Origin of the sequence: Polymorphobacter multimanifer (assembly GCF_014205635.1) — a bacterium.
Taxonomy (GTDB): domain Bacteria; phylum Pseudomonadota; class Alphaproteobacteria; order Sphingomonadales; family Sphingomonadaceae; genus Sandarakinorhabdus; species Sandarakinorhabdus multimanifer.
Window position 1 is genome coordinate 55,749 of record NZ_JACIIV010000003.1, and the last position, 114,155, is coordinate 169,903.

The 114,155-nt window shown below is 67.3% G+C and carries 101 protein-coding genes, 2 tRNA genes and 1 other RNA gene (2 of these 104 cut by a window edge); 53 read left to right on the plus strand and 51 right to left on the minus strand.

All coding sequences use genetic code 11. The annotated features are described in order from the left end of the window. Positions 1-213: the final stretch of a sigma-54 interaction domain-containing protein gene (locus FHS79_RS02415; protein WP_279380410.1), read on the plus strand. It extends 852 nt beyond the left edge of the window; only the last 213 of its 1,065 coding nucleotides appear in the window; its start codon lies off the left edge, out of view; it ends in the stop codon at positions 211-213. A gap of 9 nt (positions 214-222) precedes the next feature. Here the strand turns inward: FHS79_RS02415 and fliD are convergent, their stop codons facing one another. The 18 genes from fliD to mnmA all read right to left on the minus strand — a co-directional run bounded on the left by fliD (position 223) and on the right by mnmA (position 15,502). Next, the gene (fliD, locus tag FHS79_RS02420) at positions 223-1,641 is read right to left on the minus strand and encodes a flagellar filament capping protein FliD (RefSeq protein WP_184194831.1); all 1,419 of its coding nucleotides are present in this window, start codon (positions 1,639-1,641) and stop codon (positions 223-225) included. A 5-nt stretch (positions 1,642-1,646) separates the two neighbouring features. Next, positions 1,647-2,774, minus strand: a complete 1,128-nt coding sequence (locus tag FHS79_RS02425; RefSeq protein WP_184194834.1) for an EscU/YscU/HrcU family type III secretion system export apparatus switch protein — start codon at positions 2,772-2,774, stop codon at positions 1,647-1,649. Beyond that, entirely contained in the window at positions 2,771-3,457 is a 687-nt protein-coding gene (locus FHS79_RS02430) for a flagellar biosynthetic protein FliR (protein WP_184194837.1), read from the minus strand. Before FHS79_RS02430 ends, FHS79_RS02425 begins: the two co-directional genes overlap by 4 nt. 23 nt (positions 3,458-3,480) lie before the next feature. Beyond that, positions 3,481-3,783, minus strand: a complete 303-nt coding sequence (locus tag FHS79_RS02435) for a flagellar biosynthetic protein FliQ (protein ID WP_184194840.1) — start codon at positions 3,781-3,783, stop codon at positions 3,481-3,483. Continuing rightward, positions 3,783-4,478, minus strand: a complete 696-nt coding sequence (fliP, locus tag FHS79_RS02440) for a flagellar type III secretion system pore protein FliP (protein WP_243452596.1) — start codon at positions 4,476-4,478, stop codon at positions 3,783-3,785. The genes FHS79_RS02435 and fliP overlap by 1 nt, the downstream gene beginning before the upstream one ends. A gap of 2 nt (positions 4,479-4,480) precedes the next feature. Further along, positions 4,481-4,705, minus strand: coding sequence for a flagellar biosynthetic protein FliO (locus FHS79_RS02445; protein WP_184194847.1), 225 nt, complete (start codon positions 4,703-4,705; stop codon positions 4,481-4,483). Beyond that, positions 4,702-4,998 carry a FliM/FliN family flagellar motor switch protein gene (locus tag FHS79_RS02450; protein ID WP_184194850.1) on the minus strand — a complete coding sequence of 99 codons (297 nt, stop codon included), beginning with the start codon at positions 4,996-4,998 and terminating at the stop codon, positions 4,702-4,704. The genes FHS79_RS02445 and FHS79_RS02450 overlap by 4 nt, the downstream gene beginning before the upstream one ends. Continuing rightward, entirely contained in the window at positions 4,995-5,723 is a 729-nt protein-coding gene (locus FHS79_RS02455) for a hypothetical protein (protein ID WP_184194853.1), read from the minus strand. The genes FHS79_RS02450 and FHS79_RS02455 overlap by 4 nt, the downstream gene beginning before the upstream one ends. Then, positions 5,720-6,253 (minus strand): flagellar basal body-associated FliL family protein, encoded by a 534-nt coding sequence (locus tag FHS79_RS02460; protein ID WP_184194856.1) that lies wholly within the window; start codon positions 6,251-6,253, stop codon positions 5,720-5,722. Before FHS79_RS02460 ends, FHS79_RS02455 begins: the two co-directional genes overlap by 4 nt. Positions 6,254-6,267: 14 nt before the next feature. Further along, positions 6,268-7,188, minus strand: coding sequence for a flagellar hook-length control protein FliK (locus FHS79_RS02465; protein ID WP_184194859.1), 921 nt, complete (start codon positions 7,186-7,188; stop codon positions 6,268-6,270). Positions 7,189-7,658: 470 nt separating this feature from the next. Further along, positions 7,659-8,021, minus strand: coding sequence for a hypothetical protein (locus FHS79_RS02470; protein ID WP_184194862.1), 363 nt, complete (start codon positions 8,019-8,021; stop codon positions 7,659-7,661). Beyond that, on the minus strand, positions 8,018-9,331 hold the full coding sequence (locus tag FHS79_RS02475) for a FliI/YscN family ATPase (RefSeq protein WP_184194865.1): 1,314 nt from the start codon (positions 9,329-9,331) through the stop codon (positions 8,018-8,020). The genes FHS79_RS02470 and FHS79_RS02475 overlap by 4 nt, the downstream gene beginning before the upstream one ends. Then, positions 9,328-9,903 carry a FliH/SctL family protein gene (locus tag FHS79_RS02480; RefSeq protein WP_184194867.1) on the minus strand — a complete coding sequence of 192 codons (576 nt, stop codon included), beginning with the start codon at positions 9,901-9,903 and terminating at the stop codon, positions 9,328-9,330. Before FHS79_RS02480 ends, FHS79_RS02475 begins: the two co-directional genes overlap by 4 nt. Further along, a complete protein-coding gene (locus tag FHS79_RS02485) occupies positions 9,896-10,933 on the minus strand; it encodes a FliG C-terminal domain-containing protein (RefSeq protein WP_184194870.1) in 1,038 nt (345 codons plus the stop codon). Before FHS79_RS02485 ends, FHS79_RS02480 begins: the two co-directional genes overlap by 8 nt. After that, complete coding sequence (fliF, locus tag FHS79_RS19095; protein ID WP_184194873.1) at positions 10,930-12,639, minus strand: flagellar basal-body MS-ring/collar protein FliF; 1,710 nt, start codon at positions 12,637-12,639, stop codon at positions 10,930-10,932. The genes FHS79_RS02485 and fliF overlap by 4 nt, the downstream gene beginning before the upstream one ends. A 15-nt stretch (positions 12,640-12,654) precedes the next feature. After that, positions 12,655-12,984: a flagellar hook-basal body complex protein FliE gene (fliE, locus tag FHS79_RS02495; RefSeq protein WP_184194876.1), complete on the minus strand. Its 330-nt coding sequence runs from the start codon at positions 12,982-12,984 to the stop codon at positions 12,655-12,657. Further along, positions 12,985-14,238: a sigma 54-interacting transcriptional regulator gene (locus FHS79_RS02500; RefSeq protein WP_184194879.1), complete on the minus strand. Its 1,254-nt coding sequence runs from the start codon at positions 14,236-14,238 to the stop codon at positions 12,985-12,987. Positions 14,239-14,383: 145 nt separating this feature from the next. Beyond that, positions 14,384-15,502, minus strand: coding sequence for a tRNA 2-thiouridine(34) synthase MnmA (gene mnmA / locus FHS79_RS02505; RefSeq protein ID WP_184194882.1), 1,119 nt, complete (start codon positions 15,500-15,502; stop codon positions 14,384-14,386). Between the two features lie 186 nt (positions 15,503-15,688). Between mnmA and FHS79_RS02510 the strand changes: the two genes are divergently transcribed. The 6 genes from FHS79_RS02510 (at position 15,689) to FHS79_RS18505 (ending at position 20,813) form a co-directional block, all read left to right on the plus strand. After that, the gene (locus tag FHS79_RS02510) at positions 15,689-15,967 is read left to right on the plus strand and encodes a DUF1153 domain-containing protein (protein ID WP_184194886.1); all 279 of its coding nucleotides are present in this window, start codon (positions 15,689-15,691) and stop codon (positions 15,965-15,967) included. A 151-nt stretch (positions 15,968-16,118) separates the two neighbouring features. Then, positions 16,119-16,820 (plus strand): response regulator transcription factor, encoded by a 702-nt coding sequence (locus FHS79_RS02515; RefSeq protein WP_184195174.1) that lies wholly within the window; start codon positions 16,119-16,121, stop codon positions 16,818-16,820. 103 nt (positions 16,821-16,923) lie between these two features. After that, a complete protein-coding gene (locus FHS79_RS02520) occupies positions 16,924-17,685 on the plus strand; it encodes a J domain-containing protein (RefSeq protein ID WP_184194888.1) in 762 nt (253 codons plus the stop codon). Then, positions 17,682-18,560: a DMT family transporter gene (locus FHS79_RS02525; protein WP_184194891.1), complete on the plus strand. Its 879-nt coding sequence runs from the start codon at positions 17,682-17,684 to the stop codon at positions 18,558-18,560. The genes FHS79_RS02520 and FHS79_RS02525 overlap by 4 nt, the downstream gene beginning before the upstream one ends. Positions 18,561-18,579: 19 nt before the next feature. Next, positions 18,580-19,257, plus strand: a complete 678-nt coding sequence (locus FHS79_RS02530) for an N-acetylmuramoyl-L-alanine amidase (RefSeq protein WP_184195177.1) — start codon at positions 18,580-18,582, stop codon at positions 19,255-19,257. After that, positions 19,254-20,813, plus strand: coding sequence for a DUF389 domain-containing protein (locus tag FHS79_RS18505; protein WP_207792190.1), 1,560 nt, complete (start codon positions 19,254-19,256; stop codon positions 20,811-20,813). The genes FHS79_RS02530 and FHS79_RS18505 overlap by 4 nt, the downstream gene beginning before the upstream one ends. A 7-nt stretch (positions 20,814-20,820) precedes the next feature. On the opposite strand, the gene FHS79_RS02540 is transcribed toward FHS79_RS18505, so the two are convergent. From FHS79_RS02540 to FHS79_RS02550, 3 genes are read right to left on the minus strand one after another with little or no spacing between them, the layout of a single operon-like run. Next, entirely contained in the window at positions 20,821-21,660 is an 840-nt protein-coding gene (locus tag FHS79_RS02540; RefSeq protein ID WP_184194894.1) for an ABC transporter substrate-binding protein, read from the minus strand. Further along, the gene (locus FHS79_RS02545; protein ID WP_184194897.1) at positions 21,657-21,917 is read right to left on the minus strand and encodes a DUF6522 family protein; all 261 of its coding nucleotides are present in this window, start codon (positions 21,915-21,917) and stop codon (positions 21,657-21,659) included. The genes FHS79_RS02540 and FHS79_RS02545 overlap by 4 nt, the downstream gene beginning before the upstream one ends. Before the next feature lie 2 nt (positions 21,918-21,919). Continuing rightward, positions 21,920-22,519 carry a TIGR02466 family protein gene (locus tag FHS79_RS02550; protein WP_184194900.1) on the minus strand — a complete coding sequence of 200 codons (600 nt, stop codon included), beginning with the start codon at positions 22,517-22,519 and terminating at the stop codon, positions 21,920-21,922. 56 nt (positions 22,520-22,575) lie between these two features. Between FHS79_RS02550 and rnpB the strand changes: the two genes are divergently transcribed. After that, positions 22,576-22,947, plus strand: an RNA gene (gene rnpB / locus FHS79_RS02555) — RNase P RNA component class A. Between the two features lie 16 nt (positions 22,948-22,963). Here the strand turns inward: rnpB and FHS79_RS02560 are convergent. Both FHS79_RS02560 and recG read right to left on the minus strand, forming a co-directional pair. Further along, positions 22,964-23,419: a sel1 repeat family protein gene (locus tag FHS79_RS02560; protein WP_184194903.1), complete on the minus strand. Its 456-nt coding sequence runs from the start codon at positions 23,417-23,419 to the stop codon at positions 22,964-22,966. Positions 23,420-23,423: 4 nt separating this feature from the next. After that, entirely contained in the window at positions 23,424-25,490 is a 2,067-nt protein-coding gene (gene recG / locus FHS79_RS02565) for an ATP-dependent DNA helicase RecG (RefSeq protein WP_184194906.1), read from the minus strand. Positions 25,491-25,569: 79 nt separating this feature from the next. On the opposite strand from recG, the gene FHS79_RS02570 reads away from it, so the two are divergent. The 4 genes from FHS79_RS02570 to FHS79_RS02585 all read left to right on the plus strand — a co-directional run bounded on the left by FHS79_RS02570 (position 25,570) and on the right by FHS79_RS02585 (position 30,381). Continuing rightward, on the plus strand, positions 25,570-25,863 hold the full coding sequence (locus FHS79_RS02570) for an FAD assembly factor SdhE (protein ID WP_184194909.1): 294 nt from the start codon (positions 25,570-25,572) through the stop codon (positions 25,861-25,863). Position 25,864: 1 nt separating this feature from the next. Next, positions 25,865-29,512 carry a transcription-repair coupling factor gene (gene mfd, locus FHS79_RS02575; protein WP_184194912.1) on the plus strand — a complete coding sequence of 1,216 codons (3,648 nt, stop codon included), beginning with the start codon at positions 25,865-25,867 and terminating at the stop codon, positions 29,510-29,512. A 61-nt stretch (positions 29,513-29,573) separates the two neighbouring features. Then, positions 29,574-29,918: a DUF6152 family protein gene (locus FHS79_RS02580; RefSeq protein ID WP_184194915.1), complete on the plus strand. Its 345-nt coding sequence runs from the start codon at positions 29,574-29,576 to the stop codon at positions 29,916-29,918. Position 29,919: 1 nt separating this feature from the next. Further along, positions 29,920-30,381, plus strand: coding sequence for a hypothetical protein (locus tag FHS79_RS02585; RefSeq protein ID WP_184194918.1), 462 nt, complete (start codon positions 29,920-29,922; stop codon positions 30,379-30,381). Here FHS79_RS02585 and FHS79_RS02590 read toward each other — a convergent pair. Continuing rightward, a complete protein-coding gene (locus tag FHS79_RS02590; protein WP_184194921.1) occupies positions 30,372-32,156 on the minus strand; it encodes an EAL domain-containing protein in 1,785 nt (594 codons plus the stop codon). The genes FHS79_RS02585 and FHS79_RS02590 overlap by 10 nt on opposite strands. Before the next feature lie 194 nt (positions 32,157-32,350). On the opposite strand from FHS79_RS02590, the gene moaA reads away from it, so the two are divergent. The 4 genes from moaA (at position 32,351) to FHS79_RS02610 (ending at position 35,532) form a co-directional block, all read left to right on the plus strand. After that, positions 32,351-33,379, plus strand: coding sequence for a GTP 3',8-cyclase MoaA (gene moaA, locus FHS79_RS02595; RefSeq protein WP_184194924.1), 1,029 nt, complete (start codon positions 32,351-32,353; stop codon positions 33,377-33,379). Further along, positions 33,380-34,153, plus strand: a complete 774-nt coding sequence (locus FHS79_RS02600) for an NAD kinase (protein WP_184194927.1) — start codon at positions 33,380-33,382, stop codon at positions 34,151-34,153. Positions 34,154-34,206: 53 nt separating this feature from the next. Further along, positions 34,207-34,278 (plus strand) — tRNA-Asn (locus FHS79_RS02605). Positions 34,279-34,467: 189 nt separating this feature from the next. After that, complete coding sequence (locus FHS79_RS02610) at positions 34,468-35,532, plus strand: YeiH family protein (protein WP_184194930.1); 1,065 nt, start codon at positions 34,468-34,470, stop codon at positions 35,530-35,532. Here the strand turns inward: FHS79_RS02610 and FHS79_RS02615 are convergent. Both FHS79_RS02615 and FHS79_RS02620 read right to left on the minus strand, forming a co-directional pair. After that, positions 35,529-35,921 carry a c-type cytochrome gene (locus FHS79_RS02615; protein WP_207792191.1) on the minus strand — a complete coding sequence of 131 codons (393 nt, stop codon included), beginning with the start codon at positions 35,919-35,921 and terminating at the stop codon, positions 35,529-35,531. The genes FHS79_RS02610 and FHS79_RS02615 overlap by 4 nt on opposite strands. 2 nt (positions 35,922-35,923) lie before the next feature. Continuing rightward, positions 35,924-37,480: a flavin monoamine oxidase family protein gene (locus FHS79_RS02620; protein ID WP_341534406.1), complete on the minus strand. Its 1,557-nt coding sequence runs from the start codon at positions 37,478-37,480 to the stop codon at positions 35,924-35,926. A gap of 233 nt (positions 37,481-37,713) precedes the next feature. Here FHS79_RS02620 and FHS79_RS02625 point away from each other — a divergent pair, with 233 nt between their 5' ends. Beyond that, a complete protein-coding gene (locus tag FHS79_RS02625) occupies positions 37,714-39,213 on the plus strand; it encodes a DUF6600 domain-containing protein (protein ID WP_184194937.1) in 1,500 nt (499 codons plus the stop codon). Here the strand turns inward: FHS79_RS02625 and FHS79_RS02630 are convergent. Further along, positions 39,210-39,749, minus strand: coding sequence for a DsrE family protein (locus FHS79_RS02630; protein ID WP_184194939.1), 540 nt, complete (start codon positions 39,747-39,749; stop codon positions 39,210-39,212). The two genes, FHS79_RS02625 and FHS79_RS02630, sit on opposite strands and share 4 nt — an antisense overlap. Positions 39,750-39,841: 92 nt before the next feature. Here FHS79_RS02630 and FHS79_RS02635 point away from each other — a divergent pair, with 92 nt between their 5' ends. The 5 genes from FHS79_RS02635 to FHS79_RS02655 all read left to right on the plus strand — a co-directional run bounded on the left by FHS79_RS02635 (position 39,842) and on the right by FHS79_RS02655 (position 45,177). Then, positions 39,842-40,774, plus strand: coding sequence for a c-type cytochrome (locus tag FHS79_RS02635; RefSeq protein WP_243452597.1), 933 nt, complete (start codon positions 39,842-39,844; stop codon positions 40,772-40,774). Between the two features lie 104 nt (positions 40,775-40,878). Then, positions 40,879-42,351 (plus strand): circularly permuted type 2 ATP-grasp protein, encoded by a 1,473-nt coding sequence (locus FHS79_RS02640; protein ID WP_184194942.1) that lies wholly within the window; start codon positions 40,879-40,881, stop codon positions 42,349-42,351. 156 nt (positions 42,352-42,507) lie between these two features. Beyond that, entirely contained in the window at positions 42,508-43,449 is a 942-nt protein-coding gene (locus tag FHS79_RS02645; RefSeq protein ID WP_184194945.1) for an alpha-E domain-containing protein, read from the plus strand. Continuing rightward, complete coding sequence (locus FHS79_RS02650; protein WP_184194948.1) at positions 43,449-44,300, plus strand: transglutaminase family protein; 852 nt, start codon at positions 43,449-43,451, stop codon at positions 44,298-44,300. Before FHS79_RS02645 ends, FHS79_RS02650 begins: the two co-directional genes overlap by 1 nt. A 22-nt stretch (positions 44,301-44,322) precedes the next feature. Further along, positions 44,323-45,177, plus strand: coding sequence for a proteasome-type protease (locus FHS79_RS02655; RefSeq protein WP_243453482.1), 855 nt, complete (start codon positions 44,323-44,325; stop codon positions 45,175-45,177). Positions 45,178-45,309: 132 nt separating this feature from the next. Here FHS79_RS02655 and FHS79_RS02660 read toward each other — a convergent pair whose 3' ends face one another. Then, positions 45,310-46,494 (minus strand): MFS transporter, encoded by a 1,185-nt coding sequence (locus FHS79_RS02660; RefSeq protein WP_184194951.1) that lies wholly within the window; start codon positions 46,492-46,494, stop codon positions 45,310-45,312. A gap of 78 nt (positions 46,495-46,572) precedes the next feature. Here FHS79_RS02660 and FHS79_RS02665 point away from each other — a divergent pair, with 78 nt between their 5' ends. Beyond that, the gene (locus tag FHS79_RS02665) at positions 46,573-47,349 is read left to right on the plus strand and encodes an SDR family NAD(P)-dependent oxidoreductase (RefSeq protein ID WP_184194954.1); all 777 of its coding nucleotides are present in this window, start codon (positions 46,573-46,575) and stop codon (positions 47,347-47,349) included. 10 nt (positions 47,350-47,359) lie between these two features. After that, complete coding sequence (locus tag FHS79_RS02670) at positions 47,360-48,280, plus strand: sterol desaturase family protein (RefSeq protein ID WP_184194957.1); 921 nt, start codon at positions 47,360-47,362, stop codon at positions 48,278-48,280. Between the two features lie 23 nt (positions 48,281-48,303). Here FHS79_RS02670 and FHS79_RS02675 read toward each other — a convergent pair whose 3' ends face one another. Together FHS79_RS02675 and FHS79_RS02680 are read right to left on the minus strand one after the other, a co-directional pair. Continuing rightward, a complete protein-coding gene (locus FHS79_RS02675; protein WP_243452598.1) occupies positions 48,304-49,029 on the minus strand; it encodes an SIMPL domain-containing protein in 726 nt (241 codons plus the stop codon). A gap of 41 nt (positions 49,030-49,070) precedes the next feature. After that, a complete protein-coding gene (locus tag FHS79_RS02680) occupies positions 49,071-49,322 on the minus strand; it encodes a GlsB/YeaQ/YmgE family stress response membrane protein (RefSeq protein ID WP_184194963.1) in 252 nt (83 codons plus the stop codon). A 220-nt stretch (positions 49,323-49,542) separates the two neighbouring features. Between FHS79_RS02680 and FHS79_RS02685 the strand changes: the two genes are divergently transcribed. From FHS79_RS02685 to FHS79_RS02695, 3 genes are read left to right on the plus strand one after another with little or no spacing between them, the layout of a single operon-like run. Continuing rightward, on the plus strand, positions 49,543-50,784 hold the full coding sequence (locus FHS79_RS02685; protein ID WP_184194966.1) for an efflux RND transporter periplasmic adaptor subunit: 1,242 nt from the start codon (positions 49,543-49,545) through the stop codon (positions 50,782-50,784). Positions 50,785-50,789: 5 nt separating this feature from the next. Then, entirely contained in the window at positions 50,790-53,879 is a 3,090-nt protein-coding gene (locus FHS79_RS02690) for an efflux RND transporter permease subunit (RefSeq protein WP_184194969.1), read from the plus strand. Positions 53,880-53,935: 56 nt separating this feature from the next. Continuing rightward, positions 53,936-55,165 (plus strand): DUF445 domain-containing protein, encoded by a 1,230-nt coding sequence (locus tag FHS79_RS02695; protein ID WP_184194972.1) that lies wholly within the window; start codon positions 53,936-53,938, stop codon positions 55,163-55,165. A gap of 133 nt (positions 55,166-55,298) precedes the next feature. On the opposite strand, the gene FHS79_RS02700 is transcribed toward FHS79_RS02695, so the two are convergent. The 5 genes from FHS79_RS02700 to leuD form a co-directional block, all read right to left on the minus strand. After that, positions 55,299-56,339 (minus strand): aspartate-semialdehyde dehydrogenase, encoded by a 1,041-nt coding sequence (locus tag FHS79_RS02700; RefSeq protein WP_184194976.1) that lies wholly within the window; start codon positions 56,337-56,339, stop codon positions 55,299-55,301. A 31-nt stretch (positions 56,340-56,370) separates the two neighbouring features. After that, a complete protein-coding gene (locus tag FHS79_RS02705; RefSeq protein ID WP_184194979.1) occupies positions 56,371-57,627 on the minus strand; it encodes a dicarboxylate/amino acid:cation symporter in 1,257 nt (418 codons plus the stop codon). After that, the gene (locus tag FHS79_RS02710; protein ID WP_184194982.1) at positions 57,624-58,277 is read right to left on the minus strand and encodes a DUF502 domain-containing protein; all 654 of its coding nucleotides are present in this window, start codon (positions 58,275-58,277) and stop codon (positions 57,624-57,626) included. Before FHS79_RS02710 ends, FHS79_RS02705 begins: the two co-directional genes overlap by 4 nt. Beyond that, entirely contained in the window at positions 58,277-59,344 is a 1,068-nt protein-coding gene (leuB, locus tag FHS79_RS02715; RefSeq protein WP_184194985.1) for a 3-isopropylmalate dehydrogenase, read from the minus strand. The genes FHS79_RS02710 and leuB overlap by 1 nt, the downstream gene beginning before the upstream one ends. A gap of 594 nt (positions 59,345-59,938) precedes the next feature. Further along, positions 59,939-60,517, minus strand: coding sequence for a 3-isopropylmalate dehydratase small subunit (gene leuD, locus FHS79_RS02720; RefSeq protein ID WP_184194988.1), 579 nt, complete (start codon positions 60,515-60,517; stop codon positions 59,939-59,941). A gap of 70 nt (positions 60,518-60,587) precedes the next feature. Between leuD and polA the strand changes: the two genes are divergently transcribed. Together polA and FHS79_RS02730 are read left to right on the plus strand one after the other, a co-directional pair. Continuing rightward, positions 60,588-63,344 carry a DNA polymerase I gene (polA, locus tag FHS79_RS02725; protein WP_184194991.1) on the plus strand — a complete coding sequence of 919 codons (2,757 nt, stop codon included), beginning with the start codon at positions 60,588-60,590 and terminating at the stop codon, positions 63,342-63,344. Positions 63,345-63,387: 43 nt separating this feature from the next. Further along, positions 63,388-64,389: a phytanoyl-CoA dioxygenase family protein gene (locus tag FHS79_RS02730; RefSeq protein WP_184194994.1), complete on the plus strand. Its 1,002-nt coding sequence runs from the start codon at positions 63,388-63,390 to the stop codon at positions 64,387-64,389. A 3-nt stretch (positions 64,390-64,392) separates the two neighbouring features. Here the strand turns inward: FHS79_RS02730 and FHS79_RS02735 are convergent, their stop codons facing one another. Continuing rightward, positions 64,393-65,907 (minus strand): lipopolysaccharide biosynthesis protein, encoded by a 1,515-nt coding sequence (locus FHS79_RS02735; protein ID WP_184194997.1) that lies wholly within the window; start codon positions 65,905-65,907, stop codon positions 64,393-64,395. Beyond that, the gene (locus FHS79_RS02740) at positions 65,894-66,391 is read right to left on the minus strand and encodes a flavin reductase family protein (RefSeq protein WP_184195000.1); all 498 of its coding nucleotides are present in this window, start codon (positions 66,389-66,391) and stop codon (positions 65,894-65,896) included. Before FHS79_RS02740 ends, FHS79_RS02735 begins: the two co-directional genes overlap by 14 nt. Before the next feature lie 85 nt (positions 66,392-66,476). On the opposite strand from FHS79_RS02740, the gene FHS79_RS02745 reads away from it, so the two are divergent. The 4 genes from FHS79_RS02745 to FHS79_RS02760 all read left to right on the plus strand — a co-directional run bounded on the left by FHS79_RS02745 (position 66,477) and on the right by FHS79_RS02760 (position 71,083). Then, positions 66,477-66,932 (plus strand): molybdopterin-dependent oxidoreductase, encoded by a 456-nt coding sequence (locus tag FHS79_RS02745; protein ID WP_184195003.1) that lies wholly within the window; start codon positions 66,477-66,479, stop codon positions 66,930-66,932. A gap of 155 nt (positions 66,933-67,087) precedes the next feature. Then, positions 67,088-67,777, plus strand: a complete 690-nt coding sequence (locus FHS79_RS02750) for a response regulator transcription factor (RefSeq protein WP_184195006.1) — start codon at positions 67,088-67,090, stop codon at positions 67,775-67,777. Positions 67,778-67,875: 98 nt separating this feature from the next. Then, positions 67,876-68,730 carry a FecR family protein gene (locus tag FHS79_RS02755; RefSeq protein ID WP_184195009.1) on the plus strand — a complete coding sequence of 285 codons (855 nt, stop codon included), beginning with the start codon at positions 67,876-67,878 and terminating at the stop codon, positions 68,728-68,730. A gap of 106 nt (positions 68,731-68,836) precedes the next feature. Continuing rightward, the gene (locus FHS79_RS02760; protein WP_207792192.1) at positions 68,837-71,083 is read left to right on the plus strand and encodes a CHASE2 domain-containing protein; all 2,247 of its coding nucleotides are present in this window, start codon (positions 68,837-68,839) and stop codon (positions 71,081-71,083) included. A gap of 1 nt (position 71,084) precedes the next feature. On the opposite strand, the gene FHS79_RS02765 is transcribed toward FHS79_RS02760, so the two are convergent. Genes FHS79_RS02765 through argH form a run of 4 tightly spaced genes read right to left on the minus strand, consistent with a single transcriptional unit; the run spans position 71,085 to position 74,868 of the window. Next, the gene (locus FHS79_RS02765; protein WP_184195015.1) at positions 71,085-71,957 is read right to left on the minus strand and encodes a UTP--glucose-1-phosphate uridylyltransferase; all 873 of its coding nucleotides are present in this window, start codon (positions 71,955-71,957) and stop codon (positions 71,085-71,087) included. Between the two features lie 25 nt (positions 71,958-71,982). After that, positions 71,983-73,248, minus strand: a complete 1,266-nt coding sequence (gene lysA / locus FHS79_RS02770) for a diaminopimelate decarboxylase (protein WP_184195018.1) — start codon at positions 73,246-73,248, stop codon at positions 71,983-71,985. A gap of 19 nt (positions 73,249-73,267) precedes the next feature. Beyond that, entirely contained in the window at positions 73,268-73,504 is a 237-nt protein-coding gene (locus FHS79_RS02775) for a hypothetical protein (protein ID WP_184195021.1), read from the minus strand. Continuing rightward, entirely contained in the window at positions 73,504-74,868 is a 1,365-nt protein-coding gene (gene argH, locus FHS79_RS02780; protein WP_184195188.1) for an argininosuccinate lyase, read from the minus strand. The genes FHS79_RS02775 and argH overlap by 1 nt, the downstream gene beginning before the upstream one ends. Positions 74,869-74,890: 22 nt before the next feature. On the opposite strand from argH, the gene FHS79_RS02785 reads away from it, so the two are divergent. Next, positions 74,891-75,481, plus strand: coding sequence for a TlpA family protein disulfide reductase (locus FHS79_RS02785; RefSeq protein ID WP_184195024.1), 591 nt, complete (start codon positions 74,891-74,893; stop codon positions 75,479-75,481). 3 nt (positions 75,482-75,484) lie between these two features. Here the strand turns inward: FHS79_RS02785 and FHS79_RS02790 are convergent, their stop codons facing one another. Both FHS79_RS02790 and FHS79_RS02795 read right to left on the minus strand, forming a co-directional pair. Continuing rightward, complete coding sequence (locus FHS79_RS02790) at positions 75,485-76,774, minus strand: lipopolysaccharide biosynthesis protein (protein WP_184195026.1); 1,290 nt, start codon at positions 76,772-76,774, stop codon at positions 75,485-75,487. Positions 76,775-76,877: 103 nt separating this feature from the next. Then, positions 76,878-77,441 carry a hypothetical protein gene (locus FHS79_RS02795; RefSeq protein WP_184195029.1) on the minus strand — a complete coding sequence of 188 codons (564 nt, stop codon included), beginning with the start codon at positions 77,439-77,441 and terminating at the stop codon, positions 76,878-76,880. Between the two features lie 63 nt (positions 77,442-77,504). On the opposite strand from FHS79_RS02795, the gene FHS79_RS02800 reads away from it, so the two are divergent. Continuing rightward, a tRNA-Arg gene (locus FHS79_RS02800) sits at positions 77,505-77,581 on the plus strand. 208 nt (positions 77,582-77,789) lie between these two features. Here FHS79_RS02800 and FHS79_RS02805 read toward each other — a convergent pair. Further along, positions 77,790-79,088, minus strand: coding sequence for a tetratricopeptide repeat protein (locus tag FHS79_RS02805; RefSeq protein ID WP_184195031.1), 1,299 nt, complete (start codon positions 79,086-79,088; stop codon positions 77,790-77,792). Between the two features lie 9 nt (positions 79,089-79,097). After that, complete coding sequence (locus tag FHS79_RS02810) at positions 79,098-81,050, minus strand: HupA family protein (RefSeq protein ID WP_184195034.1); 1,953 nt, start codon at positions 81,048-81,050, stop codon at positions 79,098-79,100. 140 nt (positions 81,051-81,190) lie between these two features. Between FHS79_RS02810 and FHS79_RS02815 the strand changes: the two genes are divergently transcribed. Then, complete coding sequence (locus FHS79_RS02815) at positions 81,191-81,856, plus strand: phosphoribosylanthranilate isomerase (protein ID WP_184195037.1); 666 nt, start codon at positions 81,191-81,193, stop codon at positions 81,854-81,856. Positions 81,857-81,889: 33 nt separating this feature from the next. On the opposite strand, the gene FHS79_RS02820 is transcribed toward FHS79_RS02815, so the two are convergent. Then, positions 81,890-83,329 (minus strand): CYTH and CHAD domain-containing protein, encoded by a 1,440-nt coding sequence (locus tag FHS79_RS02820; RefSeq protein ID WP_184195040.1) that lies wholly within the window; start codon positions 83,327-83,329, stop codon positions 81,890-81,892. 192 nt (positions 83,330-83,521) lie between these two features. Between FHS79_RS02820 and FHS79_RS02825 the strand changes: the two genes are divergently transcribed. From FHS79_RS02825 to FHS79_RS02845, 5 genes are all read left to right on the plus strand, one after another. Next, positions 83,522-84,658 carry a hypothetical protein gene (locus FHS79_RS02825; RefSeq protein ID WP_243452599.1) on the plus strand — a complete coding sequence of 379 codons (1,137 nt, stop codon included), beginning with the start codon at positions 83,522-83,524 and terminating at the stop codon, positions 84,656-84,658. Between the two features lie 134 nt (positions 84,659-84,792). Continuing rightward, positions 84,793-85,527 carry an extensin-like domain-containing protein gene (locus FHS79_RS02830; RefSeq protein ID WP_184195043.1) on the plus strand — a complete coding sequence of 245 codons (735 nt, stop codon included), beginning with the start codon at positions 84,793-84,795 and terminating at the stop codon, positions 85,525-85,527. Between the two features lie 124 nt (positions 85,528-85,651). Beyond that, positions 85,652-93,754 (plus strand): GH36-type glycosyl hydrolase domain-containing protein, encoded by an 8,103-nt coding sequence (locus FHS79_RS19270; RefSeq protein WP_207792193.1) that lies wholly within the window; start codon positions 85,652-85,654, stop codon positions 93,752-93,754. Between the two features lie 773 nt (positions 93,755-94,527). Continuing rightward, positions 94,528-95,595, plus strand: a complete 1,068-nt coding sequence (gene galE, locus FHS79_RS02840; RefSeq protein ID WP_184195046.1) for a UDP-glucose 4-epimerase GalE — start codon at positions 94,528-94,530, stop codon at positions 95,593-95,595. Positions 95,596-95,862: 267 nt separating this feature from the next. After that, entirely contained in the window at positions 95,863-96,543 is a 681-nt protein-coding gene (locus FHS79_RS02845) for a LuxR C-terminal-related transcriptional regulator (protein ID WP_184195049.1), read from the plus strand. Positions 96,544-96,564: 21 nt separating this feature from the next. Here FHS79_RS02845 and FHS79_RS02850 read toward each other — a convergent pair whose 3' ends face one another. Continuing rightward, positions 96,565-97,302: a class I SAM-dependent methyltransferase gene (locus FHS79_RS02850; protein ID WP_184195052.1), complete on the minus strand. Its 738-nt coding sequence runs from the start codon at positions 97,300-97,302 to the stop codon at positions 96,565-96,567. An 84-nt stretch (positions 97,303-97,386) separates the two neighbouring features. After that, entirely contained in the window at positions 97,387-98,631 is a 1,245-nt protein-coding gene (locus tag FHS79_RS02855; protein ID WP_184195055.1) for a glycosyltransferase family 2 protein, read from the minus strand. Between FHS79_RS02855 and FHS79_RS02860 the strand changes: the two genes are divergently transcribed. The 8 genes from FHS79_RS02860 to FHS79_RS02895 are packed head-to-tail and all read left to right on the plus strand — an operon-like array spanning position 98,612 to position 106,341. Next, complete coding sequence (locus FHS79_RS02860) at positions 98,612-98,827, plus strand: hypothetical protein (protein ID WP_184195058.1); 216 nt, start codon at positions 98,612-98,614, stop codon at positions 98,825-98,827. The two genes, FHS79_RS02855 and FHS79_RS02860, sit on opposite strands and share 20 nt — an antisense overlap. Continuing rightward, on the plus strand, positions 98,824-100,317 hold the full coding sequence (locus FHS79_RS02865) for a lipopolysaccharide biosynthesis protein (protein WP_184195061.1): 1,494 nt from the start codon (positions 98,824-98,826) through the stop codon (positions 100,315-100,317). Before FHS79_RS02860 ends, FHS79_RS02865 begins: the two co-directional genes overlap by 4 nt. After that, positions 100,314-101,378: a polysaccharide pyruvyl transferase family protein gene (locus FHS79_RS02870; RefSeq protein WP_184195064.1), complete on the plus strand. Its 1,065-nt coding sequence runs from the start codon at positions 100,314-100,316 to the stop codon at positions 101,376-101,378. The genes FHS79_RS02865 and FHS79_RS02870 overlap by 4 nt, the downstream gene beginning before the upstream one ends. A gap of 32 nt (positions 101,379-101,410) precedes the next feature. Next, positions 101,411-102,082, plus strand: coding sequence for a TylF/MycF/NovP-related O-methyltransferase (locus FHS79_RS02875; protein ID WP_184195066.1), 672 nt, complete (start codon positions 101,411-101,413; stop codon positions 102,080-102,082). Further along, the gene (locus FHS79_RS02880; protein ID WP_184195068.1) at positions 102,079-103,068 is read left to right on the plus strand and encodes a glycosyltransferase family 2 protein; all 990 of its coding nucleotides are present in this window, start codon (positions 102,079-102,081) and stop codon (positions 103,066-103,068) included. Before FHS79_RS02875 ends, FHS79_RS02880 begins: the two co-directional genes overlap by 4 nt. Next, positions 103,068-104,051, plus strand: a complete 984-nt coding sequence (locus FHS79_RS02885) for a glycosyltransferase family 2 protein (protein ID WP_184195071.1) — start codon at positions 103,068-103,070, stop codon at positions 104,049-104,051. Before FHS79_RS02880 ends, FHS79_RS02885 begins: the two co-directional genes overlap by 1 nt. A gap of 17 nt (positions 104,052-104,068) precedes the next feature. After that, on the plus strand, positions 104,069-105,052 hold the full coding sequence (locus tag FHS79_RS02890; RefSeq protein WP_184195074.1) for a glycosyltransferase family 2 protein: 984 nt from the start codon (positions 104,069-104,071) through the stop codon (positions 105,050-105,052). 5 nt (positions 105,053-105,057) lie between these two features. Further along, positions 105,058-106,341, plus strand: a complete 1,284-nt coding sequence (locus FHS79_RS02895; RefSeq protein ID WP_184195076.1) for an outer membrane beta-barrel protein — start codon at positions 105,058-105,060, stop codon at positions 106,339-106,341. 27 nt (positions 106,342-106,368) lie between these two features. On the opposite strand, the gene FHS79_RS02900 is transcribed toward FHS79_RS02895, so the two are convergent. Together FHS79_RS02900 and FHS79_RS02905 are read right to left on the minus strand one after the other, a co-directional pair. Next, positions 106,369-107,121: a family 16 glycosylhydrolase gene (locus tag FHS79_RS02900; protein WP_184195079.1), complete on the minus strand. Its 753-nt coding sequence runs from the start codon at positions 107,119-107,121 to the stop codon at positions 106,369-106,371. 19 nt (positions 107,122-107,140) lie between these two features. Then, a complete protein-coding gene (locus tag FHS79_RS02905; protein ID WP_184195082.1) occupies positions 107,141-109,342 on the minus strand; it encodes a GumC family protein in 2,202 nt (733 codons plus the stop codon). Between the two features lie 235 nt (positions 109,343-109,577). Between FHS79_RS02905 and FHS79_RS02910 the strand changes: the two genes are divergently transcribed. Further along, complete coding sequence (locus FHS79_RS02910) at positions 109,578-110,798, plus strand: acyltransferase family protein (protein ID WP_184195084.1); 1,221 nt, start codon at positions 109,578-109,580, stop codon at positions 110,796-110,798. 42 nt (positions 110,799-110,840) lie between these two features. Then, positions 110,841-111,659 carry a metallophosphoesterase family protein gene (locus FHS79_RS02915; protein WP_184195087.1) on the plus strand — a complete coding sequence of 273 codons (819 nt, stop codon included), beginning with the start codon at positions 110,841-110,843 and terminating at the stop codon, positions 111,657-111,659. 9 nt (positions 111,660-111,668) lie between these two features. On the opposite strand, the gene FHS79_RS02920 is transcribed toward FHS79_RS02915, so the two are convergent. Continuing rightward, the gene (locus FHS79_RS02920; RefSeq protein WP_279380412.1) at positions 111,669-112,307 is read right to left on the minus strand and encodes a sugar transferase; all 639 of its coding nucleotides are present in this window, start codon (positions 112,305-112,307) and stop codon (positions 111,669-111,671) included. Positions 112,308-112,733: 426 nt separating this feature from the next. Between FHS79_RS02920 and FHS79_RS02925 the strand changes: the two genes are divergently transcribed. Both FHS79_RS02925 and xrtV read left to right on the plus strand, forming a co-directional pair. Beyond that, positions 112,734-113,396, plus strand: a complete 663-nt coding sequence (locus tag FHS79_RS02925) for an Npun_F0296 family exosortase-dependent surface protein (protein ID WP_243452601.1) — start codon at positions 112,734-112,736, stop codon at positions 113,394-113,396. A 183-nt stretch (positions 113,397-113,579) separates the two neighbouring features. Further along, positions 113,580-114,155, plus strand: partial view of an exosortase V gene (gene xrtV, locus FHS79_RS02930; protein ID WP_184195093.1) — the 5' portion only. Its footprint extends 318 nt past the window's final position; 576 of the gene's 894 nt are visible here — the first part of the coding sequence; the start codon lies at positions 113,580-113,582; its stop codon lies beyond the right edge, outside the window.

Below are 114,155 nucleotides of genomic sequence, written 5' to 3' on the forward strand. Positions count from 1 at the left end.
GGCGGCACGCTGCCGCCGATGACGCTCCCGCAGCTCGATCCCGGCCATGGCGTCGACCTGCGGCAGCTCATCGCCGATCTCGAACAGGCCTATATCCGCGCCGCCCTCTCCGCCTGTGGCGGCACCATCGCCGGCAGTGCGCGGCTGCTCGGGCTGCAGCGTACCACCCTCATCGAGAAGATGCGGCGCCTGCACATCACCCCGTCCGCCTGAGCGGCAGGATCACTGGCCGCGCGAATACCAGCTGTCCACCAGCTGCGTCAGCTGCGTGCCCACCGCCTTGGAGGAGGCCACGAGCACATCCATTGCCGCAAACTGCCGAACCAGCTGCGTTCGATACGCCTCCAGCCGCGTTTCGGCGCGCGCCAGCGCCTCGTCCACGCTGCGGCGCTGCCGGTCCAGCCCCTCGGTCGCGGGCGTCGCCAACCCGCCAATCGCCTGCAAGGCCACCAGTCCCTGCCCCCTGCCATTGCCGGAGAGCGCAGCAAGCAACGTCTCGGCCTGTGCTTCCTGCTCGGGCGTGATCTGCGCAAAGCGCGCGGCATCGAAGCGCACCGCGCCCTCGCGCGTCACCTCCACCCCCAGGTCGCGCAGCCGCAGCCCACCGGCGGCAGCCACCGGCGCACTCACCAGTGCCGCCAACGCCTGGTCCATCGATCGTGCCGTCGAATCGGCCGCCAGCGGCCCGGCGGGCTCGCCATTGGCGGCGCCTCGGCGAAAATCACCGATCAGCCCGCGCATCGCGCCCAGCGTGTCGGCAAAGTCGGCCAGCGTGCTCGCAAGGGCGGCGCGGTCACGGTTTGCGCCGAGCGCCAGTCCTTCCGGCCCGGTGGTGCGCTGCAACCGCAGCCGCACGCCATCCGCCAGCCCGTCGACCACATTGGTATCGCGGCTCACGGTGACCCCGTCATAGATCATCACCGCATCGGCCGCCGCAGCCGAAAAGCCGAGCGCACGGTTGCCGCTGGTATAGGCAAAGCCGGAAAGCCCCGGCGCATCCACGTCCTCGGCCGCACTCACCACAAAGCCGCGCGCCGCCCCTTCCTTGCCGCGCAAGACAAGGCTGAAGCCATTGCCGGCATTGACGATCGACGCCGTCACTGCGCCACCCGACGCGGCGTTGATGGCATCGCGCATCCCCGCCAGCGTGTTGTTCCCAGGCCCGATGACCACCGAGAAATCCGCCTCGGCACCACCGGCAGCAAAGCTGAAGTCCCCCCCGCCCAGATCGGTGCGGCGGCCGAACACGAAGTTCAGGCTGCCCTGCCCCACCGGCGTGTCGAGCGTGGCCACAGGTGCTGCCACCAGTCGCTGCCCGGCGGCGAGCTGCTCCACCACCAGCGACGCCTCGAACGCCGCCTGCGGCCCCAGCCCGGACCGCTCGACCGCCACCGCCGTGTCGCTCGCGCGCGGCTGCAGCCCGAAAGCGCCGCTGCGCACTCGCTCCTGCAGCGATCCGGCGATGGCGCCCAGTGCATCGCGGAGCTGCCCAAGCGCATCGACGCGGCTGTTCAACACCGCACGGCGGTCATTGAGCGGTGTCGTCTGCGCCGTGCGCTGCGCTGCCACCAGCTCGTCGATCACCTGGCGGCTGTTGATGCCGGCCCCTGCGCCGAGCTGGCTGATGATGTCGGTGGCCATGGTCCCTACAACGGCAGCGGCGCGCCCGGCTTGCGCCGCGCGCCGGTCTCGTCGAAATCGAACTCCGGCGGCACCTCGACGGCGGGCACATCATCGCGTGCGGCTTCATCCACCCGCATCACGAACGCCAGCACCGTCGCCACCGCCACATAAAGCTCCTCGCGCACCCCCTGCCCCACCCTTGCCGTGAAGAACAGCGCGCGCGCCAGCCGCGGCGAGCGCACCACCGGCCGCCCAAGCTGCTGCGCCACGGCGATGATCGCCCGCGCCACCTCCTCGCGGCCCTTCTCCAGCACCACCGGCTCGGCATCTTCCCCCGGCCGGTAGCGAAGGGCGACAGCAAAATGTGCCGGGTTGACCAGCACCACCGAAGCCTCGGCCAGCGTTGTCTGCAGCCGACGCCGTGCAGCCGCATATTGCGCCCGGCGGATCGCGGCCTTGAGCTCGGGCGCGCCATTGTCCTGCCGGCTCTCGCGCTTGACCTCGTCGAGGCTCATCATCAGCTTGCGCTCGCGGCTCCACCAGCCGAGTGCGGCATCGACCATCGCCACCACCAGCATCGCGCACGCACCCGCCCCAAGCAGCCGCACCACCGCCGAGCCCACCGCGGACACCCCCCCGACACCCTCCCCGGCCTCCGCAAGCTGCCCCACCAGCGGCAGCAGGACCACCGCCCCGGTACCGCCGATCACCGCCAGCTTGAGCAGCGCCGTGCCGGCCCCGGTCAACCCCTGCGCCGAGAAGATGCGCTGCAACCCCTTCACCGGGCTCAGCCGGCTGAACTTCGGCGCCGCAAGCCCCAGCGACACATGCCGCGCCGCCGCCTGCGCCAGCCCGCCGGTGGCCAGCATCACCCCCACCGCCAGCACCACCGGCCCTTGCCAGGGCACATGGCTCGTGCCGAAGCTCACCATGTCGTCGGCCGACACCGCAGCCCCCGCCCCCGCCAGCATCTCGGCGAGAAACCCCGCCATCCCCCACCACAGTCGCTCGCCCGCCACTGTCACCAGAAGGGCCGCCACCAGCACCGCCGCCGCCGGCCCGATCTCGCGCGGCTGCCAGACATTGCCCTCCTTCAGCGCATCCGCCCGCCGCTTGGGGGTTGCAGCCTGCGTCTTCTCGCCCTCGCTCATCGTACCAGAACCGCAGCAGTTTCCAGCGTCACCCGCGCCCGGTCCACCAGCCCTTCGAGCAGTAGCGGCAGCGCCCATACGAGCAGCATCAGCAGCAGCGGCGGCCCGACTGCGAGCGCGCCCAGTTGCGGAGCCGCGCGCACCGCCAGCGCCACCAGAAGATTGCCGACCAGCAAAAGCCCCACGATCGGCAACGCCATGCGCAAGGCACCCCCGAACATCACCCCGCCATAGGCCGAAAGCTGCCCCAAAGTGACCGCTTCCATTCCCGAAATGCCCCCCGACATCAGCTCCAGCAGCCGCAGATGCCCGTCGGTGGAAGCCCAGGCGAGCGCCATCACCGCCCCATAGAATTGCCCCAGCACCGACACATTGCCCGCCGCCGTGGCAAAGCTGGCAAAGCCCAGCCCGATGATGCTCGCCGCCACCTCGCCCGCCATGCTGGCCGCCGCAAAAGCCACCGCCAGTGCCAGCCCGGCGAGCACGCCGGCCAGCACCTCACCTGCCAGGCTGTCCGGCGCCAGCGCTTCCGCGTGTGGTCCGAAGCTGCGGAACACCGCCATCGCCCCCACCACCGCCAGCCGCGCCGACCAGGGCAGCGCTGCCCCGGCCAGCGGTGGCAGCAGCGCCATCATCACCATCGGCCGCACACCCGCCAGCGTGAACGCCAGCAGCGCGCCCATCGGATCAAAGGCCGGCAGAGGGATCAGCGGATTGCCCCCACCATATCGATAAGCCCTGATTCCAGGAGGTTGGCCAGACCGTGCATGACTCGCTCGCCCGCCAGCAGCAGCATCGCCACCAGTGTCATCAGCTTGGGCAGGAACGAGAGGCTCTGTTCCGAGATGGACAAGATGGTCTGCACCAGCCCGACCACCACCGCCACGATCAGCACCGGCACGAGAAAAATGAGCGCGCCAGTGGCGAACATCTGCACCGCATCGCGCGTCAGCGCGGCCATCATCCGGTCATCGGGCATGTCGGCGGCGAGTTGCACGAGCAGCCGCATCACCCGCCTCCAAAGCTCTTGGCGAGCGCGCCCAGCACCAGCGACCACCCATCGACCATAACGAACAGCGCCAGCTTTACCGGCAAACTTACGGTGGCGGGCGAGACCATCATCATCCCCATCGACATCAGGATCGAGGAGATGATGAGGTCGATCACCAGGAACGGCAGGTAGATGACAAAGCCGATCTGCAACGCCGTCTTCAATTCGCTCGCCACGAACGCCGGCAGCACCACCGGCAACGGCACATCGTCGGGCGAGGCGAACGGCCCGGCCCGGGCAATCTCGGCGAACTTGCGCAGGTCCGCCTCGCGCGTCTGCCCGAGCATGAAACCCTTCAGTTCATCGCCGGCGCGTCCCAGCGCCAGTTCGGCCGGAATTTGCCCGTCCATCAAGGGCTTGTAGGCGCCATCATGGATCCGCTCGAGGCCGGGCCGCATGATGAACACCGTCATCAGCAGCGCGATTCCCACCAGCAGCTGGTTCGGCGGGCTCTGCCCCAGCCCCAGCGCCTGCCGCAAGATGGCAAGCACGATGACGATGCGCGTGAAGCAGGTCATCATCAGCAGTGCAGCCGGCAGCAGCGTGAGCGCCGACATCACCAGCAGGATCTGGATAGCCCCGCTCAGGCTCGGCACCGCAGAGGGCAGCCCGCCGGGCAGCGACGGCACGGCCTGCACCATCAAGGCCGCCATGCTCATGTGATGGGCTCAACCGCCGCCGATGCAAGATCGGCCTCGGCAAGCCGCACCAGCGCGCCGCGTCCCTGCCCCAGCAACAGCCGCCGCCCGCCGAATTCGACGACCAGCAGCCGCGACCCCGGACCCAGCGGCAGCAGCTGAACGACACGGGCATGCCGGCGCGCATCGGCGGCTTTCACCATGCCGGTCAGCCGCGCCCGCCAGACCGCAAGGGCCATCATCCCGCCACCCCGGCCACGATCTCGGTAAGCTTCACGCCGAAGCGATCGCCGATCGTCACGATCTCGCCCCGCGCGATCAGCCGGTCGTTGATGAGCACATCGACCGGCGCATCGACCCGCCGATCGAGCGTGTGCACCGCCCCCGGCTGCAGCGCCAGCACATCGCGCAGCGGCAGCCGCACCGCCCCCACTTCGACCGAAAGCCGCACCGAAATGCCCCCGAAAGCGCCCAGTGCCAGGCCGGCGACCTGCTCTTCATCGGGGTGCAAACCCCCTGGATTCATTGCATTCATATTCTTTCTCCCATACGTTCGACATCGATGTTAAGCAGAGTGGCGACCTGCCTGCCGTCGGGCAGCGGCTCGAGGGTCGCGGTGCCGATGCCATGGTCCCCCAGCCGCAGCCGCATCTCGCGCACCGGCTGGATGGCGAGCACCTGGCCGGCATGCAGCGGCAGCAGTGCGTGCAAGCTCATGTCTGCCGATGCGAGTTCGACCGTGATCCGCATCGGCATCGCTGCGAGCTGCGCTGCGAGGGCGGGGCTTGCCGGCAGGCATGGAGGCTTCTCGCGCGCCGGCGCCTTCATCACGATCACATCCTCCACCGCCCCGCGCCCCGATCCCACAGTCACCAGCACCGCGAGCTGATCGAGGTCGTCGGGCCACTCCGGCACGGCAGCGGCTGCAGCGGCGAGCAGCTGGTCGCGGAAGCGGGCCCAGGTGGCGCCAACCATGCCGCTGCTGATCTGGGCTGACTCCATGCTGCCGCCAAGCCGCAGCGAGAGCCAAAGCGCCGCCAACCGCTGTCCGCCGCCCTCCTGCGCCGCTTCGACTTCGTCGAAATTGGCTGGCAACACCGACACCGGTCGGCGGAGCAGTCGCTCGATGGCGGCACCCACCGCGAGCACCAGCGGCGCAGTGTCCGCCATGCTGGTGCTGCCAACTGCCTGTGGTGGCAGGAAGTTTTCAGGCCACAGCATCTCGGCTGCGGCTTCCGAACGGATCCGCAGCTCGCTCACTGGATGACCAGCGAGGTGAAGAACACTTCGTCGACAGCACCTGCAACGCCGCGGCCGCGGAGCACGGCATTGATGGCTTCGCGCACCTTGACCCGCATCGCGTCCTTGGCCGCCCGGTCGGCCACATCGGCCTCGGTCGCTTCGCCGAGAACGCCCAGGACGGCTGAGATGATTGCGGGCTTGTGCCGGGTGACAGCGGCGACCACAGCCGGGCCGGCAGTGGTGCCGACCGAAAGCCGCACCTGCAAATAGCGGCCGGTGTCGACGAGGTTCGATGTGAAAGGCGTGTCGATCTCGACATATTCGATCGGCAGAACCAACGATGCGGTGGATGGTGCGTGGCCCGATTCAGCTGCCTTACCAGGCAGATAGCTGCTGCCGAACTTGAGCACTCCGACGGTGGCCCCGAGGCCTGCGGCCCCGGCGGCAAGGATGAAAGCCAGGCCCAGTCCGAGCGTTTTCAGCATGCCGCCCTTGCGCGCCTTGGGGGGCTTGCCGGGGGTTTCGTCCTTGGGTTTTGCGTCGGCCATGCGAATCTCCGGGGTCAGGCAAAGCGGTCGGGTGTGGGACCGCGGCGCGCGTCGTGCAGCGTGATGTCATCTACGGCCGAGCGCCATGCGGCTGCAGCAGGGGGGGGTGGCTCGCGGCGGCTTCGGCCGTCCGGGGTGTTGCCATGCTGGCCTGACATGTCCTGAAGGCGTGGCCGACCCGTGTCTTCTCCGTTGTTTGGGGCCGTTTCCTGAGACGGCGTGAGAGATACGAGCAAGGTGTCGAGGCGCAGTCCCTGGGCTTGCAGGGCTTCTGCAAGGGCAGTCCGGCCGGCTTCCAGCGGAGGGGCGGCGCTGGGTTGGACCTGCATCCTGACGCTCACGGTACCCTCCCCGCCGCTTTCGACCGCCAGGCGGATGGAGCCGAGGCGTTCGGTTTCGACTGTTGCGCTCGGGGGCGCTTCGGCGATGACGGGGCGTGCTGGTGGCGGCAGGATTTCGGCCGGCGCTGCGCGTGGCGCGGGGGCTGGCATGGGGTCGGGTGGCAGCGGCGTGGGGGTGTCGACCTGCTGTGCGGGCTGGATGGTTTCCGTTGCAATGGCAATTGCTTGCGGAGGTTTCTTTTCAGGTTCGGAAGGATGGGGCGGCAGGATTGTCGGCGCTTCGAAGCGAGGCTGTGGGGGGTTTTGCGCGGACGGGATTTCGGACGCGAACAGGGGCGACTGGGTGGCGGGGAGCGGCTGGTCGCGGGGGGCTGGGACGGCCTGGGGAACGACCGGCATTGCGGGCTTGTCCTGCCGGATTGTGGCTGGTTGCTGTTGTTGCGGGATTGGCTGGTCGAGGGGCACGAACGGCATGGCGAGGGTCGGCGCGGGCGGCTCGGCGGGGTCGTCGAGGGGTGTCCGGGGGGCTGGCGCGGGCGCTTTAGCGGGCGCTTTCGGGGATGCGAAAGGCAGCACGATCTCGGCTTCGGGCAACGGACGTGATCGTTGCGGACGGGTGGCTGGCGGCGGACTGAGGGGGTCCGCTGACGGTGCTTCGGGGTCGGCTTCAGGGGTCGTGGAAGGGGTGTCGAGGGGCACCCGGAGGGTGGTTTCGGGTGCTGTCGGGACAGGTGTGTCGGCGTCGCGCGGGGTCGGCTGCAAAACCGGCGCCGGCCCGCTGCCAGAATGGATGTCGGCGCGGGTGAGCATTGGTGCAGGTTCGCGTGGCTGGGGGATATCTGGCGGGACAATCGGGAGTTGGGCGGCGGGCGCCTGGACGGGTGCGGGTATGGCCGCCAGCAGTGCCATGGCGAACGGCGATGCGGCGGGCGGAGCCTGGGGTGCCGGGGGCAGCATCGGACTGGCAGGCGGAAGCATCGCCGGCGGACCGGCAGGCGGAAGGATGGCCGGCGGACTGGCGGGGGGTTGCGCGAGGCCGGGCAGCAGCAGCGCTGTCAGTGCTGTCATCGCTCGGCGCCTCCGGTTTCGGCTTCGCGCTCAGCGCGGCGCTCGACGGCGGCATCGAGGGCGGCGCGGGCGCGGCCAAGGGCTTCGCCGAGCCGGGCGCGCTCCTCGGTCGAGCCGCCGAGGCGGCGGCTGACATCTTCGGCGAGGCGGGCCAGCATGGCGTCGCTCGCCACCCGCGCCTTGAGCTCGGCGGCACCGATCGGGCCGGGCCGGGTACCGCCCTCCACGAGCAGGGTGCGGACGCGGGCGAGCAGGCCGGCTTCGCTGAGCTGGCGGGCCTGCACCCGGCCGAGCGCCGCCATGGCGGACCGGGTGCGCACACGGCGGACGCGGACGATGCGATCGAGCGGCGCGCTCATGCTGCCACCAGCGTGCACAGGGCTGCGAGGCTTTCGTCCCAGCCGGCAGCCTGGTCGCGCGGCTGGCAGCGATAGGCTTCGAGGCCGGGGGCGAGGAGCAGCGCGGCATCGAGCTCGGGGTCGGCGCCGGGGGCATAGGCGCCCATCAGCACGAGATCGCGATTGTCCTCGATCAGCGCGTTGAGCCGGCGGAAGCGCGCCGCAGCAGCGACATGGCCGGCGTCGGTGACATCGTGCATCACCCGGCTCGCCGAGGCGGAAAGGTCGATGGCGGGGAAGCTGCCGCGGCCGGCGAGCTTGCGGCTGAGCACGATGTGCCCGTCCATGACGCCGCGTGCCGCATCGACGACCGGGTCGCCGCTGTCGTCGCCCTCCTGCAGCACGGTCATGATCGCGGTGATGGCGCCGCCGGCGCGGGCACCGCCGGCGCGTTCGGCGAGTGAGGCGATGAGCGCCATGGCGGACGGCGGATAGCCGCGGCCACCGGCATTCTCGCCGCGCGTGAGGGCGACTTCGCGGGCGCCATGGACGACGCGGCTGAGGCTGTCGAGGATCAGCAGCACATGGGCACCCTGGTCCCGGAAGTGCTCGGCGATGGCCAGCGCACGCTCGGCACCGCGGACGCGGAGCAGCGGCGCGTCGCCGGCGGGCACCGCCAGCGTGACGGTGCGGGCGCGCGCCGGGCCGGCAAGCTCGGTCTCGATGAAATCGGTGATCTCGCGGCCGCGCTCGCCGATGAGCGCCACCACCACCACATCGGCGTGCGCCCAGCGCGCGATCTGGCCGAGCAGCACCGATTTGCCCACGCCCGTGCCGGCCATGATGCCGACCCGCTGGCCGCGCCCCAGCGTGAGCAGGCCATCGAGGGCGCGGACGCCGGTGGCGAGCGGCAGCTGCACGCGGGCGCGCGCCGCCGGCGCCAGCGCCTGGCCGGCGAGCGGGCGCACGGCATCGGTGAGCACAGGCCCCAGCCCGTCGAGCGGACGACCGAGGCCATCGATCACGCGGCCGAGCAGGGCCTCGCCGACCGCCACATCGGCGGCGCGCCCCGAGCCCCAGACCGGCGCACCCGGCGGAATGGCGGCGAGCGGGGAGAGGCCCATGAGCAGTGCCCGGCCATCGCGGAAGCCGATGATTTCGGCGTCCTGCCGGGCCTCGCCGACCTGCGCCTGGCCGCCGACCACGGCTTCGAGGCCGACCGCCTCCAAGGTGGTGCCATCGAAGGCCATCACGCGGCCGGCGCGGCGCACCGGCAGCAAGGGCGGGCGCGCGGCGGCGATGAGTGCCTGCAGGGCGGCGGTGGCGGTCATGCGAGGGTCGCCATTGCTTCGTCGAGGCGGGCGGCGAGGCTCGCGTTGACGAGGAAGGTCGGGCCTTCGAGGCTGAAGCTTTCCGGGCGCATTGCCGGATCGGGTTGCACGGCGAGGCCGGCGAGATGGCCCTCGAGGGCAGCGAGCGTATCGGGGTGGGCGCGGAGCACCGGGGCGGCGTCGGGGACGAGTTCGGCCAGGGCTGCTTCGACGAGCGGCAGCAGCACGGTGGCTCCGGTGGCGAGCTCGGCGGCGAGAACGCGCTCGGCGATCGCGCGGACGAGGGCTGCGAGCGGCGTGCGGAGTGCTGCGGGATCGATGCTGCACGCGGCGATGAGCACTTCGGCGGCGGCTTCGAGGGCGGTGCGGTGCGGCAGCAGTGCGGCAGCGGCGGCAGCCTCGCCCTCGGCGAAGCCTTTGGCATGGGCTTCGGCGCGCACGTCCTCGATCGACACCTGCGGCTCCGGATCGGCCTCGGGTTCGGCTTGCGGCGGCTCGGCGCAGACAATTGGCTGTAGCGCGCAGAGCAGGCCGGCGAGGCCGGTGCTGCGCATGAGGCTGACTTCAGACATAGCCGGTGGCTCCCGGCATCATCACCGTACCCGCCTCGCCGAGCCGGCGAACGAGCGCGCAGACCTCGGCCTGGGCAGCGGCGACATCGGCCTTTTTGGTGGGACCGGTTTCGGCAAGCTGGTCCCGCAACTGGTCGGCGGCACGGCTCGACATGGCGGCGAAGACGAGTTCGCGTAGGCTGGGGGTGGCGCCCTTGAGCGCCACGGTGAGCACCGCCTGGTCGAGCTCGCGCAGCACGAGCTGCAGCTCGCGCGGGGCCAGCTTCGACAGGTCGTTGAAGCCGAAGCTGCTCTCGGCAATTGCGCCGGCAAGATCGGCATCGACGGCGGCAAGGGCTGCGATCAGGGCGGCCTGGTTGGCGGAGAGGTTGACGAGGGCGGCGGTGAAATCCTTGCCCGCCAGCCGCACAGCACCCTCGCTGCGGGTGCGCTCGGCGAGCTTGGCATCGAGATCGGCTTCCAGCGCAGCCACTTCGGCGGGGGCGACGGGACCCAGTGTGGCGAGGCGCAGCACGGCATCGGTCTGCAGGGTCGCGGGCAGCGCATCGAGGACGGCGGCGGCGCGTGCCGTCTCCAGATGCGCCAGCACCACGGCGACAACCTGGGGGTGCTCATCGGCGATGAGGCCGGCGACGGCGGCTGAATCGAGCCAGTCGAGCCCGGCCAGCCGCTTGACGGCGGCGGGTGGACCGATTGCCTCGATGACGCGCTCGGCGCGGGGGCTGCCGAGCGCCAGCCCGATGCGGGCGCGTGCCTCGCGGCCCTGGGCATCGAGCGCCTCGACGGTGCGGGTGCGCGCCAGAAACTCGTCGAGAACCGCATCGACGGTCGCAGGGGCGATCTCGGCGACGGTGAGCATCGCCTCGCCGACCGAGCGGACCTCGGCGGCGCTGAGGCGGCGGAGCAGCTCGGCAGCCTGCGCTTCTTCGAGGAGCAGCAGCAAGATGGCGCATTTCTGCGCGCCGGTGAGCACGGCGGCGGGGGGTGGTGCTGTACCATCGGCGAGCATCTGGGCGAGGGCAGCACTCATGATGTCGCCTCGGCTTCGGGTTCGGCCCCGTCATCGGCGAGCATCATCCGCGCCACAGCCGTGGCGCGGTCGGTGTCGCCATCGACCAGCTCGCGGGTGGCGCCGAGCTTGCCCTGGTAATCGAGCAGCGGCGGCAGCCCGGCGGCGGCGAGGGCGGCGGTGCGCTTTTCGTTGGGGGTTTGGGAGTCTGCGGCGTCGGCCCCCGCTGGGGGGGCGGCTGCGAGATCGCCGCCATCGACGCGGTCGGGCTGGGAGGGACCGATGGCGGCGGCAAGGGCGGCAGCGGCGCGGGCCTTGCGAATCCTGCGGAGCCGCCATGCGAACCAGCCTGCGGCACCCAGCGCCAGCACGCCGGCCAGCGCCATCAGCACCAGCGGCCAATTGTCCTTGACCGCGGGCGACTGGAACCAGGTGGTATCCGGCTCCTCGGGCGGGGGGGCGAAGCGGCGCAGCACGACCTCGATGCGGTCGCCGCGCCGGGCATCCTCGCCGATGGCGCCGGCGATGATGCGGCGCAGGCTTTCGAGCTCGCCGGCGGGGACCTTGCCATCACGCGCGATGGCATCGCGGTCGATGACCACCGCCACCGACAGGCGGCGGAGCGCGGGGGCGCCGCCGCGCGAGACGCGGACATCCTTGCCGATCTCCCAGGCGCGGTTGGTGGTCTCGTTGGTGATCTGCTGCGGCGAGGTCCCGGCGGCGGCGGTGTCGGCAGGCGGCGTGCCCGCGACCTGGGCAGCGGCGGGTGCTGTATTGCTGAGCGCACCGGGGATGCCGCGCGCCGGCGGCGGTGCGGCTTCGAGGCTGCGGCTCGCCTGCTCGGAGCGCAGCACCGAACCTTCGCGTTCGAAGCGCTCGGAGGCGGACTGGTTCTCGCTGAAATCGACGTCGGCGGTGACTTCGGCGGTGAAGCGGCCCTGGCCGAGCAAGGGGGTCAGCAGCTTGGCGAGGCGCTCGCGGACCTGGGCTTCGAGGCGGGCCTGATAGCCGAGCTGGGCCGCCTCCCCGGCGGCGACGCCGGCCGAGAGGAGTGCGCCGGACTGGTCGACGACGCTGACGCGTTCCGGGGCGAGGCCGGCGACACTCGAGCTGATGAGCCAGACGATGGCGCGGACCTGCGCCTCCCCGAGCACGCGGCCGGGGGCGAGAGTGACGAAGACCGAGGCCGAGGCGGGGACCCGGTCGCGGACGAAGACGCTGGGCTCGGGAAGGGCGACATGGACGGTGGCGCGCTTGACTCCGTCGATGGCTTCGATCGAGGCGGCGAGCTCGCCGGCGAGTGCGGACTTGAGGCGGGCGGCCTCGACAGCGCGGCTCATGCCAAGCGGCATGTCCCCCACCGGATCGAGCGCGCGGGCGGACTTGGGAAGGCCTTGGCCGGCAAGGAGAATCCGCGCGGCGGCGACATCGGCATCGGGGACTTCGACGCCGCCGGTGGCGGGGTTGATACGCGCCGTGTAGTTGCCGCCTTGCAGCGCTTCGAGGACTGCGGATTTGTCCCCATCCGAAAGCTCCGCATAGAGCGGGCGCCAGGCAGGCTCGCGCAGCATCGACCAGCCGGCAAGCGCCAGCAGCAGGGCGGCGGCGGCGATGATGGCGGGGCGGATCGCGGCGATGGCGGGATTTTCCCACGCGTCGCGGAGCTGCTGCGGCAGCAGCGCCTTGGCGCCGCCGGCGGATACGTCGATGATCGCCGTTTCAGCCATGCCGGATTACCGCAATCATAGCGGCATGCTCATCACGTCCTTGTAGGCGCCGAGCAGGCGGTTGCGCGCTTGCAGCGTGGCTTCGAAGGCAAGGCTGGCCTTTTGGCGGGCGATCATCACCGCGGCGAGATCCTGTGTCTCGCCGCGCTCGAAGGCAGCAGATCGGGCGCCGGCATCGTCCTGCACCTGGCTCACCGCCTTGAGGGCATCGCTCATCGCCGATTCGAAGGGGACGGCGGGTTTCGGGGCATCTGCCGTGCGTGACAGCGCGCCCAGCTGCTCGGACTGGGCGAGGATGCGCGCCCTGAGCGCCATCACCGACGAGGCATCGACCGGCGGCAACATCTACTGGAGCCGCATCTCGCGGGGGAAGCCTGGGCTGCGCGACGCGATGCCGGCCATCTTGTAGCGCAGCGTGCGCTCGCTGATGCCGAGGCGGGCGGCGGCGGCGCGCCGGGTGGGGGCTTCGGCGAGAGCGCAGGCGATGCTGCGCTCCTCCTGGGCGCGGACGGCCCCGGTCAGCGCAGGGTTGTGAGGGGGGTGCTGGAGGGGTCGTGGAAGGGCATTGCGGGGCTGGAAGGGGGTGTCGAAGGTCAGGTCGTGAGTGTCGATCGTGGTGCCGTCTCCCATCACCAGCGCCCGGTCGAGGACGTTGCCAAGCTCGCGGACGTTGCCGGGCCAGGGGTGGGCGATGAGCGCGGCGACGGTGGATGGGGTGAGCCAGCCGATGGGGACGGTGGCGGTGCCGTGGCACGCCTCGCGGGCGCGGCGGAGCAGCAGGGCGGCGGCGATGGCGGGCAGATCCTCGATGCGCTCGGCGAGCGGCAGGGTGCGCAGCGGAAAGACGGCGAGGCGATAGTAGAGATCGGCGCGGAAGCGGCCGCAAGCGACGTCGGCGGCAAGATCGCGGTTGCCGGCGGCGATGAGGCGGACATCGACCTTGACGGGCCGGGTGGCGCCGACGGGCATGACCTCGCGCTCCTGCAGGGCGCGGAGCAGCTTGGCCTGCAGCGGCAGCGGCAGCTCGGCGACTTCATCGAGGAAGAGCGTGCCGCCATCGGCCTCGCGGAACAGGCCGCGGCCGGCGGCGACGGCGCCGGTAAAGGCGCCGCGCTCATGGCCGAACAATGTTGCTTCCAACATGGCCTCCGGGAGCGCGGCGCAGTTTACCGCGACCAGGGATGCATCGCGGCGAGGGGAAAGCTGGTGGATGAGGCGGGCAAGCCCTTCCTTGCCGGTGCCGGTGGCGCCCTCGATGAGCACCGACACATCGCGCGGCGCGACGCGGGCGGCGAGGGCGAGGAGCGCGCGGCTGGCGGGCGCGGTGGCGGCCGGGGTGGTTTCGGGAGCCAGGAAGGCGGCGATCAGCGCCAGCGCATGTCCCTCGTCGCCGGGGGCGAGGTGGAGCGCCAGTCCGTGCGGGCCGAGGGTGGCGGCGGAACGGCGGGCAGGAAGGCGGGGAGCGGCCCCGATGTAAACATGCGGGCAGGACGGTCGTTCTCCAGTCCAGACGACGGGAATGGTGAATGGCGGCAGGGTTGCCAGCAGCGCCGGCAGTGCTGGCCAGAAGACGGGGGGCGGAGGGGGCGCGTTGATCATGGCCGGCGCTGTGCAAGGGGTGTGCCAAGCGGGGCGGCCAAGGCGGCGGGGGTGCGCGTGTCAAGGATTTGACGGCGGTGGCTGTCGGATTATTGACGCCTGTCAAATGGTTGACGCGTAATTCTACTGCATTCTCATAGTGTTGCTAATTCGTTAACGGGGCGCGCGTTCGCGCGATGACGCCGCCGCCGAGCACGCGGCTGCCGGCGTAGAGAACGGCGGCCTGGCCGGGTGCGACGCCTTGCTGGGGGGTGTCGAAAACCAGCGTGGTGTCTTCGACATGCGCCGGGGCAAGGGCGGCGAGCGAGCGGACCTTGGCTTCGACCTGGCCGGCCCAGGCGCCGAGCCGGTTGCAATCTTCGAGGACGGCGGCGCCGACCGCGAGGGCTGTGCGAGGGCCGACGATCACCCGGGCGGCTTCGGCGTCGATAGCCGTGACATAGAGCGGCTCGGTGGCGCCGCCGAGCTCGAGCCCGCGGCGTTGACCGACGGTGAACTTGTGGATGCCGGCATGGCGCCCGAGCACCCTTCCGGCGGCGTCGACGATCTCGCCGCCGGCGGCAAGCTCGGGGTGGAGCCGCTCGACGATGGCGGCATAGTCCCCGCCGCCGACGAAGCAGATATCCTGGCTGTCGGGCTTGTTGGCGACGACCAGCCCCAGCGTGTCCGCGAGGCTGCGGACTCGGCGCTTTTCAAGTCCGCCGAGCGGGAAGCGCAGATAATCGAGCTGGGCCTGTGTGGTGGCCCACAGAAAATAGCTCTGGTCCTTGGCGGGATCGCGCCCGCGGTGGAGCTCGGGGCCGTCGGCACCTTCGATGCGGCGGACATAATGGCCGGTGAGCAGCGCCTCGGCGCCGAGGCTGCGGGCAAGATCGAGCAGATCGTGGAACTTGACGGTCTTGTTGCACTCGACGCACGGCACCGGGGTGCGGCCGGCGGCATAGCTGTCGGCGAAGTGCTGGATGACGCTGTCCTGGAAGCGGGCTTCCATGTCGATGACATAGTGCGCGAAGCCCATGCGGTCGGCGACGGCGCGGGCATCGCGGATGTCGGCACCGGCACAACAGGCACCCGGCCGGCTCGGCGTGGCGCCGCCGCCATAGAGCTGCAGGGTGACGCCGACCACTTCGGCGCCGGCGGCATGGGCCAAGGCGGCGACGACCGAGGAATCGACGCCGCCCGACATCGCCACCGCGACGCGGCGGCCGGCGAGGCCATCGAGGCCTTCGACGCCGGCCGTATCGAGTGTGTCGAGCGCTATCATGCTGGGGGGCGCATCGGTCCGGCTCGCGTCCGCGTCAACCCCTCCAGCGTAGATGCAGGCGGCAAATTTAAACAAGTGTTGGCCTTAAGGGATGCTTTCTCGCCGTTTACCAAGGCCGATGCTTAGCTCTGGCGACAAATGGCCGTCATCGCTTTCAGGAACCGGATGCAACCAAAGGTTTGAATCATGGAGGCCAAGCGCATTTCGAGCAACGATCTCTCCGACCTGCCGTCGCCTGACACGCAGCGCTGGGTCATCCGCCGCAAGGCGCAGGTGCTTGCAGCGATCGAATCCGGTCGGATCAGCCGGGCGGAAGCCTGCGCCCGCTACCGGATCAGCGAGGCGGAACTGCGGCTCTGGGAGCGCGCCATCACCTGTGCGGGCGTTCCCGGCCTGCGGGTGACGCGGGTGCAGATCTATCGGCCGGTGTTCGAGGCGGGCGAAATCCTGCCGTCGGCGAAGTGATCCGTTAATGGACGCTTCAGCATCAATAAGTAGGGTTTATGGGCACACTACCAATACGGATGCTCTTTACAATTTACGACAATTGGAGTTAACCATTCCAGTCAGCGTCGGTCACCACTCTGGTCGCCGGAGCTCACGGGAGGCTAGTGCTATGCGCGTATTGCTTGTTGAAGATGACCGTTTGATGGCCCGCAGTGTCGAACTTATTCTCGATGAAGCCGGCCTGGACCATGAAACTGCCGCCAGTGGCGAAGCTGCACTCGAATACGCACGTAGTTACGAATTCGATGTTGTGCTGCTCGATCTGACCTTGCCCGATATTTCTGGTCATGAAGTGTTGCGGCAGCTGCGCCAATTGCGAATCACCACGCCAGTATTGATTCTTTCGGGTGATGCCGAAACCGGGACCAAGGTGACAGGCTTCGGCGCCGGCGCCGATGATTATGTGACCAAGCCGTTCGACAAGGCGGAACTGCTGGCGCGCATTCATGCGCTGGTGCGTCGCAGCCAGGGCCATGCCCAGTCGCTGATCGTCACCGGGCCGATGAGCATCGATCTCGCAGCGCGCACGGTTTCGGTCGATGGCCGGCGCGTGTCGCTGACCGGCAAGGAATATGCGATTCTGGAAATGCTTTCGCTCCGCAAGGGGATGACGCTGACCAAGGAGATGTTCCTGACGCATCTCTATGGCGGCCGCGACGAGCCCGAACTCAAGATCATCGATGTGTTCGTGTGCAAGCTGCGCAAGAAGCTGCATCTTGCAGGCGCACCGGCCTCGGGCTGCATCGAGACCGTGTGGGGCCGTGGCTACGCGCTGCGGGACCCGCAGGCGGAGCATGACAAGGTCGCTTGAGCGGGGTTGACTCGAATTGCGTTGCCCGGCCGCTGCCATGGCGGGCCGGGCACGCTGGCCTTTGTGGCTTTCCTAATTCCACCTCGAACCCTATTCGGAGCGCATGAGCGTCTTCGCCACTCTTGCCGGCGCAGCGGCCGGCTTTGTCGTCGGCGGGCCACTGGGCGTGTTGTTGGGCGCGATGACCGGCGGGCTCAGCGTGCTGATCCGCGGCAAGGCTGCTCCGGCCGACCGGCCCGTGGCTTTCACGATTGCCGCGATCGCGCTGGCGGCGAAGATGGCGGGTGTCGATGGTGATGCCACCCAGGCCGAATTCCGCACCTTCCAGCGGCTGTTCCGTGTCGACCCCAAGGAGGCGGAGAATGTGCGCCGCTTCTACGACATGGCCAAGCGCAGCACGGCGGGCTTCGAAGCCTATGCGGCACAGGCAGCACAACTGCTCGGCCCTGGATCGCCGCTGCTCGAGGATCTGCTCGAGGCGCTGTGGCTGATTGCCGCAACCGATGGCTTCCACCCGGCGGAACTGCCCTATCTGGCGGTGGTGGCGGAGCAGTTCGGCATCTCCCCGGCAATGGCGGCTGCCATTCGCGCCCGGCACATCGCATCGCCTGAAGAGGACCCCTGGGCGATCTTGGGTGTGGCGCGCGATGCCGACCGGTCCGCGCTGAAAAAGGCTTATCTCGCGCTGGTGAAGCAATATCACCCCGACCGGCACCTGGCTGAAGGCATGCCGTCCGAATTCATCCGCGTCGCTGAAGCGCGGATGGCGGCGATCAACGGTGCCTATGCCGTGCTCGCCGGGCGACCGAGCCGCGGCGGGCCGGCAGAGACGGGCACGGCGGAGTCGGGCATGGCGCGCGCATGACACCGCCGCATCTGGCGCTGATCCTGCTGATCGACCTCATCTGGGCCTTCAACATCGTGGCGGTAAAATATGCGGTCGATGATGCCGGGCCGCTGACCGCCGTCACGCTGCGCTATGTGATCGTGCTGGCGGTGTGCCTGCCATGGCTGCGCTGGCTGCCGGGGCGGATGAAGGCGGTGCTGGTGACCGGCGTGGTGGCGGGCGCGCTGTTCATGGGGCTGGGCGCGCTGAGCTTTGCGCTCGCGACGAACATTTCGGCGCTGGCGATCACCGGACAGCTCGGGGTGCCGTTTTCGCTCATCCTGGCGGTGATCGTCTACAAGGAGAAGATCCGGCTGCCGCGGATCACCGCCGTGGTGCTGTCCTTTGCCGGGGTGGCGGTGATGGGGTTCGACCCGGCGATCGCGCGCGAGAGCATCGCCGTGTGGTTGACGGTGGCGGCGGCGTTCAGCTGGGCGGTGGGCAATCTGTTGTTCCGGGCGCTGGCGGGGGTGCCGGTGATGACGACACACGCCTGGCTGGCGCTGGTGAGCGTGCCGCTGCTTGCGGCAACAGCGATGGTGTTCGAGCCGCAGGGGCTGGCGCGGGTCGGCGCGCTCAAGGCCTCGACCTGGGGGTGGCTCGGCTATTCGGCGATCCTGTCCTCGCTTGTCGGGCATGGCGGGATGAGCTGGCTGTTCCAGCGCTATCCGGTGGCGGTCGTCTCGCCGCTGACGCTGCCGACGCCGCTTATTTCGGTGGTGATCGCGGTGCTGGTGTTCGGCAATCCGGTGACGGCGCAGATGGTCGTCGGCGGCATCATCACGCTGGCCGGGGTTGCCATCATCACGCTGCGCACGGCACAAGCACGCGACAATCCGGACGGCACGCCCTGATGACGAAATCGCGACCATGATGATCGAGCGCCCCTCCCCGAACCATGACGCGCGAAGTTTGCCGGTGTCGATGCTGATCCTGCACTATACCGGCATGAAATCTGCCGATGCGGCGCTGGCCTGGCTGACCAATCCGGCCGCCAAGGTGAGCGCGCATTATCTGATCGCCGAGGACGGCCAGACCTTCGCCATGGTCGACGAGGGGCGCCGCGCCTGGCACGCCGGCATGAGCTGGTGGCGCACGACGACCGACATCAACAGCGCCAGCATCGGCATCGAGATTGCCAATCCGGGGCATGAATGGGGCTATGCGCCCTTCCCCGACGAGCAGATGACGGCGCTGGAGGACCTGATGCGCGGCATCCTCGGGCGTCACAGCATCGCGCGGTCGAACATCGTCGGGCATTCGAACATTGCGCCGCGGCGCAAGGCCGATCCGGGCGAGCTGTTTCCCTGGGCACGGCTGGCGGCGCAGGGGCTGGCGGTGCCGATGCCCTCGGCGGAGATCGACCCGAACTGGTATGACGAGGGCTTTATCGCCGCACTCGGCCGCTATGGCTATGATGTGAGCTGGCCGAAGGAGGCAGTGATCGCCTTCCAGCGGCGGTTCCGGCCGGCAAATGTCTCGGGCGAGATCGACGCCGAGACCCGGGGCCTGCTGTTCTCGCTGCTCCGCCACCCGCAGGCGTTTGCATGACCAAGCAGGACGTCGTGCGCCCGCCGCTCGTCGCCCGACTGCAGCGCTGGTGGCGGCGCGACGTGGTGGGCGACATTGCGCACGCCGAGATTGCTTCACGGATCGACGCGGACGCCGACTGGTCGCTGCGCTACGCCTTCATGGTCCTGATGTCGGCGGGCATCGCCATCCTCGGGCTGTTGCAATCATCGCCGGCGGTGGTGATCGGCGCGATGCTGATCTCGCCGCTGATGGGGCCGATCATCGGGCTGGGGTTTGCGCTGGCGGTGTTCGACTGGCGCGAGGTGCGGACCTCGCTGACAGCGCTGGCGCTCGGCAGCCTGCTCGGCGTCGGCATTGCCGCGATCATCGTGCTCGCCTCGCCGCTGCAGGGGGTGACGCCCGAGATCTTGGCGCGCACCCGGCCCAATCTGTTCGACCTGCTGGTGGCGATCTTTTCGGCGCTGGCAGGCACCTATGCGACGATTCGCGGCCAGGGGGCGACGGTGGTGGGGGTGGCGATCGCCACGGCGCTGATGCCGCCGCTGGCGGTGGTGGGCTATGGGCTGGCGACGCTCAATGTGGCGATCTTTGCCGGGGCGCTGGCGCTGTTCTTCACCAACTTCATCGCGATTGCGCTTTCGGCCGCGCTGATGGCGCGCCTCTATGGCTTTGCGCAGGACCTGACGCCGCGGCAGACAAACGGGCAGACGCTGCTGATTTCCGGTGTTTTCCTGGTGATGGCGGTGCCGCTGGCGTTCTCGTTGCGGCAGATTGCCGAGGAATCGATCGTGACCCGGCAGTTGAGGAGCGCGATCGTCGACGCCTTGCCCGAGGGCAGCCGGATTTCGCAGCTCGACATCAACCATGGCGCCGAGCCGGTGAGCGCTTCGGCGGTAGTGATCACGCCGCGGTTCACGCCGGCGGCCGAGGCGCGGATCGCGGCGGCATGGACGGGCATTGCGCACCGCGATTCGAGCTTTGCGCTGACGCAGCTGGTCGCCAACCAGGATTTGCCGCGGCTGGAGCAGGAGCGCGCAGCACTGGCGGAGAGCGGGCGGGCGGCGGCGAGCAACGCCACGGCGACGGGGCTGGTGGAAGCGGTGTCTTTGGCAACCGGCACGCCCGAGGCGGACATCCTGATCTACCCGGCGCTGCGGCGGCTGGTGGCGAATGCGCGGCCCGGCACGCCGCTGGAAACGCTGTACCGGACCGAACGACAGCTGGCCGAGCGGCATCCGGACTGGACGATCAGGTTGGTGCCGCCGCCGACGACGCGGCTGGTGGTGCGCTTTGCCGCCGGCAGCGCCGAGCCGCAGGGGCTGGCGCCGGTGCAATGGGCGCTGGGGCGCTGGAACATCACCCGGGCGACGGCGACCGGGCGGGTGGCGATTGCCGACGATGGGCCGGCAGCACTTGCCGAGGCGCGGGCCAATGCGGTGGGCGCCGTGCTGGCGGCCGGCGGGATCAATGTGGCGGTGCGGACCGACCTGCCGGGGCCGATCCAGCGTGCCGCCGAGCGCGAGGCGGGGCCGGACGGCTTCCGGACGGTGACGGTGGAGCTGGGCGAACCTTGATGCGAGGTTAGAACATCGCTTCGTAAGTGCTTGCATCGACAACATCGCCGCCGTGATCGGCCATGTAGCGCCACATCGGGCGCCAGCGAGCGGCATCGGCGCGGACGGGGGCGACGAGGCGACGCAGCGTGTCGGCGACGATCGCGTCCGTGGTGGCGGATTCGGGTTCGGTGCTCGCGCGGTACCAGAGGGTGCGGGCGGCTTGCGGGTTGGCGATGAGCTGGGGGATGACGCGGTCGAGCGACTCCCTGAGGGCAGCGATGGCGGCGAGATCGGCTTGCGCGGCGTCGGCGCGGCCGATGAGTTCGAGGGCGGAGAATTCGGGGAGGCCGGCTTCTGCGGTGGTGACCATCACCGTGTCGAGGCCGCGCAGCCGGGCATCGACGCCCTCGACATTGGCGAAGGCGAGCCAGGCGCCATCGAAGCCGGCGGCGATGTTGTCGACATGCGCGAAGCCGGCGGATTCGATGGTGACCTGGCCCTCGCCCAGTGGGCGGCCGAGCCAGCCGGCGAGGATGTCGCGGCAGAGCGCGTCGGTGGTGGCGCCGCTGACGGGCGAGGCGATGCGGATGGCGGCGCCGGCCTTGAGGGCATCGAGGGCGGTGCGGCGGATGAGGACGCCGCCTTCGGTGGAGAAGAAGGTGCCGTGCGCGCGGAGCTTGAGGGGGCGGGATTCGACGAGGTGGAGGGGTTCGTTGACGACGAGGGTGACGTCGCCGGCGGCGAGGGCCTCGAAGCCGTCATAATGATCGTCGGGGGCGATGAGGGTGAGATCGACGCCGGCTTCGCGGGCGGCGAGCAGCGGCAGGTGATCGGGGTTGAGATACCATTCGAGGGCGATTTTCATGGGGTTCTCCCGAAATCGACGACCGAGCGGGTGACGATGGCGCCGGTGGCGTCGACGACCAGCCGCAGCCGGCGGCCATTGTGGTTGAAGGTGAGGCGCCAGCGGCCTTCGTCGTCGCCGACGCCCTCTTCGGAGAGCGTCTTGATGCTGCCTGCGCGGAGCAGGCCGGGGACGTCGGCGGGGGCGAGGTGGAGGGCGGTGGCGATGACCTCGGCGGCCACCACGAAATCCTCGCCGTCTCGGGTGATGTCGGCCATGGTCAGCTGTAGTTGAAGCTGATGGAAATGCGGTCGGATTTGCCGCGTCCGGCCGGGACTTCGTGGCGGAGCCAGCTTTCCCAGAGGAAGACGCGGCCGGGGGCGGGGGCCATGTAGACGAAGGGGCGGCTCTCTTCGGGGGCGTCGTCGGTGCGGGTGGGGGCGGCCATCATCAGCGGCAGCCGCGGGTCTTCGAGCTTGAGGCCGCCCGCACCTTCGGGGACGATGACATAGAAGGTGCCCGAGACGACCGAATGCGGGTGGATGTGGCCGCTGTGGGTGCCGCCGGGCTTGAGGATGTTGACCCAGAAGGAATCGAGCTTGAGCTTGCGCGGCAGGTCCATGAAGCTGGCCGCGGCGAACGCCGCGACCTGGCGATCGAGCAGGCGCTTGAGATCCGCGAAGGCGGGATCGCGCACGGGCAAATCATCGAGCGAGGCGTAGGAGGTGTAGCCGGGATAGCCCTGCTCACGGCACCAGCGGCGGCCGGCGGTATCGTCCTGCGCCAGCGCGCGGCAGCTGGCTTCGAGATCGGCCAGCAGGGCGGGGGAGCCGATCGCCTCTTCGAAGAAGCGGGTGACGAAGAGCGGGCGGACGGGCATCGCGCTGCTTCAACACCTATCGCTCGCGGGCCGCAACCCCTATGGTGGTGGCGTGGTCAGGTGATCGGGCGGCCGCTGGAGCGATCCAGAGGAAAGTCCGGGCTCCACGGAACACGGTGCCGGGTAATTCCCGGCGGGGGTGACCCCAGGGACAGTGCCACAGAGAGCAGACCGCCGATGGACCGAAAGGTCACAGGCAAGGGTGAAAGGGTGCGGCAAGAGCGCACCGCGCTTCCGGCAACGGCAAGCGGCATGGCAAACCCCACCGGGAGCAAGACCGAATAGGGGCAGCACGAGCAGCAATGCTCAGGGCAGGAACCGGCCCCGCTGCCCGGGTTGGTTGCACGAGGCGGCTGGCGACAGCCGTCCCAGATGAATGGTCGCCCCCCGAAAGGGGACAGAACCCGGCTTACAGATCACCTGACCACGCTTCTTCGTTGAGGACTACCCCGGCCAGGCGACCCATGTTTCGGCGTCGAGGGCGGCGCGGCGTGCGGGGGGGAGTTGCTGTTCGAGGCGCTTTGCGAGTTGGGCGGCCTGGGCGCCGACGGGACCGCCGGCGGCTTCGGCGCGGCGGGCCCAGGACCAGGCGGCGGCAGGATCCTGCGAGACGCCGCGGCCATCGGCCATGGCGCGGGCGAGGGCGAGCTGGGCGGGGGCATAGCCGCGATGCGCGGCGCGGAGCCACCAGGCGGCGGCGGCGGCGGGATCGCGGCGCACACCCTGCCCGCGCGCAGCCATGCCGCCGAGCAGGGTTTCGGCGGCGGCAGAGCCCTGGGCGGCGAGCGGCTTGAGGGCGGCGCGAGCGGCGGCATAATCGCCGCGCTCGTGTGCATCGACGCCGGCCTGCAACAGGCTTGCGGCGGTTGCTGCCATCAAAAGGCTCGCGAAAAGGCCCATCAGCTCATCCCGACCGCAGCAAGGCGACTCCGGCCTCGCGTTCGAAAAGATAGAGCAGGACGCGCGCGGCTGCACCCCTGGGACCTTCGAGGCCGCCGTCGCGATCGAGCAGCAGCCGGGCATCGTCGTGCGCCATGCCGACGAGGCGGGCGACGGCCTCGGGGTCGGCGAGCTTGAAGGCGGCCTCGCCGGACTGGCGGGTGCCCAGGATTTCGCCCGCACCCCGCAGCTTGAGATCTTCCTCGGCGATGCGGAAGCCGTCATTGGTTTCGCGCATGAGCGCCAGGCGCGCGCGGGCGGTCTCGGTGAGATCGCCGCTGCGGAGCAGGACGCAGACCGATTTGCCCGCGCCGCGCCCGACACGGCCACGAAGCTGGTGGAGCTGGGCGAGGCCGAAACGCTCGGCGGCTTCGACGATCATCAGCGTGGCATTGGGGACATCGACACCGACTTCGATGACGGTGGTGGCCACAAGCAGCCCGATTTCGCGCGCGGCGAAGGCGGCCATCACGGCGTCCTTTTCGGCGGGCTTCATGCGACCATGGACGAGGCCGATTTTGGCATCCGGCATGCGGCCCTTCAAAAACGCGGCACGCAGTTCGGCGGCGGCTTCGTCGCCGTCTTCGCTGCCGCTGACGAGCGGGCAGACCCAATAGGCCTGACCGCCGCCCGAGAGGTGGCGTTCAAGGCCTTCGACGAGCGCATCGAAACGATCGGGCGCCATGACGCGGGTTTCGATCGGCTGGCGGCCGGGGGGGAGTTCGTCGATGCGGCTCGAGTCCATTTCGCCAAAGTTGGTGAGCTCGAGGGTGCGCGGGATGGGGGTGGCGGTCATCGCCAGCAGGTGCGGCGTGGCCCGGGCCTTGGCGGCGAGCATGAGGCGCTGGGCGACGCCGAAGCGGTGCTGCTCATCGACCACGACCAGCCCGAGATCGTGATAGGCGACCTCCTCCTGAAAGATGGCATGGGTGCCGACGAGGATGTCGAGCTCGCCCGACTTGAGCGCTGCGAGAAGCTCCTTGCGGCCCCTGCCCTTGTCGCGCCCGGTCAGCACGCCGAGATTGACCGGCATGCCTTCGAGCATCCCGGCCAGCGTGGCGGCGTGCTGGCGGGCGAGGATTTCGGTGGGGGCGAGGAGGCAGGCCTGGGCGCCGGCCTCGACTGCACTCAGCATCGCCATCAGCGCCACCAGCGTCTTGCCGCTGCCGACATCGCCTTGCAGCAGTCGCAGCATGGGGGCAGCCTGCGCCATGTCCCCGGCGATTTCGGCACCGACGCGGGACTGGGCGGCCGTGAGGACAAAGGGCAGCCTGGCTTTCAGTGCATCGGTGAGGCGGCCATCGCCGACGAGTGCCCTGCCCTTTCTCGTGCGCGTGTCCCGCCGCACGAGCAGGAGTGCCAACTGGTTGGCGAGGACTTCGTCATAGGCGAGCCGCTCCTGGGCTTGCGGGCCGCCGGTGACGGCGTGGGCCTGGCGCAGCGCATCGCCGAAGCTGGGCCAGCCGTGCTTGGTGAGGACGCTGGGCTCGACCCACTCCGCGAGCCCGGGCAGGCGCTTGAGGGCATTTGCTGCGAGGCCGGCGAGGCGGCGGTTGGTGAGCCCTTCGGTGAGCGGATAGACGGGCTCGCGCATCGGCAGGCGCGCGGCCTGATGTGGGGCGAGGACATCGGGATGGCTCATGCGCAGGCTCTGGCCGAAGCGATCGAGCTTGCCCGCCACGATCTTGGGCTCCCCCAGGGGCATCAGCCGCTTTGCCCAGGCGCCGGTCTGGCCGAACCAGACGAGCTCGACCACGGTGCCGGCGGCATCGGCGGCGAGCACGCGCAGCGGCCGCTTGCCATAGCCCTCCTCGACGTTCTGCGCGGTGAGCGTCGTGACCACCGGGCGGCCGACGAGGGTTTCATCGAGCCGGTCGGTGACGACGCGCTCGATCGCCATGACGGGGAGGTGCCAGAGCAGATCGACGACGCGGTTGATCTTCAGCCGCGCCAATTGCCGCACCAGGGCGGGCCCCACGCCTTCGAGGCTTGAGCTTTCCGCAAACAGCGCGTTGAGGATGGAGGGCCGCATGTTAGAGGCTCATAGCGTTCATGCGCCCGCTGTCCAAACCGGCCAGCGGGTTGGCTGCTATTTTTTTGGAGGCTGCGCGATGACCGATCCGACTCACGAACAGCACCGGCTGCGCAAGCTGCGGTTCCGCGCCGACCACAGGGGCACGCGCGAGGCGGACTACATCATCGGCGGCTTTGCGCGGAAATATGCCGACGGCTGGAACGAGGACGAGTTGCAATGGTTCGAGGCCGTGCTCGATGAGCAGGATGTCGATGTGATGGGCTGGGCGCTGGGGACAATTCAAGCGCCGGAACGCTTCCGCGGGCCGATGCTCGACGCGTTGCAGAAGCTCGACTTCATCGAGACGCCCAGTACTGAAGAGAAGCTCTGACTTGCTCGATATCACCACCCTGACCAAGGCGCGGCGGCCGCTGACGCTGGCGCGCGCGGCACCGGGCTTTCTGCCGTGGTTGCTCGCCGATGCGGCGCGGGCGGTGGCTGGCAAGTCGCGCGCGGTGTTCATCGCTGCCGATGATGCGCAGGCGCGCGCTGTTGCGGATGCTGCGCAGTTCTTCGCGCCCGAGCTGACGACGATCCAGGTGCAGGCGTGGGACTGCCTGCCCTACGACCGTGCCTCGCCGAGCCTGCGGGCGGCGGCCGAGCGGCTGGCGGGGCTGGCGGCGTTGCTTCAGCCGATCAAGGGTGCCGAGCTGGTGGTGACGACGGTGGCGGCGGCGAGCCAGCGCACCTTGCCACCCAAGCGGCTGGCGAAGCTCGCGGCGCATCTCGCACCGGGCACCGCGATCGACCGCGATGCACTGGCGGCGAAGCTGGCGGCGAACGGCTATGTGCGGACCGATACGGTGGTGGAGCCGGGCGAGTATTCGGTGCGTGGCGCGCTGCTGGACCTGATGCCGGCGGGGAGCGAGCACGGGCTTCGGCTCGACTTCTTCGGTGACGAGATCGAGACGATGCGGCGGTTCGACCCTGCTACGCAGCGGAGCCTGGGCTTGGCCGAGCCGTTCACGCTGCTGCCGGTGAGCGAAGTGCTGCTCGACGAGGCGAGGGTGAAGACATTTCGGCAGGGCTGGCTGGCGGCGTTCGGAGCATCGGCAACCTCCGATCCGCTTTACGAAGCCGTGTCGGACGGGCGGCGGCAGGCGGGGATGGAGCATTGGCTGCCGCTGTTCGAGCCCGAGCTTTCGACGCTGTTCGATTATCTGGCGGAGGATTGCACGATCGTCCGCGATGGCGGCACCGATGCGGCCGCCGAAAGCCGGTTCGAGGCGATCAGCGATTATCATGGCAATCGGGCGGCGGTGCTTGCCGAGCCGCCGGCCAAGCGCAAGGCCGGGCCGCGCAGCAACCCCTATCGGCCACTGCCGCCCGAGGCCTTGTATCTGCAGCCGGCGGAATGGGCGGGGCTTTTGAAGGCGCGGGGCGTCCATACCGCGACGCCGCACGACGTGCCCGATGGCACGTTGCAGACGATCGATTGCGCGGTGCTGGCCCCGCGCGATTTCACGCCCGAGCGGGTAGCGCAGGCGAACGGGGGGCCGCCGGTGTATGCCGCGATCTGCGCGCACATCCGTGAAGCGCAGGCCGCGGGCACGCGGCTGGTGCTGGCGAGCTATTCGGCCGGCAGTCGCGACCGGCTGGGCGGGCTGCTGCTCGACGAGGGGCTTTCCGGCCTGTTCCCGGCCGATGATTGGCAGGCAGCGCAGGCGGCGACGGCCAAGGGGCAGGTGGCGCTGGTGGTGCTGCCGCTCGACCATGGTTTTACGCGATTGGACGCGCCCAGAAAAGGTTATGGGGGCACGCTGCAACTGCTCACCGAGCAGGACATGCTCGGCGACCGGCTGGTGCGGCGGCGGCGCTCGGCGCGCAAGGCGGACAGCTTCATGGCCGAGCTTTCGAGCCTGGCGCCGGGCGACCTGGTGGTGCACCGCGAGCATGGCATCGGCCGCTATGACGGGCTGATCACGCTCGAGATCAGCAAGCGGCCGCATGAGTGCGTGGCGCTGACCTATGATGGCGGCACCAAGCTCTATGTGCCGGTGGAAAACCTCGATGTGCTGAGCCGCTATGGCTCGGACAGCGAGGGGATTGCGCTCGACAAGCTGGGCGGGGTGGCCTGGGCGACACGGCGCGGCAAGATGAAGGACCGCATCCGCGAGATTGCGGGCGAGTTGCTGAAGACCGCCGCCGAGCGCGCCCTTCGGCAGGGCGAGCCGGCGATCCCCGATGCGCATGATGCGGCGCAGTTTGCCGACCGCTTCCCCTATTCGGAAACCGACGACCAGCTGCGCGCGATCGAGGATGTGCTCGAGGATCTGGCGTCGGGGCGGCCGATGGACCGGCTGGTGTGCGGCGATGTGGGGTTCGGCAAGACCGAGGTGGCGCTGCGCGCGGCGCATGCGGCCGCGATGTCGGGCCTGCAGGTGGCGGTGGTGTGCCCGACGACGCTGCTCGCGCGCCAGCATTTCGCAGGCTTTTCGGAGCGTTTTTCCGGGCTCCCGGTGCGGGTGCATCATCTGAGCCGGCTGGTAACGGCGGGCGATGCCAGGGCGACGCGCGAGGGGCTGGCGGATGGTACGGTCGACATTGTGGTGGGCACGCATGCGCTGCTGTCCAAATCGGTCGAGTTCAAGCGGCTGGGGCTGGTGATCGTCGATGAGGAGCAGCGCTTCGGGGTGGTGCACAAGGAGCGGCTGAAGGCGCTCAAGGCCGATGTGCATGTGCTGACACTGACCGCCACGCCGATCCCGCGCACGCTGCAGATGGCGCTGACGGGGCTTCGCGAAATGTCGATCATTGCCACCCCGCCGGTCGACCGGCTGGCGGTGCGGACCTATGTGATGCCGTTCGACGAGGTGGTGATCCGCGAGGCGCTGCTGCGCGAGCATTATCGCGGCGGCCAGAGCTTCATCGTGGTGCCGCGGATTGCCGACCTACCCGAGATCGAGGAATTTCTGCATGCGCATGTGCCCGAGGTGCGGCCGGTGACGGCGCATGGGCAGATGAGCCCGACGCAGGTCGAGGAGCGGATGTCGGGCTTTGTCGACAAGCGGTACGATGTGCTGCTGGCGACGACGATCATCGAGAGCGGGCTGGATATTCCGGCAGCGAACACGCTGATCGTTCACCGCGCCGACCGCTTCGGGCTGGCGCAGCTCTACCAGATCAGGGGCCGGGTGGGCCGTGCCAAGACGCGCGCCTATGCCTATCTGACGACGCCTGCCGACCAGGTGGTGAGCGAGACGGCGGAGAAAAGGCTGCAGGTGCTGAGCGCCCTCGACACGCTCGGCGCGGGGTTTCAGCTGGCCAGCCATGATCTCGACCAGCGCGGGGCGGGCAATCTGCTCGGTGACGAGCAATCGGGGCATATCAAGGAAATCGGCTTCGAGCTGTACCAGTCGATGCTCGAGGACGCGATCATGGAGGCGCGGGCGACTGCCAGCGGAGCCAAGCCGCCCGAGGAGGCGTATTCGCCGCAGATTTCGGTGGAGCTGCCGATTCTCATTCCCGAAGACTATGTGCCCGACCTGAATGTGCGGATGGCGCTGTATCGGCGGCTGAACGAGCTGCGCGACCGGCCCGACATCGACGGCTTTGCCGCCGAGATCATCGATCGCTTCGGGCCGCTGCCGGGCGAGTTCCAGAACTTGCTTGCGGTTATTGAGATCAAGCTGGCGTGCCTGAAGGCCGGCGTGTCCAAGCTCGAGGCCGGGCAGAAGGGGGCGCTGGTCACGCTGAAGGACGACAGCTTTGCCAACCCCGACGGGCTGATGGCGTGGATCGAGAAGCTGGGGGCGCGCGCGAGGCTGCGGCCGGACCAGAAGCTGTTCGTGGCGGCGGACTGGGGGCATGACCAGGCGCGGTTGAAAGGGGCGCTGCAGATCGCGACGAGCCTGGCGAAGCTGGCGGCGGGGGCGAACATCAGGCCGGCGGCCGCGAAGCCCGTGGCGACCCGGCCGGCACCCGCCAAGCCGCTTCCTGCACGGCCCGGCGTGTTCAACAGCAAGATCCGCAGCCGCTGAGGCTTGCCTTTCGGCGGGTTTGCGGCGAGTTTGCGGCGGGGGCTGAAGGAGTCGAACGACCATGCGCCGCAGCCTCATTGCCCTGATCCTTGCCACGCTCCCGACCGCGGTGCTCGCGCACCATGGCTGGAGCAGCTATGATGCGACCAAGCCGATCAAGCTTACCGCACCCGTGACGGCGGTGAGCTGGGGCAATCCGCACGGTACCGCCAAGGTGAGCTACCAGGGCAAGACCTGGGATGTGGTGCTGGCGCCGACCTCGCGGATGGAGGCGCGCGGGCTGGAGAAGGATGCGCTGAGCAAGGCGCGCGCGGTGACGCTGGAAGGCTATCCGCGCAGCGACGGCACGACGGAGATGCGGATCGAGCGGGTGACGCTGGGCGACAAGACGATCGAGCTTCGCTGAGTTGATCACCGGCCTCATCGACTGGCTGTCGGCATCGGGCATCAGTGCCTGGGCCGGCGGTGGCGGCGTTTATCCGACCGCCAATGTGCTGCATCTGCTCGGGCTGGTGCTGCTGCTGGGCAGCATCGGGATCGTGGACCTGCGGATCATGGGGGCGTTCCGGGCGCTGCCGGCGGATGCGTTGTCGCGGGCGCTGACGCCGCTGGGCGTGGTGGGGCTGGTGATCCTCGTGCTGAGCGGGGCGACGCTGTTTGCGGCCGATGCGGCATCGGTGGCGGCATCGATGGTGTTCCGCTGGAAGCTGGTGACGATCGTGCTGGCGCTGGCCAATGCAGCGGCGTTTCGCTGGTGGCTGCGGCCGGGATCGGCGCCGATCGGGCTGCGGCGGCAGATGGCAGCAGCGGTGTCCCTCTTCGCCTGGCTCGCCACGGCGACGCTGGGACGGATGATCGCCTATAGTTGACGCCTGGACGTGGCAGCGAGCGAGGCCTTGGTCCAGGTGCCGACGAAGCCGGCGAGGGCTGCCACATCGAGCGGCGGCGCCACGCGGTAGCCCTGGACCGAATCGGCGCCGGCGTGGCGGGCGGCGGCCATTTGCGCATCATCCTCCACACCTTCGACGACGACCGACAGGCCGAGGCGCTTGCTGAGCGAGACCAGGGTTTCCACCACCAGCCGCTCGCGCGCCGAGGCGGTGAGGCCGAGGGTGAAAGAGCGATCGAACTTGATCGTGTCGATGGGCAGCCGCGCCAGCCAGGAGAGCGAGGAGAAGCCGGTGCCGAAATCGTCGAGCGCCACGCGCAGGCCGCTGGCGCGCAGGCCTTCGAGCATCCGGGCGGCACCGCGGACATCGTCGATGAGCGCGCCTTCGGTCACTTCGAGCACCAGACGATCGCGCGCGAGGCCCGAGTTGCCGAGCGCCATTTCGAGCGCCTGCTGGAAGCGCGGATCGGCGAGATCGGCGGCGGTGACGTTGACCGAAATGCTCAGGCCTGCGAGGGCGCCGGTCCAGCGGGCGGCCTGCTGCATGGCGCGGGCGCGGATGTGGCGGCCGAGCCGCACCGCGAGCTCGGCCGAGGCGGCGGTTTCGAGCACGGTTTCGGCGGGCAGCAGGCCGAGCACCGGATGCTCCCAGCGCACCAGCGCCTCGACGGCGATGATGGTGCCGGTGGCGAGGCACATCTGCGGCTGGAAGAGCAGGTTGATGCCGCCCTCGTTGATGGCACGGTGGAGATCGGCTTCGAGATTGGCCATGCGGGTGAGCGGATCACCGGCGGGATCGAGCTTGAACAGCGATACGGTGCCGGCCTCCTGCGTGCGGGCATGGGCGAGCGCCGAGGCGGCACGGCGGAGCAGCGTGGCTGCCATCTCGCGGCTGCTCATCGGGCCGATCGTGTCCATGCGGGCGATGCCGGCGCGACCCGAGAGATGGATGACATGATCCCCGATGACGAAGGGCAGTGCGAGTGCGGCCGACATCGCCGCTGCCAGCGTTTCGGTGTCTTCGAGTTTGGCCGAGGTGGCCATGCCCAGCGCGAATTCGGCCGCTGCAAGGCGCGCCAGCAGGCGCAGCTCGTGGCGTGGGGCGCTGCTGTTGCGCTGGGCAACGATCTGGGTGAGCCGCTCCGCCACAGCACTCAGGACCTGATCGGCGACATCGCGGCCATAGGCGGCGTTGATGGGGGCGAGGCGGCCGACACCGAGCGCGATGACCACCATCGGCTGCGGCAGCGGCGCTGCGAGAAGCCCGGCCAGCCAGCGCTCGAGTTGCTCCCCGGTGGCTAGGCCGGTCAGCCGATCCTGTGCGCCGAATTCGGGGCCGCCTTCGCCGCCCTCCCCCACCGCAGCCGCCGCATCGGCGAGACGCTGGGCCTGGCGGGCGGTCAGGCGCAGCGCATTGACCAGCGCATCGCGGCCGAACGGGCTGATGAGAACCGACGTGGCACCGGCATCATGCGCTGCCAGAGCGGCATCCCCATCGGTGCGCGAGAGCAGCATGAGCAGCGTGCCCAGCCGCGCCTGCACCGTCGGGCCGAGCGCGCGGGCGATGGCAAGGCCCTGGGTGAGCGCGCCGCGGGCATCGACGACGACCATGCGAAGAGGCTCGGCTTCGATTTGCGCCACACTTTCCTCGGGGCGACGCACGGGGATGGCACGGAAGCCGGCTTCGTTCACCACGGCAGCCACATCCTCGGCATAGCGGGGCGACACGACCAAGACCGGATCTGCCGGTTGCATCAATTCTCCTGTCGCTCCCTTTCAGTGGCAGCGTTGATTGTGTTCCCCCTGTATCACGTCCGCGTCCATAGATTAATGCATAGTTTTTTACTAAAATGCCTTATGAATTGTAAAGTTTGCTATGCCTGCATCGGGGTGAGCTGGCCCAACCAGGGTCTGGACAGCGGCGGCGGCTGCGGCCACGGTGCGCGGCGATGCGCAGTCCCCTCCTTGTTGCACCGCCAGTGATGGCAGCGCCGCTGATCGATCCGTTCGGACGAGCGATCAGCTATCTGCGCGTGTCGGTGACCGACCGCTGCGATTTCCGCTGCCGCTACTGCATGTCCGAGAGCATGACCTTCCTGCCGCGCGACCAGGTGCTGAGCTTCGAGGAGATCGACCGGCTGGCGAGTGCCTTCATCCGCCGGGGCCTGCGCAAGCTCAGGCTCACCGGCGGCGAGCCGCTGGTGCGGCGCGGGATCATCGATCTCGTGCAGAGCCTGGGCCGGCATGTGCGGTCGGGAGCGCTGGAGGAATTGACGCTGACGACCAACGGCAGCCAGCTGGCGCGCTTTGCCGGTGACCTGGCGGCGGCAGGGGTGCGGCGGATCAATGTGAGCCTCGACACGCTCGATGCGGAGAAGTTTGCGCATATCACCCGCTGGGGTCGGCTGGAGCAGGTGCTGGGCGGGATTGCCGCGGCCAGGGAGGCGGGGCTGCATGTGAAGCTCAACATGGTGGCGCTGGCGGGGCTGAACGAGGACGAGATCGTGCCGATGCTGGCGTTTGCTGCAGCACATGGCCATGACCTGACGCTGATCGAGACGATGCCGATGGGCGAGATCGATGAAGACCGCACCGACCGCTACCTGCCGCTGTCGCGGGTGCGGGCCGGGCTGGCGCAGCGGTTCACGCTCACCGACCTGCCCGAGCGCACCGGCGGGCCGGCGCGCTATCTGCGGATCGAGGAGACCGGGCAGAAGCTGGGGCTTATCACGCCGCTGACGCACAATTTCTGCGAGAGCTGCAACCGGGTGCGGCTGACGGCGACCGGCCGGCTCTTCATGTGCCTGGGCCAGGACGACCAGGCCGATCTGCGCAGCGTGATCCGGGGCAGTTCCGATGATGCCGCGCTCGATGCAGCGCTTGTCGAGGCGATCGGCCGCAAACCCCGGGGGCATGACTTCGAGATTGCGCGGGCGGCGCCGGCGGTGGCGCGGCACATGAGCGTGACGGGGGGCTGAGTGGCCGAACCCAGGCTTGCCCTGCTGCATTCCGAAACGCATGTGGCGGCCGCGGCGGCGCGGCGGCTGCGCGATCGCTATGCCTTTGTGGCGGTGCGCGATGCCGATGTGGTGGTCGTGCTCGGCGGTGACGGCTTTCTGCTGCAGACGCTGCACGAGGCGATGCAGGCGGCGGACCCCAAGCCGGTGTTCGGAATGAACCGCGGCACCGTGGGCTTCATGATGAACGACTGGAAGGAGGCGCATCTGCCGACGCGGGTGGGAGCCGCGCTGGCGGTGACGCTGCACCCGCTGCAGATGCTGGCGGTGGATGCGAACGGAGCGCGGTTCAGTTCGCCGGCGATCAACGAGGTATCGCTGCTGCGCGAGACGCGGCAGGCGGCGAAGATCGCCATCACCATCGACGGCAAGGTGCGGATGGAGGAATTGATCTGCGACGGGGTGCTGGTGGCGACACCTGCGGGCAGCACGGCGTATAATCTTTCGGCGCATGGGCCGATCCTGCCGCTGCAATCGGACCTGCTGGCACTGACGCCGATAAGCCCGTTTCGCCCGCGGCGCTGGCGCGGGGCGCTGCTGCCGCAGGCTAGCACGATCACCTTCACGGTGCTGGAGGCCGGCAAGCGCCCGGTTTCGGCGGTGGCGGACCAGTTCGAGGTGCGCGACGTGGCGCAGGTGACGGTGAGCACCGACAAGTCGATCAGCCTGTCGATGCTGTTCGATCCGGACTATGCGCTCGACGACCGGATCGTGGCCGAACAGTTTTGCGTCTGAAGGGGTTGCTTGGGCCCATGGCGCTCGCTATAGGCCCGGTTCCGCCCGCGCATTCCTCGGTAGCTCAGCGGTAGAGCATTCGACTGTTAATCGAATGGTCGCAGGTTCGAATCCTGCCCGGGGAGCGCGCAGGGCGGCAAAGATTAGCGGCGCTAATCTGAGACTCGCCCAAGCGCGGCCAGCGAGGCGGCTGGCCCTTTGCCAGCCGAACTCATCTGACGTCAGCCGCGGGCTTTGCCCGCGGCCGCAGCGCAGCACGCCCCTCCCAAGCGCAGCCCTTGCTTTCTTCCCCCATTCGTTCATTCGGCAACCAGATGCCGATGCAGAACAACCTCCCCCAGGGCGCCGACCTTTTCGGCGACATCGAGCCCTCGCCGCGCGTCCGCGCCCGCGACAACATCCCCGGCCTCATCGTCGCCGGCCTCGCCACGCTCGCGGCGGCGGCACTTGCCAGCCGCTACGGCGCGCCCTTGACCTTGCTGGCGCTGCTGATCGGCCTCAGCCTCAACTTCCTGAGCTCCGACAAGCGGCTTGCCCCCGGGCTGGGGCTGGCGGCGCGCGAGCTGCTGCGCTTTGCCATCGTGCTGATCGGTGCGCGGATCACCTTTGCGCAGATCGGCGCGCTCGGGCCGGAGGCACTGGCGATGGTGAGCGTGACGGTGCTGGCGACGCTCGGCACCGGCGTGGTGGTGGCGCGCAGCCTCGGGCTGAGCCCTTCGCGCGGGGTGCTCGCCGGCGGGGCGGTGGCGATTTGCGGCGGCTCGGCGGCACTGGCGCTTTCGGCGACGCTCGGCGAGCGACGGGTGAGCCAGTCCGACGTGACGCTGACGCTGGTGGGCATCTCGATCATGAGTGCGGCGGCGCTGATGCTGTATCCGGTGCTGGCGCTGACGCTGGGGCTTTCCGACGCGCAGGCCGGCTATTTCCTCGGCGGATCGGTGCATGACGTGGCGCAGGCGGTGGGGGCTGGCTATGCCTTCAGCGAGCCGGCGGGCGAAACGGCGACGATCGTAAAGCTGGCGCGGGTGGCGCTGCTGGCGCCGGTGCTGGCGCTGGTGGGGCTGGCGTTTCCGGTGCGGGCGGAGGCGGGCGACGAACCCGATGCAAAACCGGCGAAGGCACCGCTGCTGCCATGGTTCGTGGTGGGGTTCTTCGTGGTGGCGGGGATCAATTCGCTCGGCTTCATCCCCGCCGTGGCGTCGACGGTTGCGGGCAATGCCGCAACCGCGCTGCTGGCGTTGTCGGTTGCTGCCACCGCCATCCGCACACCGGTGGCGGACATCATGAAGGCCGGGCCGCGCCCGCTGATCGTGATCGCCGCGTCGACGCTGGTGACGCTGGCGCTGGCGCTCGGCTACGCGATGCTGCGCATCGACTAGCGCTCGCCGCGTGTGGGCGCAGCGACGCCGCTCTCCGCCACCATCGCAGCGGTCACCTTGCCGCCGGGGCCCTTGTTGTAGCGGTTGCCGAAGTTGCCGCGCACATAGTCGATCACATCGGCGATCTCCTGGTCGGTAAGCTGGCCGCGGAACCAGGGCATGGCGCCCTTGCCGCCGGTGACGACGCTGATCGGATATTCGGGATATTGCAGGTTGGGGTTCCTGGCGAGTGCGGTGATGCGCCCGGCGCCGACCGCCCCCATGGCGTTGGCCATGTGGCACGCCTGGCAGACGTTCTGATAGACTTCGGCACCGGGATGCGGAACCGCTGGCTTAGGGGCGGCGATGGCCGGGGCGGCGATGAGCAGGCTGAGGATGAGGATTCGCATGTTCAGGCCTCCAGGGCGCGCTTGTGGAGCCGGGTGACGGCATCGAGCGAGGAGAGCAGAGCCCCCTCCATCCAGCATCCGATATAGGAGGCATGCTCGCCGGCCAGCACGATGCGGTCATCGACCGCAACCAGTGTCTGGTAATGCTCCTCGCGCGTTTCCTCGTTCCATTGGGCGCAGCAGCCGAGCGTGTAGGGCACGCGGCTCCATGCGACGGAAGCGCCGGCGGTGAACTGCTCCTTGTAGCGGCCGGGGTGGAACACCGAGCCCATTTCGAGGACGGTGCGGACGCGCTCGTCGGGCGACATGCCGGCGAACTTGTAGGAGGCGGCGCCGAAGGTATAGGCGCCGAGGATGACGCCGGGGCCATCCGAATGCATCCCGCCCGAGGGGTAGGAGATCATCGAGATCGGCCGGTCGGTGAAGCTGATGCCGCCGTAGATGGCATTCTCCTCCTCCCAGAAGCGGGTCTTCATCTCGAGACCGACCTTGACCGAGTTGGAATAGGGCACCGCGGCGATGGCGGCGAGCATGCCGCCCGAAGCATCGAGCTCGATCTGGCTGAGGATGCCGAGCGGGATGGTGCAGACGCAGTAATCGGCCTTGGCCTCCTTGACCGCGCCGGTGGCGGTGTCGGTGTAGGTGGCAGTGACAGCACCGCCGGCCTGCGAGATCTTGGTCACCTTGGCGTTGAAGGTGACGAGCCCTTCCACCTGCTTGCCGAAGGCCTTGCCGATCATGCCCATGCCGCCGACGGGCTGGAACATCGTCGTCTGGTGGTCGATCGACATGTGCTGCGAGATGACAGCCCAGACGCCTGAATCGAGCACATCCTTGAACGGCAGCGGATCCGACGGGATGGGCGAGCCGTCGACGCCGCCGCCCGACGGCCGCTCGAACCCGCGGCGACGCGACGAGCGATTGCCCTTCACATAGCGCATGTCCTTGTCGAGCAGGCCCCAGGTGCGCAGCGCCTCCTTGAGCTTGTCCTGATCTTCGGCGGAGAACTGCGAATCGAGGCCGCGATTGTCGATGGCTTTGCCGAGCAGCTCGGCGACATTGCCCTCGAAATCGGCGGAGAGATCGCGATAGGGCATCGGCTTGCCGCCAAAGGCCTTGCTGTTGTGGACGAGCGCCTGGTGGTTGAGCTGGATGAAGGGCTCGAGCGCCACGCCGAAGGCCTTGCAATAATGCAGCAGGGTGCGGTGGTGATAGGGGATGCGCCACGGGCCGGGGTTGAGATAGTTGCCGGGCGCGAATCCGACCTTCTGCGTCTCCCCGCCGAGCTCGGTGTAGGTGTCCCCGCCGTAAAGCGACCAGTTGCGGCCGCCGGGGCGATTGTTGTATTCGAGGATCTGCACCTTGTAGCCGGCCTTGCGCAGCTCGAAGGCGGCGAGCATGCCGGCGAGGCCGGCGCCGAGCACGAGCACCGAGGCGCCGGCGGGAGCGCCCGACAGCTTGGGCGGGCCGGCGAACTGCGTTTCCTTGGCGTGTCCCAGCACTTCCATCGCCTGGTACAGCGCCAGCGAGCCGCCGATCATTCCGATGGTTCGCAACACTTCGCGCCGCGTTGGCGCTCGACCGGTTCCTGCAATCAACCCACGTCCCCCATCATCGTCAAAGGCGATCCTCCCCAGGACGCGACGACATGTCATGGCATCGGTGATGGAAAAGCGGGCGTCTTGCAAGCCCTTCCCGCGCGAGCGCATTGACGCGGTCGCTTTTGCGGCATTCAGCCTGACGAAAGCAACCCGGGCGCACTGGCTTGTTCACACTCCGAAGGGATTTGCCCATGGCCACCCGCACCGCTTTTCGCCTGAATTCGCTGGTGCTGCCGCTGGCGGCGGTGGCGCTGGCAGGGTGCGCCTATGACGGCGTTTCCGGACAGGCGCCGCGCTACGACCAGGGTTCGGACTACGCCTATGGCGCGGACGGCTATGATGACCAGGGCGAGCAAGGCTATGACGGCCAGTGGAACCCGGCGTGGACGGGCGTGGAGCAGCCCGGCGACCTGTTCGGCGGCGAGGATGTGGCTTCGGTGGATGTCTTTTACGAGCCGCTGGCCCCTTATGGCCGCTGGATCGAGACGCAATGGGGCCGGGCGTTTGCGCCCGATGTCGACCGCGGCTGGCGGCCCTATACCAATGGTCGCTGGACCGAATATCGGCTATGGATCAGCGACGATCCCTGGGGCTGGGCGACCGACCATTATGGCCGCTGGGCGCATGACGACCGCATCGGCTGGGTGTGGGTGCCCGATACGCGCTGGGGGCCGCATTGGGTGGCGTTCCGCGAGAACGAGCAATATGCCGGCTGGGCGCCGATTCCGCCGCAGGTGGCCTATGACATCGGGGTCGGCTTCGGTGGCGGATATGGCGGCGGCTTCGGGGGTGGCGGCTTCGGGGGCGGGGGCTTCGGGGGTGGCGGCTTCGGGGGTGGCGGCTTCGGCTATGACGACTTCAACAGCTGGTATGGCCCGAGCTGGGTGTGGGCGCCGGTGGGGGCCATGTTCCTGCCGGGGCTGAACCGCCGCATCCTGCCCTATGGTGGCGGGCGCAACTATTGGCAGGCGACGCGCTGGCAGCACTGGACCCCCTGGACGCGGAACCGTGGCTGGGTGGGAGCGCCGGGGCGCAACTATTGGCGTGGGGCCAGCCCGATCAGCAACCGGATTGGTGGCAGTCTGGGAGCACGTCCCGGGTTCGGCCAGCCCTATGGCGGTGGCTATCGCCGGCCGCAGCAGGGGTGGAACGGCCAGCCGGGCTTGCAGCGCCCGCGGGGTGACGGGCGGCCCGGCTTCCAGCGTCCTGTCGGTGATGGGCGGCAGGGGTGGCAGGATCGGCGCGGCCAGCGGCCGGATGGCGCTGCGCCGAACTTCGGCAACCGGCCGCCACGGGCCGAGCGCCCGGCACCGGGCAATCGCCCGGACCGGGTGGGCGGCTATGTACCGCGGCCGGCCTATGCGAATGGCGGGGTAGCGCAGCCGGCGCCGCGTGCCGACTGGCGCGGCGGGGGTCGGCAGCCGGGAATGGGTGGCGGCAATCGCGGCGCGCCCGGAGCTGGCAATGCGGTGATCGGCAATGCGATCGGCGGTAGCCTTGGTGCGCGGCCGGAGCGGCAGGCGCGGCCACAGGTGCAGGTGCAGCCCCGGCAGATGGCGGCGCCAGCGCCCATGGCCCGGCAGGAAGCGCCGCGGCCGGCACCGCAGGCCAGGGCCGAGCGCCCTGCCCCCAGTTCCGGTCCGGGCAGCGATGGTGGTCGGCGCGACTATGGCCGGCGCGATGAAAATTAGTCCTGGATGACGGCGTAGCCCTGGAGCTGGAGGGTGGCCATGGTGGTGATGGCCGCCACGTCCACCTTCACGTCGGGGTTGAGCTCGGCCTTGGTGTAGCCGCCCGACACCATCGACTGGCCGCACAGGCGGAAGCTGACGCCGGCCCCGGTGAGCTGGCGGATGAGCTCGGCATCGGGGTTGGCTGCTCCCTTGAAGCGGGCGGCAAAGGCCTGCGGGGTGAGGGTCGTGGGCACGGCGGCGCCGTGGATGGTGACGACGATGTCGGCGGGCTGCAGCTTGACGCCGTGCCGGTTGAGGAGATTGACCATGCGCGCCACGCGCTCGAGGCCCTGGTGGATGCTGCCCGGGGTGCGCGCCGGCTGCGAGACATCGAACACCACCTTGTAGCGCATTGCGGGATCGGGCTTGAGATAGGGATCGGGCACTTCCTGGTAGCGGCCGTAGTCGGGGACAAGTTTGGGCGGGATCTGCGCCAGCGCCGGGGTGGCGGCGAGCGCCAGGGCGGCGCCGAGGGGAAAGAGCAGCTTCTGCATCCGATTGTCCTTTTGTCTGGCCACGGCTACGCACGCTGCATGTTCCACAGCTGCTGCAATCCGCAAAGCCGCATTTTGCCTGAGGCCTGCCGATGCGGGTGACCATGGCCTTGCTCGGCGGGTTGGGCCTTGGCGCCATGATCGGCGCGGGGGCGATGCTGGCACTGCGCCCGGCGCCTGCTGCTCCGCCCAGGCCGGAGGTCGCCGGCTTTGTGGCACCGCTGGCCACCACAGCACCCGCGGGCGCCGAGGGCGATGCGATCCGGCTGGGGGCAAGGCTGATCACCGACACGGCGCGCGAGGCGCCGGACCATGTCGGCAACGGGCTGGCGTGCCGCAACTGCCATCTCGATGCTGGCGCCAAGGCGGGGGCGGCGCCGCTGTGGGCGGCGTTCGTGAACTTTCCGGCGTTCCGCAAGAAGAACGGCGAGATCAACAGCTTCCAGAAACGTGTGCAGGACTGCTTTCTTTACAGCATGAACGGCGATCCGCCCGCACTCGGCAGCCGCGAGCTGCTGGCGATCGAAAGCTATGCCGCCTTCATGGCGCGCGGGCTGCCGAGCGGCATGTCACCGGCCGGGCGTGGCTTCCCCAGGCTCGATGCCCCTGCCCTGCCGCCCGACGATGCGCGGGGCGAGGCGGTGTATGCGGCGCAGTGCAGCGCCTGCCATGGTGCCGAGGGTGCGGGGCAGATTGTCGATGGCGTGCAGGCGTTTCCGCCGCTGTGGGGGGCGCGGAGCTACAATTGGGGAGCGGGCATGGCGACGATCGACAAGGCCGCCGCCTTCATCCACGCCAATATGCCGCAGGGCAATGAGGGCAGCCTGACCCCGCAAGCGGCGTGGGATGTGGCGCATTACATCGATGGCAAGCTGCGCCCGCAGGATCCGCGCTTCCGGACCTCGGCGGAGGCGACGCGCGCCCGGCACCATGACCAGCCCTTCTCGCGCTATGGCACGATGGTGGGCGGCGAGCGTCTGGGTGATCTGGTGTCGACCCCCCCGGCGGGGCGGGCAACCGGCTGAGGCCTGGCCGCAAAAATGCACATATCTGTGCCACGGCTCTTGCACTTTTGTTTCCAGCCAGCACTATCGCATTGCAACAACTTGGATGGAGGCTGCTCGCCGGCATGGCAGGGATCGACGCTTTTGACGAAATGTTCGGATCGAGCGCTGCCTATAATGGTGGTGCGGGGCCGCTGTTCGGCGAGGCGACGGCGATCAACACCGCCTATCGCTGGATACGCGACTGGCTCGACAATTCGCCCGCCGATGTGATGGCGGCGCGGCGGCGGCAGGCCGAGCTGTTCTTTCGCCGCATCGGAATCACCTTTGCCGTCTATGGCGACCCGGATGCCGCCGAGCGGTTGATCCCGTTCGACATCGTACCGCGCATCTTGGCGCGGGCGGAATGGAACCGGCTTGAAAAGGGGCTGGTGCAGCGGGTGAATGCGCTCAACGCCTTTCTGGGCGATGTCTATGGCAATCGCGAGATCCTGCGCGCCGGCATCGTGCCTGAGGACCTGGTGCTGCAGAACCCCGGCTATTGCCTGCACATGGCGGGGCGCAAGCCGCCGGGCGGCATCTGGACGCATATTGCCGGCATCGACCTGGTGCGCACCGGGCCGGACGAGTTCTTCGTGCTTGAGGACAATGCGCGGACGCCTTCGGGCGTGTCGTACATGCTCGAGAACCGCGAGGTGATGCTGAAGCTGGTCCCTGAGCTTTTCGAACATGTGAAAGTGGCGCCGGTCGAGACCTATCCCGAGATGCTGCTGGAAACGCTGGGCAGCGTGTCCCCGCGCGGCGACGGGGCGCCGGTGATCGTGCTGCTGACGCCGGGCCGCCACAACAGTGCCTTTTACGAGCACAGCTTCCTGGCCGACAAGCTGGGCATCGAGCTGGTGGAGGGCTCAGACCTCTTCGTGCGCGACGATGTGGTGTACATGCGCACGACGCAGGGACCGGAGCGGGTGGATGTGATCTACCGCCGGATCGATGACGATTTCATCGATCCGCTGGTGTTCAACCCGGCCTCGATGCTCGGCGTGCCGGGGCTGATGGCGGCCTATGCGCAAGGCAATGTGACGCTGGCCAATGCGGTGGGCACGGGCATTGCCGATGACAAGGCGATCTACAGCTACATGCCCGAGATCGTGAAATTCTACACCGGCGAGGAGCCGATCCTGAAGAATGTGCCGACCTGGCGATGCCGCGAGCCCGAAGCGCTGGGCTATGTGCTCGACAATCTGGCGCAGCTGGTGGTCAAGGAAGTCGATGGCTCGGGAGGCTATGGCATGCTGATCGGGCCGCACGCGCCGGCAGCCACGCTCGCGGCCTTTGCCGCCAAGCTGAAGGCGATGCCGGAAAAGTTCATCGCCCAGCCGACGCTGGCGCTGAGCACGTGCCCGACCGCGGTGGACAGCGGCATTGCGCCACGCCATGTCGACCTGCGTCCGTTCGTGCTTTCAGGCCGCAATGGCGTGAACATCGTGCCGGGCGGGCTGACGCGGGTGGCGATGACACAGGGATCGCTGGTGGTGAACAGCTCACAGGGTGGCGGGACCAAGGACACCTGGGTGGTGGATGACTGGGATGCGTAGCGCGGCGCACACGAGATGCTTATGCGGGATGTTTGTCCTCGCCGCGGCAAAGCCGCGTCTTCGTCGGACAGGCTCGGCGGGTGGACAACCCGCCGCCCCGCCGGCCGGGCTTGCGCCTCTCGGCGCGCGGCCCGCGTGCACGGGGCGCTGCGCCTGATGCTGAGCAGGACCGCCTCCAACCTCTACTGGATGGGCCGCTACCTCGAGCGCGCCGACTTCACCGCCCGGCTGATCGAAGCGACGCAGCGGCTGGCGTCGCTGCCATCGTCCTATGGCGGCGCCGTGAATGCCTGGGAATCGGCGATTGCGGCGAGTTGGATGACGCATGCGTTTTCCGCGACCGAGCTGCCGATCACCGAGACCAATGTGAGCGAATTCCTGACGCTGGCGCCGGGCAATTCCTCGTCGATCCGCTCGTGCCTGGAGACGGCGCGCGCCAATGCCCGCAGCGTGCGCACCGCGCTGACCGAAGAGGCCTGGGAGGCGATCAATGCCGCCTGGCTGGAAATGTCCAAGCTCGGGCCGCACCTTGCCGGGCGCGATGCGCTGGGGTCGATCCTCGAGATGGTGAAGCATGCGGTGTCGGCGTTCGAGGGTGCCGCCCAGCGGACGATGCTGCGCGGCGATGCCTTCTGGTTCATCAACCTCGGCTCGAGCATCGAGCGGGCGGACAATTCGGCGCGGCTGCTCGATGTGAAATACCATCTGCTGCTGCCGCGCGGCGAAAGCGTGGGCGGCAGCCTCGACTATTTTCAGTGGACGACGATCCTGCGCACGGTATCGGCGATGACCGCCTATCGCTGGGTGTACCGGGACAGCGTGAAGCCCTGGCTGGTGGCCGACCTGCTGATTCTCAACCGCCAGATTCCGCGCAGCCTCGCCTCCTGCTATGACGAGATCAGGCGGCATCTCGACCTGCTGGCGAGCCAGACCGGCCGGCGCGGCCCGGCGCACCGGCTGGCGGCGACGGGCCATGCGCGGCTGGCCAACACCAATATCGACAACATCTTTGCCGATGGCCTGCACGAGTTCCTGACCGGATTCATTTATGACAACAACCGTCTGGGTGATGCCATAGCCGAACAGTATCTGTTCTGATGCGCATCCGCGTCGCCTATACCACCATCTATGACTATGCCACGCTGGCGAGCGACGTGGTGCAGCTGCTGCGGATCGAGCCGCATGCGACGGCGGGGCAGCATGTTCTCCACTGGCGGCTCGACACCGACACCGACGGCCATCTGCGGCGGACGAGCGATGTGTATGGCAATGTGGCGCACATGTTTTACGCCGATGCGCCGCTGCGGCGGCTGACGCTGCATGTATCGGGCGAGGTGGATACCGACGAGACGCATGGCCTGGTGGCGGGGGCGTCCGAGCCGCTGCCGCCGGCGGTGTTCCTGCGGCCGACGCCGCTGAGCATGCCCGATGCGGCGATCCGGGCCTTTGCCGCCGACTGCCGTGCGGAGACGGCGCTGGACACGCTGCACGGCATCAACACCGCGCTCTTCGAGATGATGAGCTTCGATGCCGATGTGACGCACGCCTCCACCGGCGCCACCCATGCCTTTGCGCTGAAGGCGGGCGTTTGCCAGGATTACAGCCATATCTTCATCGCGGCGGCGCGGAGCCTGGGCATTCCGGCGCGCTATGTGTCGGGGCATCTGGTGCGCGCCGACGGGCTGATCACCCAGCCCGCGGCGCATGCCTGGGCGGAGGCGCATATCGAGGATTTCGGCTGGGTGGGGTTCGATCCGACCAACGGCATTTCCACCACCGAGGCGCATCTGAGGGTGTCGGTGGGGCTGGACTATCTGGAAGCGGCGCCGGTGCGCGGCGCGCGGCGCGGTGGCGGGGCGGAGACGCTCAATGTGACGGTGACAACCCACAGCCCCGACCAGGAGGTGCCGAAGCGGGTGGACGCCGGGCAATCGCAGATGCAATCATGAACGGCACGACACGGCCGCCCTTGTGAAGCAGGGACCGGAGGTACCAGCTGGCGACCAGGAATCGCTCTGGTCGAACATCTGGGGGGAGAAGGCAGGCATGACCTATTGCGTGGGGATTCTGGTTCGTGAGGGACTGGTGATGATGGCCGACACCCGCACCAATGCGGGCGTGGACAATATCTCCAGCTACCGGAAGCTCAGGGTGATGGACACCAGCCCCAACCGGGTGATCGCGGTGTGTTCGGCGGGGTCGCTTTCGGTGACGCAATCGGCGCTGAGCCGGGTGCAGGAAGGGATCATGATGCCCGACCGCGCCGGCACCGAGGGGCAGGAGCTGGAGACGCTCGACAACGCACCCTCGGTATTCCGCGCGGCGCAGATCATGGGACAGGCGCTGCACGACGCCAAGCGGGGCATCGACAAGGTGGTGGAGGGCAATCGGGTTTCGACCGGCTCGACGCTGCTGCTCGCCGGGTCGATCGACGGGCGACGGCCGCGGCTTTTCCTGATCTATGGCGAGGGCAATTTCATCGAATGCCAGTCGGACACGCCGTTCCTGCAGATCGGCGAGCACAAATATGGCAAGCCGATGCTCGACCGCATGATCACCTATGAAACGCCGCTCGCCGAGGCGGTGAAGATCGGGCTCATTTCGTTCAACGCGACGATGCGCTCCAATCTGGCGGTGGGGCTGCCGATCGACCTGATCACGGTGCGCTCGGGTGTGTCGCAGATCGAGGTGCTGCACCGGATCGACACCGATGATGCCTATTACAGCGAAATGAACGACCGCTGGTCGAATGCGCTGCGCGCTGCGGCGGCGGCGATTCCGTTGCCGGGCTATGCGAGCGCGCCGGACGAGATGCCGCCGGATTAAAGCCAAGGCGGCCCAAGATAGCGCAGCTATCGTGGGACTCGCCGAAGGCCCGGCCGGGCTGGCGCTGAACAAAGTTCAGCGAACAGCTTCGACGTCAGCCGCGGCTTTGCCGCGGCCCCTTCTTTACCTTGGCTAAGCCGCCACCGCCGCCGGCGCTCGCCGCGTCCACAGCATCACCGCCAGCACCAGCCCGATGCCGGCGACCCCGGTCATTGCCAGGTAGCCCGGCGCGCCGAGGCGATCGTAGAGCGGGCCGGAGATGAGGACGGCGGCGGCGTAGGTGGGGGCGTTGGCGAGCCCCATGTAGATCATCTGCGCGGTGGGGGCGCGATCATCGCCGTGGATGGTCTGGATGAAGCGCATGCCGCCGAGGAAGGTGGCGGCGAAGCTCAGGGCGTGGAGGAGTTGCAGCGGCACCAGCAGCCAGAAGGATGGCAGGGAGGCCAATGCCGTCCAGCGTAGGACGGCGCCGATGCCGCCGGCGACGATGAGCGTTTCCGGGCGAAAGCGCGCCGACCAGTTGCCGAGGAACATCAGGAAGCCGACTTCGGCCAAGGTGCCGACGTTCCAGAGCATCGAGATTTCCTTCGACGACATGCCCTGCTCGTTGGCCCAGACCAGCGAGCCCGAGGTGTAGAGGAAGCCGGCACTTGCCTGGATGAGGCCGGCGGCGAAGATGAACAGGCTGAAATTGGCGTTGCGGAGCATGCCGAGGCCGGAGGAGAGGCGCTCCCCGAAGGGCTGGGCGATCTCGGCGCGGGCGAGGACGGGCTCGCGCGGCATCCAGGCGCTGCCGCCGATCATCAGCGCCGAAATGACGAGCATGAAGCCCCAGATCGGCCAGAAGGCGCCCGACCAATCGTTGAGGACGCCGACGACGGTTGTGCCGATGACGAAGGCCGCCGAGGCGAGGCCGCGGGCGACGCCATAGGTGGGCTTGCCGGTGCGGGTGAGCCGCAGCAACGCTGTTTCGACCACGGGAAGCAGGCCCCAATAGGCGATGTCGAGGATGAGGATCACCGCGAAGACGGCGACGAAGCTTTCGAGGAAGTAGAGCACCGCGAAGCCTACGGTTAGCAGGATGGTGAACATGAAGAGCGGCGCGCGGCGATCGCTGCGGCCATCGGCCCATGCGGCGGTGAGCGGGCCGGCGAGCGCGCGGCTGAAGCCGGCGATGGCGAGCACGACGCCGATTTCGGCACCGCTGAAGCCGTGCACCTTTTCCAGCCACAGCGGCAGGAACGGGATGAGGCAGCCGAAGCCTGCGAAGAACAGACAGGCGAGGAGGGTCGAGCGGACGGCGGGCGAAGCGTTCAAGTTTCTGCTCCGGGGCTCAGAGCTTGCCCCCTGGCCCCTCACTCGCCTACCACTGCTGCAAAATCAAGGGAGGCCACCATGAACCAGCCGGCACTTTTCGACCTGAGCGGCCAGACCGCGCTCATCACCGGCTCGTCGCGGGGAATCGGCAAGGCGATTGCCCACAGGATGGCCGAGCACGGTGCCAATGTGATCGTCTCCAGCCGCAAGTCCGATGCGTGCGAGGCGGCGGTGGCCGAGATCAACGCCGCGGTGGGCCGCGAAGCTGCCGTGTCGATTCCGGCCAACATCGCCGACAAGGCGAGCCTGGAGGCGCTGGTGGCGCGGACGATCGAGCGCTTCGGGCAGATCGATGCGCTGGTGTGCAATGCCGCGAGCAACCCCTATTTCGGGCCGATGGCCGGAATCACCGACGACCAGTTCAACAAGATCTTGCAGAACAACATCATGGCCAACCACTGGCTGGTGAACATGGTGGCGCCGGCGATGCGGGCGCGCAAGGCAGGGTCGATCACCATCATCTCGTCGCTGGGCGGGCTGAAGGGCAGCACGGTGATCGGCGCCTATTGCGTTTCGAAAGCCGCCGACATGCAGCTGGCGCGCAACCTGGCGTGCGAATTCGGGCCGGACAATGTGCGGGTGAACTGCATCGCGCCCGGGCTCATCAAGACCGATTTCGCCAAGGCGCTGTGGGACGACCCCGAGATCCTGAAGTCGGCAACGCGTACCGCTCCGCTTCAACGCATCGGCCAGCCGGACGAGATTGCCGGCATGGCGGTGCTGCTGGCGAGCCCGGCCGGCGCCTTCATCACCGGGCAGAGCATCCCCATCGACGGGGGCGTTTCGATAAGTTAGTCTGGCCGCCATGACTGAGCTCTGGCACGGCTTGATGACGTTGCTTTCCGGGGAGAATGGCTTCTTCCTGGTACTCGTCAGTTATGTGGCGATGATCCTGATCGAGCGGCTGGGCCATGCGCTCGAGGGCAGCGGCCGCTGGAACGAGCGCGACGCACGCGTAAACATCGTCAATTCGTCGGTGACCGCGATCGGCGATGCGCTGATCGGCAGCGCCATCTTCTTCGGCCTCTACACCGCGATCCATGCCAACCTGCGACTGTTCGACATGCCGCTTACGGGATGGGGCTTTCTCGCGGCCTTCCTGCTCCGCGACCTCGCCTATTATGTCGATCATCGCATTGCGCACCGAACCGGGCTGTTCTGGGCGTTTCACATCCCGCACCACAGCAGCCGCGAGATGAACCTGACGGTCAGCTCGCGTGGCAGTGTGTTCGGGCTCGCCGGCACGGTGTCGCCGGCCTATTTCGTGCTGCCGCTGCTCGGCGTTTCGTTCCCGATGTTCGTGGCGGTTGCATTTATCGGCAATTTGTGGGGCATCTTCAACCACACCCGGCTCGTTCGCCGGATGGGCTGGCTCGACGAGGTGCTCGCCACGCCCGCCAACCACCGCGTCCATCATGGCATCGAAGCCAAGTATCTCGACCGGAATTATGGCCAGACGCTGATCCTCTGGGACCGACTGTTCGGCACCTTCCAGCGCGAGGAGGAGGAGCCAAGCTACGGCCTCGTCAAGCAGCTGGAAAGCGACCGCATATGGGACATCCAGACCTCGGGGCTGACCTGGCTGGCGACCCAGCTCCGCTCGGCGCCGCGCTGGCAGGACAAGCTGCGCTACCTGGCGATGCCGCCGGGCTGGCGGCATGACGGTTGCCCGCAAACCAGCGAGGCGATCCGCGCGGGCGCGCCCGGCTGCCTCGCCGGCAGCTGAGGGCGGTTGCCTGCGAGCGACCGCTATTGCAGCTCGAAGCGCACCGTGAGCCGCACGCCGAGGTTGACTTCGCCGGGGGCCACCGGTGGCGCGGCATCGGCCATTTCGGCCTTGGCGGCGCGCATGAGCATCGGCTGGGGATCGGGAGTGCCGAGATCCCCGGCTTCCGAGATCGACTCGATGCGCTTGACGGTCATGCCGGCGGCCTGGGCGTAGAGCGTGGCGCGCGCGCGGGCGGTTGTCACTGCCTGCACCCGGGCTTCGTCGAGGGCGGCTTCGGGCTTGTCGAGGCGGAAGCTGGGGCCGCTGATCTGGTTGGCGCCGGCCTTGACGAGCGCATCGAGCAGCGTGCCGGCCTTGGCGATATCGCGCAGCCGAAGCGCCACGGTGTTGGTGGCCTGATAGCCGGTGAGGCGCTGCTGGCGCTCTTCATAGCTGTAGGTGGCCTGCAGCCCGAGTCCGCGCGTCTGGATATCGCGCTCGGCGACGCCGGCAGCGCGCAGGGCGGCGACAACCGCCGTCATGGCGCGAGCATTGGCCGCCATTGCGGCGGCCGCCGTGGGGGCGGTGGTGACGACACCTCCGGAAAGCTCGGCGACATCGGGGATGCGGGTGACCTCGCCTTCCGCCACAACAGTCAGGAAGGTCGCGGCGGTGGGCACGGTCGTCGGCACCGCTGTCGGCACCTGGGCGAGGGCCGGGGCGGCAAGCAGGCAGGCGAGCGTCGCGGCAGCAGCGAGCTTGGTCATCGAAAATTCCTTCATGGGCGGCATGGCCGAGAGATTGCGATTCAATTGCGGTTGCCGACGAGACGCAGCAGCGACAGCAGCGCCACGGCACCGATGATCGACGCGAGGAAGCCGGCGTTCTGGCCTTCGCTGTAAAGTCCCATCCAGCGGCCTGCCCAGGTGGCGAAGACGGCGCCGGCAATACCGACGACAATGGTGAGCAAGCATCCCGAAGGCGCCCGGCCTGGTGCGAGCCATCCGGCGATGAGGCCTGCAAAGAAGCCGATGATGATCGAACCGATCAAGCTGAACATGGCTTGATTTCCCCCTGTATTGCTGTGCTCTGCACTTGTTCATGCGGCGCACCACCTATATGGTGGGTGAACATTGGGGTCACAATGCCACGGCATCGGCGATTTTCGACCAACGACCGCAAGCCAATTCCGAAAACTGTGGAAGACTCAGTTTGCATACGGTATGAGCGGCTTGCAGGCAGTGACGTATGGTTGTAATACAGTCCTTGCCACAAGGACGATGAGTATGAACATGCACAAGTCGCTGCCCGATACCGACAGCGCGGCGGCCTTCCCCTACGGTGCCGAGAGCACCGCGCGGTCCGGCCGCAAGCGCTGGATGATCGTGGCTGGCGTCGTGCTCGTCGTGGTGGCGGCGCTGGTAGGCTGGCGCATGTTCGGTAGCGAGCCGGTTGCTGCGCCACCTGTCGCGGTGCCTTCGGTGACCGTCGTGGTGCCGGGCACGACCGAAGTGACCGAGATGGTGACGGCGCCTGGCTCGATTGCGGCGCGGCGTGATGACGGCGTCGGTGTGCAGGGCGACGGCGGGCGGGTGACCGCGGTGCTGGTGGAGCCGGGGCAGCGGGTGCAGCGCGGGCAGGTGCTGGCGCGGATCGACCGCTCGATCCAGACGCAGCAGGCCAACCGGCTTGCTGCGGAAATCCGGGCCACCGAGGCCGATGCTGCGCTTGCCGATGCCAATCTCGGCCGCGCGCAGGCGCTTGTCGAGCGCGGCTTCATCTCCAAGGCGGACATCGACCAGCGCACGGCGTCGCGTGATGGCGCAAGGGCCCGGGTGGGCGTTGCACGTGCGCAGCTTGCCGAATTGAATGCACGCATCGCGATGCTCGATGTGCGGTCGCCGGCCAACGGGCTGATCTTGGCGCGCAACGTGGAGACCGGGCAGGTTGTCGGTCCCGGCACGGCGGCGCTGTTCCGGCTGGCGGAAAACGGCGTGCTCGAGATGCGGGCTCAGGTGGCCGAGCAGGACATGGCGCGGCTGAAGCCCGGCATGAGTGCCGAAGTGACGCCGGTCGGCTCGACCGAAAGCTATCGCGGGCAGATTTGGCTGCTCGATCCGGTGATCGACGCCGTCAGCCGCCAGGGGATTGCGCGCATCGCCCTGCCCTATTCGCCGGGCTTGCGCGTGGGGGCTTTTGCCCGTGCGCGGGTGCAGGCCGGCACTGGGGTGCGCCCGGTGCTGCCGCAGTCCGCCATCCAGAGCGATGCTCGAGGCAGTTTTGTCTATGTCATCGGTGCCGACAACAAGGTTGCGCGCCGCGACGTGACCGTTGGCACGGTGAGCGACCAGGGCGTTTCGATCGCTTCGGGGCTTGTCGGCAGCGAGCGGGTCGTGGTGAGCGCCGGCGCGTTCCTGCGGCCGGGTGAGACGGTGAAGCCGGTGCTGGAAGGCGCTGCGGCTGCGCCCGCTCCCGCAACCGCACCCGTATCCGCACCCGTATCCGCACCCGTTCAGGGCTGACACCGATGCGCAATATCTCCAGCTGGTCGATCAAGAACCCGATCCCGCCGATCGTCGCCTTCATCATGCTGACGCTGGCGGGAATCGTCAGCTTCATCCAGCTCGATGTGAACAACAACCCGGACGTCGATTTTCCGGCAGCGCAGGTGATCGTCAGCCAGCCGGGTGCGGCGCCGACCGAGCTTGAAACCCAGGTGACGCAGCGCGTCGAAGCCGCGGTGCGCAGCATCAACGGCGTCGACGAGATCAGCTCTTTCGTTTCCGAAGGCGTGTCGCGCACCACGGTGCAGTTCGCCATCGGCACGCCGCTCGACCGCGGTGTCAACGATGTGCGCGATGCCGTCGCCAACATCCGCTCGGAACTGCCCGCGGGCATCCTGCAGCCGCAGGTGCAGCGCATCGATGCAGTGGGCGGACCGATTGCCTTCTTCTCGGTGGAAGCCGTCGACATGACGCTCGAGGAGCTGAGCTGGTATGTCGACGATACCGTTGCCAAGAAGCTGCTGCAGATCCCCGGCATGGCGGCGGTGCGGCGCAGCGGCGGGGTGAGCCGCGAAATTCGCGTGATCCTCGATCCTGGCCGGATGCAGGCCTATGGGATCACGGCATCGGACATCAATGACCAGCTTCGGCTCGTCAACCTGAACGCGGCAGGTGGGCGCACCGAGATTGCCGGCTCCGAGCAGTCGGTGCGCGTGCTGGGCAATGCTGCCGATGCCAATGGCCTGGCGGAGACGCAGATTTCGGTGCGCGGCGGCCGTACGATCCGGCTCGGCGATGTGGCCGAGGTTCGCGATCTTTTTGCCGAGCAGCGCGCCTTTTCGATGATGGACGGGCGGCAGGTGCTGAGCTTCAGCATCGAGAAGTCCCGCGGGTCGTCCGACGTCACGGTCTATGATGCGGCGGCGGCGGCGATCGAGCAGCTGAAGAAGGACAATCCCAAGGTCAAGTTCACGCTGCTGTTCACCACGGTCGATTACACCAAGGTGCAGTTCAATTCGGCCATCGAGGCGATGATCGAGGGGGCGGTGCTGGCGGTGCTGGTGGTCTTCATCTTCCTGCGCGACTGGCGGGCGACGGTGATTTCCGCACTTGCCATTCCGCTTTCGGCGATCCCGACCTTCTTCTTTCTCGACCTGCTGGGCTTTTCGCTCAACGGGCTGAGCCTGCTGGCGCTGAGTCTGGTCGCGGGTGTACTTGTCGATGATGCGATCGTGGAGATCGAGAATATCGTGCGGCACATGCGGATGGGCAAATCGCCCTATCAGGCCGCAATGGACGCGGCCGACGAGATCGGGCTGGCGGTGGTTGCCACCACCATGGCGATCGTGGCGGTGTTCCTGCCGGTGGGGCTGATGCCGGGCATTTCGGGGCAGTTCTTCAAGAATTTCGGCTTTACCGTTGTCATTGCTGTGCTGCTGAGCCTTGCCGTGGCCCGGCTGGTGACGCCGATGCTTGCGGCCTTCTTCCTGAAGAGCCATGGCGCTGCCGAGCATGGCGAGGGGCGCTGGGTGCACCAGTATATGCGTGTGCTGCGCTGGTCGCTGCGCAACCGCTGGAAGACGATGGGGCTGGGCGCGCTGGCGCTGGTGGCGACGGTCGTGAGTTTCGCGACGCTGCCGGTCACGTTCCAGCCAACGATCGACACCGACTACAGCCAGGTGCGGATCGAACTGCCGCCGGGGGCGACGCTCGCCCAGACGGCGGCGGTTTCCAACCAGGCGGTTTCCATGCTTGAAGCGTCGCCGGTGGTGGAAGCGGCTTTTTCCGATGTCGAAATCGGCCGGGGCAACATCTATCTGACGCTGCGCAAGGACCGGCCGACGAGCAGCGTGGAGTTCGAGCGCGAGTTTGCACCGCGACTGGCGGCAATTGCCGATGCGCGGGTCTCCTTCCAGTCGCAGAACGGTGGCGGCGGCGCCGGGCGGGACCTGACCGTGGTCATCGCCGGCAGCGATCCGGCCCAGCTCGAAGCGACCGCGATCAAGATCGTTGACGAGATGCGCGGGTTGACGGAAGTGCGGCAGCCGCGGATCGAGGGCGACAACCGCCGGCCGGAGATCACCATCCGCCCGCGGTTCGACCTGGCGGCACAGATGGGTGTGACGACGGCGGCGCTTTCGGAGACGATCCGCATCGCGACGCTGGGCGACATCGACCAGAATGTGGCGAAATTCAGCCTGTCCGACCGGCAGATCCCGATCCGGGTGGCGCTGGCCGAGGATTCGCGCCGCAGCATCGCGACGCTGGAAAATCTGCCGGTGCCCACCGCGATGGGCACGTCGGTGCCGCTGAAGGTGATTGCCGACATCAGCTTCGGCGCCGGGACGACCGAGATCCGCCGCTACAACCAGCAACGCCGCGTGCTGATCGGCGCCGACCTGGCGCCCGGGCTGGTGAGCGGCGAAGCGCAGAGCAAGATCAACGAACTGCCGACGCTGAAGAACCTGCCCGATGGCATCGAGAAGATCGCGTTCGGCATGGACAAGTGGCAGATGGAGCTGTTCGAGAATTTCATCATCGCGGTGATTGCCGGTGTGCTGCTGGTGTTTGCGGTGCTGATCCTGCTCTACAAGCGCGTGCTGCCGCCGTTCGTGAACATGGGCTCGCTGCTGTTGGCGCCGCTGGGTGGCGGGCTTGCGCTGCACCTGACCGGCAATGTGATCTCCATGCCGGTGTTCATCGGGCTGCTGATGCTGCTCGGCATTGTTGCGAAGAACTCGATTTTGCTGGTCGACATGGCGATCGAGGAAATGACCCACGGGGCCGAGCGCACGGCGGCGATCCTTGAAGCCGGGCACAAGCGCGTCCAGCCGATCGTGATGACGACCATCGCCATGGTGGCGGGCATGATGCCGATTGCGCTGTCGCTTTCAGGCGACTCGGCGTGGCGGGCGCCGATGGGCGTTGTCGTCATCGGCGGGCTGATCATGTCGACGGCTCTGACGCTAGTGATCGTGCCGGCAAGCTTCAGTCTGGCGATCGGTGCCGAGGAATGGCTCGCGCCGCGGCTGCGTCGCTGGTTCACCAATGGCGATGGGGCTGCTACGCTGCCGCCACCCGCGACACCACTCCGGCCGTCGCCGGCGGAGTAAACCCTGCCCTGAAACGCTTCAAACCTTTCAGACTTCCCGAAACGCCGTTTCATCAGATGCGATTGGCGGCGACCCTGCTGCTTGTTCTGATGGGCTGTGTGTTTGCGGCCATGCTCTACATCGGCGATGTGCATCCGGCGGTGCCATGGGTGCGGTCCTTTGCCGAGGCGGCGATGGTGGGCGGGCTGGCGGACTGGTTTGCGGTGACAGCGCTGTTCCGCCATCCGCTCGGGCTGCCGATCCCGCATACAGCGATCATCCCCGCCAACAAGGACCGGATCGGCGAGAGCCTGGCCAGCTTCCTGAAGGACAATTTCCTCACCCCCTCGGTGGTGGCGCGCCAGCTCGAGGGCGTGGACATGGCCGGGGCGGCGGCGCGCTGGCTGGCGACCCCGGCGACGCGTGGTGGTGGTGGCGGAGGTGGCCGGCGCAGCGGCATCGGCCCGATGCTGGCGCAGATCATCGGGCTGCTCGATGATCCGCGGATCGGCGAGATGGTGCGCACGGCCGCCGCCGACCGGATGCGCGCGATGGCACTCTCCCCGGTGGTGGCCGATGCCGTCGATGCCACGCTCGACAAGCGGCGCCATGAGCCGCTGCTCGATGCGGCAATCGACTGGGCGCTGATGACGCTCGACGACCAGCAATCGACGATCCGCGCGATGGTGAAGGGCCGGACGAACTGGCTGCTGCGCGCGATCAGCGTGGATACCCAGGTGTCGGAATCGCTCATCAACGGGGTGCGCAGCCTGTTGTACGAGGTGCGCAGCGATCCTTTCCATTCGCTTCGCGGCAAGCTGGAGACGGGATTGCGCAACTGGGCGTTCGACCTCCGGCATTTTCCCGATTCGCAGGGGCCGGTGGAGACGTTCAAGGCCGATCTCATCGACAATCCCGCACTTGGCGGCTGGATCTCGGGGCTGTGGGACAGTGCGCGCGCCGGCATCGTCCGGAGGCTTTCGGCGCCGGCTTCGGGCGAGGGCGGCGATGATCGGCTGGGGTCGGCCCTTGCGGCGCTTGGCCAGCGGATCGAGGGCGATGCGGCACTGCGCCACTCGCTCAACCTGCAGCTGCGGCGGCTGCTCGTGGGACTGGTCAACCGCTACGGCGAGGATATCGTGGCGCTGGTGTCCAACACCGTGCGGAGCTGGGATGCCTCGACGGTGACCGAGAAGCTGGAAACCGCAGTGGGGCGCGACCTGCAGTTCATCCGGATCAACGGCACGCTGATCGGCGGCACGATCGGGCTGGCGATCCATGCCGTGCGGCTGTCGATCGAAGGGTGAGCCTCCGGCGGCTGGGGCCTCGGGCCCCAGACCCCATTTTTTAGAGCCTGCCCACGCACCCGGAAGCTGTTGCCTCCGCGAAAGCCCAAGAATGGGGTCCGGGGCCCAAGGCCCCGGCCGCCGGAGGCCCTTCTTACGCTGCCTTCTTCAGATGCCTGCGCCCGAGCAGCTCGGCGATCTGGACGGCGTTGAGGGCGGCGCCCTTGCGGAGGTTGTCCGAGACGCACCAGAGCGCCAGGCCGTTGTCCACGGTGGGATCACGGCGCAGGCGGCTGATGAAGGTGGCATAATCGCCGACGCATTCGACCGGGGTGACGTAGCCGCCGTCCTCGCGCTTGTCGACGAGCATGATGCCGGGGGATTCGCGCAGGATGGCGCGGGCTTCAGCGACCGAGATGGGCTTTTCGAACTCGATGTTGATGGCTTCTGAGTGGCCGACAAACACCGGAACGCGGACGCAGGTGGCGGTCACCTCGATCTCGGGATCGAGGATCTTCTGGGTTTCGCGCGTCATCTTCAACTCTTCGGCGGTATAGCCTTCATAGGCGCCGTTCTCGAGGAAATCGCCGATGTGCGGGATGACGTTGAAGGCGATCTGCTTGGTGAATTTTTCCGGCGTCGACTGATCGCCGACGAAGATGCCGCGCGACTGCTCGAAGAGCTCGTCCATGCCCGCCTTGCCGGCGCCCGAGACTGATTGGTAGGTGCTGACGACGACGCGGCGGATGATGGCGACATCGTGGAGCGGCTTCAGGGCCACCACCATCTGCGCGGTGCTGCAGTTGGGGTTGGCGATGATGTTCTTCTTGCGATAGCCGTCGATGGCGTGCGGATTGACCTCGGGCACGATGAGCGGGACATCGGGGTCCATGCGGTAGAGCGAGCTGTTGTCGATGACGGTGCAGCCGGCGGCGGCGGCGCGGGGGGCGTGGATTTTCGTCGGGCCCGAGCCGGCGGCGAACAGGGCGATATCCCAGCCGGAAAAGTCGAAATTCTCGATGTTCTGGACCTTCAATTCGCGGCCGGAATCGCCGAAATCGATGATGTCTCCCTGGCTGCGGGCGCTGGCGACCGCGGCGATGTCTGCAATGGGAAACTGCCGCTCGGCGAGGATGTTGAGCATTTCGCGCCCGACATTGCCGGTGGCGCCGACGACGACGACTTTATAGGCCATTTGATATCTCCTGAGGGCGCCGGGCTTTCGCTCAGACGGGCTCGTTGTCAAGTTTTTCGTGGTCGGGCGGTTCGTTGCGGGCGAGCACCGCGGTGGCGGCGACGTCGGCGGTGACATTGCCGAAGGTGCGGAAGATATCGGGCAGCATCTCGACGGCGATGAGCAGCGGCAAGGCCTCGAGCGGGATGCCCATGGCGATGCAGATGGGGCCGACCGAGGTGATGAAGCTGACCTGCCCCGGCAGGCCGACGGCGGCGACCGACACCGCGAAGGCAACTGCGGCGCCGGCGACGAGCGTGGCGAGCCCCAGCTCCATGCCGTTGAGATGCGCCACATAAAGGGCAACGGCGAGATTGGCCGGGGCGCTGGTATAGCGGAAAACCGCCACTGCCATCGGCAGCACGAGCTTGGCGACGGGTGCGGGCACCCGCAGCGGACCGGTGGCGGCGGTGACCATGGCGGGCAGCGAGGCGATGCTCGACTGGGTGCTGACGGCGACGACCTGTGCGGGCAGTACGCCGCGGGCGAAGCCGATGAGGCCGGTGCGGGTGAACAGGGCAAGCCCGTAGAGTGCCACGATAAGGATGATCTGGGTGAGGCTGACGACGGCGACATAATGGGCGAGGACGCCGATGGCATCGAGCCCGGCGCGGATGCCGACCTGGGCGGAGAGGGCGAAAACGCCGATGGGGCCGAGCCACAGCACCCAGTTGACCAGCGTGAGCATGGCGCCGGTGAGGCCATTGAAGATGCCAACGAGCGCCTTGCGCTGTTCATCGGGGAGCTTGGTGGCAGCCAGCGCGAACAGGCCGGTGAACACCACGAGCTGCAGCATGTTCGCCTCGGCGAGCGCCTTGAACGGATTGGTGGTGATGAAGCTGCGCAGCCAGGCGCCGAGATCGAGGCTGGTGGCGGCGGGCGGCGCGGCCTCCGCGCCGATGATCGCCTGGGCGGCATCGAGCGAGGCCGGCCAGACCGACAGCAGCCAGGGCACGAAAACCGCGCCGAAGATGGCAGTGGCGGCGATGAGCGTGGCGAAGAGCAGGAGCGCACGGCCGGCGAGGCGGCTGGTACGGGCGGTGCCGGCGGCATCGGCGATGCCGGTGAACAACAGCCCGATGACGAGCGGGATGACGACCATCTGCAGCGCATCGAGCCAGAGACCGCCGATGGGGGCGAGCACATCACCGATGGCGGTGGCGGTGTCGGGCGTGGCGAAGGCGGCGAGGGCGGCGCCGGTGGCGAGGCCGGCGACGAGCGACAGGAAGATGCGAAGCGTGAGGCTCAAGGCATCACCTGGCCGAGGCCGGCAGGAGCGATCGTGCCCATCGAGACATAGAATTTCGCCATGTCGTCGACGCCGAGCTGCGGGATCAACCTGACGGCATCGACACTGACGAACATCAGCGCGCCGCCGATGGGCACCGGGGCGGTGGGGAGCATGACGAGATGCTGCGGCCCCTGCCCCAGATCATAGATCTGCGGCGTGGCGAGCAGGCCCATGATCTCGACTTCGGGGCCGAAGCGGATGAGCGCCACCGCCATGCCCTGCAATTCGCCCGACGGCGCCTTGCCGACCATGCGGACGATCTGCGCCAGCGGGCGATAGACGCCGCCGACGATCGGCAGGCGGCCGAGGAGCCTATCGAACCGGCTCTGCAGGCTGGCGGCGCGCGACTGGACGAGGAGACCGAACACCCAGATGATGGCGAGCGCCAGCCCGAGGCCGAACACGAAGGCAAGTTGCGGAATGCGGGTGAACAGCATGCCCGAACTGGCGAAGAGGCCGCCGATGAGCGTGTCCGGCCCCAGCAGCGCCACCACATAGCCGGCGACCCACTGGATGAGGATGATGGTGATGAGCACCGGCGCCAGGAACACCAGCCCGGTGAGAAACGGGCCGATGATCCGCGAGGTCAGGGACTGGGGCCCGTGCATCAGCCGAGTTTGGCGAGGACGGCGTCCCCCATCGCAGCCGTGCTCATGGTGCCGCCGAGATCGGGTGTGCGGGCGCCGGCATCAAGGGCTGCCGACACAGCCGCCTCTACCCGGTCGGCCAGATCGGCGCGGCCGAGGCTGTAGCGCAGCGCCATGGCGAAGCTGAGGATGGCAGCACTCGGGTTGGCGACGCCGCGGCCGGCAATGTCCGGCGCCGAGCCATGGATCGGCTCGTAGAGACCGGGCTTCCCGGCATCGCCGATGGCGGCGCTGGGCAGCATGCCGAGCGAACCGGTGAGCATGGCCGCCTGGTCCGACAGGATATCGCCGAACAGGTTGTCGGTGAGGATGAGATCGAACTGGCGAGGGTTCTTCACGAGCTGCATCGCCATGTTGTCGGCGAGCATGTGGCTGAGCTTGATGTCGGGATATTCGGCGTCGCGAAGCGCCTGCACCTCCTCGCGCCAGAGCAGGCCGGCCTCCATGACATTGCCTTTCTCGGCCGAGACGACTTCGTTCTTGCGGGTGCGCGCCAGCTCGAAGGCGGCGCGCGCCACGCGGCGGATCTCGCTGCTCGTGTAGACATGGGTGTTGACGCCGCGGCGCTCGCCGTTTTCGAGCGTCTCGATCCCGCGCGGCTCCCCGAAATAGACGCCCCCGGTGAGCTCGCGAACGAACATGATGTCGAGCCCCTCGACGAAGATGCGCTTGAGGCTGGAGGCATCGGCAAGGGCGGCGAAGCAGCGCGCCGGGCGGAGGTTGGCATAGACGTTCATCGCGGCGCGCAGCTTGAGCAGACCGGCCTCGGGGCGATTGTCGAAAGGCTGGTCGACCCAGGCGGGGCCACCGACGGCGCCCATCAGCACCGCATCGGCGGCCTTGGCACGGGCGATGGTCTCGTCCGAAATCGGAGCGCCTTCGGCATCGATGGCGGCGCCGCCGAACAGCGCATCCTCGACCTGGAGGGCGAGGCCCTGCGCGATCAGCCGGCCCGCCACCCGGCGCGCGACGGCAGTGACTTCGGGGCCGATGCCGTCACCGGGGAGGAGGAGCAGGGTTTTTGTCATCCCTGCGGCATAATGGGGAAATGCGGCGCTGCCAATCCGCGACCGCCTGTGCCGACGAGAAGGCGGCTGGCGAGGCTGAACGCTGGCGTTTCGCGTTTGCCGAGCGCCGTTGCATGCAAGGAGAATCGGAGCGACCGTACCGACCAGTCTTTGGCCGACATTCGCATATCGACCGGGCGGGCGGCTGCCCGATACGATCGCTCCGCCAGGCCGTGATCAGGCGGCCCGGGAACCGTTGCACCTCTCGGTGCCGACCGGGACGCTGTGCCAGCTCATTGGCAGCACGAGCGCTGTTCCTGATCGTTGCAGCGGCGGTGTGCCAGCGAAAGCACGATGCCATTGCAAGGCGGCTGATCAATTGCCTGATCTTCCCGTGTGCCCCCGATCAATCGTACCGGCATGAGGAAAATCAGGAAGTCTGCTGAAGTCTTCCAAGGTTCCAGCTCGTCGTTGCAACGCCGGTGAGGGCGTTGGGCTGGACGTTCGAATTACCGAACAAAAGCATGTTACGATGATGTGACACCGCATTGCACTCTATAATCATGTTATGGCTTGCATGGCTGCCATGCACCAGGCGCATGGCTCGCATGTTGGTCAGATCCAGGGGCGGTCGGTTGCAAGCCGGCTTTCATGGGCGGCGATGGCAGGGGCCATGCCGATTGTCAGCCCGATTTCGTCGAGGCCATTGACGAGGCAATGCTTGCGGAACGGATCGACCGGAAAGGTGAACCGGTCCTGGAAGGGTGTCGTCACGGTCTGGTTTTCGAGATTGATGGTGACGGGGTGCTCGGTGGCGACTTCCAGCAATCGGTCGATCGCCTCCTGCGGCAATTGCACGAGCAGGATGCCGTTCTTGAAGGCATTGCCCGAGAAGATGTCGGCAAAGCCGGGCGCGATGACGACGCGGATGCCCATGTCCGCCAGTGCCCAGGGCGCGTGTTCGCGGCTGGAGCCGCAGCCGAAATTGTCGCCGGCGATGAGGATGGGGGCGCCGCTGTTGCGCGGGCTGTCGAAGATGTTGGCAGGGTCTTCCCGCAGCGTGGTGAACGCGAACTTGCCGAGGCCTGCGCGGCTGATCGTCTTCAGGAAGCGCGCCGGAATGATGACATCGGTATCGACATTCTCGAGGCCGAAGGGGATGGCGGTGCCGGTGAGCGTGGTGAAGGCTTGCATGGTGATGGCGATGCCAGAAGTGGACGCCGCGCGCTACCCTTTCGCCGCGCTGGCTGCTAGGCCGTTTTGCATGGGCAAACCGCATCTCTATCTCGTCGATGGCTCGGGGTTCATCTTCCGTGCCTATCATCGCCTGCCGCCGCTCACCGATCCGCAAGGGACGCCGGTGGGAGCGGTCTATGGCTTCACTGCGATGCTGTGGAAGCTGGTCAACGAGCTCAATGCCGCCGAGGCGCCGAGCCATCTGGCGGTGGTGCTCGATGCCGGCAGCCACACCTTCCGCAACGACATGTATGCCGATTACAAGGCCAACCGGCCGCCGCCGCCCGAAGACCTGCTGCCGCAGTTTCCGCTGATCCGCGATGCGGTGCGGGCCTTCTCGATTCCGTGCATCGAGGAAGCCGGGGTGGAGGCCGATGACATCATTGCCAGCTATGCCAAGGTGGCGCTGGCGGCCGGCTATGACGTGACGATCGTAAGCTCGGACAAGGACCTGATGCAGCTCGTCGAGCCCGGGCTCGACCTTTACGACACCATGGCCAACAAGCGGATCGACCGCGAGGCGGTGATCGAGAAGTTCGGCGTGCCGCCCGAGAAGGTGGGCGAGGTGCTGGCATTGATGGGCGACACCGCGGACAATATTCCCGGGGTGCGCGGCGTGGGGCCGAAGACGGCGGCCGAACTGATCGTGCAGTTCGGCGATGTCGAGGGGGTGATAGCCGGCATCGAGGCGATCAGGAAGCCCAAGCTGAAGGCGACGCTTGCGGAATCGATCAACATGGCGCGGTTGTCTCGCGAGCTGGTACGGCTGAAGGATGATGTGCCGCTCGCCGAGCCGCTCGATGCGCTCGGGCTGCGGCCGCCGCCGCCGGCACCGCTCGCGGCGTTTCTCGGCAAGCATGGCTTCAAGGCGATGCTCGCCAAGCTGAGCCGCGAGGGCGGCGATGAGGGCCGGGCGGCAACCGCCGCGGTGCAGGCCGAGCAGCCGAAATTCGTCCATGCCGATTACGAGACGGTGACGACGGCCGAGCGGCTGCACGCCTGGATCATGGATGCCCGGGCAGTCGGCGTTGTGGCGATCGACACCGAGACCGACAGTGTGGACCAGATGCGCGCGCGGCTGGTGGGTGTGTCGCTGGCCACCGCGCCCGGCTGCGCCTGCTATATCCCGGTCGACCATCGCTCGGGGGATGGGCTGCTCGCCGAGAAGGTCGACCAGCTGGGTTTGTCCGAAGTGCTGGAGGCGTTGCGGCCGCTGCTGGCCGATCCGGCGGTGCTCAAGGTCGGGCAGAACCTGAAGTATGACATGGTGGTGCTGCGCCAGCATGGCATCGAGCTGCTGGCGCCCTTCGACGACACGATGCTGCTCTCCTATGCGCTCGATGCCGGGCGGGGGCATCATGGCATGGACGAGCTTTCGGCGAAGCATCTCGGCCATACGCCGATCAGCTTCAAGATGGTGACGGGCGGGGTGGCCTCGGCCAAGGCGGACTTTTCGCAGGTGCCGCTGCGTGCCGCCACCGACTATGCCGCCGAGGATGCCGATGTGACGCTGCGGCTGCACACGGTCTTCAAGGACCGGCTGTGGCGTGAGCAGGTGACGCGCATCTATGAGCAGGTCGACCGGCCGCTGCTGCCGGTGGTTGCGTCGATGGAGATCGCCGGCATCCGGGTCGATCGCGCTGCCCTGGCCGGGCTGTCGGCTGCGTATGAAATCGAGATCGCGCGGCTGGAGGGCGAAATCCATGAGGCGGCCGGCGGGCCCTTTACCATCGGCAGCCCCAAGCAGCTGGGCGAAGTGCTGTTCGAGCGGATGAAGCTGCCTTCTGGGCGCAAGAGCAGCAAGACGGGGGCCTGGGCGACCGATGTGACCGAGCTCGAGCGGCTGGCCGAGAGCGGCATCGAGGTGGCGGCCAAGGTGCTCGAATGGCGGCAGCTTTCCAAGCTCAAGAGCACTTATACCGATGCGCTTCAGGCGCAGATCAACCCGAAGACGGACCGGGTGCACACCAACTTCGCGCTTGCGGCAACGACCACCGGGCGGCTGTCTTCCAACGACCCCAATTTGCAGAACATCCCGATCCGCACCGAGCTTGGCCGGCGCATTCGCCATGCTTTTGTGGCCGCCCCCGGCCATGTGCTGATGGCGGCGGACTACAACCAGATCGAGCTGCGCCTGGTGGCGCATGTTGCCGATGTGCCCGAGCTGAAGGCGGTCTATGCGGAAGGGGGCGATGTCCATGCGCTCACCGCGCGCGAGGTGTTCGGCGAGGTCAATCGCGACACCCGGGCGCGGGCGAAGACGATCAACTTCTCGATCATCTATGGCATTTCCGCGTTCGGGCTGGCGCAGCGGCTCGGCATCGATCGCGGCGAGGCGGCGCGCTACATCGACCTGTATTTCAGCCGCTTCCCCGGCATCCGCAACTATATGGCCGAGACGATCAACGCCGCGAAGGACAAGGGCTTCGTCACCACGCTGTTCGGCCGCAAATGCCACGCGCCGCTCATCACATCCAGGAACCAGGGCGAGCGGCAGTTCGCCGAGCGCGCCGTGGTCAATGCCCGCATCCAGGGCACGGCGGCCGACATCATCAAGCGCGCGATGGTGGCGATGCCCCCTGCCCTCGCGGCCGGCGGGCTGGGTGCGAGGATGCTGCTGCAGGTGCATGACGAACTGGTGTTCGAAGTGCCCGAGGGCGAGGTGGAGGCGACGACGGCGGTCGTGCGGGGGGTGATGGAGAATGCGCACCGGCCGCTCGTCGAGCTTTCGGTGCCGCTGGGGGTCGAGGTCGGCACCGGGATTTCGTGGGGCGACGCGCATTGACGGTGATTGACACGCCTGGCCGGCGCCGACAGGAGCTTGCCGCATGATCCGGATCAACACCCCCAATGGCATTCCGGTCGATGTGCCCGAAACCGACGCCGAAGATGTGTCGCCGAAGTTTGCGCCCGACCAGCTCGACGCGGCGCGCGACTATTATGAGGCGGAGGGTTATGTCGTCTTCCGAGGGCTTGTCGACACGGCGGCGTGCGACCGCATTCGGGCGCTGTGGGAGGCCGAGGTCAAGCCCTTCGATGGGCCGATGTACCGCCAGGCGACGGCCAAGGCCGAGCGGCATGTGAAGAACGGCCAGGGCTGGATCATGAATCCGATCCTCAACCTGCAGAGCGTCGACCCGACGCATTTTCCGGGCTTTCGCAGTTTCGCTGTCGAGAAGATCCTGACCGACCACCAGCTCGTCACGGTCGCGCGGCACTTTCTCGGTGATGCGCCCAAGATCGTGCAATCGATGTATTTCGAGGGCAATTCCGCGACCTGGGAACATCAGGACAGCTATTATCTCGATTCCGAAAAGGTTGGCAGCATGATGGCGGCATGGATTGCGGTGGAGGATATTTCCGCCACTGCCGGCCGCTTCTTCATCTGCCCGCGCTCGCACAGGATCGATCTGGGCGAGCAGGACATCTACACCAACATCGCCGACAACCATGACGTGTATATCGGCAAGGTCGTCGATGTGATCCGCCAGCGCGCCATGGAAATCCGGGCACCCCGGCTCATCAAGGGCGATGTGCTGATCTGGAATGCCTGGACGATCCATGGATCGCTCGCCAGCCATGACGCCGAGGCGGCGCGCAGCTCGATCACCTGCCACATGATCGCGGCACACGACCGGTTCCTGCAGCTGCAGACGCGGCATCTCGACCTGCCGACCGACGCGGTGGGAGGGGCGCAGGTGTTTCGGCCCAAGGACCAGGCGAGTGCTGCAAACCGCGCCATCCTCTGGGCGGAGAGCAGCTTCCCAGGCCCCTTCTACTGGCTCAAGCGGCAGGCGGTGAAGGCGGCGATCCGCGCCAAGGGGCGTTGAGGGTCAGGCCTTGTCGACGGCAACCGCGTCGTCGGTCGGAAAGTCCTTGCCGCGCAGCGATCGGGCGAAGAGCAGCCGATCGGCGCCCTTGAAGCCGAAGCGCCAGATGAGGCCGGCGAAGGTGCCGAGGATGGCGATGAGGCCGATGGAGAGCTGCACCGGCTCGGGGGTGCGCAGGACGAGCAGGCCGATGGCGAAGGCGGGCAGGCCGGCGAGGAGCAGCGACCAGCGCCAGCCTGCCACAGGATGATCGAGCAGCTTCGCCAGCAGGCGCGACTTGGCGACCGACAGGATGAGCACCGAAGCCGCGAGCGCTGCGGCGGCGCCTTCCCCGCCGAAGCGCGGGACGAGCAGCAGCGAAAGCCCGGCCTGGATGGTGATGCCGGCGAGCGACCAGCCGAAGTTGCGCCCGCGGGCGACATAGACAAGCGCCGACTCGGCGACGGCGGCCTGGGCGGCGAACAGCTCGGCCAGAAGCAGCAGCGCGAGGATGATGGCACCGCCGGCGAACACCGGCCCGAACAGTCCCATGCCGGCCTGGCCGGTGATGCCGAGCGCCAGCACCACGCCGAGCTGTGCGGCACTTACCCAGAAGCCGACCTGGCGGATGTGCAGCGCCACCTTGGCGGTGCGGCCGGCGGCGAGATTGGTCGTGAGGACGGGTGCGAGGATCGGGTCGAAGCTCGATTTGAGGCGTTGCGGCAGCGAGGCGATCTGCTGTGCCACATAATAGATGCCGACGATTTCGGGGGGTGCAAAGCGGCCGAGGATGAAGATATCGAGGCGGCGCGCACCCCATTCGATGATGTCCGCCCCGGCGAGTGCCATGTTGCGGCGGGCAAGCGTCCAGAGCCGGTCGATATCGAGCCGCCAGTTGGCGGGCGGCCCGAAGGCGCGCCATGCCGGCACCAGGCTGGCAACCACGGCGGCGATCATCGACAGCAGATAGGCGATGATGAGCCCATCGGGCTTGAGAAGGGTGAAGGCGAAGGCAAGGGCTGCAATGCTGAGGACCCAGGGCTCGACCAGCGAGCGGGCGCGCACCGTGGCGGCAATGTCGTGGCGGAAGGCCAGCGCGGCGAGGCTGATATCCGACAGCACGATCGCCGGGATGATGAGCGGGAACCAGCGCTCGAGCGATGCGTCCCCGCCGCTGGTGGGGAAGACGATCTGCGGCACGGCGACGAGGAGCAGGCTCCCGAGCAGGCCCGCGATGAGGCAGACGAGAAGGCTGTCGTAAAGCGTCGCCGTCTCCTCGCCCTCGCGCGCTGCCATGGCTTCGGCGAGGCCGCGCTTGAGCCCCAACGTGGCGAACATCGCCACCAGCTCGACCACCATCGTGGCATAGGCGAAGCGGCCGAGCGCCTCGGCGCCGTAAAGGCGGCCGGCGATGAACAGGAAGGGGAAGCGCGCCGCCAGCCGAAGCACATAACCGATGAAGCTGGTGCGGCCGCCACGAGCGAGGGCCGCGGTTTCCTGCGCTTCCTGCGCCGCGGTCCGCGGATCAGCTGCCGACATCGAGACGCCGGTAGCGGCCATGGGCATAGAGGAGCGACTCGCGCGACGGCTCGAGCCCGAAGCGCATGATCCGGCCGACCAGGATGCGATGATCGCCGCCATCATGGTCGGCATGCAGGGTGCAGGCAAAGGCCGCCTTGGCTTCGGCGAGCACCGGCACGCCGTCCCACTCCAGCCAATCGGCATCGGCGAAGCGATCGATGCCGCGCCGGGCGAAGCGGTCGGCGACCGGGCGGCTCGGTTCGGCCAGCACGTTGACGGCGAAGCGCCCCGAGGCACGGATGCCGGGCAATGCCGAGGCGTTGTTGGCAGGGCAGACCAGCAGCAGCGGCGGATCGAGGCTGACGGACGTGAAGCTGTTGGCGGTGAGGCCGATGCGCTGGCCCTCGCCATCGACCGAGGTGACGATGGTGACGCCGGTGGCGAAGCAGCCGAAGGCATCGCGGAGCTGCCGGGGATCGAAAGGCGGGGGTGTGGGAATCATCCCGCCCATGTCCTAGGGAAAGTGGACGGCGGGTCAATGCCGGGGTTGCGAGGCTGCGCGCGGCAATTTTGCATGGGAGAGTGCGATGTGGCGGATTATGGTTGCAGGGTTGGCAGCGATGATGGCGGCGCCAGTCGCAGCGCTGGGCGTTGGCCCGGCGACACCGGTGCCGTTGGCGGTCGACGGGCTGGCGCGGCAAACACTGGCATGGATGGACCATGGCAAGGCACGGACGTGCGAAGGCGTCTGGCTGCGCGATGTTCTCGCCAAGGCTGGCGCACCAGCGGGCGAGGCGCTGCGAGGCGATGCCTTGCGGATGATGGTGCTGGTGGAGGCGGCGGATGGCTACCGGGTGGTGTTCAGCCTCGGCGAGCTGGATGCGAAGCTGGGCAATGCGCAGCTGCTGCTGGCCGATGCCTGCGACGGGACGCCACTGGATGAAGCCGATGGTCCGCACAGGCTTGTGGCCGCTGGCGAAGCGCGCGGTGCCCGTTCGGTACGGCAGGTGACGCGGATCTTGCTGGTGCCGCTGACCGACTGATCGGCGCCCCACAACTGCGATCCGATCCCATACCGTCTTGCGCGTGGCAAAGATTGTAAAATCTTTGTGGCACCAATGTATCCCCCGCCCCGTAGCTGTTATTTGACAATTCGTTGGCGCTCCGTTCAAGGGGCGGCCGATACGGGGAGAACATGATGCGGCTGGCTGTTTTGGACGATGATCGCGAGCTTTGCGCGCAGGTTGCCAATGTGATGCGGGGGGCCGGTCATAATTGTTTCGAATTTCACCAGGGTGAGGCATTGCGTCGTGCGCTGCGGCGCGAGAGCTTCGATCTGCTGGTGATGGACTGGGAACTGCCCGATGTTTCGGGCGTCGAGCTGCTCGCCTGGACCAAGGCCAATCTTTCGCCGGCACCCCCGGTGATCATGCTGACCGGACGCACCGGCGACGACGACATCGTGCGCGGTCTCGATACCGGTGCAGATGATTATGTGACCAAGCCGCTGGTGCCGGCGGTGCTTCGCGCCCGGGTGGAAGCCCTCCTGCGCCGAAGCTATGGCGCCGGCGAGCAACCGAAGGTGGAGGAGTTCGGCGACCATCGCTTCGACCCGCTGACGATGACGGTGACCTTTCGCGGCGAACCGATCACGCTCACGGCCAAGGAGTTCGGACTGGCGCTCGTCCTGTTCCGGAACATGAACCGTCCGCTGTCGCGGGCGTATATCATGGAGACGGTGTGGGGGCGGAACCCGGACATTCCGAGCCGCACGCTCGATGCCCATGTTTCGCAGATCAGAAGCCGGTTGGCGCTGCGTCCTGACAATGGTCTCAGGCTGGCATCAGTGTATAGTTTCGGCTATAGATTGGAGAGGTTGGAAGGATGAGTTAATACTCTTTAAGAGTTATAAACGAATTTTTTCTGACCTTGCCAAGTAACGGCGGGGAACCAGGGGTGGCAAAGGGGCGCGCAATTGCAGCGATAATGCTGCTGTCACTGCCGATGGCAGCGCCAGCACTGAACCAGGCGACTGTCGAGCAGCGCTGGGTCGATGTCGCGCCACTGCGGTATGTCCTGCCATCAACCGGGACCTTTCACAGCATCGCGGCACAGGGGTTGATCGACCCCGGCGCGGCGCACCGTCTTGCCATGGCGAACGACATGCCGTTGGGCGCCAGGCTGCAGCGGGGCATGGTTGTCAGCGTCCCCGCGGCGCTGCTGCGGCATCAGGCGCTGCGTGCGCAGGTGATCGGTTTTGCCGGACAGGCGCGGCTGGGAAATGGCACGCCGCTCGTCCTCGGGATGATGCTGGCGGAAGGCGACATCGTCGAGACCGGCCCGAACAGCCATGTGCGCATCGAAATCGAGGGTGGCCGGCGGCTTTTGCTGCCGTCGCAATCAAGGGCAAGGATCGACGCGCTGCACCGGGTGGTGCTGACCGGCCAGATCAACCAGCGGCTCACGCTGCTCGAGCAGCAGGACCGGGTCGATGACCCGGCGGGCTGGCGCGGGATGACCTTCGCAGGCTGGGATGACGCGAACTCGCCCGCTGTCGATGCGCCGGTGGCGGTGGCCTCGTCGCTCGCCGGCGATACCGCCGAGATGGTTGCCAGCGTGACCGGGACGGTGCTTCGCACGATCAAGGCCAGCCACCAGCCGGTCCGGCAACAGGCCGGCTTTCTGGCCACGCGATCGATCGCGACAGCCGCTGTGCCGGCAGACGCTGCGCTTGCGGCACCGGCGAACGAGCCGGCGGTGGAGGCGTCTCCGGCACCGTCATCGGGTGACGGCATGCCGCTGATCGAGACCGAAACCCTGACAGCGACCTGGTCTGAATGAACTGCCTCGCCGTAGCCGAACAGCGCCGTGGCTGGCAACGCGGCCACGCTCCGGGTCGCCGATGATCACAAATCTGGGGCGTGGTGGACCGGGAGGCGATGGGCCAATGCATTTGCGAAGTCCGCTTGCCCAGATCGGTCCACTGTTGCGCGAGTGGCTGCTTGTGCTGACGCTGATGAGCTTCGCGGTGCTGGCGTTCGACAACAGCCGCGCACTGACGAGGCTCGACCAGGCCATCTACGATGCCACGCTGCAGATCATCTCGGTTCCATCGTCGCAGGATGTGCTGATCGTCGGCATCGATGATGCCAGCCTGGCCGAGCTTGGGCCCTGGCCCTGGCCTGCATCGCGGCACGGCGCCGCGATCGATGCCCTGGCCAAGGCAGGGCCCCGCGCGATCGGCTATGAGGTGATGTTCGACGGCAAGGTCGCCAGCGACGTGGTGTCGGCTGCCGTGCTGCGCGCACGGGCGGTGGGGGTTCCGGTTGCCATGCCGGTGCGTATTCGCGTGCCGGGCACCAATGGCCGCGGCCATGATGCCGAGCTGCCGCCCGAAGGGGCGCTGGCCGGGCACAGCACGGTGCGCCAGGATATCGATGGAGTCGTGCGGCGGCTCGATCTGGCTCTGGATGGGGACCAGCGCTGGCCGCATATCTCCGCACTTGTCGCGGGCCCCATGGGCGATGCCGCGATTGCCGGGTTGCCGCCGCATGACGCCACCAACGGCCGGCTCGAGCGGCGGGGCGAGCGGATGCTCGGCTTCCGCGGCCCGGCCGGCAGCTTCCAGGCGGTGCCGATCTCGGCCGTGCTTGCCGGCGAAGTGCCCGAGGAGTTCATCAAGGGCAGGGTCATCCTTGTCGGCGTGACGGCGGCAGGGCTCGGCGCGCAATTCTCGACGGCGGTGTCGGGACGCGGCGGGCCGATGTCCGGCGTCGAGATCGACGCCACGCTGGCAGCGGACCTGATCGAGGGCCGGGTGATCCAGGCGACGGGCCCGGGCCGATCGCTGGCGCTGGCGCTGGTGCTGCTGTGGCTGGTGATGGTCGGCATGCTCATCCTGCGGCCGGGCGTGGCCGGGTTGTTCGGCTTCGGGCTGATGGTGCTGTTGCTGCTGCTCGCTGCCGCCGGGCTGGTGCTGACCGGGCGCTGGGCCGAGCCGGCCGCCGCGGCGGTGGCGCTGCTGGCGGCGCCACCGGTCTGGGCGTGGCGGCGGCTCGTGGTGGTGAACGACTGGATGACGCGCGAGCTCAACACGCTCGGCGATTTCGGGCTTCCGCATCGGCGGCGTTTCATTGCGTCCGACCCCGTGACGCGCACGACGGAAATGCTGGCGGCGACGATCGACCGGGTGGAAGAGCTGCGCCGGCTTGCCGATGCAGCCTTGCGCGGCCTGCCCGATGCCACCGTGCTGGTGAGCGAGGGCGGCGCCATCGTGGCTGCCAATGCAGCGGCCGAGGAGCTGTTCGGGCCGGAGCTGCACGGCGGCGCCGTTGATGCGGCCTTTGCCGACAATGACCTCCCGCCCTTCGGTGCCAGGGCGCTGGCCGATCCGGACAGCCCCTGGCGCGGCGAGTTCACGGCGAAGGACGGCACCGCGCGCGAGGTGCGCTTCACACCGTGGCGCGATGCGGACGGGGCGCCCCTGGGCTGGATCGTGCGCTTTGCCGACATTTCGGCCCTGCGGCGCGCCGAGGCAGCACGCGAGGAGGCGTTGCAGCTGCTGACCCATGACATGCGGGCGCCCCAGGCTTCGATCCTGGCGCTGGTGGACCGCACAACCGGGTTGCCGACCGAGACGGCCGAGCGGTTGCGGCAGCTGGCGCGGCGGACGATCAGCCTCGCCGATGGCTATCTGCAACTCGCGCGCGCCGACGCCGGTGGCTATGCCATGGGCGAGATCGACCTGGCGGCGATCGCGACCGAAGCCGTCGACGAGCTGTGGCCGCTGGCGACGGCGCGCGGCATCCGCATCGTCGGCGATGGGCTGGAGGCGGAATCCATGGCCTGGGGCAATCATGGCCTGCTGCTGCGCGCCGTGATCAACCTGCTCGGCAATGCGGTGAAGTTCGCGCCGGCCGACAGCGTGGTCGGCGTGCGGCTGCAGGCCGATGCGCAGGATTGGCGGCTCGATATCAGCGATGCAGGCCCCGGCGTTTCGGTGGAGATCCAGGCGCAGCTGTTCAATCGCTTCCGCACCGGTGGGGATGCTGGCGGGGTCGGGCTGGGGCTGGCGTTCGTGAAAGCGGTGGCCGATGGCCATGGCGGTTATGCGCTCTGTACCAGCGTGCCTGGCGAGGGCGCCACGTTCAGCCTCTATCTGCCGGGCACCGCCCGCTCGGCCGTGGCCGCCTGAGCTATAGCGACCGCGCGCGCAGCCAGTCTGCCACGACCGGGCCGATGTCGGGGCGGGCGAGTGCCAGAGCGATGTTGGCGGTGATGTGGCCGGCCTTGTCCCCGCAATCGAAACGCTCGCCGGTGAAGGTGAGCGCGTGGAAGGGCTGCTTGCCGATCAGCCGCGCCATGGCATCGGTGAGCTGGATCTCGCCGCCGGCGCCCGACTGCGCGTCTGCCAGCAGTCCGATGACCTCGGGCTGCAGGATGTAGCGGCCGATGGCGGCAAGGCGCGACGGCGCGGTGCCCTGCGCCGGCTTCTCCACCAGCGCCCTGACTTCGGTTATCAGCCCGTCGGTGGTGCCAGGGCTGACGATGCCATAGCGGTGCGTATGCTCGGCGGGCACTTCGAGGACGGAAATCAGGTTGCCGCCGAGCCTTGCATGGGCATCGACCATTTCGGCCAGTGCTGGATTGGCAGGGTTCCAGAGCAGCTCGTCGGGCAGCAGCACCGCGAAGGGCTCGTTGCCAATGACATGGCGGGCGCACCACACGGCATGGCCCAGCCCCAGTGCCTGCGGCTGGCGCACCGAGAGGATACGGCCCGGATCGAGCACCATGTCGCTGGCCGCGGCCAGTTCGGCGGTCTTGCCCTTGGCGCGCAACGTCTCGACCAGCTCGTAGGCGATGTCGAAATGATCTTCCATGGCGCCCTTGCCCTGGGCGGTGACGAACACCAGCCGCTCGACTCCGGCGGCGAGCGCCTCTTCGACGGCATATTGCAGCAGCGGCTTGTCGACGACGGGCAGCATCTCCTTGGGCACGGCCTTGGTGGCGGGCAGGAAGCGGGTGCCCTTGCCGGCGATGGGGAAGACTGCAGTGCGCACGCTCGTCATCGAAAAACTCCTCATAGCCCCAGTTCTACAACCACGGTGCCCTTGCATCGAGCGCGAGCATCGCCTCGGGCTGGTTGCGCTGGCTCACGATTGCCCACTTGCCCCCCGAAACCATCACTTCGGGCACCAGCGGCCGCGAATTGTAGGTGCTTGCCATGGTGGCGCCATAGGCACCAGCGGTCATGAAGGCGATACGTTCCCCTGCCCCGACCGTTTCGATGTCCCGGTCCTCGGCAAAGGTGTCCCCGGTCTCGCAGATCGGTCCGACCACTGTGGCGGTGCAACGGTCTTCGCGGGGGCGCAGCGCCCGGATATCGTGCCAGGCATTGTAGAGCGAAGGCCGCAGCAGGTCGTTCATTGCGGCATCGACGACGACGAAATGCCTCGATGCCCCTTCCTTGGTGAGGATGACGGTGGAGACGAGCACGCCGGCATTGCCGACGATCATGCGGCCAGGCTCGAACATCAGACGCCAGCGCCAGCCGGCGGTGGCGCGCGCCACCATCGCGGCATAGTGCGCCGGGCTCGGCGGGGCGGGCTGATCGGCACGGTAGGGAACGCCGAGGCCGCCGCCGCAATCGATCCGCCTGATGGCATGGCCCGCCGCTTCGAGATCGGTGGCGAGCGCGCCCAGCTTGCGGATCGTGTCTTCCACCGGGCCGAGATCGGTCAACTGGCTGCCGATATGCGCGGCGAGACCGACCGGGCGAAGGTGGGACTGGCTGGCGGCAAGGGCAAAGGCTTGCGGTACCCGGTCCCAGGGGATGCCGAACTTGGCATCGGCACCGCCGGTGCTGATCTTGCCGTGCGTTCGGGGATCGACCGCCGGGTTGATGCGGATGGCGACCTCGACGGTCTTGCCCAGCGTCTCCGCGACGGCGCCGAGCATCAGGATCTCGGCCTCGGACTCGATGTTGAACTGCAGGATGCCGGCTTCCACCCCGGCGCGCAGCTCAGGCAACTGCTTGCCGACGCCCGAGAAGACGATCCGCTCGGGCGGCACGCCGGCGGCAAGGGCGCGCGCCAGCTCGCCGCCCGACACGACATCGGCCCCTGCCCCCAGCCGCGCCAGCGTCGCGAGGACGGACAGGTTGGGATTGGCCTTGACGGCGAAGGCCACAAGCGGATTGCCATCGGTGAGCCCCGACACGGCGGCGGCAAACACATTGTAATGCCGTTCGATCGTCGCCGTGCTGTACACATAGACTGGCGTGCCGACTTCGTTGGCGAGCAGCTCGAGGCTGACATCCTCGGCGTGCATCACGCCGTCCCTGATGGTGAAATGGTCCATGATCGTCTCGGCGGTCGTGTCAGCGGGGGGGCGGCAGGTTGAAGCGATCGTCGGGGCGGTCCTGCGACTGCAGCAGCGGATCATCGACGCGGCCGGGGATGGCCTGGGGCGGCAGCTTGAGCATTTCGTCGGGGGTGAGCGCGCGAATGGCATCGGCGGGTTTTTGCGGCGGCGTGGCGGGCGGCACGGGGCGCAGCGCCCCCTGCTTGCCGCAAGCGGCCAGCGCCAGCAGCGCCACCAGCAGCAGCGGCCGCATCACAGCCGCACCCGCGCCGCAGCGATGGCGGCGCGCACATTGGCAGGAGCGGTGCCGCCGAAGCTGGTGCGACTGGCGACCGACGCCTCGACGCTGAGTACATTGCGCACCGCCGGGGTGATCCGGGGGTCGATCGCGGCGAGATCGGCATCCGAAAGCCCGTCGAGATCGGTGCCGGCAGCCTCGGCGGCGCGAACGGCGCGGCCGGTGATGTCATGCGCCTCGCGGAACGGCACGCCGGCCTCGCGCACTAGCCAGTCGGCGAGGTCGGTGGCGGTGCTGAAGCCGGCAGCCGCGGCGGCGCGCATCCGGGCGGTGTTGAAGCCGATCGTCGCCACCATGCCGGTCATCGCCGTCAGGCACAGCCCGAGCGTGTCGTGCGCCTCGAAGACCGGCGGCTTGTCGTCCTGCATGTCCTTCGAATAGGCGAGCGGCAGGCCCTTCATGATCACCGCCAGCCGCTGGAAATTGCCGAGCAGCAACCCGGACTTGGCGCGCACCAGCTCGGCGGCATCGGGGTTGCGTTTTTGCGGCATGATCGAGCTGCCCGTCGACCAGGCATCGGGCAGCGTGATGAAGCCATAGGGCTGGCTTGCCCAGATGATCAGCTCTTCGGCGAGCCGCGACAGGTGCAGCCCTGCCATTGCTGCGGCCGACAGGTAATCGAGTGCAAAATCGCGGTCCGACACCGAATCGAGGCTGTTGGCGGTGGGCCGCGCGAAGCCGAGTGCAGCCGCGGTGGCATCGCGATCGACCGGGAAGCCGGTGCCGGCAAGCGCTGCGCTGCCGAGCGGGCACTCGTTCATCCGGGCCGCGGCATCGGCGAAGCGCGAGCGATCGCGCAGCGCCATCTCGACATAGGCCATCAGGTGATGCCCGAGGGTGACGGGCTGGGCGATCTGCAGATGGGTGAAGCCGGGGAGGATGGTGTCGGCATGCTGCTCGGCGCGCGCCAGCAGCGCTTCGATGAAGGCCAGCAGCGCTGCATCGACCTCGGTGCAGGCGGATCGCACCCAGAGCCGGAAATCGGTCGCCACCTGGTCGTTGCGCGACCGCGCGGTGTGCAGGCGGCCGGCACCGGGGCCGATCAGCGCCCGCAACCGAGTCTCGACGGTCATGTGGATATCTTCGAGGGCGATATCCTCGGGCACGCCATCGGCGGCATATTCGGCCTCGATCTGCGCCAGGCCGCCGAGAATGGCGTCGACATCAGCGATGGGGATGATGCCCTGCGCGCCGAGCATCGTCGCATGCGCACGGCTGCCGGCAAGGTCCTGTTGCCACAGCCGCTTGTCGGTGCCGATCGAGGCGTTTATCTCCGCCATCACGGCTGCGGGTCCAGCGCCGAAACGGCCGCCCCACAGCGGATTGGAAGAGGGTTCCGACATGACGGCGAAAAGGCTCCTGATGGTGGCGGCACTCGTGCTTTCGACAAGCGCCTGTGGTGATGGCGGCGATAAGGGAAAGACCGGGGCACCGCAAGCGAACCCGGAAACGGCTGCGGCGCCAAAGGCCGCAGGCGACCTCATGCTCAACGCGATCGACCGGCGCGCCGCCGGCACCGCCGCACCCGATGTGCGGCTCGAGCTGCCGGGCGAGGGCGAGACGAGCCTCGCCAAGGTGATCGCCGGCGCCGGCGGCAAGCGGGTGCTGGTGAACCTCTGGGCCACCTGGTGCCCGCCCTGCCTTGCGGAAATGCCCGAGCTCGACGCGCTGGCCGGGGACAAGGCAGACACGCTGCTGGTGGTGCCGGTAAGCCAGGACATGGAAGGCTGGCAGGCGGTGAACGGCTTCTTTGCTCCCGGAAAGTTCAAGGTGCTGACGCCGGTGCTCGACCAGCCGGGGTCACTCGGCGAGGCGCTCAAGGTGAAGGGGCTGCCGATGAGCGTGCTCTACGGCGCCGATGGCAAGGAGATCTGGCGGGTGGCCGGCACGCCCGATTGGGCGAGTGCCGCGATCCGGGCCGAGGTGGGCTGAGTTTCAGCCGGCCGGCGGCGGGCTGCGGGGAATGTAGCGCCGCGCGCCGATATAATTCGCGATGTTGCGCACAGTGGCGGTGGTGGCATGGGCAATCGCCGCGCCGGTGAGCCCGAGGATCGGCACGAGGATCAGCGCCAGCGCAACCAGCAGGACCACGCCGAAAACGGTGGTAAGGAACAGCACGCGCTCATGCCCGGCCATGCTGAGCAGCCCGCCGACCGGGCCGGTGATCGCCTTGCTCGCCTGGCCGAGCGAAAGGATGGCGAGCGCCGGGGCGGCAACGACAAAGGCCGGGCCGAAGGCGACCGACAGCAGCTGCTCGGGGAATATGACGCAGATCAGCATCAACGGACCGAAGGCGAGCGCCATGGCGAGCGAGGCGCGGCGGTGGCGCGACCAGACCAGATCGGGCCGGCCGGCGCGAATGTCTCCGGCCACCTTGGCGGCCAGATAGGTCTCGCCGGTCGTCAGCACCAGCGTGAGCGCCAGCACGATCTGCATGGCCACGCGCATGGCGCCCATGTCGGCAGCGCTCGCAGCACCGGCGATGAGCGCCAGCAACAACCAGTCCGAGAACATCTGCATCCCCTGGGTGGCCATCATCGGCAGCCCGGCCGCGGTCAGTGCCTTGCCATCGGCGGGCGACGCGGATTCCCATTTCCGGGCGACGCTGCGGATCATCAGCCAGATCAAGGCCACCGCGACCAGCTGGCAGCCGAAGAAGAACAGCACGGCGGCGCGCGCATCGATCTCGACGCCGCGCCACGCCAGTGCGGCCACCAGCCCTGCGAACAACAGGCTGTTGAAGCCTTCGAAAAACTGGCCGGCGACGGGCTTGCCGATGCCGCGCAGCACGCCAAGGCCGAGCTTGTGGAGGGCCGCCGAACCGATGCCGAGCCCGGCCGCGATCAGCGCATTCGAATCGACCGCCAGTCGCATGGCGATGGGTGTTGTCGCGGCAAGCACGGTCCAGCCCACCGAAAGGCCGAGGCCCGCCACAAGCATCCGGCGTTGCACATAGGAGAGAATGCCGGCGGCCGATACGCTGTCCTTCTGGCGGAGAGCACCGGCGATTTCGCGCAGGGCGACAAAATCGAGCCCGCGCATCGCGACAAGGCCGATGAGCGTTGCGGTGACCACCGCGAAGCCATAGTCGCCCACCACCGCGGGGCCGGCGTGCCGCGCCAGAAGGGCCGTGGCCACAAAGGCCGCAACTGCGTTGATGCCCTTGAAGGCATAGGCCGGCACCGCCGGCGAAGCGAGGCGCTTGAGAATGTTGGAGGCGGACATCGGCGCCTGCCTAGAGGCTTTGCCTGACCAAGGGAACCGCCCACACAGTGCCTGCGTTCGGCGGTCCTGACCGGCGCTGCGTGTCGACCGACCGGACCGGCGGCTAAAGTCCGCGGCGGCGGATCGCGTCCAGTGCCTCGAGCCGGGCGCGCAAGGCCGATGCGCGTGCCGCCAGGGCTTCGCCACCCTGCGCCTGGGCAAACACCGGCTCCAGCGAGGCAAGCGCTGAATCCTGCACCCCGAGCGGCTGAAAAAGGACTTCGAAGCGGCTTGCCTGCGCCTCGCTTTCGATCGCCTTCGCTTCGGCGCCAGCCGCGGCGATGGCGCGGCGGGCGTCGCGCTGGAGAACCGGCCATTCGGCCTCCACCCTGGCGATCTCGCTTTCGATTTCGGTGAGGCGCGCAGCGGCGTCGGCCGGAAGCGGCTGCTCGACAATCGCCGGCAGCCCGGCAAGTGCGGGCAGTTGTGGCGGCGCTGCCGGCGCATCGGGGCTGCATCCGACACAACGGCCGAGCGGCACCCGCGGCACCAGTGGCGACACTTCGTCGGCGCGGGGTGCAAGCGAGGGCCACCCCGGCCGCCTGTCGCGCGGTTCCGCCGCATCGTCGCTGGCGCAGGCAGCGAGCAGCAGGGCGGAAAGGGACAGGAAACGCATCGACATTGCCATCGCTGCTATCCTGCATGGCAGCGGTTGCCAAGCCCGCGCGGCTCGCCTATAGGCGCTCCCCACGCACCCGTAGCTCAGCTGGATAGAGCATCAGACTACGAATCTGAGGGTCGGACGTTCGAATCGTTCCGGGTGCACCATTTTCCAGAATTCAGCATTTCAGGCTGGCGTGCTCGGGGCGGAGTTCGCCTCGCAGCCCTTTGTGCGCGCCTGAGGGAAACACATGCATGCAGCCAGGGCGATGAGGCCGTGGGGGCCCATGGATTTGCCGCGCGTGTCGCTCGTTGTCACGAAGTACAGGCATCGCAGTGAACTGTGGCCTTCAGCTGATAACGTCTTTCACGGCGCCTAGAACGCGCGTCCGAGCCCGATCTCCACTGCTACGCGGGTGTATTGGAAGAGCTCGGTGTTGGAGGCATTGTGTTCGACCGACAGGCGCACCACCGGCGCCAGCCCGCGAACCGCTGCCTGGCGGAAGGTTCCACCGACCGCGGCGCGGACCAGCCATTCGCGGCGCGGCTCGGGGAACAGGAACAGCGGCGCGTCCGAAACGAAGCGCCTCGCGGCCAGCGAGCCGAAGACGGTGGTGCGGCCGACATCGCGGAACACCAACCCGGACAGCCCCGCCGATGTCGAGGCGAAGGCCGGATCGAGTGCGGTCTGCCGCGCGGCACTGGCGGAGATGGCGGCACCCGAGCGGGGAGCAAGCGCAAACTCATAGGATGACGCAAGCTGGTAGAGCGTGCCGTCCTGCAGGCCGTTGCGCGGAAAGCGGAGCTGGCTCACGCCGGCATTGAGCGTCACTTGCGCGGTGCGGCTGACCGGGCGCAACCAATCGAGGCTGACGGACAGGGCATCGGTGAACACCCGGCCGCCGAACCAGCGCCGCTCGCCGCCCAATGATCCGGTGAGCCGGCCGCCGCTGACCGCCACCCGCTCGAGGCCGATGCGGGAATCGATGCTGATGTCGTTGAACTGGTTCTGGCCATAGAGCCGGGCAGCCCCCGACACGCGCGGCAGCAGGTTGAGCCGCGTGCCGATCGGCAGCCGCGCAAAGGCCTGGCCGGTGGCGGCGAGCCCGACGCCCGAGGTGGCCACGGCATCGGGGCTGAGCTCGATGCTGTCGTTGATGATGCTCAAAGCGGTGGCGCGGTTGATGTTGGTGTCCGGCGCCAGCGCCAGCTCGAAGGTGCCGCCGAGCCGGGCCTGCGAGCGCAGCGCGGTCTGGAAGCGGTCCACCACCCGCGCCACATCGGGCGGCAGGCCGGCTGCTTGCGCCTGGCGAAGCTCGCGCGACGCGCCGCGATCATCGCCGAGCGCTGCGAGGATGCGCGCCAGCTCGAGCCGGGGGCGGGCGGCGTCGGGCTGCTCGTCCAGAAGGCGGCGCAGCCAGGCTGCGGCATCGCGGGGCTTGCCCTGCCGCTCGAGCAGCTGCGCGAGCCGGAACCGCGCTTCGTTGCGAATTGCCAGGTCGGGATCGCCGGCGAGCGCCCGCAGTGCGGCTTCGGCGTCGGCGATGCTCCCCTCGGCTTCGAGCTGTTGTGCCAGCTTGAACATCTGGGCCGGATTGAGCGTGGCGACGGTGGAGCCCGGCGCGGCGGCCTCCGCAGGCTGGACCAGAGCTGCCGCCAGCGCGGCTGCCAACATGCCGCGCGCCTACCGAAGCCGGCCGACGATGACGCCCTGTCCGACGACGGTGGTGGCAAAGGCGGGCGTCGTCACGGTGAAGGACGCGCCGATCTCCTCGCCGGTCGGGCCGAAGAACGTCCCCCGCAAGGCGCCACTGGTGTCTGCGCGGCCGCCGATGCCCGCGGTGAAATGATCGAGGAACGCGATGGCAGCGCCGATGCGCCCGTCGGTGAAAGAAAGTCCATCGAGGCGCGCGGTTTCGCCGGTCCGGGCGTTGGTGATGTCGTGCGTCATGCCGCCCGTGAAGCGTTGCGCGGCCCAGTCGAAGGCCAGGTTGGCGGTGCCCTGCAGTGTAAAGCGGTCGGCGGCTTCGCCGGTGCCCACTGCACTGCCATAGGACACGCCGGTGTAGGTGCCGGTGCCCTGGCGGGGCAAATTGTCGGCGAAGGTGCGCAGGCCCCAATAGCCGGAGCGGTCGACCCGGCCTGTCGTGGGCACGCGGGTCTCGATCAGGGCGAAGCTGGTGTAGCTGAGGAACAGCTCATCGTTCGTCTGCGCGGCGTTGTAGACGCGGTAGAGCCGATCGGAGCTGCCGTCGGAGATCCTGTAGGTGGTGAAGCGGGCATTCGATTCGGCCGCCACGCGGTTGCTGGCCGAAAGCGTGCGGCCGTCGCCGAGCGCGATGGTGCCGGCCGCTGGATCGATCCCGGCTTCGAACACGATGCCGGTCGGCTCGAATGTCGGCATCGTGAAGCGATCGGTGAAGCCGGGCTGGGCTGCGCCGAAATAGGTGATGCCCGCCTGGTTGCCGACAAGCTTGATGGCGCCGTCGTTCAACCCGGAGACGAGCGTTGCAAGGCTTTCGGGCGGCGGTGCTGTTTCGCGCGGCGAGCCGACGATCACGCCCAGGAAGCTCGTGCCGGCGCTGCTGTTGCTGCCACCCAGGGCGAGGCCGACTTCCGTTCCGTTGACCCCAAACATGCCGCCCTCCGCGGTGCCGGCGAGGCCTTGCACGATGCTCTCGCCGCGGAAGTCGAAGCTGCCCGCCAGTGCATTTCCGGTCGATGCCAGCGTGCCGCTCGCTGTCAACCGACCGGGCCGCTGCAAGGGGATCTCGTTCGCCGACAGCGCGAGCCGGCTGTTGGTAGCCAACTGGGCGGTCCATCGGTTCGTGGTGAAGTCGATCGACAGCAGGCCGCTGCCGACCGTTCGCGCCGTGCTGCCGATCGCCACCAGCTGCCCTTCGAGACCGACCCCGAAGTTGACCGTGCCCGACAGCAGCCGGTTTTCCGGCGCGATGCCAAGCACAAAGGCGTTCAATTCGACGGTTGCGCTCGTGCCCATGGTTTCGCTGCGTTCCCACAGGCCGCCGATCACCGAGCGGGTTCGCAGGCTGAAGCCGGCGCCGACGCGGGTGATGACCATCCGGTCGGTCGTGGTGCCATCGGTCGTGCGGTAGCCGATCGATTGAAAAGTCGAGGTCGCATTGTCGGTCTGTGAGGAGGTGAAGACCGCGGTGTCGGTGCCGGTCGACACCACATAGGCGTTGCGATCGGGATCCAGTGCGAATGTCAGCGCCGGCCGGACGATCGTGGGCGCCGCCGTGACGGCGCCGCGCGTGTAGGTAAGCCGTGCGCTTTTCGTCTGGAAGGTCTCGGCGAGGGGGACCAGCTGGTCGAAGGTGGTGTTGCGCGGTGCTGGTGTGGGGGTGGGTGTTGGCGTTGGCGTCGGAGCGGGCGTTGGGGTTGGGGTTGGGGTTGGGGTTGGTGCAGGCGGCGGCGTCGGAGTGGGTGCCGGCGTTGGGGTTGGAGTTGGTGCGGGCGTCGGAGTGGGTGCAGGCGCAGGCGTCGGCGCGGGGCTTGGCGGCGGGGCCGGCAGCATGCCGATGCCGCCGCCGCCTGTTCCGCCCGTGCCGCCGCCCCCACACGCCGCGAGCATGAGTGGCAGGACAGAAGCCCCCAAAAGCAGATAGCGCGACATCAATGCTCCCGTGTTCCCCACATATTGGTATCGCGTGCGGCTTGCGTGTCAATCTGGCCTTCAGCAGGCAATGGAATTGCGCCGGGACGTCCCTCCGTGGAAGACTTGCTCGGGGTTTTTGCCGCGTCTAACGCAGCGGCATGAGGACGCGCATCAAGATCTGCTGCATAGCATCGCCCGAGGAAGCCGAACTCGCCATTGCCGCGGGTGCCGATGCACTCGGTCTGGTTGCGGCGATGCCCTCCGGCCCCGGCCCAATTTCTGACGACATGATCGCGCGCGTCGCAGCGCAAGTCCCGCCACCCGTGGCGACATTCCTCCTGACCAACGAGACCAGCGCCGAGGCCATTGCCGATCATGTGCGCCGCACCGGTCCCACCGCCGTTCAGGTGGTGAACCATATCGCACCCCTGGAAGCCGCCCGCCTGGCGAAGCTGGTTCCCGCCACACGGCGGGTTCAGGTCATCCATGTGGAGGATGCCGGCGCGCTCGATCTGATCGACGCATATGCTCCGCACGTCCATGCCTTCCTGCTCGACTCCGGCCGCCCAGGCCTTGCGGTGCCGGAGCTGGGCGGCACCGGGCGGGTGCACGATTGGGACGTCAGCGCCAGCTTTGTCGTCAGGAGCAAACGGCCCGTGTTCCTTGCCGGCGGCCTCAACGCCGGCAACGTCGGCGATGCGATTGCCAAGGTGCGACCCTATGGCCTCGACCTGTGTTCAGCGCTGCGCACGAACGGGGCGCTCGATGCCGGCAAGCTGCAGGCTTTCATCGATGCGGTCGCGCGCGCCGACATGGCGCGTTGACGCCACGAAAACGGCGGTGACCAGGATTGCGCGCTACCAGAAACGTTTGGCATCGATCAGGCTCTCGAAGGCCCGCGCGGCCTTGCGGATCGTTTTGCGGCGGGGCCCTGGAGGGGGGTCGGCAGAAACCGCAATCCCCAGGCCGGCCAGCACGAGAGGCGCAGTCGCCATATCGTTCAAGGTGCCGAGGTGGCTTTGCACATCCTCCAGGGCGTCACGGAAGCGCTTGTACAGCCGCGTCGACTTTTTGGCGGTGAACAGGCTGCCCAGGAACTCGGTTGCATAGCGCAATTTTTTGGCGGCAATCCGCGTTTCGTGCCGGTCTTCATCGCTGATCTCGGCAAGGTCGGCACCTTTGCGCTTGAGCGACCGGCGCAGCTTGCGCAGCTTTTCCGAAGCAAAAGCCTCGATGGCTTGCTCTCGCGCTGCCGAAGTGCTTGCGGCCGTGCGCCACGCGCCGACGGTCAGCCACTCGCAAATGTCGAGAATGATCCGGCGGCCTTCGACATCTTCGAGCCTGGCAAGCACCGCGGCATAGGCACCATCGCGCGCCTCCACCACGCGACATCGCTGCTCGGCGGTCAACGAGGTTTCGAGGAGAACATCCAGATCGCGTGCCTTGCCCAGCACTGCCGCAAGCGCTCGCACGTCGTCACGCAAGGCGGCAAAACGATCGTCGGTGGCAACGTCCTTGAAAAGCGTCAGTGCCGAGCGCAGCCGGCGCAGTGCTACCCGCGTCTGGTGGAGCGCTCCGGGGTCCGAGGTTTCGAGCAGAACGGCCTCGTTCATCCGGTAGTGCCGCATGCACGACGCCATGATCACCTCGAAGGCCGCTTCTACCGTCATCGCTCGGTCAAGGACGATTGGTTCTGCCTTTGAAGCAGCGGCATCGGTGTCGGCGTCGCACAGACGGTAACCGCGTTCGGATTTGGTCAATATGCCCAGGCGCAAAGGCACCACGACATCGAGTTCGCGCGCCAGTGCGAACAAGCGTGCTATCGAGCCACGACGCAACTCGAATTCGATTTCATTGAGCGGCTTCGTGAGCCCGCCCCGGCAGACATTTCCAACGTCGATGGCACATTCGACCTCGGTGGCTTCGTCCGCCAGGATTGCCGTGGTTCGATCCACCTCGGTGCGAAACTTCTCCTCGATCTTGCCGAAGCCTGCCACCGGGTCGTCCGGTGCGATCACCGGAATGTCGCCAGCAATTTCACACTCGCTTTCGGCTCGGTTGAACAGCCCGGCGCCGTTGGCATCAGACTTCAGTGTCTGCAGTCGGCGCTCGCCATCATGGCGTATGCGCAACGAAAACCCCGCTGCGCGCAAGTCATTGTCCGCAGTGTCGAAATACACGGATCGCAGCGATCTGGTCTGGGAGACCTTGCTCGCTGCAGCAACGGCCGCGCGGAGCCGCTCGGCATCGCGACTGCGAAATTCGAGTTTGAGTTCAATTTCTCGTGGGGTTTTCATGCAAGCCTCGCGGAAGGAAACGCAAGCGGCTCGATCGGGTTCCGCAGGGCCGCCGCCAGGTGAAGGGCATGCGCCGTTCACTCGATACAATGTGCTCGCCTGCGCTACCAGTCGGAGCGCCCGTGCCGCGGTGACGCGACGGGGCCGGCCGCCTGCTCGACAATGCCAGGCACTTCCCTCAATGTCTGGCCCATGAAATCCTTGTCGCACGCTCAGCCTCTGGCCTGGCCGTTTCTGGCCTGGCCGGCCGTGGTGCTGGCCGGGGTTGCAGCACCGAGCCTGGCGATGCTGATGCTTGTGGATGCGCCGGCGCCGGCACCTTTGGCCCTGGTTGGCGGCCCCATATTGGCCGTGGGCCTGATGGGCGTCGGCATGATCGCCGCGGCCATTGCAGGGCGCCTGTGGATCGGCATCCTTCTTGCCCTGATGACCGGGGCCGGCCTCTTGCTGTTGGCACGTGCGCTGGGCATGCCGGCACTGCCACACCCCTTCTCGACCGGGCTTGCCTTCATCATCGCCAGCTTCAGCTTTGCCGCGCGAGGCACCCTGTTTGCCCGCACGGCATCCGCCGCCGCTTGCAATCGGGGCTGGTGGATCGCCGTGTTCGTGGTTGCCGGCGAGGCGGCGATGCTGTTGACGGCCTCGGTACTGCCGGGCGCCTTGCCGGACTGGCTTCTGGTCCTGCTGCCGGCGCAATGGGCCAGCGTTGCGATCCAGACGGCGCTCACCGGGACCGGCACGCGCGCGGCAAGTTCGGCGTTGCTCGCCCTCGCCGGCACCGCGGTGGTGACGCTGTTGGTGGCCCGGTTATGGCCACGCCGCTGGCCTTATGCGCTGATGTTCACGGCGTGGCTCGGCCTGTCCGCACTCGTCTGGCACCGTCCCGGCCCGCCGATGCCGCGCGCCGATCTCGCCATGGCCGCGGCATCGGCCGGGCCGATCGCTCCCATCGCGCTTGCACCCCCCGATGCCGCAACCGCCAGCGCGCTCGCCCGCGTTCGGCGCCAGCTCGAAAAATGGCCTGCCGCAGCGGAACCGGACTTGACCCAGCGCGCGCGCAACCTGCTGCTGATCGCCGCCGTGCCCGATCTCTACGACACCGAACCGCTGCAATCCCACCTGCCACTGCTGGTGGCGGCCGAATTGACCGCGCGGCTGCCCGCCGACAGGCGCGCCGCGATCCTCGCTGCCATTGCCGCAGACCCCACGGGCGGCAGCGTCGCTGCTCGTGAAACCCTGCCGCTATTGGGGTTGCCGGCCAATGTGGGGGATGAAGCACCGGTGCGGAACCGGATGGGGTTGTATGCAACACGGTTGCACGAAGAATAGTCGCCAACGAAACTGCCGTGCGCCTCCTGATGCCTTGCACTTCTGAACCTGAGTTTCGGAATACTCGTGCTTGGCAAGAGTGTGGCACAACAGCGCGGTGGTAACGCATCAACACTCTACGTCGTTGGGACGAGATGTTTCCTGACCATAATCTTCCCGCCGCCCGTTCGGGTGCCCGCACGCTCTGGATGGTCCTAGGAGCCGCATTGCTGCTTACCGGCTGCCAGGGCTCGCGGCTGGTCCGCGAATTTCCACCGACACCCCTGGCGCTCGATGCGCCGATCGGCTTGGCAACGAGGAGCAAGCTCGTGGCGCTCGGCGGCGACACACCGCGCTGCCTTGCCCTGCTCGATGCCGGCGGCGTGCGCCACAAGGTGCTTCCGCCGGTGCGGCAGGACCAGTGCGGCTATGAGGATGGCGTGCGGCTTGAGCGCGGCGGCGCGTTGCCGGTGGCGTTCAATCCCGGCGGGCTGGCGGTTGCCTGCCCGGTCGCGGCAGCGCTGACCATCTGGCAGCGCGAAATCGTGCAGCCGGCGGCACAACGCCATTTCGGCAGGGCCGTGACCGGCATCGATCATTATGGCAGCTTTTCCTGCCGGCGCATCAACGCGCGCAGCACCGGCGATTTCAGCGAGCACGCTTCCGCCCGCGCCATCGACATCGCCGGCTTTCGGCTTGCCGGTGGCGGCAGCGTGACGGTGCGGCGGGACTGGAACGGCGAGCCTGCACGCGCGGCCTTCCTGCGCGACGTGCGCGACGGCGGCTGCCGGCTGTTCACGACCGTGCTGTCACCGGACTATAATGCCTCGCACGCGGACCATCTGCATTTCGATCACGCGAAGCGCGGCTTCGGGGGGTTCTGCCGTTAAGGACGCTTGCCCCGGCCGCCAGCACTAGGCGCGAAGGGCAAATGCACGCTAGTGATGGCGGGTGATATCAGCCAAGCGACCAATCCTTGCCCGCCCGGTCCCCCATCGGGTGTTGACAGCCCCGGTGTGGCTTGATCCTGCGCCCGTCCGTTCCGACCTTTTCGGCCTGGAACGTCTGGAACTGCACGCACAGTCGCTGGCACGCGCGCACCGGCTCCAGCCGGGAACCCTGCGATCGAAGCAGTTGCTTGCCCGGCTCGATGAAAATGCCGTCGCCCTGCGCCAGACCTATCGGGAGACGGCGCTCGCGCTCGAGCTCGATCGACCGATTGCACCGGCGGCCGAGTGGCTGATCGACAATTATCACATCGTCGAAAAGCAGATCCGCAAGATCCGCGACGACCTGCCCACCGATTTCTACCGCCAGCTTCCCAAGCTGGCCGACGGCCCGCTCGCGACGCTGCCGCGTGTTTTCGGCATTGCCTGGGCCTATGTGGCGCATAGCGACAGCCTGTTCGAAGAAGACCGCTTCCGCCACTTCATCATCGCCTATCAGGAGGTGGAAGCCCTGACGATCGGCGAGCTTTGGGCGCTGGCCATTTCGCTGCAGCTGGTGCTGGTCGAGAATCTGCGCCGGCTGGCCGACCTTGCGATTGCCGACGAGAAAGACCGGTCGCGCGCCGAGGCCTTTGCCGACGCCCTGTTTGCGGCGCCCAGTGATGCCGTCGCACTTGCCACCCTGACGACCATCGACAATGTGCAGTCGCCGGCCTTCATCAGCCAGCTGGCATTGCGCCTGCGCGACGTCGACAACCGGAGCGAGATGGCGCGCCGCTGGCTCGAATCCCAGGCGGTTGCTGCCGGCAACAGCATTACCGCCATCGATACCGTCGCGCAGAACGCGCTGATCGCCTCCACGGCCTCGATCCGCAATGTGATCACGTCGATGCGATCGATCGCCGAAACCGACTGGGGTGACATGGTCGAATCGGTCAGTGTTGCCGACCGGGTGCTGCGCGCGGGCAGCAACTTTGCCGCGATGGATTTCGCATCGCGCAACCTCTACCGCAACGCGCTCGAGGAATTGTCGCGCGGGTCCGCCTATGCCGAAGATGGCGTTGCTGCTCGTGCCATCGTCCTCGCCAACACCCGGCTCAGCGACAACCATATCGACAAGGATCCGGGATTTTTCCTGATCGGCTCGGGTCGGCCGGAGCTTGAGGACGATATCGGCTTTGTGCCACCCGTCGACATCCGCTTGGCGCGCAGCATCCGCGAGGGCGGCATCCTAGTCTACATCGCCCTCGTCATGCTGGCCTCCCTGCTGCTGCTGCAGGCGCCGCTGATCGGGCTGGAGACGGCCGAATTGCCTGCATGGTGGGCCGCGCCGATGCTCCTCGCCGTATTGATCATGGCGATCGAGACGGCGACCGCGATCGTCAACCGCATGATGGCGACGGTACTGCCGCCGCGCATCATCCCGGCACTGGAATTGAAGGACGGTGTCCCCGCCGGTTTGCAGACGCTCGTCGCGGTGCCGATCCTGCTGGGGTCGGAGACCCGGATCCAGGCGGAAATCGCCAACCTCGAAATACACCATTTGCGCACGCGCGAGGATGCGGTGCGCTATGCGCTGCTGTCGGACTTTGCCGATGCGCCGACCGAGACGCTGCCGGGCGAAGCCGAACGGCTGGCGGAGGCGCATGCCGCCATCGCTGCGCTCAACCTTCGCTATCCGGTGGACGGGGGCGCCCCGCGCTTCCTGTTCCTGCATCGCCGCCGGCAGTATAATCCGGCGGAGCAGTGCTGGATGGGCTGGGAGCGCAAGCGCGGCAAATTGCACGAGCTCAACCGGCTGCTGCACGGTGCCACCGACACATCCTATTATGGCCCTGATGGCGGCTCGCCATCGGTGCCCGTCGGCGTCCGCTACGTCATCACCCTCGATGCGGATACGCAGCTGCCGACGGGCACGGCGCGGCGGATGATCGGCAAGATGGCGCATCCGCTCAACCGGCCGCGGTTCGACGTCAACCTCCGCCGCGTCGTGTCCGGCTATGGCATCATGCAGCCCCGCGTCACCGTGGCACTGCCGATCGGGCGCGGTGCATCGCGGTTCGAGGCGCTTGCCGGCGGCCCGGCGGGCATCGATCCCTATGCCGCGGCGGCGTCGGACCTTTACCAGGACCTGATCGGAGAAGGGTCCTTCACCGGCAAGGGCATCTATGAAATCAACACCTTCATGGCGTCGCTCGATGGCCGCGTGCCAGTCAACACGATGCTCAGCCACGACCTTTTCGAAGGGATCTACGCCCGCGCCGGGCTGATCACCGATGTCGAGGTCGTCGAGGACTTCCCCGTTCGCTACGATGCCGCGGTGCGCCGCCAGCATCGCTGGGTGCGCGGCGACTGGCAGCTGTTACCCTGGATATTCTCTTCGGACCGTTCGCCCGCCAGAGGATTGCCCGGCAATGGCCGTGCCAAGATGCTCGACAATCTGCGGCGTTCGCTAGTGGCCCCGTCGATCATGGTGGCGGTGGTCGGCGGCTGGATGATGCCGGCGGTCGCCAGCGCGCAATGGCTGCTGGCGCTGCTTCTGCTGATCGCCATCCCGCCGCTGCTGCCGCTGCCATCGCTGCTGATGGCAAAACGGCCACGCGACGTGCCGCTGCGCGCGCATCTGAATGCCATCGGCAACGAAATCCGCATTGCCATCAGCCATATCGCGCTGCAGTTGACGACCGTTGCCGACCAGGCCGTGCGCATGACCGACGCCATCGTCCGCACACTGGTTCGGCTGGCGATCACCCGTCGCAACCTGCTCGAATGGACGACCGCGGCTTCCGCAAGCGCGTCGCCCAATCCCGGCCTCGCACAGACCTGCTGGTTCATGGCGCGGTCCCTGGTCGTCACGCTTGTCGCTGCGGCCGCGGCCATCTGGTTGCAGCCGGCGATCCTGCCACTGGTCGTGCCGCTCGCCCTGCTGTGGCTGGCTGCTCCGGCCATCGCCTGGGCGATCAGCCAGCCGCGCCCCATTGCGACCGCACACCGGCTCGATGCCGATCAGCGCCGCCGGCTCGAAGACATCGCGCTGCAGACCTGGCGGTTCTTCACCGCGCATGTCACCGCCGAGCACCACCATTTGCCGCCGGACAATTTTCAGGAGACGCCGACGCCGATCGTCGCCGGGCGGACCTCGCCAACCAATATCGGCCTCTACCTGCTCGTCGTCGCGACGGCACGCAACCGTGGGTGGTGCGAACCGGCCGAGGCACTCGCCCGGCTGGAAGCGACCTTTGCGACTTTGCGCATGCTGCCGCGCTACCGCGGGCATTTCTTCAACTGGTACGACACCCGCGACCTTCGCGTTCTCGAACCTGCCTATGTCTCCGCCGTGGACAGCGGCAATCTTGCCGGGCACCTGATTGCATTCGCCAACCTGCTGGACGGATGGGACAATGACGCCGCGGCGCGGCTCGCGGCCGAGGCGCGGGCGATGGCGATGGCGATGGACTTCGCCTTCCTGCTCGATCCCGAACGCCTGCTTCTTTCGATCGGCTGGTCGGTCGCCGAAAATCGCCGCGATGAAAGCTGCTACGACCTGCTGGCGTCGGAGGCGCGGCTCGCCAGCCTGTTCGCCATCGCCAAGGGCGACATTCCGGCGAAACACTGGTTCCGGCTCGGCCGCAGTGCGACGACGGTCGGCAATGCATCGGTGCTGATCTCCTGGTCGGGATCGATGTTCGAGTATCTGATGCCTTCGCTTCTGATGCGTGCGCCCGATGGCAGCCTGCTCGAGACCTCGAACCGGCATGTGATCGAACGCCAGCGCGAATACGCCCGTGAAGCCGGCGTGCCCTGGGGCATTTCCGAATCCGCCTACAACGCCCGCGACCGGGAGATGACCTATCAGTACAGCAATTTCGGCGTGCCCGGGCTCGGCCTGAAGCGCGGTCTTTCAGAAAACCTGGTCATCGCCCCCTACGCCACCGGTCTTGCCGTCATGGTCGATGCCGAGGCGGCACTTGCCAATCTTGCAGCGATCGAGGCCATCGGCGGGCGCGGCGAATACGGCTTCTACGAGGCCATCGACTTCACGCCGGCGCGGGTGCCGAGCGGTGCCCATGGCGCCATCGTGCGCACCTACATGGCGCATCACCAGGGCATGGCGCTGCTGGCCATCACCAACGTCCTCGATGGCGGCCGGCTGCGCGACGCCTTCCATGCCGAGCCGATGATCCAGGCGACGGCGCTGCTCCTCCACGAACGGCCGCCGCGCGGCGTCGGCACCTTCCAGCCGCGTGCCGAGGAAATCTCGATCGCCGCGACCGACCGGCCGGCCGAGCCCGGTGCCGTGCGCACCTACAGCCAGCACCCGGAAGCCGTGCTTCCCGTCCACCTGCTGTCCAACGGCCGCTATGCGGTGCTGCTGACGAACACCGGTGCCGGCTACAGTCGCTGGAAGGGACTGGCGATAAACCGCTGGCGCGAGGATCCGGTCGTGGAGAACCACGGCAGCTGGCTTTATGTCAGCGACCATGAGAGCGGCGACTGCTGGTCGGCGACGATGGCACCGCGCGGCGGCAAGCCGACGCAATTCACCGCGACCTTCACCGAAGGCCGCGCCGAGTTCCGCCGCCGCGATGGCGTGCTGGCGACGACCACCGAAGTGCTGATCTCGCCCGAGGACGATGCCGAGGTGCGTCGCGTCTCGATCGCCAATCGCGGCAACCGCGCCCGGCGGATCGACGTCACATCGCTCATCGAACTGTCGGTCGGCGCCCAGGATACCGACCTCGCCCACCCGGCCTTTGCCCGCATGTTCGTCGAAACCGAGCAGCGTGACGGCCCGGTCCTGATCGCTCACCGCCGACCACGCAGCAGTGGCGATCCGTCGATCTGGGTGGCCCATGTCGCCGTCGTCGAAGGGGACGCGGTCGGCCCGGTCGAATGGGACACCGATCGCAGCGCCTTCATCGGTCGCGGCCGCGCGGCCGGGGACCCGCTGGGCCTGGCGATGCCGCTCGGCGGGCATTGCGGCACGGTCATCGATCCGGCGTTCGTGCTGCGCTGCCCGATGTCGGTGGCAGCCGGCCAGACGGTGCGTGTCGCCTTCTGGACCATTGCCGCTGCGTCGCGCGCCGAGTTGCTCGATGCCATCGATCGGCACCGCGACGCCAGTGCCTTCGATCGCGCCGAGCTGGGCGCCTGGACCCAGGCACAGATCGAACGCCGCTTCCTGCGGCTCGATCCCGGCGATGCAGCCGATTTCCAGCGCCTCGCCGGCCATATCGTCAACGCAGGTGCCGTCCACGCGCCGCCGCCGGCGCTGGTCGCCGCTGCGGCCGCGCCGCAATCGGCACTGTGGGTTCATTCCATTTCGGGTGACCTGCCGATCGTCATGGTTCGCATCGACGACCCGCGCGACATTGCCGTGGTCGTCGATATCCTGCGCGCCTTCGAATTCCTCCAGGCGCGCTTTCTGGCCTTCGACATCGTCATCCTCAACGAACGCCGCGCCTCCTATATCCAGGACCTGCAGAACGCCATCGACGATGCCGTCCGCGCCGTCCGGGCCCGGCCGGCGCCCGCCGGGGTGCGTGGCGACGTGTTCACGCTGCGAAGCGACCTGATGCTCGAACAGCAGGTGACAACGCTGCGTGCGTTGAGCCGCGTCGAGATATCGGCGCGGCGTGGAAGCCTGCGCCGGCAATTGCAGCGGCCCGAGCCGGCACTGGCAAGCGTTCCTGCGCCCGCCCCGACGGGTGGCCCCGACCATGGCACCCGACCCGGACGTCCCGCCGATCCGGTGCTGCCGACCCCCGAAACGCTCGAGTTCTGGAACGGCAGCGGCGGATTCCATGCCGATGGGACCGAATATGCGATCATTCTCGATGGCCGCGAGGCAACGCCCGCACCGTGGATCAATGTCCTCGCCAATCCCGAGTTCGGCTGCCAGGTGTCGGCCGACGGATTTGGGGCGATCTGGTCGGGCAATGCCCGCGAAAACCAGCTGACACCCTGGTCGAACGATACGGTTTCGGACCCGCCCGGCGACATGCTCTACCTGCGGGATCTCGATACCGGGCAGGTCTGGTCACCCACCCAGGCACCGGCGGGCACCGGCGGCCGACGCGCTACGCGGCACGGCTTCGGCTATAGTCGTTTCCATTCCGCCGGGCACGGCATCGAGAGCGACCTGCTCGTCCATGTTCCGCTCGATGCACCGCTGCGGCTGGCGCGCCTCACGCTGCGCAACCTGTCGGACGTGCCGCGGGCGCTGTCGGTCACCGGCTATGCCGAGTGGGTGCTCGGCCAGGCCCGATCGAAGACCGCAGCGCACATCGTGTCGGAACATGACGCCGAAACCGGCGCGCTCTTCGCCCGCAACCCGTTCGATCCCGACAATGGCAGCCGCATCGCCTTTGCCGATCTCGGTGGATGCCAGACGGGCTGGACCTGCGACCGTGCCGCATTCATCGGCCGCAGCGGCAGCCTGGCCTCACCGGCGGCACTGAACCACGACACGCCGCTGGTCCCCACCGCCGGCGCCGGGCTCGACCCCTGCGCTGTCCTGACCACGGATGTGACCCTCGCCCCCGGCGCTTCCTGCGAGCTGGTCTGGACGATCGGCCAGGCCACAGATCGCGACGCGGCGCGGGCCCTTGTCCGCCAGTGGCGCGAGACCGATCTCGATGCCGAGATGGATCGCACCACGGCGCATTGGCGCCGCACGCTCGGCACTGTCGAGCTTCGCAGCCCCGATCGCGCGATGGACATCATGCTCAACGGCTGGCTGCTCTACCAGGTGCTCGGCTGCCGGGTCTGGGGCCGTGCCGGCTTCTACCAGGCAAGCGGCGCCTATGGCTTTCGTGACCAGCTGCAGGATGGCGGCGCACTTCTGCTGGCCCGCCCCGACCTTGTTCGCCCGCATCTGCTGCGCGCTGCCGGCCGCCAGTTTCGCGAGGGCGATGTCCAGCATTGGTGGCTGCCGGAAAGCGGCCGCGGCGTCCGCACCCGCATCTCCGACGACCGCGGCTGGCTGGCGATCTCGGTCGCCGATTATGTCGAAACAATCGGGGATGCCGCCATCCTCGACACACCGATCGCCTTTCTCGAAGGCCGGGCGCTCGAAGCCCAGGAGCATGATGCCTTTTACCTTCCCGGGACCAGCGCCGACACCGCCTCGCTCTATACCCATTGCGCGCTGGCGCTCGACCAGTCGGTGGCGATGACCGGCGCGCTCGGCCTGCCGCTCATCGGCGGCGGCGACTGGAACGATGGCATGAACCGGGTCGGCGAAGGCGGCGAGGGCATGAGCGTCTGGCTCGGATGGCACCTGATTCACGCCATCAACCGCTTCGCGCCGTTCGCCGACGCGCGCGAGCCCGAGCGTGCTGCCCGCTGGCGTGCTCATGCCGAAAGCGTGCGCGCCGCGATCGAGGCGGTTGCGTGGGACGGCGAATGGTATCGCCGCGCCACCTATGACGACGGCACCTGGCTTGGCGCCGCCGACAGCGACGAGTGCCAGATCGATTCGATTGCCCAGACCTGGGCAGTGATCAGTGGCGCCGGCGACCCGGTGCGGGCGGCACAGGCGATGGGGTCGGTTCGCCGCCGCCTCGTCGACCGCGAGGCGCGGCTGGTCAAGCTGTTCACACCGCCATTCGACAAGACCGACCACGATCCCGGCTATATCCGCAGCTATCCACCGGGCCTGCGCGAGAACGGCGGCCAGTACAGCCATGCCGCGATGTGGACGATCATTGCCGCGGCACGGCTGGGGGACGGCCGCGGTGCTGTCGACCTGTTTGCCCTGCTAAACCCCATAAACCACGCCCTGACGGCCGCCGACGCGGCGCATTACCGTGTCGAGCCCTATGTCGTCGCCGCCGACGTCTATTCGGTCGACCGCAACGCCGGGCGCGGCGGCTGGACCTGGTACACCGGCGCTGCCGGCTGGATGTATCGGGCCGGAATCGAACATGTTCTCGGACTGCGCCGCGCCGGCGATACCATGCACTTTGCGCCGTGCCTGCCCGATGACTGGCCCGGCCTCACCGTGACGCTGCGCCTCGGCGAGGCCGAATATCGTATCGAGGTCGAACGCGTCGAGGACGGCCGGCAACCATCTTGCACGCTGGATGGCGCGCCGCTGGTCCTTGCCGTCGGCGCGGTGGCATGGTCGCTGGCGCCTGGCATGCACATTCTCCATGTCTCCATCTAGCTTTCCCGCGCCAGGCAATGGCTGGCTGAAGTGGATTGGCTGAAGACACCGCCGCCGACCGGCTGCAGGTGCGCTTCGCAAGAGGGCGCAAGCGTCAGTAGGGGCCGGCGCGTCCCTGGGTAAGCACGACCGGGAATGTGCCGCTGCCGCTTGTTCCAAACGCTGCCGGTAATTCGGGCAACATATTCGTCGACAGTGTTCGTTTGCAGCTCGCAAGACCGACCTTGATGCCAATTCAACTACACCATCACTACCCGCAGCGAGCCTTACACTGATCGATATCCAGTTTCCGGACGGCAACGCCGGCTCGTCGCACTGGTGAAAGGATGGGCTGGATTGCCATTGGCTTGATTACGGCTTCTCGACTCAAGTCGAAAGCAACGGGAGTCGGCCCCCGTATCGATGCTCCAATCGTCGAGTGGTCTGCCAGTTTCAGCAGCACCGCGCTGTCCAACCGGTGTGGGAACCGAACGTGCGTTCGTTGAGCGACCGTCCGTCCGTTAAAAGGGTGCCCCACGGCCCCGCTTCTTAACGATATGACAAGTATGTGATTATGAATGCTTATCCGGACAGATGAGCAGCTCATGCGTTTGCGAACAATTATCGGCAGGAGCAGGGAACCAAATCAACAAAGGTTAACAGCAGACGATTCAGGTTGCACAAGCACAACTATACTAAAGAGAGTTTGCACGAATCGTCAGTTCATGGTTTCTTGTCCAAATAGTAATGAAGATACGCCGGGGGGCCAACACACTATACAGGGGACTGGGGCGATGACGTATAGATGTTCCGGCATATCCGCCTCCCAAGAACGGCAGCACATACTGGTGACCGGTGGGGCGGGGTATATTGGCAGCAATACAGTGATCGCCCTCCTTGAGAACGGTTATGCCGTGACGGTCATCGACGACCTGTCGTCGAGCGACGGCAGCCTCATTCCGGAGGGTGCAAGGTTCGTATTCGGGTGCGTGGGTGATGCCGCGCTTGTGGCCACGATCCTGAGGCAGACCCGGGCGTGCGCGATCATGCATTTTGCAGCATCGATCAGCGTGGCACAGTCATTGAAATCGCCGGCGCCATACTACCGGAACAACTTGTCGGTCACGATCGACCTTGCCCGCGTCGCAGCCGATGCCGGCGTGCGGGCGATGGTGTTTTCGTCCACCGCCGCAGTCTATGGGGAGGGCGACGGCTCACCGCTTGCCGAGGATCGCGTGCTGGCGCCGATCAACACCTATGGCCGCAGCAAGGCCATGGCAGAATCGGCCCTGGCCGACATTGCCAGCGCCGGCGGCATGGCTCTGGGCATCCTTCGCTACTTCAACGCTGCCGGAGCCGATCCGGCGGGACGTGCCGGACAAGCGACTGCGGATCCGCATCATCTGATCGAGGTCGCGACGCATGTTGCCACCGGTACGCGTGACGCAATCGCCATCTTCGGCAATGATTATCCGACACCGGACGGCACGGCGGTGCGCGACTATGTCCATGTCGCCGATATCGCCGCCGCGCATGTGCTGGTGATGCGCGATATTCTCCAGGCCCCGGCACAGCGGACGTACAATGTGGGCACGGGCCGCGGTGCGAGTGTCCGCGAGGTCATCGATGCCGTGGCGCGCGTGGCGGGAGCCCCCATCCCGGTGCGAATGGCACCACGGCGCCACGGGGACCCGGCGATCCTGATCGCGGACAGCAGCAGGCTCGCAACCGAGCTCGGCTGGCGTCCGCGCTATGGGCTGGACGATATCGTTCGCCATGCGCTGATGTGGGAAAGGTCGCGTGCTGCATATTCGGCCACGGCGTCGGACGCCCGCGCGCGACTGGTGGGGATTGCATCATGACGCGGAGGATCCTCGTATCTGCCAGCGCTTCCGTGCGGCATCTCCGCGCGTCATCGAACACAAGGGGGTTAACAGTATGACAATATCTTTTACAGATTTATTGAGTATAATCCGCTCGCTAGATGTTCCGAGTTTAACTGATTCGGGTGCGTGACAGCGCAGTTGGTTATGAGTGCAGCGTATTAGTCAGGCTGGACGCACCAGGAGGACTACCGCTCATGCGGTGGTGTTGCGACCTTAGCTGATAGTCAAGGGTGGGGTACGATTATGGGTCAATTTGTAAGCATTGCCATTGTTGGCAAAAACACAATCGTTCGCGAGGGGCTGAAGGGAATTCTGGCGGAAAATGGCTTTCAGGTCGTTTCGACGAATGCCGATTGCCTGGGCCTGGCGAAGGCCGCAGCAGACCAGCCGGAGCTTGCGATCGACATCGTGATCATCGATTCCGCCTCGGCGCTGGACGGCAACCACAGTTGCCGGGATCTTCGGACCGCGTTTCCAAATGCGCGGATCGTGTTGATGGGTGACGATATCAGCGTCAAGACCACGTCGGAGGCACTGTCGCTCGGAGCCGATGGCTATCTTCCCAAGCACATCTCCTCCGAGCCGCTGGTCTGGTCGCTGCAATTGATTGCTTCGGGCGAGAAAATCCTGCCTTCGCAGACCGTCCATGCGCTGATGGCCTCGTGCTGGCGGCATGAAGAGCGCGAACTCATGGAGTTTTCGAACGACATCGACCTGTCGGATCGCGAGATTGCCGTGCTGCGGTGCCTGACGCGCGGCGATGGCAACAAGCAGATCTCGCGCGAGCTCTCGATCACCGAAGCGACGGTGAAATTCCATGTCTCGGCGATCATGCGCAAGATCGGCGCGCTCAACCGCACGCAGGCGGCAATCTGGGCGGTATCGCAGGGCGTGGCGGAATCGAAGTTCGCGGCGTCCGCTTGAAGCGGGCGCTGCGGGACGCCGCTATTTGACGGCAAGGAAAACGGTCTCGCCGCGAATGAGATTGTGGTGAGCGCTGTCCGGACCGTCCGCCGTGAACTCGCGGCATTCGAAGTGCTGCGCGATGATCCGCTGGCGGACATCGGCGCCGAACCAGCGCAGATGGTCCCATTGGCCGAAATGGCGTTCCCGCTCCTGCGGCGTGCTGATCGACTGGTTCTCATATGTCTTCGGCCATGCTTCGATGACCGGCATCATGATGACGATCTGCCCGCCCGGGCGCAGCACGCGGCGCATCTCGGCCAGTGCACGCTGATCATCGACATGCTCGAGCACATGGGAGCACAGGATCCGATCGAGGGATTCGTCGGGAAGCGCCAGATTCTCGATATTCAGGATCTGGTCGGCGCGCCCGGGCTCGAGATCCGCAGTTGCATTGCTGGCCGGCGACTGGTCCGCAACCAGCTTCACCACGATCGCATCGGGAGCGAAGTGAAGCACATGCTTGCCGCGCATGTCGACAAAGCCGCGCTGCATCGCCAGCGACAACAATCGGTGCCGCTCCAGCGCGCCACAGGCGGGGCACCGCGCATCCAGCCGCAGGCGAAGGCCGGTTGATTCGAACTTCCCCACGAAGCCGCAGCAAGAGCAGGTGCCGACCGGCCGACCTTCATGCGCCGCCAGGGCTGCCTTGAGGAACATCCGGTCCTTCGGATCGAGCAGCGCCCGAACCATTTTCAGGTTTTCCTTGATCTTGACCATAACCCCACCCCATGCATGCAAATTGAATATCCGGTCGGCACCGCTGACGCCAGTCTACCAAAGACGAGTGTTTCCGCCGATATACTATACGAACGTCGGATGACTTTCGTTCAGCCCAGTCGACGCGACGGGTGCAGATTCCACGGAGCGTTCGCGCAGGGCATCGTCAATGGCCTCCGGGCTTCGCTTCACGGCGTGCTCGACCAGGATGCGCGCGGTTCCCACGGGCCCCGCCACAGCCGCGAGAAGTTTGCGCGCATCGCTCCGGACATTCGGCGAATCGCGGCGCAATCGCCACAGCACGCCGCGCAGGATTGCCCGCACAATGGCACCGCCGGCGTGGTTGTGGAGGCTGCGAAGCGCGCCGAGGATCGGGGGTGCGAGGGCCCCCGCGAACCCATGCTTGCCGCCCAGCACACGCGCGCAAATTGCCGTCTCGACGCTGTGAAGCGGCGTGTCCAGGCCGATGGCTGCCGCCGCGCGCAGGTCCTCGATCGCCCGGTCCCAAAGGTCGTGACGGGCATGGACACAGGCGCGCTGCAGCCGGGCCGCCCGCTGGCACAACACCTTGTCGGTGCCTTCGAACAGGGCTTCGAAGACCGGAACGGACAGGAGACCGGCGTTCGTTTCGAAGATGCGCCGGTCGAAGCGACGCCAGATATCTTCGGCACCCGCCACGGCGTGCCGGGCTGCCGAAGGACCTCGCGCGCCATCGTGCTTGCGCTGGTCGAAGACCGTGGAATCGACATGCAGGGCACGGTGTCGAAGGGCCAGACGCACAAACATTTCATAGTCTTGCGACCGCAGGAAGGTTTCATCGAACGGCCCGACATCGCGGTAGCAGCGGCGTCGCACCAGTGCTGCATTCTGCATCACGAAAGCGTCCTCGAGGAGGTGCCGCAGGACCGAGCCGGTTGAAAGGTCGGGCCAATAGCCGGTCCCCATGGCGATCCGACCGGCGACGGGGTCCATCCGGAATCGCTCATGGCGGCCGAAGACGAACCCGGCACCGCTCGACTCCAGTGCGGCGAGAAGCGTGCCCACCGCACCGGGGCGCAGCAGATCATCATCGTCGCAGATCCAGACATGGGCGCCGTCGGTCAGCGCCAGCGCCCGATTGAGTGCTGCGGACTTTCCGGCATTGGCCTGGCGTACGTAGCGGACCCGCGGTGCCAACGCGGCGACAACCTGGGGCGTCGTGTCGGTGGAGCCATCGTCGACGACGAGAATCTCGTCATCTTCGCCGGCCGACGCCATGACGGCGTGGAGCGACTCGGCGACAAGATCGGCCCTGTTGTAGGTCGGCATGATGAACGAGATGCGTGTCATCGACGTCCCTCTGAATCCGTTTGCCACCGCTCGCCTGGCCGCAGCCAGCAGCGCTGGTGCTGCCATGCGCACCGCTGATGGCTTAGCGGCGCCGACGGCCTGTGAATACATAATTCATACTTTTATGCTGCGCGTCGCTGCAATCTATACTATAAGGCCAACGATCATTGGCGGGGCGAAGATGCTGTTTCGATGAAGGACCTTTTGACCCGGGGAGCATTCTGGCTGGCTGCCACGCGGCTGCTGGTCACCGTGATCGGCTTTGCGAGCACGGTCCTGCTTGCCCGGTTGCTGATGCCCGAGGATTTCGGGCTTGTTGCCATCGCCATCACCGTGGCGGCGCTTGCCGGATCGGTCAGCGAATTGTCGCTTTCTTCGGCGCTGGTCCAGCACGAGAATCCGCAGCGGCACCATTTCGACAGCGCCTGGACGTTGAACATTTTGCGCGCGGCGCTTCTGGCGGCGGTGCTGGCGGCGGCGGCCTGGCCGGTCGCAGCACTTTATGGGGACCAGCGGCTGGTCGGCATCATGCTGGTGATCGCGGGGACGAGCCTGCTCGGTGGCTTCGGCAACCCCAGGCTTGTCGTCTTCACCCGCAATCTCGTGTTCCGGCAGGAGTTTGCGATGGGCGTCTCGCAGAAGCTGCTGGGCTTCGTCGTCGCCCTTGCTGTGGCGGTGATTTACAAGAGCTATTGGGCACTGGTCGCCGGCGGCGCAGCGGCGCAGTTGCTCGGGGTGGCGCTGTCGTACGCGTTGCTGCCCTACCGGCCTCGCCTGCGGCTGCGCGGCGGGCGCGAGCTGTTCGCCTTTTCGATGTGGCTGACGCTTGGCCGGGTCGTGAACACGGTCAACTGGCGCTCCGACCAGCTGTTCATCGGCTATTTCCTCGGCAGCAATATGCTCGGTCAATACAGCTTCGGGGACAATCTTGCCGCCCTGCCGACGCGCGAAGCCACGTCGCCGGTCGCGCAGACACTGTTTCCGGCCTTTTCGAGGCTCACGCACGACAGGGAGCGGCTGCGCGCGGCCTATTTGCGCGGGCAGTCCCTGGTGTCTGCCGTGGGACTGCCGATCGGCTTCGGCCTGGCGTTGATCGCCGAGCCGCTGGTCGTGCTGGCGGTGGGGGACAAATGGTTGCCGGCGGTGGTTGTCATCCAGATACTTGCCGGCGTTTTCGCCCTGCAGACCTTGTCCTCCAGCCTGCAGCCGCTGGCGATGGCATTGGCGGAAACGCGCAGCCTGTTTCACCGCGATCTCGTGAACCTCGGCATTCGGTTGCCGCTGATCGTCATCGGGCTGGTGACGGGTGGACTGATCGGCGTGCTGCTCGCGCGGGTGGTCAGCGGCCTCAGCGGCATGGCGATCAACATGGCGCTGGTTCGCCGGCTCATCGGCATTCCGATCGGCGAACAGATTGCCGCCAACAGTCGCTCGCTTGCTGCAACCGGGATCATGGCTGGCGTGCTTGCTGCGTTGGTGCACGCTGGCGTGGCAGCCGCCGCACTGCCAGCACTCGCGGCGGTGATAGCGGCGGGGGCGTTCACCTATGTCGCGTCCCTGGCCCTGTTGTGGCTGGTCACCGGCCGGCCTTCCGGCCCTGAAACCGACGTCGTGGCACTCGCTGGCACCTTGGTCGCACGTTTTGCCATGCGGCCGCGCGTGCAACCTGTGACATCACCGCAATGACCGCCATTGCAAATGCCCGCGAGGAGCCTTTGCAAACGGCGTTGCAAAGGCTGATCGACGATGCGCTCGTACCGCTGATCAACGGGCACGCAGAGCATATCTGCCTGATCGATCCGCCCGGTCATTCGAATGTGGGTGATCAGGCAATTCTGCTCGGTGAACTGAGCTTCCTTCGTCGCCACTTCCCGCAAGCGCGCATCTCGTTCTTCGATGTCGACAATTATTCCTCGCTTTGCGACCGCTTCATCGAGCGGAGCTCGATGATCCTGTTGCATGGCGGCGGCAATTTCGGCGACATCTGGCCACGACATCATGCGCTGCGCCTGCGCATTCTCGATCGCTTTGCCCACAAGCGGATCGTGCAGCTGCCGCAGAGCATCAGCTTTGTCGACCCCGAGACGCTTGCGGCAACAAGCGCGGCGATCGCTCGCCATCCCGACTTTCATCTTCTCGTGCGCGACCATGCCAGCGCCAGCCTGGCCAAGGCCAACTTCGATTGCCCGGTCATTCTCGCCCCCGACATGGCCTTCTGCCTCGATCCGCTGGCGCGCACCGCACCGAGCACCGATATCTTCTGCCTGCTGCGGACCGACAAGGAGGTCGCCACCGACCATCGCCAGCTGCTCGCGGCATTGGCGGCCTCGGGCAACAGCATCGAGAGCGGCGACTGGATCGGCGAGCCGATCGAGCGGGTGAAGCGGCTGGATCGGTATCTTTCGCGGCACTGCCAGGTTCGCCCGGGCGCGGCCTGGCTGGTCAACGCGCCGATGCTACGGGTGCGCGAGGAATATGCGCGCCGCCGCCTCGGGGCGGGCGTGGCCATGCTCAACCGTGGCGGTGTCGTTGTCACCGACCGGCTGCACGCGCATATCCTTTCGTGCCTGCTCGGCATTCCGAACTATGTCTTCAATTCCATCGACGGCAAGGTGGCCGCGTTCCATTCCGCCTGGACCCACCGCTTCCCCGATGCCCATCGCATGGAGTCGGTGGCACAGCTGCGCGACCATTTTGCGGCGCAGGGCACTCGCCCGGTCACCCCTGCGCTCGAGGTCGTGAAGTGACGCTGTACCAGCGATTTCGGCGGCAGCTTGCCTTGCTTCGCCTTGCCCCGATCACCCGTGCAGTGCTGGCGGAAAGGCTGACCTATCTTTCACTTGCGAAGCTGGAGCGCATCGAGTACGCGCTGCGCGCCGTGAAGAATGTCCCTGGCGCCGTCGTGGAATTCGGCGTCGCAATGGGTGGATCGGGCATCATTCTCGCAAGCCATTGCGTCGACCATGCTCGATTTGTCGGGTTCGACGTTTTTGCCATGATCCCGCCGCCGACCTCCGAAAAGGATGATGCCAAGTCGAAGGCGCGGTATGAGACGATCCGGTCGGGCCAGTCACGCGGCATCGGGGACGACGAATATTATGGCTATCGTTCCGATCTGCTTGCCGATGTGACATCGGCGTTCGCGCGCCATGGCGTTCCGGTGGACGGTCAGCGCGTCCAGCTCGTCAAGGGACTCTTTGAGCACAGCTGGGCCGGCGCCGCGCCCGACCGCATCGCGCTCGTCCATATCGATTGCGACTGGTACGATCCTGTCAAATTCTGCCTCGAGGCCGTTGCGGATCGGCTCAGTGCGGGCGGGATCATCGTCATCGATGACTATAATGACTATGGCGGGTGCCGTGTTGCAGTCGACGAGTTCGTCGGCAAGCGGGTCGACTATAGGATGGAGCCTGGCGCCAATCCCTTTCTCCGGCGGCAGGCCGTAGCATGATGATGGGTGACGCGCCGGTCGATGTGACGGCCATCATCTGCACGCGCAACCGCGCCGCATCGCTCGAGCGCGTGCTCGCCTCGGCGGCAACGTTGCGCATTCCCGATGGGACGCAGTGGGAGCTGCTGGTTGTCGACAATGGCAGCACCGATTCCACCGCGTCGATTGTCGCCGGCTTCGCCGACCGTCTGCCAATACGCCGGGTCGCCGAGCCGGTTGCGGGGCTGTCCCATGCGCGCAACCGCGGTGTTGCCGAAGCCCGCGGTGCACTGATCTGCTGGACCGATGACGATGTCGAGCTCGATGGCGAGTGGCTGGCGGCTTATGTTGCTGCCGCAGCGCGCCATCCTGAAGCGGCATTTTTCGCAGGCAATGTGACACCGGTGCTGGAAGGCCCGACTCCCGACTGGTTTGCGCGGCTGCAGGGCGAACCGGGGTTGCGGTCACTGATGGCGCGGCGAACGTTCGACAGCGTGGTGCCGCTTTCGCTCGAGGGCGGGTTGATGCCCTATGGTGCGAACTTCGCGGTGCGCGCGGCCGAGCAGAAGCGCTACCGATACGATCCGGACCTCGGCGTGTCGCCACAGCACCGGCGCAGCGGGGAGGAAACGCAACTCGTCCTCGCCATCATCGCGGCGGGGGGCAAAGGCTTTTCAGTGCCGGCTTCGAATGTGCGCCATCTCATCCCGGCCGGGCGGCAGAGCCGACGCTACATCTGGTCCTATTACCGGGCGCTTGGGGAGACCTGGGCGTTGCTGGCCGAGCGCAAGGCCCAGCCGAACTTCATGGGCCCGGCGGAGGCAGGCCAGCGGCGCCTGTTCGGGGTGCCGCTATGGGTGGGCCGGGCGGCAGCATCGTCGTGGCTTCAGGCAGCGATGCACCGCATGCTCGGCCGTGATGCAGCATGGCTGCGCAACATCAGGACCGCCGCCTATCATTGGGGTGCGGTCGCGTATCTCTTCAGCCGTCGTTCCGAACTGCGTTGATGAAGATTGCCGTCATCATCCCCTTTTTCCAACGCCGGCCTGGCCTGCTGGCGACGGCGGTGGCGTCGATCGCGGCGCAGCGTGTTGCCGATGACGTGACCATCGATGTGATCGTCGTCGACGATGGTTCGCCGATCAGTGCCGACTCGGAGGCGATCGCCGGGCTTCCCGACTGGTGCTGCTTGCGCATCATTTGCCGCGCCAATGGCGGGGTCGCTTCGGCGCGGAACACCGGGCTGGATGCCGTATCGCCGGATACCGCCTATGTCGCGTTTCTGGACTCGGACGATCGCTGGCTGCCGGAGCATCTGCAGAACGGCATCGACCTGCTCGGCCAGGGTGCCAGCTTCTATTTCGACAATGGCTATGACACGCGCGGACGCGATCGCTTTGCGCGGACACCCTTCATCCGGGACCAGCAGGGCTATTCCGCCGAGCAGGCGCCACATGGCCGGCTTGTCGACGGCGACCGGTTTTTTGCGGCGCTGGTGACCGAGTGCGTGCCGCACACATCGCAAGTGATCTATGATTTCCAGGCGCTGGGCCGGCACCGGTTCGACGAGACCCTGCGGACCGCCGGCGAGGACCATCTGTTCTGGCTGACCCTCGCTCGATCGGCGACGCTCGTCGGCTATCACACCGGACTGATGGGGGTGCGTGGCAGCGGGGTTTCGATCAACAGCTGCGCCTTCGACTGGAACTCCCCCGACAGCCTGCGGCGGCTGGTCGACGAGGTCAGCCTCTACAACAAGATCGGGCGCAGCTTCGCCCTCACCAACGCGCAGCGGCGGGCGATCGACGGAAAGCTTGCCGGCTATTTCGATCATCTGATCTTTCTCGCCGTGCGCAATTGCCGCCGCTATCCTGCGACGGTGCTGCAGGCGCTTCGCCAGGTCGCGATGGTCGATGGCGGCATCTGGCGCCGGGCGCCGGCTTCGATCCTCAGGCTGCGCGCGCACAGCGCCAGCTTCCGGACCGGATGACGGGTGGTGGGGGCGCCATGAAAATCGCAGTGATCATCCCCTTCTTCCAGCGCTCGCGCGGGTTGCTGGCGGCCGCAGTCACCTCGATTGCTGCCCAGCAGGTCGCTGCAGGCACGGAGATCGAGATCATCATCGTCGACGATGGCTCGCCCGTTGCTGCAACTTCGGAAGCCATGCCGCGGCTGCCGTCGCACTGCAGCCTGCGGATCGTGGAGCAGGCCAATGGCGGGGTTGCCGCGGCGCGCAATGCCGGGCTCGATGCAGTGGCGGCGGGAAGCCGATATGTTGCCTTCCTCGATTCGGACGATGTCTGGCTCGATGGCCATCTGGCTGCGGGGCTCGATGCCCTGCGCGCCGGCGCCGACCTGTATTTCGACAACACCGACAATTGCGACGGGACCGACCAGCTGAGCTCGTCCAGCTTCCTGCGTGACCGGCATGGGCGGCTGGACCCCGACGCGCCGGTTGCAGGCACAATCGAGGGGCGCGCGGCGTTCGACGCGATCCTTTCGGAGCACATGCCGCAGACGTCGCAGGTGATCTATGATTTTCACCATCATGCGGCGGCGCGCTTCGAGGTGTCGCTCCGGCTCGCCAGCGAAGATTATCTGTTCTGGCTGTGCCTCGCAAACCGGTCGCGGCGTCTCGCCTATCACACCGGGATCATGGGCCGGCGCGGGCGCGGCGTATCGCTCTATCGGTCGACATTGTCGTGGGATTCGCCGTCCGGAATCGCACGGGTGGTCGATCAGATCAGCATGCGTCGCATGGTTGCCGAGCGCTTCAGCCTCGATCGGCAGCAGGTGAAGCGGGTCGATGACGAGATCGTCGAGCTTTGCGAGCATGTCATCTTCCTCGCCCTGCGCAACAGCTTCCGCCACCCCCGGACGATCCTGGCGGAGTTGCGGCGGCTGACGGGGCTATATCCTGCGTTCTGGCGGCGCGTGCCCTCGGCGATCATCGGCCTTCCGGTGGTGCGCGCGCGGCTGATGCAAGGCTAGAGGCGGTGAACATCATATCAGGACACGCTGCGAGGCGCCTGTCGCGCGGCTCGGCATGTGCGCTGGCGATCCTGCTGGCGGTGCCACCATCGGCGGCCAATGCCCAGATGGTTGTTCGCGGCCAGGGCGTCGCCGACCGCGCGCGCTCGGACTATGATCCTCTGGGCATCGATGTCGGCGGCTTTCGCCTGTTCCCGCAACTCACGATCGATGCGCTCGCCACCGACAATCTCCGGGCATCGAACCGCAACCGCGAGGCGGATGCCTATCTTGTCATCGCCCCTGACCTGCGCTTCACCAGCAACTGGGCGCGACACGACCTGTCGGGGCGCGCCTGGTTTACCCGCAGCATTCATGCCGCCATTCCTGCGGAAGATGTCAGCCAGTTCGGCGCCACGACCAGTGCTGCACTCGATATTTCGCGCAATAGCCGTATCCGCATCGAAGCCAGTGCCGATCGCCGCGTCGAGAGCCGGACCAGCCTCGCCAGCTTCCAGAATACCGTGACACCGGTGAGCTACAATATCCTCAGGGGCAGTGTCGCCGCGTCGCAGATCGTCGATCGCCTCGTCCTGAACGCCACGCTGGCAGCCGAGAAGCGGGACTTTTTCGCGGCCGTGGCGGCGGATGGCAGCGCAATCGACCAGGATTTCCGCGATATGCGCAGCATCACCGCCGGCGGCAGCGCCCAATACGAGATCCGCAGCGGCGTCGGCATCGTCCTGAGCGGCCAATATGAAGACAGCCGCTTCACCGGCCAGCCGACTGCGCCAGGGCTCGGGCTTGTGCGCGATTCGAACGGTTATGACCTGTTGCTCGGGCTGTCGCTCGAGCTGACCTCGCTGGTCTTCGGGCAGGTCCAGGTCGGCATGATCAGGCGCAGCTATGATGACCCGCGGCTGCAGGATGTGAGCGGCCCCTCCTATCGCGCCAACCTGCTCTGGAACGTCACGCCGCTTACATCGCTGCGATTGACCGGGGCGCGCAGCGTCGAGGATGCCAGTTCCACCATCTTTGCCGGCAACACGCGGAGCCAGGTGAAGCTCGCGGTCGATCACGAGCTTTTTCGCTACATCATCGTCTCGGCCGACACCGATTTCTCGCGATTCACGGCAAATGGCCCGGGGCCTCGCGGCAATGAATTCAGCATCGGGGCCGGCGCGCGCTATCTGCTGAACCGACGCTGGGTGGTGAGCGGTCGTGTCGACCATCGCCAGCGCACGTCCGATACCGCTTCACTTCGCTTCCATGCGACCACCGTATCGGTGTCCACGCGCTTTGCATTCTAGTTCCTGCAGCTCAGGGATTTCTGCAGCTCAGGGATACCTGCAGCTCAGGGATTGGGGAAAGGCGCAGCGTTCGCCGGGGGCGGTGAAGGCAATCCAGTCGATATCGGCGCTGATCGCCGGGCGCGGATCGACGAATTTCCCGAGCCAGTCTTCGACGGGCTTGGCCCCCATCCAAAGCGACAGGAACAGCTGGCCCGGCACATTCGGCAAGGGCGCGCGGGTTTCGGTGCGGACGAGCGTGCCGTCGATGAACCAGCGGATCGCCGTCGGCGTCCACTCGACCGCATAGTCGTGGAATTCCGCCGACGCATCGCCACCGACCGCTTCCAATGATTCGCGGCCGCCCTTGCCGTTGACGAAGACATTGAGCTGCACCTTGTCCGGTGATTTGCCGAGAAACTCGAAATCGACCTCGTCATGGACCGGAGTCAGCGGCAGACCGGAATAGGTGAACATCGCCGTGTTGAGACCTGCACCGGCGGCGGCTCGCATCCGTGCTTCGTACAACCCATGGCCATAGCGCCCCCACGTCCGGATCTCGGCGCATTTGTAAGGCCGCAGCCGATTTGGCGCCTGGGTGAGGCGAAGCTTCAGCACACCCGCCTGCACGCCAACATTGCTGCGCGCCCATGTGCAGCCGTGCCAGGCGCCATTCACCCATCCGTCCGAAATGTACCAGCGCCGCGTGTCGATCCTGTCGAAAGGCTCGAAAAAGGATTTTGGCGGCAGTGGCGCCGGCGCTGGAGCAGCACCAACGCCGAGCACCGCCGCCGCCAGCACCGCTGCCGCTCTTGCGGCATCAGTTCGTGTAATAGCCCTTGAACTTCTTGTGATAGCCATAGACGTCCTCATGTCCGGTGCTCGCATATTTGCGGATGTCGACCAGCGACAGCGCGACACCCGCCACGCGCGCATCGGCGCCGATCAGCAGATCGAGCGCAGCATCGGCAGCGCGCATCGATGTGGCGCGCCACCGGGCGAGAAACAGTACCGCATCGGCCTTGCTCGCCACGACCCGCGCATCGGCGAGCCCGAGCACCGGTGCGGTGTCGACGACCACGAACTCGAAGCGCTCGCGCAGTGCAGCCAGCAATGCCGCCAGGGCCTCGACACCCAGCAGATCGCGACCGTCGTTGGCCGATGCCATCGTGCCGAGAATGGAAAGGTCGGTCTGGGAATCACGGACCAGTGCCTCATCGAGTGAAGCGGTGCCGGCCAGCACTTCGAGAAGCAGGCCGGGCCGGCCTTCGAGCAGCATGTCGCTGGCCGAATGCCGGCGGATGTCGCAGTCCACGAGCACGGTGCTGGCGCCCGACAAGGCAAGGGTGCGCGCCAGGCAGACGGCTGTCGTTGTCTTGCCCTCTCGCGGCAGTGCCGAGGTCACCGCGATGACGCGCGGCCGATGCCGCCCGCGCAGCGTGACCGACGCCCGGACGCTGCGAAGCGATTCAGCGAACATCGATTGCGGGTGCGAGACGATATAATCCTGCGGCGCCTCGGTGACGCGCATGCCATCGAGGGTCGATCCGATCTCGGGCAGCGCCCCCAGATAGCGCACGCCGAGGCGGCGCTCGACATCCTGCTTGGTGCGGACGCCGCCATCGAGGAACTCTGCGAACGCGATTGCGATGCCGCCGAACGACAGCGCAAACACCAGCGACAGCGACGAGACGAGCCGGACATTCGGCGAGGTCGGCTCCAGCGGAATGAGCGCCGGAGACGCGATCGAAGCGCGTGGCTGCTCGATGCCTTCGCGCGCCGCCGTACCGATCGACCGGTTGAGAAAGGCGCCATAGATGGCGCGTGCCGCAAGCGCCTTGCGCTCCAGCTCCATGTAGCCGACCTGTGCGGCGGCGTTGCTTGCGAGCATCCGCCGCGATGCCTGCTGGCTTGCAAGCAGCGATTCGACGCCGGAGCGGGCAACACGCACCTCGGCCTGCAGGCTCGACAGGATCCGGTCGATCTCCAGCTGGATCTGGCGCTGCACGGCGACAAGGCGCTGCTCCTCCTGTCCGATCGCCGGATGGCGCTCGCCGTAGCGCGCCCGCAACTGTGCGAGTGTGCGACTGCTGTCGGCTTCCTGGGCGCGCAATGCACCGATCGTCCCCGAATTGAGCGCCGATGCGACATCGCCGCCACCACCGCCGCGCTCGAACTGCGCCCGTGCCGCCGACAGTCTTCCCTCGCGTTCGGCAAGCAGCGCGCGGGCCGACGCCAGCTGCTGGTTGAGCGTCGAGCTCTCCTGCTCGGCCATCGTCGCCCCCTGGGCGCTCATCAGGCCATTGGCAATCTTGTACTGCTGGAGCGCTGAATCGGCGGCTTCGGCCTCTCTGCGCAGCTCGACGAGACGGCTGTCGACCTGCAGCCGGGCTCGCGCGTCGGTCTCGTCCTTGGCCTGCCTGAGCTGGTCGAGATAGGCCTGGGCAAAGGCATTGGCGATCCGTGCAGCCTGGGTGGCCGATCGCGAGCGGGCTTCGATCTCGATGATCGAGGTTCGCCCCGCGCGGCGCACGGTGACAGCGCTGCGCAGGGCCGTGGCCGTGGCGACCAGCCGCGCCTGCGCCTGCTGCGCCGGAGTGGCGTCGATGGCGTTATCGCCACCCGATGCGAATTCGGGATCATCGGCCAGGCCGAGATCTTCGACAACCGCTGCTGCAAGCCGCGGCGAGCCGACGACCACCAATTGGGTGTCGATGAAATCCGAACTGGGAAGCTGCTCGGTGTTCTGGATGCTCGCCGGTTGGACCGGATCTCCGCCGCGCGGCTCGATCAGCACGCTCGCGGTCGCCGAATACTGGCGCGTGGCGAGTGCAAGATAACTGCCGGCTGCGGCCAGAATGGCGATGACGACAAACAGGAAAATCCATATCCTGCGGCGCATGATCGCCCAGAAGACCCTCGGATCGGGAAGCAGGGCACGCCGCTCGGCGGTCGGCGCATCGCCGCTGTCGAGGATCAGCCTTCCCTGAGCCTGTTCAGCGATCTCGAATTCCTGCTGCATAGACAAGCCCCCGCCGTAACACTTTCGAACACGTTCCGTTAAATCTTGATATAGCACCTCTTGCAGCAGGCTGGCACGTCCAGGCGACATTCTAGCGTTTGGTTTCGATGCAACTATACTATCGTCAAATGGCAACTGTTCTGTCGGATAGTGACATGTGTATCGACTAGCTGTTCGATAGCCATTTCTCCGCTCCTGTCTTACGAGAGCGCGAACAGGGGCCAAATTCTTGGTGATGAACGACCGAATCACAGAGCAGGAAAGGCCTTGGTCGGCCGGGGCGGCGTTGTTGCGGCTGACGCTGGTCGCGTGCCTTTTTCTCTACCAGAGCAGTGAAGTGAGCGGCAGCTTCGGCCGGCTGGCCGGTGTGGCGTGGCTGGTGCCGCATGTGCTGATCGCCGGGCTGTTCACGCTTGCCGGGCTGCTCTCGATGCAGAGCCTGGAGGCGCATGGCGCTGGGCGCTTTCTGCGGCGGCGTGCCGCCCGGCTGGCGCCGTTGCTCCTCGTCGCTGTGATGCTGCCATCGCTTGTGATCGGCCCGCTCGTGTCGGTGCGGCCGATGCCGGCCTATCTTGCCGACCCGGAACTCTGGTCCTGGTTCCTGAACCTCGTTTTCTGGCCGCAATTCACGCTTCCCGGCGTGTTTCTGCTCAATGTCGTGCCGCGGGTCGTCAACGACATCATGTGGACGCTGCCGGTCGCGGTCGCCGCCGCCATGGCGCTCTGTGTGACGGCCATCCGCCCGCAGCGCGCGGCTGGCGTGCTGTCGGCAATGCTGGTGCTACTGGCCTCGGCCGCGCTGGCCGCCGGTGGATCGGGGCTGGACACGGCGATGGTGAACAAGACGCTCGGTGCTGCGGCGGCGTTCATGCTGGGCGCGCTCGCCCATGTGCTGGGCCGGCGGCTGCCGCGGACGCTCAAACGCAGCGCCATTGCTGCTATCGCCATCGCCGCGGCCGTCATTATGGGTGTCGCGGTCCTCGGGCAGCGCAACTGGCTACTGCTGCCGGCTTTCAACGTCCTGCTCGCCGTGCCGATAGCCTGTCTTGTGGTGGTGCCGGCGGGGATTTCGCTTCGCGCATCGCCGCTCGTCACCGCTCTTCAACGCTATGCCGGCGGGGCCTTTTTGATGGCATATCCGGTCCAGCAGGCTGCGATCGCGCTCGGTTCGACCAACCAGGGCTTTGTCATCAACGTCCTTGCCAGCCTGCCGGTGACGCTGGTGATCGCCGCGCTGAGCTGGCACCTGTTCGAGGCACGGGTCGTTGCACGCGCGGCCCGTGGCGCGGATGCAGTGTTGCCCGACGCCGTGCCCGGCCTGTCGCTGGCGCAGGCGCGACGTCTGCTGGTCGAAAAATTGCCCGAGCTGGGCCTGTGGCTCGTGTTCCTGGCACTTGCCTGGGCGGTGATGGCGATCACCGTCTTCGCGTTCCAGCCCGACCGTGGCGGGATCTGAGCCAAGGACGACAACGTCGTCGGAACATGCTAGAGGAAGCGGGTGCCGCTCAAGACCTTACTTCGCCGCAAAGCCTCGACGCAGGGCCTTCCCGGCGAGCGCATCTATGCGATCGGCGACATCCATGGCCGGCTTGATCTGCTCGACGAGCTGATGGCACGCATCGACCGCGACATGGCATCGCGGCCACCGATGCGGACGCGATGCGTCATTCTCGGGGATTTCATCGACCGGGGATTGCAGTCGTCCGCGGTGATGACGCGCCTGGCCGAACTCGATCCGGACAAATACATCGTGCTCAAGGGCAATCACGAGGCCGCGCTTCTCGATACGCTGCGCGGCGATCATGATGCCGCCGAGGTCTGGGCCCGCTTCGGCGGCGTGGCGACGCTCGCCAGCTTCGGCGTTTCCGCAGACTCGATCGATCCGGAGGACAGTGGACAATTGATCAGCCTCGCCCGGCGCGTCATCCCGGCGCCACTCGCCGACTGGCTGGCGCAGCGTCCGCTTTCATTTCGCGCCGGAGGCTATTACTTCGTCCACGCTGGCGTGCGCCCCGGCGTCGCGCTCGCGCGCCAGACCGAAGCGGACCTGCTATGGATCAGGGATATGTTCACCGAAAGCGACGCCGACCATGGCGCCATCATCGTTCATGGGCACAGCATCCGCGAAGCCGGTGCCGAGATCATGCCGAACCGCATCGGCATCGACACCGGCGCCTATCGGACGGGGCGATTGTCGGCTGTCGGGCTGGAAGGTGACCAGGTCTGGACGCTGGCCACCGGCTCCGCTCCGTCTGCCGAGCTGCTGGTGCCGGCAGCGGCCCGCATCAGCGAGGCATGGGCACCATTCAGGCGCTGAACGATCGGCTCAGCAGGCACCCTGGCCGAGCAGCACCACGGGCACGGTGCAGGCCATGATCCTGATGTCCCCGAGGATCGATTTGCGGCGCGCATAGAGCCGGTCGCATGCCACGCGGCAGCGATAGGAAGTCTCGCTCCGGCCGCTCACCTGCCAGAGCCCGGTGATTCCCGGCCGCACCGAACAATAGTCGCCGATATACCGACCATAGCGCGCGATCTCGCCAGTGACGATCGGACGTGGGCCTACGATGGCCATCTCGCCCGCGAGCACGTTGAAGATCTGCGGCAGTTCGTCGAGGCTGGTGCGGCGCAGGAAATTGCCGATGCCGATGATCCGCGGATCATTGCGGAGCTTGTGGTTCTCCGCCCATTCGGCGCGCGCCGCGGGGCAGTCGGCCAGCAACGCATCGAGCATCTCGGACGCGTTCACGTGCATCGTGCGAAATTTGAGGCAGGTGAACAATTCACCGTCGCGGCCGATGCGCTGCTGGCGGAACAAGATCGGCCCGGAACTTGTCAGTGCGATCGTTGCCGCGCTGAACAGCATGATCGGCGAAAAGACAAGAAGTGCAATCAGGGCCACGAGTACATCGACTGTGCGGACGAGAAGACCATCGCGTGTCGGTGCTCCTGCACGTCGGGGCAGGGATTTTGCAGCCGTTTCGCCCTGATTTGTGTCCGAAGACAGCGCGGAAGCCAGGTAAACATTGAAGCCGCCGCCGTACTCCTCGAACGCCTTCATTGCCCTGCCCCCAATATTCAGCCAATTAATAATCGCTGACTGGATCGCATAATTGTCGCTGCGGGGCAATTTGGCCTGATGCAACTAGATTAAGGTTACAACTCACTTACCTTTCTGTCTTTTGGTTAGCGTCATTATACTAAAGTATAGTGTAGTTTGTCGTCAAAACTAGAAACTTTTGCCACCGTTGACCGGGTTTATCTCTGCACATATTAGCTTGAAACCGGCCCTGACACAGAATTCTGCTGTCGGTGGTCATAGCCGGCAGGTTTTCCGGCGCAGACGCTGAACAGGTTCGGATTGAACTTCTGTCAAACAGGGAGAACGGAGATGTTGAAGAAACTGCCGCTTGCGATTGCGGTCACCGGGATGGCGCTCGTCAGCGCAGCGCCGGCAAGCGCTCTGGGGGTCCTCTGGAAACCAGGCGTGCTTGCGACGGGCCTGATGAACACTGCGATTATCGAGGATTTTGAGGGTCTGGATCCCGGCGACCCTTATGGTGGTGGGTTTGCGATTTACGGTGATAGCGCTCCGGGCTTCGCTGCGCGGCCTGCATTCGGCAGCACCGGCAATTTCCTTGCAGTTCAACGGGACAACACGTCGTCGATCACGATCGCCGTGCCGCAGACACAGGTGCTGTCGTTCGTGATCGGATCGCTGGACAGCTACAACAAGGTGGTGCTGAACTTCCTTAATGGCACATCGCGGGAACTGAATGGTCTGGAAATCATCACCGGGCTTGCTGCGGACTCCGGCGCATCCGGTAGTGGCGATCAGAGCTCGCCGGACACCAATGGTCGCGTGTTCTACGACACCCTGGGCCTTACTTCGATCGTCAGCTTCACGTTGACGTCGATCGGGCAGAACGCTTTCGAGGTCGACAACATCTCGGTGGCGGCTCCCGAGCCGGGCACCTGGGGCATGATGATCCTCACCGCTGGAATTGCCGGCGCCAGCCTGCGGCGTCGTCGCAACCGGGCTGCCCTGGCCTGACTTGTCGTTGCCCCCCGACCTTCTCCGCCGGCGTTCGCGCCGGCGGCGTTGGCGTTTCCGGCATCCGGTGACACTCACCGGACACGCAGGAAGACGAATCTCTGGTGGGGCATTTTCAGGTCGAAACGATTGCATCGTGATCGCAGCCAGCGATCGAGCCGGGGACGATGTCTTGTGCACCACATGACCGTGATCGATCGTGTTGCCACGTCACCAGCCGCTGCCCCACGGGCTGCCGGGTGGCAGTCCCGCATCTGGATGGCGATCCTTGCGATCGGTCTCGCCACCATGGCGGTTCCCACCTTCCAGAGCATCGCCCGCGTCTCATGGGCAACCGAGCAAGGCGGCCATGGGCCGATCGTTCTCGCCATCGCTGTCTGGCTGCTCGTCCGCTCCTGGCCGGCCATGATGGCGCAGGCCAGGCCAGGCTCCGCCATCGTCGGTGCCGCCATCCTGCTTCCGGCGCTCGTGGTCTATGTGCTCGCGCGCGTCGTCGGGAGCATCGTCATCGAAGCTGCTGCGCTTTACCTGAGCTTCGTCGCGATCCTCTATCTGTTCATCGGCAAGCAAGCGATGCGCGTCGGCTGGTTTCCCATCGTTTACTTCCTGTTCGTGTTGCCGCCGCCCGGCAGCTTCGTGGCCGCTGCCACGCAGCCGCTCCGGCTCGGCATATCGGAATGGGCCGTCAACATCCTCGCGAACCTGGGCTATCCGGTGGCGCGCTCCGGCCTCAACATCGTGGCGGGCCAATATGATCTG

Bases quoted from the DNA above. Each gene is read 5' to 3' on its own strand.
- fliD (WP_184194831.1), bottom strand. From the start codon at position 1,641: ATGGCCACCGACATCATCAGCCAGCTCGGCGCAGGGGCCGGCATCAAC.
- FHS79_RS02425 (WP_184194834.1), bottom strand. From the start codon at position 2,774: ATGAGCGAGGGCGAGAAGACGCAGGCTGCAACCCCCAAGCGGCGGGCG.
- FHS79_RS02430 (WP_184194837.1), bottom strand. From the start codon at position 3,457: ATGGGCGCGCTGCTGGCGTTCACGCTGGCGGGTGTGCGGCCGATGGTG.
- FHS79_RS02435 (WP_184194840.1), bottom strand. From the start codon at position 3,783: ATGCGGCTGCTCGTGCAACTCGCCGCCGACATGCCCGATGACCGGATG.
- fliP (WP_243452596.1), bottom strand. From the start codon at position 4,478: ATGGCGGCCTTGATGGTGCAGGCCGTGCCGTCGCTGCCCGGCGGGCTG.
- FHS79_RS02445 (WP_184194847.1), bottom strand. From the start codon at position 4,705: ATGATGGCCCTTGCGGTCTGGCGGGCGCGGCTGACCGGCATGGTGAAA.
- FHS79_RS02450 (WP_184194850.1), bottom strand. From the start codon at position 4,998: ATGAATGCAATGAATCCAGGGGGTTTGCACCCCGATGAAGAGCAGGTC.
- FHS79_RS02460 (WP_184194856.1), bottom strand. From the start codon at position 6,253: ATGGCCGACGCAAAACCCAAGGACGAAACCCCCGGCAAGCCCCCCAAG.
- FHS79_RS02470 (WP_184194862.1), bottom strand. From the start codon at position 8,021: ATGAGCGCGCCGCTCGATCGCATCGTCCGCGTCCGCCGTGTGCGCACC.
- FHS79_RS02475 (WP_184194865.1), bottom strand. From the start codon at position 9,331: ATGACCGCCACCGCCGCCCTGCAGGCACTCATCGCCGCCGCGCGCCCG.
- FHS79_RS02480 (WP_184194867.1), bottom strand. From the start codon at position 9,903: ATGTCTGAAGTCAGCCTCATGCGCAGCACCGGCCTCGCCGGCCTGCTC.
- FHS79_RS02485 (WP_184194870.1), bottom strand. From the start codon at position 10,933: ATGAGTGCTGCCCTCGCCCAGATGCTCGCCGATGGTACAGCACCACCC.
- fliF (WP_184194873.1), bottom strand. From the start codon at position 12,639: ATGGCTGAAACGGCGATCATCGACGTATCCGCCGGCGGCGCCAAGGCG.
- fliE (WP_184194876.1), bottom strand. From the start codon at position 12,984: ATGTTGCCGCCGGTCGATGCCTCGTCGGTGATGGCGCTCAGGGCGCGC.
- FHS79_RS02500 (WP_184194879.1), bottom strand. From the start codon at position 14,238: ATGATCAACGCGCCCCCTCCGCCCCCCGTCTTCTGGCCAGCACTGCCG.
- mnmA (WP_184194882.1), bottom strand. From the start codon at position 15,502: ATGATAGCGCTCGACACACTCGATACGGCCGGCGTCGAAGGCCTCGAT.
- FHS79_RS02510 (WP_184194886.1), top strand. From the start codon at position 15,689: ATGGAGGCCAAGCGCATTTCGAGCAACGATCTCTCCGACCTGCCGTCG.
- FHS79_RS02515 (WP_184195174.1), top strand. From the start codon at position 16,119: ATGCGCGTATTGCTTGTTGAAGATGACCGTTTGATGGCCCGCAGTGTC.
- FHS79_RS02520 (WP_184194888.1), top strand. From the start codon at position 16,924: ATGAGCGTCTTCGCCACTCTTGCCGGCGCAGCGGCCGGCTTTGTCGTC.
- FHS79_RS02525 (WP_184194891.1), top strand. From the start codon at position 17,682: ATGACACCGCCGCATCTGGCGCTGATCCTGCTGATCGACCTCATCTGG.
- FHS79_RS02530 (WP_184195177.1), top strand. From the start codon at position 18,580: ATGATCGAGCGCCCCTCCCCGAACCATGACGCGCGAAGTTTGCCGGTG.
- FHS79_RS18505 (WP_207792190.1), top strand. From the start codon at position 19,254: ATGACCAAGCAGGACGTCGTGCGCCCGCCGCTCGTCGCCCGACTGCAG.
- FHS79_RS02540 (WP_184194894.1), bottom strand. From the start codon at position 21,660: ATGAAAATCGCCCTCGAATGGTATCTCAACCCCGATCACCTGCCGCTG.
- FHS79_RS02545 (WP_184194897.1), bottom strand. From the start codon at position 21,917: ATGGCCGACATCACCCGAGACGGCGAGGATTTCGTGGTGGCCGCCGAG.
- FHS79_RS02550 (WP_184194900.1), bottom strand. From the start codon at position 22,519: ATGCCCGTCCGCCCGCTCTTCGTCACCCGCTTCTTCGAAGAGGCGATC.
- FHS79_RS02560 (WP_184194903.1), bottom strand. From the start codon at position 23,419: ATGGGCCTTTTCGCGAGCCTTTTGATGGCAGCAACCGCCGCAAGCCTG.
- recG (WP_184194906.1), bottom strand. From the start codon at position 25,490: ATGCGGCCCTCCATCCTCAACGCGCTGTTTGCGGAAAGCTCAAGCCTC.
- FHS79_RS02570 (WP_184194909.1), top strand. From the start codon at position 25,570: ATGACCGATCCGACTCACGAACAGCACCGGCTGCGCAAGCTGCGGTTC.
- FHS79_RS02580 (WP_184194915.1), top strand. From the start codon at position 29,574: ATGCGCCGCAGCCTCATTGCCCTGATCCTTGCCACGCTCCCGACCGCG.
- FHS79_RS02590 (WP_184194921.1), bottom strand. From the start codon at position 32,156: ATGCAACCGGCAGATCCGGTCTTGGTCGTGTCGCCCCGCTATGCCGAG.
- moaA (WP_184194924.1), top strand. From the start codon at position 32,351: ATGCGCAGTCCCCTCCTTGTTGCACCGCCAGTGATGGCAGCGCCGCTG.
- FHS79_RS02610 (WP_184194930.1), top strand. From the start codon at position 34,468: ATGCCGATGCAGAACAACCTCCCCCAGGGCGCCGACCTTTTCGGCGAC.
- FHS79_RS02615 (WP_207792191.1), bottom strand. From the start codon at position 35,921: ATGCGAATCCTCATCCTCAGCCTGCTCATCGCCGCCCCGGCCATCGCC.
- FHS79_RS02625 (WP_184194937.1), top strand. From the start codon at position 37,714: ATGGCCACCCGCACCGCTTTTCGCCTGAATTCGCTGGTGCTGCCGCTG.
- FHS79_RS02630 (WP_184194939.1), bottom strand. From the start codon at position 39,749: ATGCAGAAGCTGCTCTTTCCCCTCGGCGCCGCCCTGGCGCTCGCCGCC.
- FHS79_RS02635 (WP_243452597.1), top strand. From the start codon at position 39,842: ATGCGGGTGACCATGGCCTTGCTCGGCGGGTTGGGCCTTGGCGCCATG.
- FHS79_RS02640 (WP_184194942.1), top strand. From the start codon at position 40,879: ATGGCAGGGATCGACGCTTTTGACGAAATGTTCGGATCGAGCGCTGCC.
- FHS79_RS02645 (WP_184194945.1), top strand. From the start codon at position 42,508: ATGCTGAGCAGGACCGCCTCCAACCTCTACTGGATGGGCCGCTACCTC.
- FHS79_RS02650 (WP_184194948.1), top strand. From the start codon at position 43,449: ATGCGCATCCGCGTCGCCTATACCACCATCTATGACTATGCCACGCTG.
- FHS79_RS02665 (WP_184194954.1), top strand. From the start codon at position 46,573: ATGAACCAGCCGGCACTTTTCGACCTGAGCGGCCAGACCGCGCTCATC.
- FHS79_RS02670 (WP_184194957.1), top strand. From the start codon at position 47,360: ATGACTGAGCTCTGGCACGGCTTGATGACGTTGCTTTCCGGGGAGAAT.
- FHS79_RS02675 (WP_243452598.1), bottom strand. From the start codon at position 49,029: ATGACCAAGCTCGCTGCTGCCGCGACGCTCGCCTGCCTGCTTGCCGCC.
- FHS79_RS02680 (WP_184194963.1), bottom strand. From the start codon at position 49,322: ATGTTCAGCTTGATCGGTTCGATCATCATCGGCTTCTTTGCAGGCCTC.
- FHS79_RS02685 (WP_184194966.1), top strand. From the start codon at position 49,543: ATGAGTATGAACATGCACAAGTCGCTGCCCGATACCGACAGCGCGGCG.
- FHS79_RS02690 (WP_184194969.1), top strand. From the start codon at position 50,790: ATGCGCAATATCTCCAGCTGGTCGATCAAGAACCCGATCCCGCCGATC.
- FHS79_RS02695 (WP_184194972.1), top strand. From the start codon at position 53,936: ATGCGATTGGCGGCGACCCTGCTGCTTGTTCTGATGGGCTGTGTGTTT.
- FHS79_RS02700 (WP_184194976.1), bottom strand. From the start codon at position 56,339: ATGGCCTATAAAGTCGTCGTCGTCGGCGCCACCGGCAATGTCGGGCGC.
- FHS79_RS02710 (WP_184194982.1), bottom strand. From the start codon at position 58,277: ATGCACGGGCCCCAGTCCCTGACCTCGCGGATCATCGGCCCGTTTCTC.
- leuB (WP_184194985.1), bottom strand. From the start codon at position 59,344: ATGACAAAAACCCTGCTCCTCCTCCCCGGTGACGGCATCGGCCCCGAA.
- leuD (WP_184194988.1), bottom strand. From the start codon at position 60,517: ATGCAAGCCTTCACCACGCTCACCGGCACCGCCATCCCCTTCGGCCTC.
- polA (WP_184194991.1), top strand. From the start codon at position 60,588: ATGGGCAAACCGCATCTCTATCTCGTCGATGGCTCGGGGTTCATCTTC.
- FHS79_RS02730 (WP_184194994.1), top strand. From the start codon at position 63,388: ATGATCCGGATCAACACCCCCAATGGCATTCCGGTCGATGTGCCCGAA.
- FHS79_RS02735 (WP_184194997.1), bottom strand. From the start codon at position 65,907: ATGTCGGCAGCTGATCCGCGGACCGCGGCGCAGGAAGCGCAGGAAACC.
- FHS79_RS02740 (WP_184195000.1), bottom strand. From the start codon at position 66,391: ATGATTCCCACACCCCCGCCTTTCGATCCCCGGCAGCTCCGCGATGCC.
- FHS79_RS02745 (WP_184195003.1), top strand. From the start codon at position 66,477: ATGTGGCGGATTATGGTTGCAGGGTTGGCAGCGATGATGGCGGCGCCA.
- FHS79_RS02750 (WP_184195006.1), top strand. From the start codon at position 67,088: ATGCGGCTGGCTGTTTTGGACGATGATCGCGAGCTTTGCGCGCAGGTT.
- FHS79_RS02755 (WP_184195009.1), top strand. From the start codon at position 67,876: ATGCTGCTGTCACTGCCGATGGCAGCGCCAGCACTGAACCAGGCGACT.
- FHS79_RS02760 (WP_207792192.1), top strand. From the start codon at position 68,837: ATGCATTTGCGAAGTCCGCTTGCCCAGATCGGTCCACTGTTGCGCGAG.
- FHS79_RS02765 (WP_184195015.1), bottom strand. From the start codon at position 71,957: ATGACGAGCGTGCGCACTGCAGTCTTCCCCATCGCCGGCAAGGGCACC.
- lysA (WP_184195018.1), bottom strand. From the start codon at position 73,248: ATGGACCATTTCACCATCAGGGACGGCGTGATGCACGCCGAGGATGTC.
- FHS79_RS02775 (WP_184195021.1), bottom strand. From the start codon at position 73,504: ATGCGGCCGCTGCTGCTGGTGGCGCTGCTGGCGCTGGCCGCTTGCGGC.
- FHS79_RS02785 (WP_184195024.1), top strand. From the start codon at position 74,891: ATGACGGCGAAAAGGCTCCTGATGGTGGCGGCACTCGTGCTTTCGACA.
- FHS79_RS02790 (WP_184195026.1), bottom strand. From the start codon at position 76,774: ATGTCCGCCTCCAACATTCTCAAGCGCCTCGCTTCGCCGGCGGTGCCG.
- FHS79_RS02795 (WP_184195029.1), bottom strand. From the start codon at position 77,441: ATGGCAATGTCGATGCGTTTCCTGTCCCTTTCCGCCCTGCTGCTCGCT.
- FHS79_RS02805 (WP_184195031.1), bottom strand. From the start codon at position 79,088: ATGTTGGCAGCCGCGCTGGCGGCAGCTCTGGTCCAGCCTGCGGAGGCC.
- FHS79_RS02810 (WP_184195034.1), bottom strand. From the start codon at position 81,050: ATGTCGCGCTATCTGCTTTTGGGGGCTTCTGTCCTGCCACTCATGCTC.
- FHS79_RS02815 (WP_184195037.1), top strand. From the start codon at position 81,191: ATGAGGACGCGCATCAAGATCTGCTGCATAGCATCGCCCGAGGAAGCC.
- FHS79_RS02820 (WP_184195040.1), bottom strand. From the start codon at position 83,329: ATGAAAACCCCACGAGAAATTGAACTCAAACTCGAATTTCGCAGTCGC.
- FHS79_RS02825 (WP_243452599.1), top strand. From the start codon at position 83,522: ATGAAATCCTTGTCGCACGCTCAGCCTCTGGCCTGGCCGTTTCTGGCC.
- FHS79_RS02830 (WP_184195043.1), top strand. From the start codon at position 84,793: ATGTTTCCTGACCATAATCTTCCCGCCGCCCGTTCGGGTGCCCGCACG.
- galE (WP_184195046.1), top strand. From the start codon at position 94,528: ATGACGTATAGATGTTCCGGCATATCCGCCTCCCAAGAACGGCAGCAC.
- FHS79_RS02845 (WP_184195049.1), top strand. From the start codon at position 95,863: ATGGGTCAATTTGTAAGCATTGCCATTGTTGGCAAAAACACAATCGTT.
- FHS79_RS02850 (WP_184195052.1), bottom strand. From the start codon at position 97,302: ATGGTCAAGATCAAGGAAAACCTGAAAATGGTTCGGGCGCTGCTCGAT.
- FHS79_RS02860 (WP_184195058.1), top strand. From the start codon at position 98,612: ATGAACGAGATGCGTGTCATCGACGTCCCTCTGAATCCGTTTGCCACC.
- FHS79_RS02855 (WP_184195055.1), bottom strand. From the start codon at position 98,631: ATGACACGCATCTCGTTCATCATGCCGACCTACAACAGGGCCGATCTT.
- FHS79_RS02865 (WP_184195061.1), top strand. From the start codon at position 98,824: ATGAAGGACCTTTTGACCCGGGGAGCATTCTGGCTGGCTGCCACGCGG.
- FHS79_RS02870 (WP_184195064.1), top strand. From the start codon at position 100,314: ATGACCGCCATTGCAAATGCCCGCGAGGAGCCTTTGCAAACGGCGTTG.
- FHS79_RS02880 (WP_184195068.1), top strand. From the start codon at position 102,079: ATGATGATGGGTGACGCGCCGGTCGATGTGACGGCCATCATCTGCACG.
- FHS79_RS02885 (WP_184195071.1), top strand. From the start codon at position 103,068: ATGAAGATTGCCGTCATCATCCCCTTTTTCCAACGCCGGCCTGGCCTG.
- FHS79_RS02890 (WP_184195074.1), top strand. From the start codon at position 104,069: ATGAAAATCGCAGTGATCATCCCCTTCTTCCAGCGCTCGCGCGGGTTG.
- FHS79_RS02905 (WP_184195082.1), bottom strand. From the start codon at position 109,342: ATGCAGCAGGAATTCGAGATCGCTGAACAGGCTCAGGGAAGGCTGATC.
- FHS79_RS02910 (WP_184195084.1), top strand. From the start codon at position 109,578: ATGAACGACCGAATCACAGAGCAGGAAAGGCCTTGGTCGGCCGGGGCG.
- FHS79_RS02925 (WP_243452601.1), top strand. From the start codon at position 112,734: ATGTTGAAGAAACTGCCGCTTGCGATTGCGGTCACCGGGATGGCGCTC.